Raw genomic sequence first — 109,297 nt, 5'->3', positions numbered from 1 at the left:
TGCTTTGCAGCGGTGTTTCGTGTTGCGAGGGGGCGAATCATAGGGGACCCCCTCGGCCTTGGCAAGCGTTTTCTTGAATTTGTTCAGAACGGTCTGTGACACGGTGATGAAGCAGGCTTCCATGCCCCTGCGCAGGGTCGCGCGGCTGCTACCTCAATCTATTAGAATCGACGGATGCCTGACCTTCCTATCTACCAGCCATCGCACCAGCCGGCGGATATGCCCCGGTATCTGGACGCGCAAGCGCTGGCAGCAGCACTTTCACGCCCGATTGTCTTTGTCGACCTGGAAACGACGGGCGCCGACGGCACCCGCGACCGTATTACCGAGATTGGCGTCGTGGAAGTGGGACCGGACGGTATTGTCGAATGGGACACCCTGATAGACCCGGGCATTGGCATCCCGCCCTTTATCCAGCAACTGACCGGAATCACTGACGACATGGTGCGCGGTCGGCCAAGCTTTGAGTCACTGGCGGAAACGCTCGCGGAGCGGCTGCAAGGCAAGCTCTTCGTGGCGCACAATGCACGTTTCGACTATGGCTTCCTCAAGAATGAGTTCCGCCGTGTCGGCGTCACCTTTCGCGCCGATGTCCTGTGCACGTTACGGCTCTCGCGCTCGCTGTTTCCCTCGGCCGCGCGCCACGGGCTGGATGCGCTGATCGCCCGGTTCGAGTTGCAACCCAAGGGCCGGCACCGGGCTCTCGCCGATGCCGAACTGTTGTGGCAATTCTGGCAGAAGGTCCACGAGCTCTACACGATGGACCTGGTCGAATCCGCAGTGCAGTCGCTGATCAAGCGGGCGAGCCTGCCCGCCGGGCTCGAAGAAACCGCACTGGACGACGTTCCCGACACCCCTGGCGTCTATCTCTTTTATGGCGACCAGGACATGCCTCTCTATATAGGGAAGAGCATCCACCTGCGCCAACGCATTGGCGCGCATTTCTCCGGCGATCATCGTGCCGCCCTGGAAATGCGGCTGGCGCGCGCGGTGCGCCACGTCGAATGGCGCGAGACTGGCGGTGAGGCTGGCGCACTGCTGCTGGAAGCGCACCTGATCAAGACGATGCAGCCGCTGCACAACCAGATGCTGCGCCAGAATGCAGGACTCTACGCGTGGGAACTGCCCCCCGGGCTGAGCGCGCCGATACTGCGCTCGGATCGCCACACCGATTTCAGCCGGCACCCTAATCTATATGGCGCCTTTCCCAGCCGGGCCAGCGCCCAGGCCCGGCTGGCAGAACTGGCCCAAACCCATCAGCTCTGCCAGGTCGCCCTCGCCCTGGAAAAAACCGCGCGGCGCGGCCTGCCCTGCTTCGCGCGTCAACTGCACCGCTGCCTGGGCGCGTGCACCGGCGACGAGTCCCTCGCAGCTCACCGCGAACGGGCGGTCACCGCATTGGCCAACCTGGCGATCCAGCCCTGGGCGTTCGCGGGTGCAGTGGCATGGCGCGAGCAGCACGGCGCCAAGGCGTGGTGGCATGTCCTGGAAGACTGGTGCTACCTGGGCTCGGTACCCACGCTGGAGGAGGCGCCAAGCTTGCTGTCCTCGCCCGCGCGCTTTGACCTGGACACCTATCAGATCCTGGCGCCACGGCTGCCGGCCTTGCTCGCCGCTGCCGTTCCGCTGGAAGCGGTGCGGCGATTCGAGCTGCAACCACCGGACGCGCCCCGGTCGAAAGCACAGCCGCAGACTGCATCGCCCACCCCGGCGCCCCACCGGCGCAAGCCACCAAGCCCAGACCAACAGACCTTGTCTTTCTTCGACCGCTAGGCGAGGCGACTGCTGACCAGCTAGCCCACAGATCACAAACGGTATACCAAATACCTCACAACTCGCGCACCGCCAAGGTGCGCGACGTCTAGCAATCCCTTCCCATGAGCCGCGAGTTTGTGCCGAAACCTGCTGCATTGCACCAGAACACGGCGAATTGCGGGCGCTCGAACATTTGCCTTGCTCTCGGCAATTCAATGAATATAGTATACCGATTCTAACGAAAAGCCCGATTCACCCCCAACCCTGGCGCCATAGCAACGGCCCCCACAATACGGAGCGAATGCGTGACGCGGCAAGACACAGCAAGCACCGACACCCAGCCGCCAGAGACGTGCTTCCTGCCAGTGTGGGAAGCCGCGGCGCTATTGGCCAAAGGCGACGCCAGCGCGCAGAACCTGGTGAACTGGTGCGAGGCAGCCTATGCCGCCTCGCATCGGGAGATCAACGCCCTCATCCTGGCGGATTTCACCGCCGCGCGCGCAGCAGCCGAGGCCAGCGACCAACGCCGGCGCCGCGGGGAGCCGCTTGGCTTGCTGGACGGTATTCCCTTCTCCATCAAGGAATCCTTCGACGTGGCAGGCTGGCCCACCACGTGCGGCAACCCGGCGCAGCGCCACAACATTGCCGCCAGCGACTCGGCCGTGGTCGAGCGCCTGCGCGCGGCCGGCGCGGTCCTGCTTGGCAAGACCAACGTGCCGATCGGGCTGCGCGACTGGCAAAGCTACAACGCCATCTACGGCACCACCCGCAACCCGCGCGACCTCAGCCGCACCCCGGGCGGTTCGTCCGGCGGCAGCGCCGCAGCGGTCTGCGCGGGCATGAGCTTCTTTGACGTGGGCTCCGACATCGGCTCGTCGCTGCGCAACCCGGCGCACTACTGCGGCGTGTTCTCGCACAAGAGCAGCCACGGACTGGTGCCGCTGCGCGGCCATGGCATCGGCCACGGCTACGGCGAGCAGGACATCAACGTGGCGGGGCCGCTGGCGCGCAGCGCGCACGACCTGGAACTGCTGCTGCGAGCGCTGGCTGGCCCGGACGGCATTGAAGCGCAGGCCTATCGCCTGACGCTGCCGCCCTGCGACAAGCGCGCGCTTGCCGACTTCCGCGTCGCCGTGCTGCCGAGCCATCCGCTGTGCGAGGCGGACGGGGAAGTCAGCGACGAAATCGAAAAGCTCGGCCGCTGGCTGGAGGGACAAGGCGCCCAGGTACGCTGGAACGCGCGCCCGGACTTCGATGCCTCGGCTCTCTGGCACACCTACGTGCTGATGCTGCGGGCTACCACGTCGATCCATATGGATGACGCTGGCTTCGATGCCGTGCTGGCCCGCGCCGCAGGCGCCGCGCCCGACGACCACGGCTACGCCACGCTGCAATTCACCGGCGCCGCCATCCGGCACCGGCAATGGCTGCAGTTGCAGCAAGCCCGGGCCACCTTCGCGCAGGCTTGGCAGCGCTTTTTTGGCGAGGTTGACGTGTTGCTGTGCCCGGCAGCCGCGACCACCGCCTTTGTGCTGGATGAAGCCGGCGAGCCGTGGCAGCGCATGCTCCAGGTCAATGGCCGGGCGCAACCGCTCACCAGCCAGTTGTTCTGGGCCGGGCACTCCGGCCTGTGCGGCCTGCCCTCGACGGTAGCGCCGATCGGCCCGGGCCGCAGTGGCCTGCCGGTGGGCGTGCAGATCGTCGCCGGAAGGTTCGAGGACCTGACCGCATTGCGCTTTGCCCAGTTGCTGGAAGCCGCGGGTTTTGCCTTCCGGCCACCGCCGGCCTCGGCTCAGTCCCAATCCCAATCCCGGTCCGACCCGGTGTAACGCGCACCGGCGCCAAAAAAACCAGCGCACCGCCCCCGAAGCAAAGACACGAAGGAGAGATCATGTTCACCTGGTTCAAGGATTTATCGACAATGGAGCGCAAGGGGTTTTACGGCGCGTTCCTCGGTCATGCGGTCGACGTGTTCGACTTCATGATCTATTCCTTCCTGATTTCAACGTTGCTCACCCAGTGGGGCATGAGCAAATCGGCCGCCGGCGCCATTGTCACCTGGACCTTGGTGTCCTCACTGGTGGGCGCCATCGGTGCGGGCGTCCTGGCTGACCGCTATGGCCGGGTGCGCGTGTTGCGCTGGACCATCGTGGTGTTCGCCGTTGCCTGCTTCCTGTGCGGGCTGGCCAACACCCCCGAGCAACTGCTGGCCTTTCGCATGCTCCAGGGCCTGGGCTTCGGCGGCGAATCCTCGCTGTGCATGGTGCTGGTGACGGAAATGATCCGCAACCCGGCGCACCGCGGCAAATACTCCGGCTTCACCGCCAGCAGCTACTCCTTCGGCTGGGGCGCGGCGGCCATTGCCTACGCCATCACCTTCAGCATCTTCCCGGCCGAAACCGCCTGGCGCGTCTGCTTCTTCATGGGCATCCTGCCGGCGCTGGTGGTGATCTACCTGCGCCGCAACCTGGAGGAGCCGGAAGTTTTCACCAAGAGCCAGGCCGAACGCGCCGCCGGTGGCGCCGGCAGCGGGCCCACCGCCTGGCAGCAGCTGGCGCGGCTCGGCCGCAGGCCGCTGCTGGGCAAGACCGTGCTGTGCAGCCTGCTGTCGGGCGGCATGCTGGGCGCCTACTATGCGATTGCCACCTGGCTGCCGACGTTCCTCAAGACCGAGCGCGGGCTGTCGGTGTTCGGCACCAGCTCCTATCTGGCGATGACGATCGTTGGCTCGCTGGTGGGCTATGTGGCCGGCGCCTATGCCACCGACCGTTGGGGCCGCCGCCTGACCTATATCGCCTTTGCCGCCGGCGCCTTTGTCATGGCGCTGGTCTATATGGTGATCCCGGTATCGAACACGTCGATGCTGTTCCTGGGCTTCCCGCTGGGCGTGCTGATGCAGGGCGTCTTCGCCGGCATCGGCGCCACCATCTCGGAGTCTTACCCCAATGACATCCGCGCCACGGGTTATGGCGTCTCGTACAACGTCGGGCGCGTGATCGGCTCGCTCTTTCCGCTGACGGTAGGCTGGCTCAGCACCGGCCGCACCTCGCTGCCACTGGCGATCGCCATCGTGGCCGGCGTCGGCTACATGATGGTGATGGGCGCCGCCTTGCTGCTGCCGGAAACCAAGGGCATGGACCTGGGCCAGGCCGGCGGCGATGACGACGGCGCGCACGAGCTGTCCCGGGATGCCAACAAGGCCGTGCTGGCGCCGACTGTGGGCAAGCCCGCATAAGGCGCCTGCGGCCGCTTGCGGCGAGGCCGGCGGCTAGGCTAGGCTGCACGGAGGGAGCATGCCTGCTCCCCCTGGAGTCGCCATGTCTGTCGTTCGCCGTCTCTCCATCTCCCCTCGCCTTTGGTTGACCCCACTCGCCGCCATCGCCCTGGGCGGCTGCGCAAGCGTCGAGCAATCCGCCATGCAGCGCATCCTGGATTCGTGGCAAGCCGCCCCGATCGAACAAGCCAAGGCACAGTGGGGCCCGCCGCAATCCGTGCAGGCCGTGCCGGGCGGCACCGCCTACTTGTGGACCGAGGAGGTGCCACCAGCGCGTGCGCCGGGCGGCGGCCCGCGCGATGCGCGCGCGCCCACGTCACCGGAGCCCCTGCTGGTGCCCGGCCTGTGCCATCGCCGCCTGATCGCTGGTCCCACTGGCCTGGTGATCGGTGGCGACTGGTCCGGCAACGCGTGCTGTGTCACCACCGCGCTAGGCCGCTGCAGCGGGCTGGTCAGGACCAGCACCAGCCCCTGATCGCACCGGCCACCGCGCCACTCACCGAATTGGTGCACATCGCGCGTCGAAGCAGGGGATCATGCACCAGTGCCACTCAGGGGCTTGCCACGATCCGGCGCATTTGGGGCGCGGCGTTCACCGCTGCCGTTGGCACACCTCTTGCTGAACAAACTATCGAGTAGAAGCGGTTAGCGCCGATGCGCCTCCCCCAGTGGGCAGGCGCATGCCGGCGCGGGACATTGCTCTCGCGACCATCCGGTCGCACGCCTGGCTGACTCGCATCGCGAGGCATCCGGGCGTTTGGATCCGGCCACCAGGCCGGGCACGAGAGAAAAGAGAGCGCCCACGATGTCCCCCATCTTCACGCCCTTATTCCATTTCGCGGACACATCTGCCGGCCATGGCGCCGCTTGCGTCCCGCGTCGTCGCCCGCCTGTCGCCGTGCCCATCCTGGTTTCCCCCGCAAACATCCGCACAGGAGCCCCCATGAAGACGCCTTCCCCATTGCGCCGCCTGTTGATTACCGGCGCCTGCGCCGCGCTGACGCTCGCCGCCATCCCCGCCCCCGCGCTAGCTGCCGATAAGGTGACGTTCCTCACCTCCTGGTATGCCCAGGCGGAGCATGGCGGCTTTTATCAGGCGGTAGCGAAAGGCATCTACAAGAAGTACGACCTCGATGTCACCGTGCGCATGGGCGGCCCGCAGGTCAATGGCATGCAGATCCTCACCAGCGGCCAGGCCGATTTCCTGATGGGCTATGACCTGCAGGTGCTCAAGAGCGTGGAGCAAGGCGTGCCGGTGACCACCGTGGCGACCTCCTTCCAGACCGACCTGCAAGGCATGATGACCCACGAGGACGTCAAGAGCCTGGCCGACCTGAAGAGCCGCACGGTGCTGGTCTCCACCTCGGGACGCACCACCTGGTGGCCGTGGCTCAAGGGCAAGTACAAGCTGGAGGAATCGCAGTCGCGCGTCTACACCTTCAACCTGCAGCCCTTCTTTGCCGATCCGCAATCGGCCCAGCAGGCGTATGCCTCTTCCGAAGTGTTCTCGGCCAGCAAGGCCGGTGCCAAGACGCGCTTCTTCCTGTTCGCCGACGATGGCTATCCGCCCTACGGCACCACCATCGTCGCCATGCAAAAGATGGTCAAGGAGAAGCCGGACGTGGTCGCGCGCTTCGTCAAGGCGAGCATGGAAGGCTGGAAGAGCTACCTGGCGGACCCCGCCCCGGCCAATGCGCTGATCAAGCAGGAAAACCCCAACATGAAGGACGACCAGCTCGCCTGGGGCGTGGACAAACTCAAGGAGTACCACATGGTCGGCGGTGGCGATGCGGCCCGCTACGGCATCGGCGTGATGACCGATGCACGCTGGCAGAAGACGCGCGACTTCATGGTGGGGGCCGGGCTGCTCAAGGCCGATACCGACTGGAAACAAGCCTACACCACGCAGTTCGTGAAAGACCTGAAGGTCATGCCCTGAAGCGCGCAGCTTCACCGTTCAAGCTCAACCCCATACAAGGATATTTGACATGCTGGTCACCCAACAGCCCGTATTGCGCCGTTTCTGGTATGCCCTGATGCCGATCTCGATGCTCGACGACGGCCCCAAGCCCTTTACCCTGCTGGGGGAGAACCTGGTGCTTTGGAAAGGCATCGACGGCAAGCCCGCGGCGCTGCAGGACCGCTGCTGCCACCGCACCGCACGCCTGTCCAAGGGCTGGGTCAACGAGCGCGGCGACATCGTTTGCGGCTACCACGGCTGGGAATACAACTGCTCGGGCAGCTGCGTGCGGATTCCGCAGGCGCCGGACAACGCCATTCCTTCTGGCGCGAAGGTGCAGGCCTATCACGTGCAAGAGAAATACGGCTACGTGTGGGTGGCGCTGGACGATCCGCTGCGGCCCATCCCCGATTTCCCCGAGGATGGCGACCCCACCTACCGCCGCATCTTCCAGTTCTACGAGAAGTGGAACACCAGCTCGCTGCGCGTGATGGAGAACGCCTTCGACAACTCGCACTTCAGCTTCGTGCACCGCGCCAACTTTGGTTTGTCCGAGCAGCCCAAGCCGCAGAAGTACGAGCTGCAGCAGCGCGAGTGGGGCTTCGAGGCGGAGACGCTGGTGCCGATCCGCAATATCGAGGCGGGCCACCGTGTTACCGGCACCACCGAGCCGATCACGCATCGCCATATGTTCAACCGCTGGGACCTGCCGTTCACGCGCCGCTTCGGCTGCACCTATCCGGCCAGCGGGCGCCATCACATCATCTACAACTGCGCCACGCCGATCGACGACAAGAGCGTGATGCTGTCGCAATGGCTGTACCGCAATGACAGCGAGGAAGACTGCTCGACCCAGGAGCTGATCGACTGGGACGCGCCCATCGTCGCCGAGGACCGCGACATCCTGGAAGCCACCGACTACGACGCCTGCGTGGACACGCGCCGCCGCGTTGAATTCCATATGGAATCCGACAAACCCGGCTTGCTGATGCGCAAGATGCTGATGGAACTGTTCACCCGGCATGGCGAGAAGGAGACCTTCCGCATTCCCGTGGTTCGCGCTTAGGCCGGACTTCGGATAGTCCCCGAACCATTCCATACGGAGACAGCCATGAGCGTCCTCTTTCGCAGTGCCACGCAAGCCCGCGCTGCAGCCCCGAGCTCCGGCGGCCTTGCGCCCAACGCCGGCGGCGAGCCCGCTGGCACCAGCCGGCGCGATGCCGACGCGCCACTGCTGTTCGCCAACCAGATCGAGAAGACCTATCCCAACGGCACCGTGGCGCTGGAGCGCGTCAAGCTGGCGATCAAGCCCGGCGAGTTCGTCTCGCTGCTGGGGCCGTCCGGCTGCGGCAAGAGCACCTTGCTCAAGCTGTTTGCCGGATTGGAGGCGCCGTCGGCGGGCCATATGCGCTGGTGGGGCAACCCCGCCCTTCCGAGCGGAACGAACGCCGGAACGAACGGCGCCACCAACAGCGCAGGCCGCACGCTGGCGATGGTGTTCCAGGAGGCCACGCTGATGCCGTGGGCACGCGTGGCCGACAACGTGCGGCTGCCGCTGGACCTCGCCCGCATGCCGCGCGCCGACGCCGACGAACGCGTGCGGCGCGCGCTGGCGCTGGTGGGGCTGGGCCGCTTCGCCGCGGTCTATCCGCGTGAGCTGTCGGGTGGCATGCAGATGCGCGTGTCGATCGCGCGGGCGCTGGCGACCAACCCGGACCTGCTGCTGATGGACGAGCCCTTCGGCGCGCTCGACGAGTTCACCCGCAACAAGCTCGACGCCGACCTGCGCGCGCTCTGGGCCGAGCGCGGCCTGACAGTGGTCTTCGTCACCCACAGCATCTATGAGGCGGTCTACCTGTCGAGCCGCGTGGTGGTAATGGCGGCGCGGCCGGGCCGCGTAATTGCCGACGTGGCCATCGAGGGCCCCGAAGTCCGCGATGAGGCCTTCCGTGTTTCGCCCGCCTTCATGCAGTACTGCGCGCAGTTGTCGGCGCTGCTCGCGCAGGCCAACACCGGCGTCGACCCCAACGAGCACTGAGCCCGGCAGCAGCATCGATCCCACAAACAACAAGGAGCCCCCATGAATCCCCCGCTACTGTCGCGCCCCGCCGTACAGCGCGTGGCCGCCCCGCTTGCCGTCGGCGTGCTGCTGTTGCTCGCCTGGCAGGCGACATGCACTGTGCTCGCCGTGCCCGCGTACCTGGTGCCCACGCCCACCGCCATCGGCCATGCGCTGGTGGAAGACTGGAGCCTGCTATGCGGCTCGCTATGGGTGACGCTGCGCATCACCATGCTGGCCTTTGCGCTGGCCGTGGTAGTTGGCACCGCCGCGGCGTTCATCTTCGTGCAGAGCCGCCTGATCGAAGCCAGCCTGTTTCCCTACGCGATCCTGCTGCAGGTCACGCCGGTGGTAGCGATCGCGCCGCTGATCATCATCTGGGTCAAGCAGCCGACGCTGGCGCTAGTGATCTGCGCCACCATGGTGGCCGTGTTCCCGATCATCTCCAACACGGTGCTGGGCCTGCGCAGCGTCAACCCCGGCTTGCTCAACCTGTTCCGCATCAACCGCGCGAGCCGCTGGGATACCTTGCGCCGCCTGCGCATTCCCAGCGCGCTGCCGTATTTTTTCGGTGGCCTGCGGATATCTTGCGGCCTCGCGCTGATCGGCGCGGTGGTAGCGGAATTCGTGGCGGGCACCGGCGGCACGGGCGCGGGGCTGGCTTACCAGATCCTGCAGGCGGGCTTCGCCCTCAATATCCCGCGCCTGTTCGCCGCGCTGTTCCTGATCACGCTGACCGGCGTCGCATTGTTCGGCGCCATGGTGGTGGTATCACGCATGGCACTGTCCCATTGGCACGAAAGCGAGCTGGCATGACGACCAACACCATCCTGATCCGCAATGCCACCGCCATCCTGACCGGCCTTCCTGGTAACGATAAGGGTGGGGGCGAGGGTGAAGGCGAACGCCATGCCGGCCCGGACCTGCGCGTGGCCGGCGGCACCATCGAGGCCATCGGCAAGCTGGCGCCGCGCCCCGGCGAACAAGTCATCGATGCCACCGACTGCGTGGTCTACCCGGCCTGGGTCAACACCCATCATCACCTGTTCCAGTCACTGCTCAAGGGCGATCCGCCGGGGCTGAACCTGACGCTCACGCCGTGGCTCGGCGCTACGCCTTACCGCTTCCGCGCCGCATTTGACGAAAGCACCTTCCGGCTTGCCGCCCGCATCGGCCTGATCGAACTGGTGCGCAGCGGCTGCGGCACGGTGGCTGACCACAACTATCTCTACTATCCCGGCATGCCCTACGACAGCTCGGCCATCCTGTTCGAGGAAGCCGAGGCGCTGGGGCTGCGCTTTGTGCTGTGCCGTGGCGGCGCCACCCGCACGCGCCAGCTGGAGAGCGAACTGCCGCAGGCGTTGCGCCCCGAAACGCTCGACCAGTTCCTGAGTGATTGCGAACGGCTCACTGCGCGCTACCACCAGCCCGCGCCGGATGCGATGCGCCGCGTGGTGATGGCGCCTACCACGCCGCTCTACTCCATGTCGCCCGAGGAGTTGCGCACCTGCGCGCGCACCGCGCGCCGGCTTGGCATCCGGCTGCACAGCCATTTGTCGGAGACCGTGGAATACCAGAACGCCGCGCGAGACAAATACCAGACGACACCCGTGGCCTTCTGCGGCGAGCACGAGTGGCTGGGCCGCGACGTTTGGTTCGCCCATCTGGTAAAACTGGGCACGGACGAAATCCGCCAGCTCGGCGCAACCGGCACAGGTATCGCGCACTGCCCGCAGAGCAACGGCAGGCTGGGCAGCGGCATTGCGAACATCCCGGCGCTGGAAGCCGCTGGCGTGCCGGTGTCGATCGGGGTGGACGGCGCCGCCTCCAACGAAGCGGCCGACATGATTTCCGAAACGCATGCGGCGTGGCTGCTGCAGCGCGCGCGGCGAGGCCATGGCGCCCGCCCACGCGCCGAGGGTGGCGACCATGAGGGCGGCGCCGACGCCGCGCGTGTGGAAGACGTCGTGCGCTGGGGCACGGCGGGCGGCGCGGCGGTGCTTGGCCTGGATGCGGTGGGCACGTTGCAGCCGGGCAAGGCGGCCGACCTCGCCATCTACCGGCTCGACGACCCGCGCTGCTTTGGCCTGCACGATCCGGCCATCGCCCCCGTGGCCAGCGGTGGGCGGCCGGCTCTGCGCGCGCTGCTGGTGGCTGGCCGCGTGGTGGTGGAGCATGATGCGATTCCGGGGCTGGACCTTGGCGAGCTTGGCGCTGCCGCGCGCGACGCAGTGCTGCGCTTGCAGCAGCGCGCCGCATAACCCGCGGCGCCACGTCGTTGATGCAGGAAGGCGCGAACCGGCAGCGGATTTTTTCTTGAGCCTGGCGCTCGTGGGGCTGATCGGCCTGCGGTTCGCCGAAACTGAGGCTTGATCCAGGCTAGCCGGGGCGCGGGCCGACGTACGCGGCACGCGGGCGGATCAGCTCGGCATCGGCACGCTGCTCCAGCGCGTGCGCGATCCAGCCGATGGAGCGGCCAAGCGCGAACATGCCGAAGGCCGCGCCGGGCGGCAGCCGCAGATGCCGGCGCAGCGCCACCAGTGCAAAATCGATCGATGGCCGCTGCCCCAGCAGCGCGAAAGCGTCGTCGATGATCGCTTGCCATTGCGGGTGATGCGGGAGTATCCGCGCCAGCAGGCCGGCGGCGCGGATGTCGCCGGCGGGGTAGAGATGATGGCCAAACCCCGGCAGGTTCTCGCCGCGGGCAAGCCGCTCGCGCAGCTTCGATGCGGGCGGCGCCTCGCCGAGCTCGTCCCAGAGAGCCTCCACGCGGGCGGTGGTCCCGCCATGCAGCCCACCGGTCAGCGCGGCCAGGCCCGCGACCACGGATGCGCGCAGGCTGGCGCCGGTGGACGCCACGCAGCGGGCCGTGAAGCTCGACGCGTTCAGCTCATGGTCCGCGCAGAGCACCAGCGCCATGCGGATCAGGTCCGCGCCTTCTTCGCCCACCTGCCAGGCGCTGGCGCATTGTCGATGGACCGGCGCGCTGGCGGGCGCCGTGTGCAGCAGGCAGGCCGCCAGCAGACGCACCAGCACGCCGCAGCCTTCGGCAAGGCGTTGCGGTGACCTTTGCCACTGCGCCGTGGGGTCGTCTTCGCTGGCGATGGTAAACAGCGGCAGCAGCGCCGCCTCGCTGCGGCGCCCGGAGAAGGCCGCCTGCATTGCCGCGAGGTGCGCCGGCGCAAGCGGCGCTGCGCCAAACGCCGCGTCCTGGGGGCACTGCCACAGCAATGCGGCCACCGCTTCCACGGTGTCCGACGCGGCCAACGCAACGGCATCCATGCCCCGGTAGTAGAGCCGCCCGTCCTCAATCAAGGTGATCCCCGATTCCAGCACCGGCAGACCCCAGCTCAGCGTGGCCTTGGCCACCTCGCGAGGCTTGCGGCCGCGCGTGCGCTGGCCAGCCAGGCGCGCAACGTCGTCGGCGAGATAGCGGCTTTCGCGGTGGGTTTCGCTATCGTGCGCGTGCAGCAAGCCACGGCTGACATAGGCATAGAGCGTCTGGCGGGACACGCCAAGCTGGGCGGCGGCTTCGGAGGAAGTCAGGTAGCGGGGCACGGGCGACGAAATCGATCAATAGGTTGATTAAGTTAATCAATATTGACTATTAAAACAAGGAGCCTATGCTGCAAAGCACGAATTCCCGACCCACCCCAACGGAGAACGCACCATGCCCGGCCCCGGAGAATCCATGCTTTCAGCCACGAGTCCCACGACAGCCGTCACCCCTTTCCTTGGTGAGATCTGGCGCAGCGTGCACGGGGACGCCGCGTGGCTCGAGCACATTGCCGTGGCCGGCACCGGTCACTTGCCCGCGGTCTTCCCCGTCACCGCCCTGGCCACCGCCGCCGTCGGCGCAGCCGCCCTGGCCATTGCCGAGTTGATCCACCGGGCCTGCGGGCATGCGCCGCATGTCCAGGCAGATCAACGTCTCGCTTCGCTATGGTTCGGCACTTCGCTGCGGCCACAGGGCTGGGAATTGCCGCCGCAATGGGATCCCGTTGCCGGCGACTACCGGGCCAAGGACGGCTGGATCCGTCTTCACACCAACGCCCCACATCACCGCGACGCTGCCCTCGCCGTGCTTGGCGTGGCGGCGCAAGCGGACAAGGCCGCCGTTGCCCGGGCCGTATCCGGATGGGAAGCCAGCGCGCTGGAAGCCGCCATCGTCGAGAACGGCGGCTGCTCGGCGGCCATGCGCACCGAGGCCGAATGGGCAGTCCATCCGCAGGGGATCGCCGTCAACAGCGAACCGCTGATGCACTGGACGACGTGCGCTGCTGGGCTTCGGCCAGCCTGGGCCATCACCCCGGATCGCCCGTTGCGCGGCATCCGCGTGCTGGACCTGACCCGGATCCTGGCGGGTCCGGTGGCCACCCGCTTCCTGGCCGGCTTCGGCGCCGATGTGCTCCGCATCGACCCACCCGGCTGGGAAGAGCCAGGCACAGTGCCGGAAGTGGTGCTCGGCAAGCGCTGCGCCCGGCTCGACCTGAAGAGCGCGGCGGACCGGCAGGTGCTGGAGCAGTTGCTGAGCCAGGCCGACGTGATGGTGCACGGCTACCGTCCCGAAGCCCTGGCGCGGCTTGGACTGGACGCGCGGCGGCGCCGCGAGATCAATCCCGCGCTGGTGGATGTGTCGCTCGATGCCTATGGCTGGAGCGGGCCGTGGAAGGGCCGGCGCGGCTTCGACAGCCTGATCCAGATGAGCACCGGCATTGCCGATGCGGGCATGCGCGCCGCAGGCCTGGACCATCCCAAGCCGCTGCCGGTGCAGGCCATCGACCACGCGACCGGCTACCTGATGGCAACAGCGGCCATCCGCGGGCTGGCGCAGCGCCTGGCGACCGGCGCCGGCTGCGAGGTGCGGGCCTCGCTGGCGCGCACGGCGCATCTTTTGGTGACGGGCGCGCAAGACGAAGCATCCCTGTTCCCGCCTGAAGCCCCGGCGGACCTGGCAGAAACGATTGAAGCGACTGCCTGGGGACCTGCGCGACGGCTCAGGTCCCCAGCAACTGTGCAGGGTGCGCCAATGGTGTGGGACCGTCCAGCGGACAGGCTGGGCGCGTCGCTTGCGCAGTGGTCCCTAAACTAACTGCTGGCCTGTGGCCGACCTTGATAGGGGCGTTGCCTTGCCTTGTCGGCCAGACTATACTTAGCCAACTGAATTAGCTAAGTCAGGATGACCACATGCTCACGATCAACATGCACGAGGCCAAAAGCCAATTGTCACGGCTAGTGGAGTCGCTGGAAAGCGGGGCGCAAGATGTCATTGTCATTGCGCGCAATGGCAAGGCCGCCGCCAAGCTGGTGCCCATCGGCGAGCCGGACGTTTCCAGGAGAATCGGCGGCGGGCTTGCGCTGCTCGGCCAGTTTCCGTCTGTCAGCCTGGAAGAATGGAATGCACTCGATGCAGACGTGGCATCGCTCTTTGAGAACGGGACAGAGAGTGACCACTCGTGAAGGTGCTGCTCGACACGCATATCGCTATCTGGGCGAGCCTGAACGATCCACGTCTGTCGGCCAAAGCCCGGTCGATGATCGCGGAGCCTTCCAATGAGATTTATGTGAGCGCTGCCAGCGTGTGGGAGATATCCATCAAGGCAGGGTTGGGAAAGCTGGACATGGTCAACGGTGGCCAAGCCGCCGCTGTTTTCCGCTTGTGCGGCTACAAACTCCTCGACGTCACTGCCGCCCACGCGGGTGCGGTGGACAATCTGCCGGCCTTTGCCAACCACAAGGACCCATTCGATCGCATGCTGGTTGCACAAGCGCTGCAGGAGGCCATGGTGCTGCTCACCGACGATGCCAGGCTGCCGCAATACCACCCGATCCTGATCGTCGCCGCCTGAGCCCAGCCGCGCATCGGCCTTTTGCCACACCGGCCGATGCGTCAGGGCGCGCTTAGTCGATCTTCGCGCCCGAAGCCTTGATCACCTGTCCCCAGCGCTTCTGCTCGGCGGCAATGGTCTGGCCGAAGGCCTCCGGGCCCTGCCAGGCTGCCTCGGCGCCTTGCTGCTCCAGCTTGGCGCGGGTATCGGCCTCGCCCAGCACGGCCTGCAGCGCGCCAGACAACTTGGCCACCACCTCCTTGGGCGTGCCCGCGGGCGCCAGCATGCCGTAGAAGCCGACCACCTCGAAGTTCTTCAGCCCGGCCTCTTCCATGGTCGGCACGTCAGGCAAGGCGGGCGAGCGATGCTTGGATGTCACCGCCAGCGCGCGCACCTTGCCGGCCTTGATGTATTGCGTGAACAGCGGGATCGAGTCGGCCATCATCTGCGCCTGGCCGCCCATCACATCGGTCAGAGCCGGGGCGCTGCCCTTGTAGGGAATGTGGACGATAAACGTGCCGCTGGCCTGCTTGAACATCTCCGGCATCAGGTGGGAAATGCCGCCGTTGCCGCCCGAGGCAAAATTCAGCTTGCCGGGATTGGCGCGCGCATAGCCAATGAATTCCTTGAGGTTGCGGGCCGGCACGTTGTTATTGACCACCATGACCAGCGGAATCAGCGCGGTGCGGGCCACCGGCGCAAAATCCCGCGGCATCACGTACGGCAGCTTGGGATAAAGCGCGCCATTGATGGCCATCTGGCCGGTATTGGCCAGCAGCAGCGTGTAGCCGTCCGGCGCGGCTTTGGCGACGGAATCCGAGCCGATGTTGCCGGCCGCGCCAGCCTTATAGTCCAGCACCACTGACTGCCCCAGGATCGGCTGCAGCTTCTCGGCGAGGAGGCGGGCGTGAGTGTCGACCGGGCCACCCGGCGGGAAGCCCACCACCAGGCGGATCGGCTTTTCCGGCCACGCGGCGGTGGCTGGGGCTGCGCCCAGTGCCAGCGGCAGCGTGGCGCAGGCCAGCAGCACCGGCAAGCCGGGCAGGAATCGGTTATTTAATGTGTACTTCGCCATCAGGTCTTTTCTCCTCGTTTATATTGCGGCCTTGCGTTGCCGGCGCGCGCCGGGGCGAGTCCTGGCCGGACTCGTGGCCGGACACCCGCGAACACCCTTAATTGTGACGATTTTATTACATGGCGCCATGCTAGAAATCCCTGTGCAGGCTTATGATGCCCCTGCCCGGCCGCGCCATTGCGTCAGCCGCTTGCCGGCCTGGCGCGTTCAGATAACGGCTGGCCGCTGCGCGCCGGCCTCGCATCCGTGCCCGGGCATCAGCCAAGGAAAGCCAACGTGAAACCAACCAACCGAGCCGTCGTCCTGTTTTTGTGGGCGGCACTGTACTTCTGCTCCGGCTACATCTCGCACAAGCTGAACGGCCCGTTCTCCGCCACTGGCTATATCTGGCTGCCGGCCGGCGTGACCGTGGCCGCGTTCATGCTGACGCCGATGCCGCGCTGGCTGCCAGTAGGGCTGGCGTTCTTCGCCGCGCAGATGCTGCTGGGCTGGGTGGAGGGACGCGACACGCTGCGTCTGATGCTGTTCTCGCTCGACGAGATCGGCTTTGCGGCAGTAGGTGTGGCGCTGGTCAGGCGCACGCACTTTTCGCTCGAAGGGCTGGCCTTCGTGCGCGGCTTGCTGATCGCCGGGGTGGTCAGCAGCGCAGCCAGCGCCGCGGTGGGCGCGGGCTGGTTCACGATCATGCAGGACGTGCCGTTTTGGCGCACCGCGCGCGTCTGGGCCGCGGCCGACCTGGTGGGCGTGCTGATCGTCACGCCGGTGCTGGCGGGCTGGTCGCGCTTTCGCGCCATGCGCTCAGGCGGCATGAGCGGCGGCGATTTCCTGTTCGGCCTGGGCGCGTTCGCCGCGCTGGTGCTGACCACCTTCTTTATCTTTGACAACAAGAGCCTGGGCCCGCTGCCTGCCGGCGTGGTGTTTGCGCTGACCTATATCCCCCTGTTCTTCGCCGCTGTGGTGACGCTGCTGTGGGGGGGCCGGGGCGGCTCCGTGGCGGTGGCGATCCTGGCGCTGTTCGTGCTGGTCAATACCGGCCAGGGCGATGGCCCGTTCGCCGAAAGCGCGGCCCACCATGGCCGCTCGCTGATGGAGGCCCAGCTATACCTGGCCGTGGCCGCCTTGCTGACGCTGCTGATCAGCACGCTGCGCACCAGCCGCGAGCAACTGCACCTGCAGTCGGCGCAGCGCCAGAACGATGTCAAGCTGGCGCTCGCGGCCAGCGGCCAGCTGGTCTATTGCCTGGACCCGCGCAGTGGCACGCTGCGCTGGAGCGGCGACGTGGAGCGCTCGCTGGGGGTGCGAGAAGATACCTTCGGCAATCTCGACAATGTACTGGCTCACGTGCATGCCGACGACCGGTCCCGGGTGCGCGACCGCTGGCTGCGCGAAAGCGACGGCGACGGGGGTGGCGACGGGGGTGGCGCAGCCCGTACCGACCTGCTCTTTCGCCTGATGCTGCCCGCGGGCGACTGCACCATGGTGCTGGATATGAGCAGCCCGCTGCTGGACGGCGACGAGACCGTGGCGGTCATTGCCGGCGCATGGCGCCTGCAAGGCGCGGCTGTGATCGAGGAGCGCGACGCAGCATGACGGCTCTCAAGGGCAGCGGCACGGGGGCCCTGCTCATCCATGGCTTGGGCGGCACGCAGTTCGACCTCGGCCCGATGCACAAGGCCCTGCGGCGCGCCGGGGTGGAGACCCACGCGGTGACGCTGCCAGGACACGCAGGCACGCCCGAGGACCTGGTGCCCGTGCGGGCCGAGCAATGGCTCGACACCGTCACGCAGGCATACGATGAGCTGGCCGGGCAGTACGAAACCTTTCACATCATGGGCATGTGCCTGGGCGGGCTTCTGGCCCTGGCGCTGGCCGAGCGCCGCCAGCACACCAAGGGCCGGCTGATCGCGCTGGCGGCCCCGGTCTACATCGACGGCTGGTCCACGCCCTGGTACCGCGCGCTGCGGCACCTGGTCTATCACATCCCCACGCTGCCAGCGCGCATGCGGGTGGAGGAAGACGAGCCATTCGGCATCAAGAACGACCTGGTGCGCGCCATCGTCAAAGCCAAGTTCGAACGCGGCGACAACTTCCACTACCGCTGGGTGCCGCTGGCCTGCATCCGCCAGGTGGACCGGCTGCGCGGCTGGGTGCTCAACGGCGCCCACCGCATCGCCTGCCCCACGCTGGTGGTGAACGCGCGCGAGGACGAGCTGACCAGCCTGCGTTCGGCCGACTTCCTCGAAGCCACGGTCCCCGACGTGCGCAAGGTGGTGGTGGAAAACAGCTATCACATGATCTGCGTGGACAACGACCGCGAGCAGGTGGTCAGCAACGTGCTCGAGTTCCTCGGCTTCGACCCCGCACAGGCGCGCCGCCCGGCGCGGGCCAGGGTGGAGGTGCCGATGACCGAGGAAGCCGTCGCCACCGTGGTGAACGAATACCTGCAAGCCCTCACCAGCGGACAGTTCGAAGCGCTGTTCCCGCTGCTGGAGCCCGGCGTGCGCTGGCGCCACCAGGGCGAGCATCCGCTGGCGGGAAGCTATGACGACCGCGACGCCGTCATCGACATGTTTGCCAAGCTGGAAGCAATCGCCGGCAAGACGGTACGCATCGCCGTCACCGCACCGCCGCGCATCGAGGGCGCCACGGCGCAGATCGACGTCGCGGCCTCCTCCGTCATGCATGGCGAGGCCCGGCACAGCCAGGGCACGCAAACCCTGCGCATGCGCAACGGGCGCATCTCCGCAGTGACCTTCCGGCCGGCCGACAGCGCTGATAACGCGGTGAGCGCCACCGAGCCCCTGCCGGCGCCCGCGGGCTAGAACACGCGGCCTAGCTGCAGGTACAGGTTCCACACCCCGTTCGGCGCTGCGGCAAAGCCGAAGTACAGCGGGCCAATGGCGCTGTTGCCGCCGATGAACAGGCTGGCGCTGGTCTTGAACGGCCCGTTGCCGAAGTTCTTGCGCCGCAGCCAGACGTCGCCAGCCTCCAGGCTGGCGCCCACCACGGTGGTGCGCAGCCCGGGCAGGATGAACTCGCGCAGGTCGTTCAGGTATGTCATGCGCCCGTACAGCAGGTAGTTGCCGGAGAACTGGTCCTGCGCGTAAGCGGAAAGATGCTGGAAGCCGCCCAGCGTGAAGCCAAGCCCGCCGCTGACGCTGTTGTCGCTGCGGTGATCGCCATAGGTGGCCGCGGCCTCCGCCGCCAGGTTCAGCGTGTGGCGGCCGTAGCTGGTGGCCCAGAGCGCCTTGGCGTGGGCATCGTTGAAGCGATTGTCGGTGCCACCGAAGGCCAGCTCGTTGGTCGCCAGCAGATAGTAGCCGGTGCGCGGGAAGAGCGGATCGTCGAGCTGGTCGATGGTGAGCTGGGCACGCATGGTGGGCTGGCGCACACGGGCCTGGGAGAATAGCCGGCCGGTACCGATGGGCAGGTTATAGACGGCCGAGTAGTTGACCTGCTGGTAGTTCACGCCCGCCCGGAACTCGCCCAGCCGGCCCAGCGGCACACCCAGGTCCAGGCCCGCGACGGCCGTGTCGATCCGAAAGGCGGTGATCGGGTCGGTATTGCGGTTGGGCGCGGTGTCGCCATAGAGATCGACGCGCTTGCGCCCGTATTCCACATAGGGCGCGACATAGAAGCCAAGCCGGTCGAATACCGGCTGGCGCAGCTCGGTGTGCCACTTGGCCTGGGTGCTGCCCAGCACGATGTCATTGCGCCACTCCAGCCCGCCGGGCGTGATCCACGGATACCGATGCCCCAGTTGCAGGTTGAACCCGCCCTGGCCATTGAAGGTGTTAGACACGCCGAAGCCGAACAGCAGGAACTGCGGGCCCCAGGATTTCTGCTGCGCCTCGACCTTCAGCACATTGCGCCCGTCCTCCGTGACCATCTCCTGCGTCACGCTCTCGAAATCGCCCGAGGTGGAGAGCTGCGCCATCTCGCGGTTAAGCGTGACCGCGTCGTAGGTGTCGCCTTCATTTACGCCCAGGTACTTGCGCACGAAGCTGGCCGGAATGCGGCCGTGCGACCGGATCTGGATGGCATCGATGCGCACCGGGCCCGCCACCGCCTGGCTGCCCTTGCGCGCCGCCAGGTAGCTTTGCCAGGCGTCCGCCGGCAGCGTCAGCGACGCGAGCTTGGGCTCGGCCGCCAGCACCGCGTTCCAGCCGCCCTGGATGCCGTCGTTAGCGCGCGAGAAGTCGGTGAAGGACAAGTCACCCAGCTGGGGCTCGATCAGCACGTCGCCCGGCCTGAGCAGCGCCTTTTGCGTGGCCACGTTCTGGTTGGTCAGGATGGTGACCATCTGCTGCGTCACCGCCGCCGGCGAGTCCAGGCTCTCGGGGTCATCCAGCGGCGAGGCGATATTGACCGCGATGATCACGTCGGCGCCCATGTCGCGCGCGAGCTGCACCGGCAGGTTGCTGACCAGCCCGCCATCGACCAGCACGCGCCCGTTCACCTTGATCGGCGCGAACAAGCCCGGCACGGCCACGCTGGCGCGGATGGCCCGCGGCAGCGATCCGTGGTCCAGCACGACAGGAGCGCCGGTGCCCAGGTCGGTGGCAATGGTGCGAAACGGCGTCGGCAGCTTGTCGAAGGCGTCGTCGGCCGGCAGATGCGGGGTCAGGTTCTGCAGCAGCGCCAGCAGGCGGTTGCCTTGGACCAGGCCGGTGGGCAGCTTGATCTTGCCGTCACCGTAGCCGGCCGAAATGCCAATCGGATACTGGAGATCGTCCTCGCGCTGCGCCTGCGGCAGTTCGGCGCGCTCGTTGCGGTCGAAGGCGATATCGCTCAGGTTGATGTGCGACAGCTTGGCCTCCAGCTCGCCAGCCGACAAGCCGCTGGCGTACAAGCCGCCCACCACGGCACCCATGCTGGTGGCCGCGATGCAGTCGATCGGCACATGCATTTTCTCCAGCGCCCGGATCACGCCGATATGCGCGTAGCCGCGCGCGCCGCCCCCGGACAGCACCAGGCACACGCGCGCTCGCTTGCCCGGCACGGCTGGGGGGGCGGCTTCCTCGGCAACTTCGGTGGCGGCGTCGGTGGCAGCATCGGCGGCGGATTGCCTGGCCGGCTGCGCAGGGTGATCCGCGGCCCTGGCGGGCTGCGGCGCCAAGGCTAGCGCCGCCAATGCAAGCAGCATCGGCAGCACCTGACAACCGGACACCAGCGTGCGCAAGCGGCGCGCGATGCATGATAGAGAGCGGGACATGGACAAACCTGGACAATCCGCGGCAAGACGGGACAACACGGTGAAATCGCCGCGCAGAGTTGGCGGGGAAGGTCGTCACGATAGGGCAATTGCCCGTGCTTGAACAGCGGCGCATGTACCAGCGGAGTGCCGGTTACCTAACCTGCGGGGCAGTCGCTGACCCCCGGCGCCATGCTGCCGCGCGGGTTAGCCGTGCAAGCCCTCGGCGCAGAGCAGTTTGATCCACAATTTAGCGGGGCGGGTAAACGTATGCTGAATACAACAAAGTACAACAAAGGGAACGTGACGGACTGAAACGCTACGGCCGCCCGCGCCTGCCTGCGGGGACGGGCGCCGTCCGTCCTAGCCCTCGTTCTGCCAACCCAGCCCCAGAGCCTTTTGCAAGGACACGAAGTCCTTGATCAGGCTGGCATCGCCGGCGATCCGATCCTGCTGCGCACGTACCCGGGTGCGTTCGACATCCAGCCAGTCAAGCATGCTGGCCGTACCGGCGCGGTAGCGCTGCTGGGTCAGCACGGCGGCGCGCTCGGCGGACGCCTCCACCCGGCGCAGCAGGACCACGTTCTCGCGCTGGTGCCCGTAGCGGGACAAGGCCACATCGGCATCGCGCAGCGCCTTCAGGACCACGCTCTCGTACCTTGCCTCGGCATTGTCGCGTCCTGCCTGCGCACCGTCCACGCTGGCGGCAACCCGGCCGAAATCCAGCGCGTTCCACTGCAGCCGCGGCAAGGCGAGCCAGGTGGCGTTGTCCTTGCGGACCAGGTGACCGGGGTCCATCGCGCTGTAGCCCAGGGAGCCGAACAGCGACAGCTTGGGGAACCAGTCAGCCTTGCTAGCGCCGATCTGCGCGTTCTGCGAGGCCAGGGTACGCTCCGCCGCGCGGATGTCCGGCCGCGCCTTGAGCAGTGCGGCTGGGTTACCGACGGACACCGTAGCCGGCAACGTGGGCAATGGCCGTTGCGGGCCGAGTTCGCCATCCAGTGCGCCGGGGGCGCGCCCCGTGAGTACGGCGAGTTCATCGAACGACTCCGTGATCTGCGCCTCGATGGGCGCGATCTGCGAGCGGGTGCCCTCCACCTGGGTCAGGAGCCGCTCCACTTCCAGCGCCGATGCCACCCCGCGTTCGCGCCGTTGCTGCGTCAGCTCCAGCATGTCGGCTTCGAGCTTTTCCGAGGCGCGCAGGTGCGTCAGGCGCGCCTGCTGCTCGCGCAGGCCGATGTAGGCTTGGGCGACCTCGGCTGCCAGTTGCACGTGGGCGTCCGCGAGCTGTTCGGCGGAAGCGTCCGCCTGCGCCGCGGCCGCCTCGATGGCACGCCGCGTCCCGCCAAACAGATCGATCTCCCAGCTGGCATCGAAGTTGGCAAGATAGAGCGCCAATGGTCCGCGGCCGCCAGACGTCGCGCCACCGGAAAACGACGACAAATTCGGCGAGCGCGTGCGCAGCGTGGCGGCGGTTGCCCCCACCTTGGGGAGTGCATCGGCTTGCTGCCCGCGCAGGCCGGCACGCGCCTGCCGCACGCTGGCCTGCGCTGCACGAATGTCCGGGCTATGCGCCAATGCGGTTTCTATCAGTGCATCCAGTTGGGGATCGCCCAGCGCGCGCCACCAGGTTGCGACGCGCGGCGCGGCCGGCTCGGTACTGTGCGGGGCATGGGGAAATGCCGTGGCGCGCATGGCGTCGGCCGCGACTTCAGGCGCGCCGTGATAGTCAGGCCCGACCGCGCAGCCACTCATGGCAAACGCCAGCGCGGCACTGAGGGAGACCGTGCGCAGCCGGCCAGGGCCCGGCAGCGTATTTGATTTGATGTCGTGCATGATCGATCAATGACCGGAGGACACCGGCGTGCCGGCACCCGGTTGCTTGAGAAGGAAGGCCAGCGGCACGCATAGTAGCAGCGCGATGCCCAGCACAAAGAAGGTCTCGGAGAAGGTGATGACGGCCGCCTGCCTGGCGATCTCCCCGGCCATCTGTGCCATGGCCTGGAGCTTCGCATGCGCCATATCGCCGTGCTGCGCGAAAAAGCCCGCCGCGCTGGACGAGATGTGTTCCTGCCCGATCGCGCTGTTGGCGCTGACCGATTCACGGATCACGGCGTCGTGATACGTATTGCGGCGGTCGATCAGCGTGCCGAGCAGCGCGAGCCCGACCGAGCCGCCCAGGTTGCGGGCCATGTTGTACAGGCCAGCCGCGTCGCCCGCCTCATGGGTGGCGACAGCCGCCATCGATGCCTGGTTGAGCGGCATCATCGCCAGGATCTGCCCGAAGCCGCGCAGGATCTGCGAGCCGATGAAGTCGTGCCCGACGCTTTGCGTGGTGAGCGAGATATCCAGCATGCAGCTGCCGAAGAAACACAACAGCCCGGTGATGACGAGCCAACGGCTATCGAACTTGCCAAGCATGCGGGGCAGGATCGGCATCATCAGGAATGCCGGAAGACCGGAGAGCAGCATGATCGAGCCCGCCTGCTCCGCGTTGTATCCGGCGATGGTGGCGAGGAACTGCGGCAACAGGTAGGACACGCCATAGAGCCCGGCGCCGACGGTTGAGACAATCAGGATGACGCTGGCGTAGTTTTTGTTGAGCAGCAGCCGCAGCCGCACGATCGGCGTGTTCGCCGTGAACTGGCCAACGACCATCATCAGGATGCCGGCCGCGGAAAGCAGCGATAGCCATGCGATCGTCGGCGATTCAAACCAGCGCTCGCGCTGCCCCTCCTCCAGCACCACCGTGAGCGAGCTCAGGCCGATGGCCAGCCCCGCGATGCCGAGCCAGTCCGCCTTGACGAACGCCTGCAGGTTCGCGCGCTCCGGCTTCAGGCCAAGATAGAGCAGCGTCACCAGCGCCACCGAGATCGGCAGGTTCAGGAAAAAACACCAGCGCCAGTCGGCGTTCTCGGTCAGCCAGCCGCCAACCACCGGGCCGAGCAATGGGCCGAGCAGGACGATCAGGCCGAACGCCGACATGCCGATCGGCATCTGGTGCCGGGGCAAGCGCGTGCGAATGATGGTCTGCGCGGTCGGGATCATGGCGCCGCCGGCGAAGCCTTGGCCGATGCGGCCGATGACCATCGCGGCCAAGCTGTGGGATAGCCCGCACATCATCGAGAACGCGGTGAAGAGGATCGCGTTCCACATCAGGAAGCGCCGCAGCCCGAACACGCGCGTGAGCCACGCGGCGAGCGGGATGATCACGATCTCCGACATCAGGTAGCCCGTGGAGATCCACGTGCCCTCCGTGCCCGCGGCGCCGATCTGCCCCTGGATCTGCGGCAACGCCGAGTTGGTGATCGAGATATCGAGCGTGGCGAGCAGCGCGCCGAGCGCGCCGGCCGCAACCGCGATCCAGTCAGCGGTGGAAGCGTTGGGCACTGCGGGCGCGGATGCCGGGTTGCCCCCGGACACGCCGGCACCGGACCGCAGCGCCTTAGCCACGCGCGCCCCCGGCCGGAGCGTGCGCTTGCGTGGGCGCCGCGTGGCGCGTATCGACCTCCACCGTCACCGACAGCCCCGGCACCAGCGCCCTGCGCGCCTCGCCCGACACGTCCAGGTGAATGCGCACCGGCACGCGCTGCACGATCTTGGTGAAATTGCCGGTGGCGTTCTGCGCGGGCAGCAGGGCGAACTGGGAGCCCGTGCCGGGCGACAGGCTTTCGACGGTGCCGTGCAGATCGGCATCCGGCAGCGCGTCGACATGGATTGTCACGGGCTGGCCCGGCATCATGTGGCCGACCTGCGTTTCCTTGAAGTTGGCGCTCAGGTAGAGATCCTGCAGCGGCACGATCGTCAGCAGGCGCGTGCCCGGCTGCGCGAACTGCCCGACGCGCACGGCGCGATCCGCGACGCGGCCGGCCAGGGTGCTGCGCACCAACGTATCCTGCAGGTCGAGCTGGGCGCGGCGCGCGCTCGCCTCGGCCACCGCCAGTTGCGCGCGTGCCTGTTGCAGCTTTGCCTGCAGCGTGAGCGTCTGGCTCTGGGCCGCGCGCAAGGCGGCCTCGTTCGCTTGCCGCGTCGTGGCAGCACGTGTCTGCGCGTTGCGCAACTCCGCGCTCCGCTCCTCCGTCTCGGCGCCCGACTTGACCAGCGGCGCATAACGATCCACCTGCGATGCCGCGTAGCGCACATTGGCCCGCGCTCCGTCGAGTTCGGCACGGGCCTGCGCGATAGTGGCCTGCTGCTGTGCAAGGTCCGCCTCGCTACGCGCCACGTCGGCCTGGCGCGAGGCAACGGTCGCCGTGGCCTCGTCCAGCGCTGCCTGGTACTGACGGCTGTCGAGCCTTGCCAACGCCTGCCCGACAACGACCGCCTGGTTATCGCGCACCAGGACTTCAGCCACATAGCCGCTCACCTTCGGCGCCACCGTCACGCTGTCGGCCTGCAGATAGGCGTCGTCGGTGGTTTCCATAAAGCGGCCCACCGTCCACCAGTGCCCGCCCCAGGCCGCCGCCCCCGCCAGCGCGCTGCCAGCCAGGAAAAGCAGCACCGTGCGGCGGCGATGGCGCACCGCAGGCTTCGCTGGGGTTGACGTGGCTTCGCCTCGCAACAGAGGGTCGGCTGGCGAATCGGCGGGCGCGGCGGTAGACATGGGGGCTCCAAATTATTCCAAACGGCACAATTATTCCAGTCGGACAAATTGTGTCAAGTGATATATTTCTCCCCTGGCACGATCTCAAGGATGGCGACGAATCCCATGGCACGACACCGACCGGCCGCCGAAGGCGGCTACCAGCGAGGCGAGGAAACGCGCCTGCGCATCGTCGAGGCGGCGCTGCGACTCTTCGGGGAACGGGGATTCGAGGGGGCGTCGACGCGCGACATCGCGAAAGAGGCCGGCGTCAATGCGCCTGCGCTGCAGTACTACTTCGACAACAAGGAAGGGGTCTACATTGCCTGCGTGGAGCACTTCGTCGCACGCGTCTGGGAGTACCTGGCCGCGCCGGTGAGCGCGGCGCAAGCGACATTGGCCAACCCCGACGCCGATGACTCGGACTTGATCGAAGCCTACATGGGACTCCAGGGCTGCTTCGTCTCGTTCCTGAGCGACTCACCCGAGGCGCGCGACTGGCAACTCTTCATGGCGCGCGAACGCGCGGGCCTTGGTCCGCCGTCGGCCTTCGCGGTGATCGACGAACGCCTCAACCGCCGCTTGTTCCCCGTGACCGCGTCGATCATCGGCCGGCTGACCGGACGCAAGCCGACCGATGATGTGACCAAGATCCGGACCATCGCGATAGACAGCCAGGTTGCCGTGTTCCGCATGTTTCGCCGGAACGTGCTCAGCGCCCTCGAATGGGAAACGATTGGCCCTAAAGAGATGGCCCAGCTTGGAGACGTGATTTTCGAGCAGACGAGGGTGCTGCTGCTGGCCTTTGTCGCGGCGCGCGACGCGCAGCAAGGCGCCGTCCGCGGCTAAAGCCAGCAGGCAGCGAGCGGGCCGTTGCGCGAAAGCCGGTAGCGAACGCCGGAAACGAACGCCGCGCGCTACCCTATTCATTCCAGCTTGATCCCCGCCGACTTGATCAATGGCCCCCACTTGGCCACCTCGGCGTCGACGAAGCGCGCGAACGATGCACTGTCGCCCGCCTCCGGCTGCAGCCCGAGGCCGATCAGCTTGCTGCGCGTCTGCGCATCGGCCAGCACCGCGTTGGCATCCCGGTTGAGCTGCTGCACGATGGCCGGCGGCGTGCCCGCCGGCGCCATCAGCCCGAACCAGCCGTAACCCACCACGCCGGGATACCCTTGCTCGCCGAACGTGGGCGCGTCCGGATACACCGGCGTGCGCTGCTCGGCGGACACCGCGATCACGCGCAGCTTGCCGGCCTTGATAAATGGCAGCGCGGTGGTGATGGCGGTCAACGTCGCGTCGACCCGCCCCGCAAGCAACTCGGTGTAGGCCGTGGAGTCGCCGCGGTAATGCACGTTGAGGCCCTTGAATTTTGCCTGGGCGGCGAAGAGCTCGGCGGTCAGGTGCGGCCCCGAGCCGATGCCCGGCGAGGCGAAAGTCACGCCGTCCTTCTTATCACGCGCCATGCGCACGAAATCCGCCACCGTGCGCACCGGCGAATCGGCGTTGACGATCAGGAATATCGGCCCGAGCACGCGTGGCCCTACTGCCACGAAGTCCTTGTGGATGTCGTAATGCTGGGATAGCCCTGCCGCCGCGTTGATGGCAAACGGCGCCGCCGCCCACAACAGGGTGTAGCCGTCCGGCGTGGCGCGCGCGATCTGCTCGTTGGCCACGCGCGTGCCAGCGCCGGGCTTGTTCTCCACCACGAACTGCTGCTTGTACTTGCGGCTGAGCCCCTCGCTGAGCAGGCGCGCCGAGATGTCGTTGGAGCCGCCCGGGCCGTAGGGCGATACCAGGCGCACCGGATGCGACGGAAATTCCTCGGCCTGCACCGGCGCCAGCGCCAGCGCACCGCAGCCCGCGGCCAACAGCACGGCGTTGCCGGCCAGGCGCAGCACTTGCCTGCGCTTGCGTGAATTCGGTGTCATGACAGCTCCTTGACCGAAGCAGCCGCAGCTGCCAGCGGGCGGATCGGCGGATAGACAAAGGTCTTGTCGAGATGCGCGGGCTGGGGCACGTAGAGCCGCAGCGTCACGTAGAACGGGCCTGCGGGCGCGGGCAGCCAGTTGCCCTCGTCCGCCGGGTCGGCGGGCGGCGTGGCCGACAGGCGCAGCCGCAGGCTGCCGTCCGGCCCGTAGCGCAGGCTCGGCGAGCGGTCGCCCAGCGAGTAGCGCCCCAGCACGTTATCGACCAGCATGCAGTCGGCCTTGCCATACATGGTGAGCGACCAGAACGCACCCACCTGCGGCAGCCCATCGGCCGGGAAGACCAGCTCGTAGCCGGCGCGGCCATCGAGCGGCGCGCCTTCGCTGTCGCGGTCGGCCATCACGTACATCGCCTCTTGCACGCCGAGCGCGCCGATATAGTTGCGCGCCACCAGCGCGCGCTCGGCGAAACGCGTGCCGAACGATTCGCGGATTTCCACCGGCAGGGTCCAGCCGCCGCCGAGGTCGGACGGCAGCGGCGTCGCCAGTTCGGCAAGCACTGCCCGGATGGCGTCGCCCAGGCGGGCAAGCGCATCGTCGCCAAGCGCGGCCGCATCGCAATCCGCGCCAATGCCAAAAGGCGCAAAGCCTGCCACCAGCGCTGCCTCAGCCGGCGGCGGCGGGTTCTCGCGCAGCGCCTGGTTGACCACCTCGGCATAGCGGCGCGGATCGCCCAGATGCTCGCCAGGCTGCATACGCACATCGAACGCCCGCGCGGCGCTCGCCCCGGCCAGCGTGCTCAGGCGAAACTGGTCCTGCAGCGCGTGCACGGCCGGCAGGTCGGCTTCGCCATCCACCAGCACGCGGCCGAGCAGCCACACCGCGTCCGTGGGGCAGGCGATGGCGGTAGCACCAGCCGGCACGTCGCCCTGCCAGCGCGGGCCATGCAGCAAGAAGCGGCCGCGCCCGTTGCCCGTGGTGCGGGTGCCGATATAGCCAAAGGGATTGGTATAGAAATCGAGCAGGCCGAGCACGTAGTAGCGGCCCAAGCTGTCGGGCACGTCCAGCAGCAGCGGCCCTTGCGACAGGTCCATCCAGGCGTTGCTGTAGAGCGTGTCGTTATTGGGCGTGACCACCTGGCGATGCTGCGGGCCAAGCAGCTGGCGCGTGTGAATGAAATGATTGATCCAGCGCACCGGGGCATCGGGCTGCTGCGCGGCAAACACACCGGCGCTATTGCGGCGCGGGCAGGTGGCGGCGCGCATGCGCGCCATTTCGTAGAGGGGCAGCGTGTAACGGATGGCGTCGAGGGCGGGCGCGGCGGGCACGGCGGATATGGTCTGGTACATGGTGGCTTCCATAATTTGGTTGACTCAATCGACGCGGCGCACGGCCGGGATGGTGTACTGGCCTTGCAGGAAAGACGGCGCGGGATGGTAGAGCCGCAGGATCAGGTAGAACGAGCCAGCGGGCGCGGGCAGCCAGTTCTCCTGCTGCTGCGCTCGCGCGTGCGAGATGGGAATCACCAGGCTGCCATCGGCCTCCATGCGCAAGCCCGGCGTGCGGTCGCCCACGGCGTAGCGGCCGATCTCGTTGGCGCTGAAGTAACGATCCTCGCCGTACAGCGACACCGACCAGAAGGCTTGCGCGGGCGGCAGCATGCCGGGCGCGAAGCGCAGCTCGTAACGGCGACGGCCATCAAGCGGCGCGCCGTCGGCATCGAAATCGGCCATGGCGTAGATCGCCTCGTCCGCGCGCAGGGCGCCCAGGCCCTTCATCGCGGTGCAGGCGCGCTGCAGCCAGTCGTCGCCGTACATGCCCAGCTTCAGGCTGTAGCCCCAGCTCTTGCGGCCCTGGCTGCGGGTATGGGCCTCGATCACCGCCATGCCTTGCGCGTAAGCGCTTTCCAGCCCGGCCACGATGGCCGGGCGCAGCGCCGCGAAATCGGTCTCGTCTTCCAGCCGGATGCCGGCCTTGCGCAACAGCGTCAGGATCCCCAGTTCCTCGGCCGCCGGCGGGAACTCGCGCAGCGCGTTGAAGAGGTTGTGGAAGAAGTCCAGCGCGGGCCGGCCGCTGTCGTGCCACTGGTCCACGCAGCGCGGACGCGCCGCGCCCGGCGTGCGGGTCAGCGCGAAGCCCTGCTCAAAGGCACGCGCCACCGCCAGGTCATCCGGCCCCTGCACCAGCACGCGGCCGAGCAGCCAGACCAGTGAGCTCGGGCATGACACCGCATGCGCGCCGCTGGCCTTCTGGCCCGGGCCGACCAGCTCGATCTCGCCGCCTTCGGCAGCGACATTGCGTGGTCCCAGGTTCTCGAAGTTGTTGGTGTGCACGTCGAGCAGCTCGATCACGTAGTAGCGGCCCGCGTCGGGCAGCGGCGGAATGCGCAGCGTCACCGGGCCATCGGCCAGGTTGACCCAGCCGCAGAAGTACAGCAGGTCGTTGGCCGGGGTGACGATGTCGCGGTCCTCATGCGTCCACTGACGCTCGCTCGCCGACAACGTGTTCATCGGCGCGCGGCCATAGCCGGTGGCAGCGGCAACCGAGGTCTGCAGGCGGCAGGTGCGCAGCGTCTCGATAAGCGCATAGCCGTAGATCACCAGCGGCAGCGCTGCGCCGGCGACCAGCGCCTGCTGGGGGCTGGCGTGCGTGACGGGGGCGGCGGGAGGGTTCATGTTCATATGTGTTGGCTCCTGGCGGGATTATTCGAGGGCGGCGCCGCTCGACTTGACGAGGGCGGCCCAGGCACGGACGTCGTCCTGCATCTGGGCGGCAAAGACGGCGCGCGGCTGTGGGGTGAAGCGCATGCCCAGCGTGGCGGCCTGCGCCTGCATGGCGGGCTCGGCCATGATGGCGTCGACAGCGCGCTCAAGGCGATCGAGGATGGGGGCCGGCGTGCGGGCCGGCGCGAACAGCGCGTACCAGCTGTCGATGCGCAACGGCACGCCGGACTCGGCGAAGGTGGGCACATCGGGCAACGCCACCGAGCGCTCCGAGCCGGTCACCGCCAGCGCCCGGACCTTGCCGCTGCGGATCAACGGCAAGGTGCCGGCCAGGTCGGACATGGCCACCGGCAGCGTGCCGCCCATCACATCGGTCAGCATCGGGCTCACGCCTTTGTAGGGAATGTGGCGCAGATGGATGCCGCTGCTGACATTGAGGCTCTCGCCGGCCAGGTGGCCGCCCGAGCCGGGGCCCCAGGAACCGTAGGTGAGGTCAGCGCCTGGACGTTTGGCGGCTGCAATCAGCGCCGGCAGGTCCTTGCCCGTGAACGCCGGGCCTGCCACCAGCACGTTGCCGCCGTAGGCCAGCCGGCCCACCGGCACGAAATCGCGCACGGGATCGTAGGGCAGGCGGGGGAAGATCGCCGGCGCGATGGCATGCGTGGCGGAGATGCCGAGCAACAGCGTGTAGCCGTCCGGCGCGGCGCGCGCCACCTGGGCCGAGCCGATGGTGCCGGTGGCACCCGCCACGTTTTCCACCAGCACGGTGCCGCCCAGCGCGGTCGACAGCTTGGCGGCCACCAACCGCCCGATGACGTCAGTGCCGCCGCCTGGCGGAAAGGGCACCACCAGGCGGATCGGCTTGTCAGGATATTTCGTGGCTTGCGGTGGTGCGGCGTGCGCCGGTGTGGCGGCCAGCGCCGTCAGCATGACGACGGCGAGAGCGCCTGCCGCCAGCGCGCGCGCGGTCCTTGCAGCTTGTAAATGCATGATGGTTGTCTCCAGTTGTGGTTCCCCATCCGCGCGTCCGGTCTGTGCCGGTATCGGATTGCGCGGTGGGGTCAAGCTTCGTTACTACGCCATCGCGGTCATGCCCTCGGCCCGCCCGCCGGCAGCAAGGTGATCACGGCGTCCGCAGCCACCGCGCCATCGGCGCCGATGATGAACGGGTTGATCTCCAGTGTGTCGAGCCGGGGACCCAGCGCCGCGGCCACCTTCGACACGCGCACCAGCAGGTCGGCTGCCTGTGCCAGCGGCAGCACCGGGTTGCCGCGATGGCCAGCGAACAGCACCGCCGCGCGGCTGCGCTCGAGCATGGCGCGGGCGCGCTCGGGCGACAACGGCGCCAGGCCGAAGGCCATCTGCCGGAAGATCTCCACCGCGGTGCCACCGATGCCGGCCAGCACCACCAGCCCGAAGACCGGATCGCGCCGCACGCCTACCATCAGCTCGCCCCAGCCGCGCACCATGCGGGCCACCAGCACGCCCTCGAAGGGCAGGCTGGCGTCGGCCCGGGCCAGCGCCGCCTGCATCGCGGCAAAGGCCTTGCGCACCGCGGCGTCGTCCGTCAGGTTGAGCGCCACGCCGCCTACGTCGCTCTTGTGCAACACCTGTGCCGAGCACAGCTTTACCGCCACCGGGTAGCCGATGCGCTGCGCCAGCGCCACGGCTTCATCGGCGTCGCGTGCCAGGCCGTGCGCGGCCACTGGCACGCCGGCGTCCGCCAGCAGGCGCATGGCGTCGAACTCGGACAGCGCGCTGGCATCGTCCGGCACATCGCGCAGGAGCGCGGCGACCGGCGCCGCGGCCTCGGCCTCGGCAACTGGCACGCTCGCGGCGGCTTCCCACGCTGCCGCGCGGGCCAGCGCGGCCACGGCCTCGATGGCGTGGGCAGGTTCGCGGAACACCAGGCAGCCATGCGCCTCCAGCCACGCCCGCTTGTCGTCGTCGACCACGCCGGAAAGCAGCAGCGGCGCGGCGCGCTTGTCCTCATGCAGCGCGCCGATGGTGCGCTGCAGTTCTTCCCACAAGCGCGGCGCGTTGGCGCCACCGGCGAGGAAGGCCACCACGCTGCCGTACTCGCCGCAGGTGGCCACGCCGGCCATCGCGTCGAGCAGCACGGCGGGCTGGGCCACCACCTGCCCCGTCACATCGATCGGGTTGGCGGTGCTGGCAAAGGGGATGCTCGTGCGCAGCGCCTTGGCGGCTGCCGCGGGCATGGGCGGCATGGGCATGCCAAGTTCTTCGGCGCGATCGGCCATCATGATGCCGACGCCGCCGGACACGGTGACGATGGCCACCGGCGCCACCGCGTCGGCCATCAACCCGCTCGGGCTGTCCCAGCGCGCCGGCCGGCGCCCGCGTGACAGCGTGTAGCCGAGGCGGAAGAAGTCCTCGAGCGTATGGGCACGATGCACGCCGTACTCGTCGAACACCGCCTGATACACCGCATCTTCTCCTGCCAGGCTGGCCGTGTGCGACTGCGCCGAACGCGCGCCTGCCTCGGTGGTGCCCACCTTGGTGATCACCACAGGCTTGCCGGCGGCACGCGCGGCGGCCAGCGCCTGGCGCAAGCGCGCGCCATCTCGGCAGCCTTCCATATACGCCAGGATCACGCGGGTATCTTTGTCCTGCGCCATCCACTCGATCACATCGGCCACCTGCAGGCCGGCCTCGTTGCCAGTGGTCACCCAATGGCTCAGGCCCAGCCCGGCCTCGCGCGCCAGCGCAAAGGCGTAGGCGCCAAACGCGCCGCTCTGGCTGACCAGCCCCACGTCGCCCGCGGGCGGCACGCCAGTCAGCGGGATCGGCGAGAAGGTGGCAAACATGCGCTCGCGCAGATTCATCACGCCCAGGCAATTGGGGCCGAGCAGGGCCACGCCGTGGCGGCGCGCGCTCTCGGCCAGCGCCACTTGCATGGCCAGGCCCTCATCGCCCACTTCGGCAAAGCCCGAGGTGAAGAAGATCGCGGCGCGCGTGCCGTTTCGCGCCAGTTGCGCCATCACGGACTCCGTCGCCACCGCCGGCACCGCCACGATGGCCAGGTCGACGCCCTGGCCAATCGCGGCCAGCGTCGCGTAAGCGGGCAAGCCCTGGATCTCGCCGGCGGTGGGATGCACGGGAAATATGCGCCCGGCGTAGCCGAGCTCGCGCAGCAGGCGAATCGGCATGCCGCCGACCTTCTCGGGCTGCGTGGATGCGCCGATGACCGCGACCGAACGCGGTTTCAGCAGGAAATCTAGATTGGGCATGGCGTTGTCTCCGGATGGCCTTGAATGGCTTGTCTTGTTTGCGCCTGTACCGGCGCTGTGTGTGGCTTCGTATGCGTTCGTGTAGCTTCGTGTTTCTTGCTCTGCCGGCGCTGCTATTGCCGCAGGCCCGTCATGGATTCGATGGTGCGGGTCATCTCCATCAGCAGCGGCGCGATCTTCTTTTCCAGCATGCCGCGCCGCATTTGCGAGCCGGCGATCGCGCAGTTGAACAGCAGCGGGCGGTTCAGGTAGACGATGCGCGAGTACACGCCCACGCCATGCACGCCGCTGCCGGCGTCGCCTTCATTGATGGCAAAGCCGCGCTTGGGGTAATGCGCCACGTTGTGGCAAATGGTGTCGTAGCAGGCGGCGTACTCCTCGGCGCGTTCGTGGCGAGCGGCCTGCATCAGTTGCTCGAACTCGCTCTTGGAAAGCGTGCACAGGAAAGCACGGCCCATCGCGGTGCTGAGCACCGAGCGCACCGCGCCCACGCCGGGGCGTGCAGCCGTGCCCTCGTGATGCGTGCAGCTCTGCAGGTAGGTCACGTCCAGCCGATGTGCCACGCCCATCGATACGGCACCCTCGATACGATCCGCCAGCGCCTGCATCAGCGGGCGTGCCACGTGACGCACCGGCAGCCCGGCCAGGTAGGGATAACCCAGGGCCAGCACCTGGGCGCCGACGAAATACTTGTCGAGCTTGGGGTCCCAATCCAGATAGCCCAGCTCGAACAGCGTGCGGCAGATACGCGACACCGTGGCGCGAGGCATCTGCAGGCGCTCGGCGAGCTCGCCGTTGCCAAGCGGACGCGGCTCGTCGATGAAGCAGCGCAGCAAGGCAAAGCCCTTGGCCAGCAAGCCACCGAAGGACGGGTCCTCTTTCCTGCGCTCGGCTATGAACTGTTCGACCGACGTGTTCATCTTGTCTCCTTGCACCGCAGTGTGGGCGGCGTCATTTTCTGTGTCAAAGAACGGAATGTATTTCCACATATTGGAAATGTAGACCGTTTCTTGACGAAACGCCGTGGTAACCATATGGTTCACAAAACCGAATCAGAATTCGCATACGGAATTAACATGCCCCTCTCGTCCTCTGCCGCGTCCCCCGCCAAGCCGTCCAAGGGGACTTCCGCATTCCCTACCGTAGCGACCCCGTCGATCCTGCAGCCACCGCGCCAGCGCCGTGCGCGCGAGACCGAGCAGGCTCTGCTGGACGCCGGCCGCGAACTGCTGGCGCAGCGGGATTTCTCCGCGGTGTCGGTTGCGCAGATCGCCTCCGCCTGCGAAGTGTCGGTCGGGGCCTTCTACGGCCGCTTCCGCGACAAGCAGGCGTTCTTCGAATCCCTGCGCGCGCTGGTGATGCAGGAAACCGGCGATTCCGTGGCGCGCTACCTGCGCGTGGAACGCTGGGAGGACGTGCCCACCGATGTGATGCTGGAAAAAATCATGCGCTACGTGGTGGTCGGCTGCCACGCCAACCGCGGCGTGATCAAGGCATCGCTCAAGCACGCCTCCGTCCGCCCGGAAGAGTGGCTGCCGCATCGCGAAAGCGGGCAAGACGTGGTGGAACGCATGGTGGCGCTGCTGGTGCCGCGCATGCCGGTGCCGCCAGAGCAGGCGGAGATGCGCGTGCGCTTTGCCATGCAAGCCGTGTTCAGCATCGTGGTCAATGCCATCCTCAACGACGCGGGCCCGCTGCCGCTCGACGACGAACGGCTGCCCGGCGAGATGACCAGGCTGGTGGCCGGCTACCTCGCGCTGCCGGCCTGACGCCGTAACATCACAACACACAACGCGCGGTCCCGCGCGTGGTTTCCCGCCGTCATCAAGCCTTGCCCAATATCGGCGCGCGCATTTTGCTCGGAGCGCGCGCCGGATCCTATAAAACCCCGAGGAGACAAGACATGACAATACGCAGCCCGTTCTGCGGGAAGGCCGCCGTCCTGCTGGCCTGCGCTTGCGCGGCACTGCTGCCGCTGGCAGCCCAGGCGCAAGCCAGCTATCCCGCCAAGCCCCTGCACCTGATCGTGCCCTACCCGGCCGGCGGCCTCACCGACACGCTCTCGCGCACGCTGGCCGAAGGCCTGGGCAAGCGGCTGGGACAAACCGTGGTGGTGGAGAACAAAGGCGGCGCCGGCGGCATCATCGGCACCGACTACGTGGCCAAGTCGGCGCCCGATGGCTACACGCTGCTGCTGACCATCCCCGGTCCCATCACCGCCAATCTCGCCCTCTACAAGAAGCTGCCCTACGACCCGCGCACCGACCTGCGCCAGGTGTCCGACATCGCCATGGCGCGCACGGTGCTAGCCGTCAACGGCACGCTGCCGGTGAAGACCGTGGCGGAACTGATCGCTTATGCCAAGAAGGAACCCGGCAAGCTGCGCATGGGCTCCTGGGGCCCGGGCACGCAGCCGCACACCATCCAGGCCTACCTCGACAAAACCTACGGCGTCGATATCCTGCACGTGCCGTATCGCGGCGAAGGCCCGATGGTGAGCGACCTGCTCGCCGGCCAGGTCAACATGACGGTTGGCTCGGTAACCTCGCTCAAGCAGCACTTCGCCAGCGGCAAGCTGCGAGCGCTGGCCGTCACCGGCACCCGGCGCGCCAAGGCCTTGCCCGACGTGCCAACCTTTGCCGAAGCCGGCTATCCCGACGAGCCGTACAAGCTGACCGGACCCATCACGCTGCTGGTCCCGGCACGCACGCCCAGCGACATCGTCGAGCGCCTGGGCCGCGAGGTGAGCGCACTGGTGAAGACGCCGGAGATCAGCCAGCGCATCGAGGACATGGGTGCGGAGCCGATCGGCAACCTGCCGGCAGAAGCCGTGGCTGCCTACAAGGCCTACCTGCCGGGCGTGCTCAAGCTGACCGCGGACACCGGCGTCACGCTGGACTAAGGGCGAACTAAGGCTGGACTGACCCTGCCGCTATGCAACGGAATAATGCAGCGCGGCAATGACCGCTATGAATCCGGCGCGGCTTAGCTTGGCCGCCGCGCCCGGCACTCATACAATGGCTGCACCCCGCGCGGCGCCCCCGCGTTCGCGTGCCGATTCCCGTTCTACCGCTTCCCGGGTGCCCACCGGCGCCGACATCACGCATGGCAACGCTCTTCCTGGTACGGCACGGTCAAGCCTCGTTCGGCGCCGCCAACTACGACTGCCTCTCCGACACCGGCCGGCAACAGGCCCGCTGGCTGGGCGAATATTTCCGCGAGCGCGGCGTCGCGTTCAAGCGGGTGGTTGCTGGCTCGCTGGTGCGCCAGCAGGACACCGCGCTGGAGATCCTGGCCGGCATGGGGGCCGGCGATGTGCCGGTCCAGACGAACATCGAAACCCACCTCGGCCTTAACGAATACGATGGCGAAGCGCTGTACCGCAGCCATACCGGCGGGGCGGATCATCGCGCGCACCAGAACGCTGACTACAACGACTACTGGCGCACATTCCGCGCGGCGTATCAGGCCTGGACGCTGGATCAGCTGACGGGCATGCCGGAGTCGTGGGCGGAGTTTGGGGGACGGATCCGCGATGGTTTGCTGCATGCCACGGAAGGGGCTTCGCGAGAGGATGCGGTGTTGGTTGTCAGTTCTGGCGGGGCGATCGGACGGGCTACCGCGGATTTGCTGGGTGCGCCGGCGCAGACTGCGATCGAGTTGAATTTGCAGTTTCGGAATACGGCGTTTTGCGAGATTATTTCTGGGCGTGGGATGCAGAGGTTGCTTAGTTTTAATAGTTTGCCGCATTTGGATCGGGTTGATCGGCGGGATGCTATTACGTTTGCTTGAGGGGTGCCGGGCTGGGGTTGGCTAGCGTTTTCTGGTCGTTTTTGCAGCGGCGTTGGCTTTTGCACCCAAAAGCTGTACGACATTGCCCTGCGGGGTTGGTTGCTGTTTCTTTAAGCGGCGTTGGCTTTTGCACCCAAGGGCCATACGACATCCCCCTGCGGGGGCTGCCGGTCACTCTTCTTTGCGTCGGCAAAGAAGACTAACGAGAAGAAAGCCGACCCTGCCGGGGGCAGAGCAATCAGGCTTGTTGGCGTCGGTGGTTTCGTCGTACGGCCCGGAGTGTTGGCTGGCGTGTCCAACCGGCTCGAAGGTCATCGCACTTGCATGACCCATGGGTTACGTCGTGCAGCCGCTGACCTCGCTTGCGGTGACCATTCACACATCTGCCGTTCGCGGTGCAAGGGGCTGCGCCGTTTCGGGTGTCGCTGGTTTCGTGGTTTTGTCTCGAAGGCGAGCGCCTTGGGTGTGAGCGCGCCCCTCGCGGACGGGCCACGGTGCCCACCACGAAACCCGGGAAGCCGAGAGCAAGGCGCAGATAGAGCCGGTACGGCAGGGCGTCAAATAGGCCGGGCGCCCGCCGCCAGAGACAAAACCACGAAACCACCAAGGAAGGCAGGATCGCGGCGCTACGCACCGCGAACGGCAGATGTGTGAATGGTCACCGCGCAAAGCGATCAGGGGCACCACCACGTGACCATTGGGTCATGCAGTTATGATGATCTGTGAGCCGGTAAGGCAAAGGCCAGCCAACACTCCGGGCCGTACGACGCAACCACCGAGGCCCAAATAGCCCGATTGCTCTGCTCCCGGCAGGGTCGGCTTTCTTCTCGTTAGTCTTCTTTGCCGACGCAAAGAAGAGTGACCGGCAGCCCCCGCAGGGGGATGTCGTATGGCTTTTGGGTGCAAGCGCCATCGCCGCTTAAAGAAACAGCGAAGGCAGCCGATCAGCCTACAACCTCTCAACAATAGTCACATTCGCCATCCCCCCACCCTCACACATCGTCTGCAACCCATACCGCTTCCCCTGCGCATGCAGCGCATGCACCAGCGTAGTCATCAGCTTAGCCCCCGATCCACCAAGCGGATGCCCCAGCGCAATCGCCCCGCCGTTCACGTTCATGCGCGCCGGATCGGCGCCCGTGGTCTGCAACCAAGCCAGCGGCACTGGCGCAAACGCTTCATTGATCTCGAACAGGTCGATATCGCCGATCTTCATGCCGGCCTTCTGCAGCGCCCGCAGCGTTGCCGGCAACGGTGCTTCCAGCATGATCACCGGGTCATGGCCCAGCACCGACATATGGTGAATGCGTGCCAGCGGCTTGACGCCCAGCTTCTTCAGGCCGGCTTCGTTGACCACCATCAGCCCCGCCGCGCCATCGCAGATCTGGCTGGCGCTGGCGGCGGTGACGGTGCCGCCTTCCTCGATCAGCTTGACGCTGGAGATGGATTCCAGGCTGGCTTCAAAGCGGATGCCTTCGTCCACCGTATGCAGTTCGCCGTTGGCGCTGCCGTCCGCGGCGCGCACGGCGACGGGCACGATTTCGTCCTTGAAGCGGCCTGCCTGCGTGGCGGCGATGGCGCGGCGGTGGCTTTCCAGCGCGTAGCGGTCCAGGTCGTCCCGCGTGAGGCCGTACTTGCGCGACATCATCTCGGCACCGGTGAACTGGCTGAACTTCACACCGGGATAGCGTTCCTGCATGGCCGGGCTCATCGAGCTGCCAAAGCCGTTCTTGAAGGGCAGCGTAGAGGGCAGGCCCATCGGCACGCGGGTCATGCTTTCCACGCCGGCGGCGATCACGATGTCCATGGTGCCGGACATCACCGCCTGCGCGGCGAAGTGCAGGGCTTGTTGCGACGAGCCGCACTGGCGGTCGACCGAGGTGCCGGGCACGCTTTCCGGCAGCTTCGAGGCCAGCACGGCGTTGCGCGCCACGTTGCCGGCCTGCTCGCCGGCCTGACCGACGCAGCCCATGATCACGTCGTCGATCAGCGCCGGATCGGCGCCGCTGCGCTCAACCAGTGCGTTCAGCACCTGCGCGGCGAGATCCGCCGGATGCCAGCCTGCCAGCTTGCCGCCCTTGCGCCCGCCCGCGGTGCGCGCGGCCGCTACGATGTATGCCTCTGCCATGTCGTCTCCTCTTGTCGTTCCGGGGCGAACCCGCCCGTAATGGCCGTGTCCTGGGAAGGGCACGGCCAAGCCTCGTTATCCTGTTGCGGATTCTGGCGCAGCAGCGGGGCGCCCGGCGTCGTCGGAAGCGACGATTGCGCGGCGCGGCCGACGCCCCAAGCGGCGGCGGCGCATCACGCGCGCGGCGTGAGCACCGAGAAGATGGCGGTGGCACGCAGCAGGCAGCGCTCCCCGGCCATCAGGCGGCAACTGCCGAAGCGCAGCCGCGAGCCCAGCTTGTCGAACTCGACGTGCGCCTCCACCCAGTCGCCCACCCGCGCGGCATCGAAGTAGTCCATGCTGAGGTTGACCGTCACCGCCGGCTGCTTGCGGTCGGTCTCCAGCGCCATCATCATGCCGATGGCGGTGTCGGCCAGCGTGGCCAGCATGCCGCCGTGCGGGATGCCAAGCGGGTTAAGGTGATGCGGCCCGATGCGGATGGCCACTACGCGCCGTTCCCGATCCACGTAGATCTGCCCGAAGTTCTCGAGGAAGCCCTTGGCGCCACGCAACGCGACAAAGCCCGGCGGCGGCGCCTCGGCCACTTCGGATTGCCCTGCGCCCGGGCCGGCATCGGAAGGTTGACTGGCTTCAGCCATGGCTGCGCCGCCTCAGGCTGCGAAGTAGCGCGAGGCCACCCCGAGCTGCTCGCGGCATTCGGCCACCATGCGCTCGATCAGCTCGGCGCAGGTCGGGATGTCGTCGATCAGGCCCACGCACTGGCCGGCGCTGATGATGCCGCCGTCGGTCTCGCCGGCGGCGAGCGCGGCCTTGCCGCGTACGCCCGCCACCAGGTGCTTGACGTCCTCGAACTGGGCGCCGCCCGGCTGGCGCTCGATGGTGACGACCTCATCGGAGACGGCGTTCTTGAGCACGCGCGCGGTGTTGTGCAGCGTGCGGAAGATCAGGTTGGTGTCGCGCTCGCTGGCGTCCACCAGGGCCTGCTTGACGTTGTGGTGGATCGGCGCCTCGCGCGTGGCGCAAAAGCGCGTGCCCATGTTGATGCCCTCCGCGCCCAGCACCAGCGCCGCCGCCATGCCGCGCCCGTCGGCAATGCCGCCCGAGGCAATCACCGGAATGCCCAGCCGGCGCGCGGCCAGCGGGATCAGCACCATGCCGGGGACGTCGTCCTCGCCCGGGTGGCCCGCGCACTCGAAACCGTCGATGGACACCGCGTCCACGCCCAGGCGCTCGGCCGACATCGCATGGCGGATCGCCACGCACTTGTGGATCACCTTGATGCCGGCCGCCTTGGCGCGCGCGATGTGCTCCTTGGGATTGTTGCCCGCCGTCTCCAGCACCTTGATGCCGCTTTCGATGATCACGTCGAGGTAGCGGGCGTACGGCGGCGGGTTGATGGAGGGCAGCAGCGTCAGGTTGACGCCAAAGGGCTGGTCGGTCAGCTCGCGGGTGCGGCGGATCTCCGCGGCCAGCGCTTCCGGGGTGGGCTGGGTCAGCGCGGTGAGCACGCCAAGCCCGCCGGCGTTGGAGACCGCGGCGGCCATCTCGGCGTAGCCAACCCACTGCATGCCGCCCTGGATGATGGGGTAGCGGGTGCCCAGCAATTCGGTGATGCGCGTCTTCATGATGTTCCTTCTGGCTTCTGGTCTTTGTGTTCTATGCTCGGTCTTCTGCCTGGCTCAGGCCGCCAGGCGTCCTGGCGCCAGTCTACGGCGGCACTGCCGTCCCTACCTCGTCGGATTCGACGATTGCAGGCGCCCGATTCTGCACTACCTTACCCACACCCATTTCGAGAGAGCCAAGGCCAGCCATGAGCACCCCGAACCCAGCCGTCCCCCCCAGCTTCGAGACCCTGCAATACGCCGTCGACAAGGGCGTCGCCACCATCACCCTGCACCGCCCGGAAAAGCTCAATGCCTTCACCCCGCGCATGATGCAGGACCTGATCGACGCCTTTGACGCCACCGACGCCGACGACGACGTCCGCGCGGTGATCGTCACCGGCTCCGGGCGCGCCTTCTGCGCCGGCGCCGACCTGTCCTCCGGCGGCTCCACCTTCGATTACGAGAAGCGCTACGGCGCCAGCAAGCAAGCCGCCCACCGCGATGGCGGCGGACGCGTGGCGCTGCGCATCTTCCGCAGCCTCAAGCCGGTCATCGCGGCGGTCAACGGCCCGGCGGTGGGCATCGGCGTGACCATGCAGTTGCCGATGGACATCCGCCTGGCCGCAACCGATGCCAAGTTCGGCTTTGTGTTCGCGCGCCGCGGCATCACGCCCGAGGCGGCATCGTCGTGGTTCCTGTCGCGCGTGGTGGGCATTTCCACCGCGCTGGAATGGTGCTACACCGGCCGCGTGTTCTCGGCGCAGGAGGCGCTGGAGCGCGGGCTGGTGCGCTCGCTGCACGCGCCCGAGGACCTGTTGCCAGCCGCGCAGGCGCTGGCCCGTGAGATCGCCGACAATGCCGCGCCGGTATCCGTCGCCATCTCGCGCCAGCTGATCTGGCGCATGGCCGGGGCCAGCCACCCGATGGAGGCGCACCGCCTGGACAGCCGCGCGATCCAGTCGCGCGGCCAGTCGGCCGACGTCAAGGAAGGCGTCAGCGCCTTCCTGGAAAAGCGCCCGGCCAGCTTCCCCGAGCGCGTGTCGCAGGACATGCCGGACTTCTTCGACTGGGGCAACGAGCCGCCCTTTATCTGATCCCCAATGGATCCCCTGCCAAGCCCCAAGGAGAGCCGCGTGAAAGTCAGCATGGCAGTCCAGAGCCGCAAATCGGTACGCGGCTTTCTTCCCACGCCGGTGCCGCCGGAGATCATCCGCGACGTGCTGGAGCAGGCCGCGCGCGCGCCATCGGGCGGCAACCTGCAGCCCTGGCACCTGCACGTGGTGGGCGGCGAGCCGCTGGCGCGGCTCAAGGCCACCATGCGCGAGCGCGTCGCCGGCGCGCCCCGCGGCGAAGGGACCGAATACGACGTCTACCCGCGCGAGCTGGTCTCGCCTTATCGCGAACGGCGCTTCCAGGTGGGCGAGGACCTCTATCGCTGCCTGGGCATCCCGCGCGAGAACAAGCCGGCGCGCCTTGCCCAGTTTGCCAATAACTTCACGTTCTTCGGCGCGCCGCTGGCGCTGTTCTGCACCGTGGACCGCCGCATGGGCCCGCCGCAATGGTCGGACCTGGGCATGTACCTGCAAACGGTGATGCTGCTGCTGCGCGAGCATGGGCTGGACAGCTGCGCGCAAGAATGCTGGGCGATGTATCCGGAAACCATTGCGGGCTTCCTCTCCCTGCCCGCCGAACGCATGCTGTTTACCGGCATGGCGATCGGCTACGAGGATCCGGCAGCGGCGGTCAACCAGCTGCGCGCCACGCGTGCGCCGCTGGCGGAGTATGCGGAGTTCATCGGCATCTGAGCGGGTGAACCGGTGAACGGGTGAATGGCTGAACGGCTAAGCGCCATGACCATGCCGATTCCGTTATCGGCTTGCGCGAAAAGCCACAAGCCAGCGGCACGTCCGAGTGCCCTTTGCAGGGGTTTCCATCCCCCCGGACGCTGCCTGGGCTCGCTTAATCGCCCGCGCTTCCTTACAGCAAACCCAGTTGCCGCGCGATGGCAACCGCCTGCGTGCGGTTGCTGGCCCGCAGCTTGGCGCTGATATTGCGCAGGTGGGTGCGCACGGTGGTCTCCGAGACAAAGAGCCGATCCGCCATCGCCACGTTGGAGAAACCCTCGGCCAGCAGCTGCAGCACTTTCTGCTCCTTGGGCGTAAGCGGTTCCAGCAGCCCATGGCGCGCCTGCATGGCGGCCGGGTCCACCGGCTCCGGCGCGCCGCCGCAGGCTTGCAGCAGGCGCTCCACGTACCCCGCGGGCAACGCGCTGCCCTGGCGCAGGCAGGCTTCGGCCACCAGCCGGCGCACCTCCGCGCTTTCGTCAGCGAAGATGCGGATGAAGCCTTCCGCCGCGCCGAAGCGCAGCGCTTCGCCCATTGCCTGCAACGCCTGGGCGGCTTCGCCGCTGCGCTGGCAGGCCAGCGCCAGCAGGATGCGCAGCTTGAGCGCCCTGCGCATCAGTTGCGCGCGCTCGGTGGCGGCGAGTTCCGTCTCGATGGCCTCGCGCGTGCGCACGCAGGGCTCGGTGAACAGCGCCAGCCGCAGGCGCCCCATGACCACGTCTTCCAGGTCGTTGGCAAAAGAGCTGACCGCGCTCAGGCCGGGACGCGCGCGCCATAGCGCCGGGTCGGCTGCGTGCTGCAGCGCTTGCTCGGCGGCATGCTGATTGCCCTGCAGCAGCGCCAGGCGGGCGCGCTCGAGCATGGCGCCCAGCACCAGCCGTGGCAGGCCGCGATGATGGCCAAGGTGCTCGAGGGCGGCCAGCCATTCGTGCGCGCCGTCCACGTCGCCGCGGTCGCAGGCGATGCGGGCCAGCACGGTATGGCCGGTGATGATCTGGTCGGGCAGGCCGAGGTCGCGCGCAAGCGGCACGTACACTGTAAGCAGGCGCTCCGCGCGCTCGCGCTCATTGATCTCGTAGAGCGCATCGGCCAGCAGGATGCCGGCCATGGCGTTGCCGTTGGTAGGGCCGTAGCGGTTCGGCAGCATGGTGCTGGCGGCAATGCGAAACCGCGCCAGCGCCTGCTGCAGGCGGCCCTGGCGCAGGTCGATCAGCCCCTCCACCGATTCCGAGAAGATCTTGTTGAAGTTGCTGTCGGAGCCGCGCACCACCTGCCGGGCCACGCCCAGCAGGCGCCGCGCCTCGCGGTAGTCGCCGGTGACGGCGGCCATGCGCGCCATCGAGGTGGCAAGGATGGAGTCCGGGAACGGATAGCCCATGGGCAGCGGCAGCGGATCGTCGCGGCTGCAGGCGCGCGCCTCGTCGAAGCGGTCCATCATGTTCAGCAGCATATGGCGCAGCGCGCGCACATGCGCCAGCAGGTCGCCCTCGGCGCCGGCCAGCGGGATGGTCTGCAGCAGCGCAATGGCGTCGGCCGGGCCGCGCGTAAACGACAGCGCCCACACATGGGCGATCTGCAGCTTGGGCCACGCGGCCAGCGCGTCGGCCGGCACCGCGTCCAGCCAGCGCGTCAGCAGGCGCATGCGGCCCTGCGCCAGCAACTCGTCCACCTTGCCCGCCAGCAGCGGCAGCGCGTGGTCCACCGCGCCGGCCGCCAGCGCATGCTCGATGGCCGGCACCGGCCGGCCCTGCTGCTCATACCAGCGCGAGGCGGCCATCTGCAAGGCGGGCACTTCGTGCGGCATGGCCTGCTGCAGCTGCGCGCGCAGGAAGCTGGAGAAAAGGCTGTGATAGCGGTACCAGCGCGCATTGGGCTGATGGGCCTGAGCAGGCGGCTCCGCGCCGCCGTGGCGCTCGCCATCCAGCGGCATCAGGAACAGGTTGGCCCGCTCCAGCCAGGCGAGGATCTCCTCGCTGTCGGCGGTGCCGCTCACGGCATCGCACAGCGGCCCGCTGAGCTGGTCGAGGATTGACGTGCGCAACAGGAATGCACGCACCGCATCGGGCAGGTGCAGGTAGACGTCCTCCACCAGGTAATCGGCAATCGCGGCGTTCGAGCCGGAGAAGCCGGCGATGAAGGCGTCCGGCTGGCCACGCCGCTCCAGCGCCACCGACGCCAGCCACAACGCGGTGGCCCAGCCTTCGGTGCGCCGGTGCAGCGTGGAGATAGCCGCGGGCTGCAGCGCCAGGCCGCGCGCGCGGCGCAGGAAGGAATCGGTCTCCTCGGCGGTGAAGCGCAGCTGGGCCGGCTCGATCTCCAGCAGCTCGCCACGCGCGCGCAGCCGCGCCAGCCCGGACTCCGGCACCCAGCGCGTGCCCACCACCAGGCGGGCGCCGGGTGGCAATTGCTCCACCACCTGCCAGACCAGGCCGGCCACGGTGGGGTTCTGCAAGGCCTCGAAGTCGTCCAGGAACAGCGTGAAGGGGCGGTCGTGGGCCGCCATGCGGTCGATCAGCGCAAGCGCGTGCTCGCCGGCCGACTGCGGCGCGGGCTGGGCCGCGGCGAGCGGCGCGCCGCCCTTGCGCAGCACCAGCTCGAAGGCGGCTTCGAGCGAGCCCAGAAAACGCGTGGCGTCATTGTCCGCGCGGTCCAGCGTGAGCCAGGCGGTGGCCACACCTTCGGCGTCCAGCCGCGCCCGGCATTGCAGCATGGCGGTGGTCTTGCCGAACCCGGCCGGCGCGCGCACCAGCACCAGCTTGACGAAGCCGGCCGCGCACACGGCGTCGCAAATGGCGCGGCGCTCCACCTGGAACGGGGTCAGCATGGGCGGGCGCAGCTTTGCCACCAGCGTGGCGGCGCGGGCGGCGCCCCGATGGCCCGCGCTGGTCTCCTCGATTGTTGCCATTCGCCGTGTCTTCCTGTTGGCGGCGGCACCCACGAGCGGTGGATGCCACGCGATCGGCGCCGGCTTATGGTTGCCGGCTGCTGGCGCCACATGCGCCAGGGATCGAACGGCTGATTATGGCGTAAACGCCCGCCCGGCATGCGACGCGGCCGCGATGCCGGGCGGGCGGCCTCGATGCCGGCCACAATGCCTCCCCCCATGCCGGCCACACAAGCAAGCTATACCAGCTTGTTCTCCCGCCCCGCCCAGTAGCGCTCGCGCAGCAGCCGCTTGAGCAGCTTGCCGGTGGGCAGGCGCGGCAGCTCGGCGGCAAAGTCCACCGAGCGCGGGCACTTGATGGCGGACAGATGGGTGCGGCAGAAGGCCAGCAGCTCGTCGGCCAGGGCCGGGCTGGCGCGCGCCATGTCGAGTGGCTGCACCACCGCCTTGACCTCCTCGCCAAAGTCCTCGTTTGGCACGCCGATCACTGCCACGTCCATGACCTCGGGATGGGTCATCAGCAGGTTCTCGGCCTCCTGCGGATAGATGTTGACCCCGCCCGAGATGATCATGTTCGCCTTGCGGTCGGTCAGGTAGAGAAAGCCCTCCTCGTCCACGTAGCCGACGTCGCCCAGCGTGGTCCAGCCGGCGTGCACCGGGTGGCGCGATTGCGCGGTCTTGTCGGGATCGTTGTGGTAGACGAAGCTGCGCCCCTCGGCGAAGTAGATGGTGCCGGGCTCGCCCGGCGGCAGCAGCGCGCCGCTGTCGTCGCAGATGCGCAGCTGGCCAACGGAGGCGCGGCCCACGGTGCCTTTGTGGGTGAGCCAGTCGGCCGAACCCACGGCGGTGGAGCCGTTGCCCTCCGTGCCGGCGTAGTACTCCCAGATGATCGGCCCCCACCAGTCGATCATCTGCTCCTTGATGGCCACCGGGCAGGGCGCAGCGGCATGCACGGCAAAGCGCAGCGAGGACACGTCGTGGCGCTGGCGCACCGCCTCGGGCAGCTTGAGCATGCGCGAGAACATGGTGGGCACGACCTGGGTATGCGTGATGCGGTGCTCTGCCAGCAAGCGCAGGAATGCTTCCGCGTCGAAATGCTCCATCACCACCGAGGTGCCGCCGAGTTGCTGCACGGCCATGTTGTAGCGCAGCGGCGCCGCGTGATAGAGCGGCGCGGGTGAGAGGTAGCGCGTGTCTGAGCCGAACTGGTAAAGCGACTGGCACATCAGCACCAGCGAGCCAGGCACGTCGATCTGCTGGTTGGCCGGCGGCGTGAAGACACCCTTGGGGCGGCCGGTGGTGCCGGAGGAGTACAGCATGTCGGTGCCTGCACATTCGTCGTCGATGCGCCACCCGGGGTACTGGGCCAGCGCCGTCTCGTAGGCGGCAAAGCCCGGCACCGCGCCGTCCATCATCAGGCGCGCAACCAGGCCTGGCACCTTGGCCGCCACCCCTTGCGCCACGGCGGCCTGCGCATGCGAGGTGACCAGCATCCTGGCGCCGCTGTCGGCCACGATATGCGCCGCGTCGTCCACGTTCAGGCGCGTGCTGATGCACACGTAGATCAACCCCGAGCGTTGCGCGCCCCAGCACAGCTCGAACAGGCGCGGGTGGTTCTCCAGCAGGAAGGCCACGCGGTCGCCCGGCTGCAGCCCGTGGTCGCGGAACAGCCGCGCCGCCTGGTTGGAGCGCTCGTCAAGCTCACGGTAAGTAACGACGGTGCCGCCGGCCATGATGATGGCCGGCTTGTCCGGGGTGCGCTGCACATGAACATGCGGGTGCATGACTGACCCTCCTGGAAGTGGGTGTGGCCGAACTGGGTGACTCGATGACTGGGTGACTGGGTGACTGGGTGCGTTGGAAACTTCGGTATCGCGGAACCGGCAGGGATGGCATTGCGTGCGGCACATTGTCGGGACAGGTACCCCGGGCGGGCATCGTCGGATGCGACGAACGCGCCTTGGTGCAATGCCGCAAACGCCGATGTGGCCGCCCGTGCGGCGCGCCGCGCGCCAAGGCGATTCGTCGCATCCGACGATGCGAACCGGCGGCCTCTTCACATAATGGCAAGTGCCCCAGCAACCGCGCCAAGGAACCACCGTGGATTTCCAATTCAGCGAAGAACAATCGATGTTGCGCGACACGCTCGCGCGCTACCTGGCCGACCACTACAGCTTCGAAGCCCGCCAGGCGGCAATCCGCTCGCCCGCTGGCTGGCGGGCGTCCTGCTGGCAAGCCCTGGCGCAGGAGCTAGGGCTGCTGGGCGCCGCGTTCCCGGAACGCTTTGGCGGGCTCGGCGGCAATGCCGTCGACCACACGATCGTGATGGAGCAGTTCGGCCGCCACCTGGTGGTCGAGCCCTACCTGTCTACCGTTGTGCTCGGCGGCGGGGCCTTGCTGCATGGCAGCGAGACGCTGGCCGCCAACTGGCTGCCTGCCATCATCGGCGGCGAGGCCACCGTGGCCTGGGCGCACGCCGAGCCGCGCAGCCGTTACTGCCTGCACGATGTACAGGCCAGCGCCGCCCGCGTGCAAGGCGGCTGGCGCCTTGACGGCCACAAGGCCGTGGTGGTGGCCGCGCCGTGGGCCACGCACCTGGTGGTGAGCGCGCGCACCGGCGGCAGCCGGCGCGACCGGGACGGCATCAGCCTGTTCTGGATCGCGCGCAACGCGCCCGGCGTGACGCTGCAGGAATACCCCACCGTGGATGGCTCCCGGGCCGCCGATATACGCCTGGACAACGTCTTCGTGCCGGACGGCGGCTTGCTGGGCGCCGAGGGCGAGGCGCTGGCGCTGATCGAGCGCCTGAGCGACGAGGCTGCGGTGGCGCTGTGCGCCGAAGCCGGTGGCGCCATGAGCCGCATGCTCGGCGACACGGTCGACTACGCGCGCCAGCGCAAGCAGTTTGGCGTACCGATTGCCACCTTCCAGGTGCTGCAGCACCGCATGGCCGACATGTACGTGCAACTGGAGCAAACCGTGGCGCTGACGCAAGTCGCCGCCATGCAGGCTGGCGCGCAGCCCACGCAGCGCGCGCTGGCGGCCAGCGCCGCCAAGGCGCAGGCCGGGCAGGCCGGCAGGTTCGTCGGCCAGGCCGCGGTGCAGATCCATGGCGGCATGGGCGTGACGGAGGAGCTGGCGGTTGGCCATTACTTCAAGCGCGTCACCGCGATCGACCTGCAGTTTGGCTCCGCCGAACACCACCTGCGCCGTTACGCCGACCTGCTGTATCCGGCTGCCGCGTGAGCCCGCGCATTCCTGCCCCGCACTGACGAACATCCCGAGGCCCATCGATGAATCTCGATTTCTCCCCGCAAGAGCTGCAGTTCCGCGACGAGGTCCGTGCCTGGATCAAGGAAGCCTTCGACCCCGGCCTCAAGGCCCTGATGGCACGCACCAAGAATGGCTATCTCGACAAGGAGGGCCAGGTGCGCTGGCAGAAGAAGCTGTTCGAGCGCGGCTGGGCCGCGCCCAACTGGCCCGAGGAATATGGCGGCCCGGGCTGGTCCCCGGCGCAGCGCTACCTGTTCCAGGCCGAGACCGCCGCCGCCGGCTGCCCGACCGTGTCGCCGATGGGCCTGAAGATGGTGGCGCCGGTGATCATGAAATACGGCAGCCCCGAGCAAAAGGCGCGCTTCCTGCCGCCCATCCTGCGCTCCGACATCTGGTGGTGCCAGGGCTACTCGGAACCCAACTCCGGCTCCGACCTGGCCTCCCTGCAGATGCGCGCCGAGCGCGGCCGCGACCGGGATGGCGAGCACTACATCCTGAACGGCTCCAAGATCTGGACCACGCACGCGCAATGGGCCGACTGGATGTTCTGCCTGGTGCGCACCAGCCGCGACGCGCGCCGCCAGGACGGCATCTCCTTCGTGCTGGTGGACATGCGCACGCCCGGCATCACGGTGGCGCCGCTGCCCACGCTGGATGGCCCGGTCGAGGGCCAGCAGGAAGTCAACCAGGTCTTCTTTGAAGATGTGCGCGTGCCGGTGGAAAACCGTATCGGCGAGGAGGGCCTGGGCTGGACCTACGCCAAATACCTGCTTGAGTTCGAGCGCGGCGGCAGCTACGGCCCGATGCTGCGCCAGCAACTGGCCAAGGTGGCGCGCATCGCGCAGAAGGAGCCCGGCGAGGATGGCGGGCGCTTGCTCGACGACCCGGGTTTTCGCCGCAAGCTGGCCGAGCTGCACGTGCGCGCGGCCGCGCTGGAGGCGAGCGAGCTGCGGCTGTTTTCCAACGTGACGTCGGGCACCTCGATCGGCGCCGCCTCCAGCATGCTCAAGCTGGTGGGCACCGAGACCATCCAGGCCATCAGCGAGCTGGCGGTGGAAGCAGCCGGCCCGTACGCGCTGCCCTTCGTGCAGGATGGCTGGGGTGAATTGCAGGGTCGCGCCACGGGCCCGCAAGCGGGCCCCGACTACGCCGCGCCGCTGGCGCCGCGCTATTTCAACTACCGCAAGGCATCGATCTACGCCGGCTCCAACGAGATCCAGCGCAACATCATCGCCAAGCTGGTGCTAGGGCTGTAAGCCAGGTCAGTGCAGCAGCCCGCCAGCCGGGCTGCGCTCCTGGCCGGCGTCCACCTCATCGCCGGCTTCCAGCGCCTCGGTCACCGTGGCCCGGATCGATTCCGCCTTGAGCAGCAGGCGCAGGGCGATGTCGGCGCCACGGCTGGCCGCCACGCGCGCAATGAAGGCCCGGCGCGCCGGTTCGCCCAGCGTGGCGACGTGTGCGGCTTCGCACAGCACATGCCATGCGGCTGGCTGGCCGTCGAACTGTTGCCGGCGGCGCAGCAGGGTGGCGTCGATGGCGGCGGCGATGTCCGCGTCCCTCACGGTCTGATTGCGCATGGTGCTCTCCTGAACGGGAAACTGGGGTTAGGGCCAGGCGCGGGCCGTGCCACGATCGTTGCTGCCGTGGCTGCTGCCCGTCTGGAACCTGGCGCCGCGCTGGCGCGCGGCATGGATGGCTTCGCTCTTGTTGCTGACCTGCAGGCGCTGGTACAGCAGCGCGACATGGCTCTTCACGGTCGCCACCGAGATATTGAGCAGGCGGCTCACGGTCTTGAGCGCATAGCCCTGCGACAGCAGGACCAGCACCTCGTACTGGCGCGGCGTGAGCTTCAACATGCGCGCCTCGTCGCGCAGCAGGTCGATGCGGGCGCGTTCCGTCGCCAGAACCTGCAAGGGCGCGGAGGGGTGCGGGGCCGGCTGGCGCCAGCGCGCGTCATCGGCCAGTACCAGCCGGATCGCCGCCTCGATCGCCGCCAGCGATGACGCCTTCGGCAGCCACGCGCAGATGCCCCAGGCCAGGTCCGGCGGCAACACGGGCGGTAATGTGCCATCGACCAGCAGCAGCAGGTACTGCGCCGATAGCACGGTGCGTGCGGTCTCCAGCAACGCGCGCGCGCGATCCTGCACCGGCGGCAAGCTGAGGATCACCAGCCCGATGTCGTTCATCTGCCCCTGCAGCATGGCGAGATCGGCCGGATCCACGCAGATCACGTGGCCCAGGCCCTCGACGCCACCAAGCATGCGCAGCAGGCCGAGCCGCAAGAGCGGGTTGTCTTCAAGCAGGAGTGCATTCATGACAGCGTGCCTCCGTGCGAGCTGCTGCGTTCCGGTTCCATCTGCTCCCCCTTTGGCAACGACGTGCCCATCCGGCTTGGCTGGTATTCGCGGCAGCGTTGTCACAGGCAATACCGCAAGCCGCGTGCCAGCGGCAAGGCGTTGAGCGCGGCGGGTGCGAAGGGGATTGCGGCAGGGGTGGCGCCGGCCGGGAAGGCAGGCGCCATAACGGCTGGCGGGAGGGCATGCCAGGCAGGAGGGACCTGGCGGCGCCCCTTGCCAGCAGCGAATGCGCGAGCGGCGGGCCGGCTGCGTGTTACGCGTTACGTAACGCGTTCCGCGGGGCAGGTGGGGGCATTCAGGGAGAATGTCAGCTTGCTGACAAAGCCGGCTCTGCGTTGTCGTGCTGGAAAACACCACGGGCTTCGCTTTGAGTGGCTCCTAGCTAAGCCACCCCTCTCCCCGGCCCTCTCCCCATGAGGGGAGAGGGAGTAACAGCCGTCGTCATTTCAAGCGGCGTTGGCGCACTCGTCGGCTTCGACCGATGCTGCCGGTTTGCTCCCCTCTCCCACTTGTGGGAGAGGGGACGGGGGAGAGGGCGGGCGCTCGTTATGCCGTCGCGGTGGAATAAACCACTGGCTTCGCTTCCCGTGGCTCCTAGCCAAACCGCCCCTCTCCCCAACCCTCTCCCCATGAGGGGAGAGGGAGTAACAGCCGTCGTCATGGCGCGCGGCTTTGGCCCGTTCGGCGGCTTCGGCTAGTGCTCCTGGCCTGTCGGCGTACCGAGCGTCTTGCATTGCTGTGCGCCAACCTCAGTTGACGCGCCGGTTGTACCCTTCCCAATATGGCTCGCGCAGCTTCCTGCGCAGCAGCTTGCCGGAGGGGTTGCGCGGCAGCGCATCGGCAAACTCGATGCTCTTGGGGATCTTGTAGCCGGCCAGCCGCTCGCGCGCCCACGCCACGATGCTGTCGCGATCCGGCGCCTGCCCGGGACGGGGCACGACGATGGCCTTGACCGCCTCGCCCCATTTTTCGTCGGGCACGCCGATCACGGCCACATCCGCCACTTGCGGGTGGCCGTAGATCGCGCTCTCGACTTCGGCGGGATACACGTTCTCGCCGCCGCTGATGATCATGTCCTTGACCCGGTCGTGGATGTAGACATAGCCCTCGGCATCGAGAAAGCCGGCGTCGCCGGTGCGCAGCCAGCCGTCGGCGTCGATGGTGCGCGCGGTCTCGTCGGGCTGCTTCCAGTAGCCCGCCATGTTCTGCGGCGAGCGGATCATCAGCTCGCCGACTTCGCCCGGCGGCAGGCGCCGGCCTTCCCAGTCCACCACCACCACTTCCACGCCGGGCAGCGGCTTGCCGGCGGCCCGCATGCGCGGCACGTCGTCGGTGGTGTGGTCTTCCGGCGCCAGGGCCACCACCGTGCCGGTGGTCTCGGTCATGCCGTACTGCTGCGCAAACCCGCAGCCGAAGACTTCGATGCCCTCGCGCAGCAAGGCTGCCGGGATCGGCGCCGCGCCATAGAGCAAGGTCTTCAGGCGGGAGTAGTCGATGCGGCGCGCGCGCGGATCGCGCAGCACGAACTGCATCGCCGCGGGCACCAGGAACAGCTTGCTGATGCGCTCGCGCTCAAAGAAGTCCAGCACCGCGCCGGGATCGAAATCGCGCGCCACCACGCCCTTGGCCCCCGCGAGCAAGCTGCGCAAGCCCCAGCCCGAGCCACCAATGTGCGCCACCGGCATGGCCACCAGCGAGACATCGTCGTCTGTCCAGCGCGACCACGAGATATCTTCTCGCTCGCTGGCCTCGGTGCCGGCGGTCAGGTTGCGGTGGGTCAGCATGGCGCCCTTGGGGCGCCCGGTGGTGCCCGACGTATAAAGCTGCAGCACCACGTCGTGCGCGGCGCTCTGGTGCGCCGGTGGCGTAGCCGCCTGCGCGTCGCGCCACGTCACATAGGCGGGCCAGTCCGGCTGGCCGCCTTCCATGGCGATCACCTCGCGCACCAGCGGCAGCGTGGGCAGCAGCTTGCGCACCAGGTCTGCCGATTCCGGCCCAACGAACAGCAGCGCGGCATCGGCGTGGCCAACGATATAGCCCACCTCCGGCGGCGCCAGGCGCCAGCTCGCGGGCGCCATCACGGCGCCCATCTTGGCTGCCCCCAGCAGCAGCTCGAAGTAGTGATCGCAGTTCTTGCCGATATAGCCGATGCGATCGCCGGGCCCGACCCCGGCTGCCACCAGCGCCTGGGCGACACGATCGCTCTGGCGGTCCAGCGCCAGATACGTGGTCAGCCTGCCTTCGAAGGCATAGGCCACCGCGTCGGGCCGCCGCTGCGCGAAGTGGCGCAGCGCATGCGGCAGTGTGGTCAGGTAACTGAAATCCATCAGCGTCTCCTTCTCTCGGTCCTGCTGCATGCGCGCGTCCTTTTTATTGTTGTGAACTGCCGGATCAGCGCGGGGCCATGCGGATGGCGCCATCGAGCCGCACCGCTTCGCCGTTGAAATAGCTGTTGCGGCACATCTCCAGCGCGAGCGAGGCAAACTCTTCCGGCGCGCCGAGCCGCTTGGGGAACGGCACCGAGGCGGCCAGCGCAGCCTTGACGTGTTCCTGCGCGCCTTGCAAGAGCGGCGTGTTGAAGATGCCGGGCATGATGGTATTGACCCGAATGCCTTCGCCGGACAGGTCGCGCGCGATCGGCAGGGTCATGCCGACCACGCCGGCCTTGGAGGCGGAGTACGCCGCCTGGCCCATCTGCCCGTCCTGCGCCGCCACCGAGGCGGTATTGATGATGACGCCGCGATCGCCGTCACGCGCATCCAGCGTGAGCATGCCGGCGGCCGAGCGCGCCAGGCAGCGGAAGGAGCCGATCAGGTTGATCTGGATGATGCGCTCGAACGCGTCCGAGGCGAAGAAGCGGATCTGGTCCGGCGCCTCCTTGGCGCGCGATGCGGTCTTGATGGCGTTGCCGGTGCCGGCGCAATTCACCAGGATGCGTTCCTGCCCGAGCGCTGCGCGCGCCTTGGCGAAACCAGCTTCGACCTCGGCTTCCGACGTCACGTTGACCTGGCAGAACACGCCCCCGAGTTCACGCGCCACGGCCTCGCCCTTTTCCGCGTTCATGTCGAACAGCGCGACGCGCACGCCATGCGCCGCCAGCGCCCGCGCGGTGGCTTCGCCCAGGCCCGACGCGCCGCCCGTGATCACTGCCGTTACCGATGCATTGAGTTCCATCTTGTCTCCGCGTTGTCTTGATGTGTGTTGATGATGTGTGTTGAATCTGTGCTGAACCATTCCCCGCATTCCCCGTTCCCCGTCGGCGCGCAGCGCTACGCCTGGGCGGAATGCCTGAGTCCGGCGAGCCGAATAAACGGGCTTGCCAGCGTGGTATGGAGATTCAGGGATGACGGCGCGCAACGCATCGTCCGAAGCGACGAATGCATGAAAGCACATCAAACACGTGAAGCGCATGAAAGCGTGAGCACGCCAGCGCGCGGCGCGAATGCTGCTGCCTGCGGGCAGCAGCATTGGCCATTTGAAGAATCCGCGGCCTGTCTAGCGCCGCGTTGCCAGGTGATACAGCGCCAGCAGGATCACAGCGCCCAGCACGGCGCCGATAAAGCCGGCGGACTGGCCCTGGCGGTACCAGCCCAGGGCCTGCCCAAGGAAGGTCGCAGCGAGCGAGCCGACGATGCCCAGGCCGGCTGTCAGGAAGAAACCGCTTGGCCCGCGCCCGGGCGTGAGCATGCGCGCCACCAGGCCGGCGAGAAAGCCGATGAGAATGATCCAGATCAGGTGCATGTCATGCCCTCCCGGCGGCGCTTCCCGCGGCTCACTTGCATGCCTTGCCGTGATCCGCGTGGAAACCTTGCGCGGTGGCGTCGGCTTCACTCATGTAGGCGCCGTTCTTGGTCTTGCCGTAGTACTTCGTGCCAGGGCAGTGATAGACCTTGGAAGACTTGTTGGCCCATACCTGCCCAGGGCCGCCACCCGGAGCCGCGGCGGCGGCGGGCGCGGCCGGCTTGGCCATCGGCATGGAAGCTGCGGGCGCGGGCGCGGCAGGCTTGGCCATCGGCGCGGCAGCGGCGGGAGCGGCTGGCGTGGCTTGAGCGCGCGCCAGGTGCGGGACCGAGGCGATGAGCGCCGCGGCCAGCAGCATAGGCAAGCCGACGCGCCGGCCTAACGAGGCGGGCGAGGCAGGCAAAACGGTAACGGCGGTAATAGCGTTCAAGGCTTTCATAGCATTCATGACAGGCTCCTGCGGTAACAATGCCATTGGGACAACGAAACGACAGGGCTGCATACAGCCGCAACCCGACCGACACGCAATACCTCACTCAACGGCCCGCACCGTCACTCCGTTGACCGCAACCAGCCAGCACGGGCTTGCTGCCATGGTACGCCTGCTGCACGCCACCCGCTGCTGCGGCCATGCGACACGCCTTGCCGGGTGCCCGGCGCGAGCGGCAACACCGATTGCGGCGCCGCACGAATCCGCGGCGTGTGCGGTATCCGCAATGCGCTACAGTGTCAGGCATCCCCCGGGATTGCCCGGCACCCTCTATCTACCCGCATGAGATGACGCTCGTGATCAGGTCCCAATTCACATTGCCGGCTGCATGCCGGCCAGGCGCACTGCTGCCGATGCTGACGCTGATGATCTGGCTGGCGCTGGCCACGCTGGCAGCGCAGCCGGCACTGGCGGCGCCGGCCGGACTGGCCTCGCTGGCGGCGGTCGTCAAGGCCGAGTCCGCGCCGGCCTCGCAGCCCGCGGCCAGCGAGCCGCTCGCGCAATCGCTCGACCAGGTCATTACCACGCTGCAGAGCGACAAGGACCGCAAGGCCCTGGTCGACCAGTTGCAAACGCTGCGCAAGGGCATAGGTGGGGCCAGTGCGGCGTCAGCGCCACAGCCCGGCCTGCTCGGGGCGCTGGCTGAGGCGGTCGACCATCTCGATGCGTCGCTGGGCAAGGACAAGGGGCCGTGGCACTACTGGCGCTGGCGCATCGATTTCGCGGGCGAGGAGTGGCTGGCCGCACTGACCATCAACGGGACGCGCGCGCCCTGGCAATCGGCACGGGAGTTCTCCGCCGTGCTCGCGGCCTGGTTCTGCGCCGGATGGCTGTTGCGGGAGGCGGTGAGACGCGTGCGCAACCGGCGCCTGCAGCCAGCGGTACGCTATGAGCTGCCCGCAGTGCCGTCCTGGATGGACGTCGGGCTTTACATGCTGCGCAGGGTGGCGCCGTGGGTGGTGGCCTTCGCCCTGGCGATGCTGCTCTCGAGCAGTATGTTCGGACGCTCGCCCGCCAGCATGGCCGGCATGGTGATTGCCTACTCGGTGGTGGCCGGCGCCGTGATGGGCGCGGTGTGCCAGGTCATCTTCGCGCTGTTTACCTCGGCGCACCGTGCGCACGCGGTGCGCGACCTGCTGCTGCACTCCCGCAGGCTGCTGTTCGCCACCGGCGCGCTGGCGGCGCTGGGCGACGTCACGACCGACGCGCGTGTGATCGCCTCGCTCGGCACCAACCTGTCGGCGCTGACCTCCACCGTGGCCAACATCGCCGCGGCGCTGCTGATCGGCGCCTTCACGCTGCGCTTTCGCCGGCAGATCGGCCAGATCATCAGCAACCGGCCGCTGGTTTTCCGTCAGGAGCATCCCGCAATCATGGACCTGTTGCGCCTGGTAGGCGCGAGCTGGCACCTGCCGGTGCTGGCGGTGGTGGTGGCCTCGGTGGCCGGCACGCTGCTGGCCACCGGCTACGCGGACATCTTCCTGCGGCGCACGGTGGGCTCGGTGGCGCTGTTCGTCGCCGCGCTGCTGCTGACGCTGATCACCGGCCGCTCGCCCAAGGCCACGCACCGCGCGCCGCGCTTTCGCGACCGCCAGCGCTCGGCCTACCTGGCGCGCTTCGGGCGTTTCGCGGTAGCGCTGGTGCGGGTGGTGATCTGGTTCGCCTACTTCGAGCTGGCCAGCCGGATCTGGGGCGTGTCGCTGCTCTCGGTGATTGAATCCACCACGCTCGGCAAGCGCATCGGCGAGGCCGTGTTCAGCGTGACCTCCACCGTGCTGCTGTCGTGGCTGGCATGGCTGCTGATCGATACGGCCATCACCCAGACGCTGACGCCCGCGCACGGCCGCGGGCAGCCGCCCAGCCTGCGCGCCAGGACCATCCTGCCGCTGGTGCGCAATGCGTTATTCGTCGCGCTGCTGGTCATCACGCTGATCGTGGTGCTGGCCAACCTCGGCGTCAACGTGACGCCGCTGCTCGCCGGCGCCGGCGTGGTCGGCCTGGCCATCGGCTTTGGCGCGCAAAGCCTGGTGCAGGACCTGATCACCGGCCTGTTCATCGTGGTGGAGGATTCGATCGCCATCGGCGACTCGGTGGAACTGCCCGACCATATTGGCACGGTGGAGGCCATGACCATCCGCACCGTCAAGCTGCGCGACGGCAAGGGTGCGCTTCATATCCTGCCCTACAGCCAGATCAAGGCCATCAAGAACATGTCGCGCGGCTATGCCGTTGCCGTATTCAACATCGGTGTGGCGTATGGCAGCGACCTCGACCAGGCCATTGAGCTGATCCGCGAGACCGGCGCGGAGGTAGCGCGCGATTTCCGCTACGCGCGCAACCTGCTTTCCGGACTCGACATCCTGGGCCTCGATCGCTTCGACCCCAACGGCTCGGTGGTGCTGGCCCAGTTCAGGACGCGCCCGCTGACCCAGGCGGAAATCACGCGCGCGTTCAACGTGCGGCTCAAGCGCAAGTTCGACCAGCATGGCATCAGCATGGCCACGCAGCGGGTAACGGTGCAGGTCGAGGGCGGCCTGGGGCTCCCCCCGGCGCAGGACGCGCAGGCCACTGAGCTGGCGGCCGGCGCCGGGGGCGCTGCTGCGCTTTCAAAGGGTGCGCCGGGGCCAGGCTGAGCCGGCCGAGTCACTATGCGGCTCGCAAAGCGCACGCAGAAACGGGTACGCTTTGCGCGGCCGTGCCCCGCTTCGCGGGCATTTCAGCGCTGAAATAATTTTTAATAATTGCCCAGGCGACATTCCCTGTTTGCGAAGTTATGCTCGCATCCGCATAATGCCGCCACACGGTAACGCGCAGCGCTGACGTACCCGGCATACCGGGCGCCTGACCCCGTCCGGTGGCGTCTGCCACTTCGGAGCCGGCCACAGCGAGCCAGCCGTACCGCTACCAGCGGGCCAATAAAAAGAGCAAAGCAGGATCAGGCGAGAGCCACCGGGGAAAATACTATGGGCGAGCATCCGTCGGCGGATGAAGACTTCCATCGTCTGATCGATTCGATCTACGAGTCGGCGCTTGACGTCACTGCCATGCCAGCCGCGCTGGATCTCTTCTCCCGCTATACCGATATCGAAAGCCCGCATTACCTGGTCTGGGACAAACTGTCCGGACAAGCGCGCCTCGGCGTCACCCCGCATGGCTGCTTCCCGGCGCAGGGCACCTACGTGCCGGAAGGCCTGCATGCGCTGGCAAGCCTGCCCAGGCGCGCGCTCGCGGGCGATCACCCTGGCGACCTGCAGGACGGCGCACCTTGGCGCGCGCCGGCGCATGGCGCCGACCTGGAGCATGGCGTGCGCCTGCTCGATACCGCTGAGGTCTGCGTGCTGATGGGCGGCACGGACCGGGGCGGCCGCCTGGACACCGGTTTCGACGGGACGGAGGGCTTGAGCCATCGCAGCAAGCGGCTCGCGCGCGTGCTGCCGCACTGGGCCCGCGCCGCGCGCATGCAACAACGCAACTTCGAGTTGAGCGGCCTGGCGGCCCTTGGCCTGGCCGGGCTGGATACGCTCGACTTCGGCGTGATGGTGCTGCAGGCCGATATGCGCGTGCGCTACGCCAATATCTGGGCCGAGGCGCTGGTGCAGGCCGACAGCCAGCTCGCGCTGGAAAACGGCGTGCTCAAGGCCCACGACCAGACCCTGCACGCCACCCTGCACAAGCTGCTCGACCGCGCCATGCAATCCCGTGGCGGCGAGGCGGCGGCCGGCTCGTGGATGCACATCACGTCGGGCGGCCAGCCGGTACCCATCATCGTGCTGCCGCTGGTGGCCCGCCAGCCGGTGGAAGGCCCGTGGCAACTGCCGTTCGCGATGGTGCTGATGGGCAATTCCGAATCGCGCTCGGTGCTCGACAGTTCGGTGCTGACGTCGCTGTTCGGCCTGTCGCGCAAGGAAAGCCTGATTGCCATCCGCCTTGCCGCCGGCGAAACCCTGACCGAGATCGCCGACCACGAATTCGTCTCGCCGCACACGGTGCGCGTGCATATTCGCGACATCCTGCGCAAGACCGGCACCCATCGCCAGAGCGAGCTGGTGCGCCTGCTGCACCTGCTGCCGGGCGTGGCGCTGGAGCGCGCCGGCGCGCCGGCGCGGCGCGTGGCGAGCGCGCGCGCGCCTGATCCGCTGGCCTAGGCGACCACGGTGCTGGCCACCTCCAGCAAGCGCTGCACCTGCCGGTCGTCGCTATCCGTGGACGTGGCCAGCGCGATGCCGATGCGCGCCACCGGCCGCGGGCTGGCCAGCCGCAGGAAACGCACGCGCCGGTTGATATAGCGCGCCGCCACGCTCGGCACCAGCGCCACCCCCAGGCCGCTTTCCACCAGGCTGACGATGGTCTGCACCTGCACCGCCTCTTGCGTCACACGCGGTACGAACCCGGCTTGCTGGCACAGCAGCATGGCGATGGCCTGCAGGTTGGGCACCTCGGCGCTGGGATGCATGATGAAGGGTTCCCCGGCGAGCGCCTTGAGCGCAATCGCGTCGCGCTCGGCAAAGCGGCTATCGGCCGGCACCGCCGCCACGAACTCGTCGTTCTCCAGCGGCATCAGCGTGTAGCCGCCGCTGTGCAAGATGGGAAAGCGCACCAGCCCGGCATCGAGCTGATGGCGCTCCAGCCGGTCCAGGATCGACGCCGAGGTGGATTCATGCAGGATCAGCTCGATCCCCGGGTGCGCGGCCCGAAACGCCGGGATCAGCTTGGGCAGCAAGGCGTAGGTTGCCGAGCCCACAAAACCCACGCGCAGTGCACCGCGCTCGCCATGCGCCGCCGCCAGCGCCGCCGCGCGAGCCTGGCCGGCATGGAACAGCGCGCGCCGCGCGTCATGCAGCGCGGCTTCGCCAGCCTGGGTCAGCCGCACCCCGCGCGAGGTACGCACGAACAGCGGCGTGCCGAGCGCATCTTCGAGCTTGCGGATCGAGATGGAGAGCGGCGGCTGCGCCATGTGCAGGCGCTCGGCCGCGCGGTGGAAGTTGCCGGTTTCGGCCAGGGCGACGAACTGCTGAAGTTGACGAAGGTCCACGCTGATGTCCGTATTGATATCTGGAAGATATCGAATCCTAAAAATCTAATATTAGACGCAAGCGACCCGCCTGATCTACCCTGTGGCATCCGGCGCAAGCCAGGCACAAGAACAGACAGGAGACACCCAGGCATGTTGCCCCTCTCAGGCATCCGCGTCATCGACCTATCCACGGTCGTGATGGGCCCTTACGCCAGCCAGTGGCTGGCCGACCTCGGCGCCGAAGTCATCAAGGTGGAGCCCCCCGAGGGCGACTCCACGCGGCGCACCGGCCCGGCCGCCGAGGATGGCATGTCGGCCATCTTCCTGGGCGTGAACCGCAGCAAGAAAAGCGTGGTGCTCAACCTCAAGCTGCCCGCGGCGCAGGCCGCGCTGGAGCGCCTGCTGGCCAGCGCCGATGTATTCATGCACAGCATGCGCCCGCAGAAGCTGGCCGGCCTCGGGCTGGACCCCGCCGACGTGATGGCGCGCCACCCGCGCCTGGTCTACGTGAGCTTGCTGGGCTTTGCCGAGGATGGCCCCTATGGCGGCCGCCCGGCCTACGACGACATCATCCAGGGCCTGTCCGGCAATGCCGCATTGATGGCCGCGCAGACCGGCACCATGCGCTACTTCCCCACCATCGCGGCCGACAAGACCAGCGCTCTGGTGGCGGCGCTGTCGATCTCGGCCGCCATTGCCGGGCGCGAGCGCCAGGGCGGCAAGGGCGCGCTGGTGGAAGTGCCGATGTTCGAATCGATGGTGGCCTTCAACCTGGTCGAGCATCTCTATGGCCAGCACTTCGAGCCGCCGCGCGGGTCCACCGGTTATCCGCGCGTGCTGGCGCCGCTGCGCCGGCCCTACCAGAGCGCCGACGGCCACGTCTGCATGATGCCGTACACCGATGCCCACTGGCGCGACTTCTTCACCGCCGCGGGCCGGCCCGACCTGGCCGCCGACCCGCGCTTTGCCGGCATCGCCGCGCGCACGCAGCATATCGAAGCCCTCTACGAGCTGACCAGCGAGATCGTGCGCACGCGCACCACCGACGCCTGGCTGGCGCTATGCGAAACGCTGCAGATCCCGGTGGCGCGGGTCAACCAGCTCGCTGAGCTGGTGGATGACCCGCACCTGCGCGCCACCGGCTTCTTCGACACGCTGGACGACCCGGCCATGGGCACGCTGCGCTTTACCGGCGCGCCGGTGCGCTTTGACGGCCAGCGCGCGGCGAGCGCGCTGCCGCCACGCCTGGGTCAGCACACCCGCAGCCTGCTTGGCGAGGCGGGCCTGAGCGGCGAGCAGATCGATGAGCTGGGCCGCACCGGCGCGGCCTATTGTGCGTCGCCGGCCACTAATGCCTAACCCTGCCGCATTCCCGCTCCTAACATAAAGGAAGCCGGCCGCCGATGGCGGCCCTCAACAGGAGACGCCGTGCCCCATACCCAACTCCCCCGCCTCGGCCAGGGCTTTTATTGGCAAGACATCAAGGAAGGCCAGGCGTTCCAGACCTTCCGCCGCACCGTGACCGAGACCGACCTGATCAACTTCATTTCGGTCACCGGCATGCTGGAAGCGATCTTTATCGAGGCGGGCTATGAAGGCGGCGCCATCCATGGCCGGCCCGTGCCCGCCGCGCTGACCTACGCCATGATCGAAGGCTTCATCCTGCAGACCATGATCCAGGGCACGGGGCTGGCCATGCTGGAGCTGACGCAGAAGATCCACGCCCCGGTGATGGTGGGCGACACCATCTGGGCCACGGTCACGGTGACCGGCATCCGCCCCACTTCGCGCAATGGCCGCGCCGTGGTGGACTCGGACATCGAAGTCTTCAACCAGCGCCATGAGCGTGTCATGACTTATTCCGCCCGGCGCTTGCTGGCCGGCCGCTAGCCACACGGAGACCCCTGTCTTGACTTCACTGCCCAGCACGTTCCAGCTGACTGCCTTGCCGCCGGCCGCCGCCGCCTTCCGGCACGAGGTGAAGGCATTCCTGGCCGAACACCTGCCGGCCCTTGCGCCCGAAGTCCGCGCCCGTTCATGGATGGGCTTCAACGCCGATTTCAGCCGCGCGCTGGCGCGCCACGGCTGGGTGGGCATCACCTTGCCCGCGCAACATGGCGGCGCCGGGCTCGATCCGTTCTCGCGTTTCGTGCTGGTGGAGGAGCTGCTGGCCTGCGGCGCGCCGGTCTCGGCCCACTGGATCGCCGACCGCCAGAGCGGGCCGCTGATCCTGCGCTACGGCAGCGACGCGCAGAAGGCCTTCTATCTCCCGCGCATCTGCAAGGGCGAAGCCTTCTTCTGCATCGGCATGAGCGAGCCCAACTCCGGCTCCGACCTGGCCAGCGTCGCGACCCGCGCCACGCCGCAGCCGGACGGCGGCTGGCGCTTGAACGGCCGCAAGATCTGGACGACCAACGCCGATCGCTGCCACTACATGCTGGCGCTGGTGCGCACCTCCGGCACGGGCGAGGACCGTCAGCGCGGCTTGTCGCAGGTCATCATCGACCTGTGCGCGCCGGGCGTGACCGTGCGCCCGATCCGCGACCTGGCCGGCGACGCGCATTTCTCCGAAGTCAGCTTCGAGGACGTGATGCTGCCTGAAGCGGCGCTGGTGGGCCGCGAAGGCAGCGGCTGGGAGCAGGTCAACGCGGAGCTGGCCTTCGAGCGCAGCGGGCCGGAGCGGCTGTACTCCAGCGTGGTGCTGCTCGATACCTGGATTGCGGCGCTGCGGCGCGCGCCGGCTGCACGGCGCGACACCGTCACCATCGGCCGGCTGGCTGGCCGGCTGGCGGTGCTGCGGGCCATGTCGCTGGCGGTGACCGCCCGGCTTGCCGCAGGCGAGAGCCCGGTGGTGGAAGCCGCGCTGGTCAAGGACCTGGGCACGGAGTTCGAGCAGTCCATTCCGGCGCTGGCGCAGGCCGCGCTGGGCGACGACCCGCACCTCGCCGCCGATCCCGACCTGTACCGCACCCTGGCCTATGTCAGCCAGGTCGCCCCGTCCTATTCGCTGCGTGGCGGCACGCGCGAGATCCTGCGCGGCATGATCGCCCGGGGCCTTGGCCTGCGCTGAACCGGAGTTCCCTATGCATAACGCTTACTCGGACGCGCTCGACAGCGTGCTGCGCGACTGCTGCACGCCCGCCGTCATCCGCGCCATCGAACGCGGCGACGACCACCTGCCCCTGTGGCAATCACTGCAAGACAGCGGCTTTGCCGATTGCCTCCTGCCCGAGGCGGCCGGCGGGGCGGGCCTGCCGCTGGACGAACTGGCGCCGGTGCTGTTCGCGCTGGGCCGCCACGCACTGCCTTTGCCGCTGGGCCAGACCTTGTTCGCGCGTGCGCTGCTGCACGCCGCCGGGCTGGCGGTGCCGGCCGAGCCCATCGCGCTGGCGACCTTCGATATGGATGAGGGCGCCACGGATGCAGTCCTCGTCGCAGGCGGCGCGCAAGCGGCCTGGTTCCTGGTGCAGGAAGGCACGCAATGCATGCTGCTGCCACGTGCCCGCGCGCAAGTCCGCCCGACCGGCGCCCACGCGGATCTGGCCGTGGTCCTGCCGCGCCCCGCATCGGACGGATTGCCACTGTTTACGCTGCCCGCGGGCACGCTGCGCCAGATCGGGGCCTGCCTGCACGCTGTGCAGCTGGCCGGCGCCATGTCGCATGTGTTCGACATGACGCTGCAATATGCCAACGACCGCCAGCAGTTCGGCCGCGCCATCGGCAAGTTCCAGGCCATCCAGCACCAGATCAGCGTGATGGCGGAACATGTCACCGCCGCGCGCATGGCCGCGCAGATCGCCTGCGCCGGCGGCGGCTGGCAGCCGGACCCGCTGCGCGCGGCCATCGGCAAGCTCAACGCCAGCGAAGCGGTCACGCCAGTGGCCGCCATCGCGCATGCCGTGCACGGCGCCATCGGCATCACCGAGGAGTACGACCTGCAGATCTACACCCGCCGCCTGCATGCCTGGCAACTGGCGGACGGGTCGCAGGCTTACTGGGCAAGGGTGGTGGGCGAGGCGGTGTGCGGCCAGCCTGGATCGGGCGTGGTCGATCTGGCCCGAAGCTGGAGCACCGACGCGGCCTGAGCCCCGGACGGGACCGGGGCCGGCCAGGATCAGCCGGCATCGGGCTCGCGCTGCAGCAGGCTCCAGCACAGGCGAACCAGCTCGTCCTCCAGGGCCGGGCTGCCGAGCAAGGGCGAGCGCTCCAGCGCGGCCGAGCGCACTACCCCGAACATGGCCCGTGTGAGCGCGAACATCTGGGCCGGGGCGGGCAAGCGCAGCGCGCTCATGCCCAGCGCCTGCAACTGCGCGCCGATCCGTTCGCTGGCCAGGCGCAGCGCCGCCACGGCATCCTCGTCGCGATCATGGCGCCAGGCCAGGCGGGCCAGCGCGCGGCTATGCGCGTCATAGCCACCAAAGCTGAGCACATAGGCCTGCACATAAGCCCGCAGCGCGGCGCGCGCGGCTTGCGGCTCCGCCAGTCCCGCCGCTGCCGGCATGGCGGCCAGGCGTTCAGCCAGCATCGTTTCCAGGGCCACCAACGCCGCCTCGCGCTGTTGCTCGATCAAGGTGCGGCCAATCGCCGCGCGGTCTGCAAAGTACTGGTAAAGCGAGCCAACCGAAACCCCTGCCAGCGCAGCGATCTGCTCGGTGGTGGGCTCAGGCTGGGCACGCATCTCGTGTTCGGCGAACAGCTGCGCCGCGGCTTGCAAGATGGCTTGGACGGTATGTTGCGCGCGCTGCTGCGAGGGCTGGCGGCGCTTCGGCGGTTCGGTGGCGGCAGGCATGATGGAATCTGAGGAGAAAGCGAATTGGCTGCGACGCGGCAAGCCGATAGATTGTCGCACGGTGCCCCAAGCACGGGCTAACCGGACAAGTCCCAGAACATGCACACCACTGCCTTGCCTTCACCCACTTCACCCGTTACACCTGCTCCACCCGTTCCACCCGCATCGGCGCTGCCGGCGCATTCGCCCGGCCCGCACCGCGCCCCCGAAGTAATCGTGGCCGGCGCCGGCATTGCCGGGCTGTGCGCGGCCGATGCGCTCGCCCGCGCCGGCGCGCGGGTGCGCGTGTTCGAGGCCGCCGGGGATGTCGGCGGCCGCATGCGCAGCGAAACCCTCGGGCCGCATGGCATAGAGTGCGGCGCACAATTCCTGTCGAGCGGCTACACGGTGCTGCCGGCGCTGGCGCGGCGGTTTGGCCTGGACGGCGGACTGCAAGCCGCCAGCGACCTCAACGCGGTGGTGCGCCAAGGCCGGCCGCGCCGCGTGCGCGCACAGAGCCTGCTGGACCCGCTGCGCAGCGGCCTGCTCGGATTGCCGGCCTGGCTCGGCTTGGGGCTGGCGCTGGGCCGCGAAGGCCGCGCGCTGCGCACGCTGCCGCTCGACGACCTTGGCCAATGGGCGCGCTACGATGCGGATTCCGCCAGCGAATGGCTTGGCCAGCGTGGTTGCCGCGAGGCGCTCGCCTATGTCACGGAGCCGCTATTGCAGGGATTCTATTTCCTCACGCCTGAATCGTCCTCCGCCGCGCTGATGCTGATGGCTAGCGGCTTCGGCTGGCGCCGCTGTGTCAACACTTCGCTGGTCGGCGGCCTGCAAAGCCTGCCACGCGCGCTGGCGCGCACGTTGCAGGTGGAGACCGGCCGGCGGGTCGCATCGATCCGCCAGCAGGACACGGGCGTGGTGGTGAGCGGCGCGGGCTTCGAAGCCACGGCCGACTACGTTGTGTGCGCCCTGCCGGCACCCTTTGCCCGGCAAGCCTGGACGGGCGGGGATGCGCTGGAGCGCCGCCTGCTCGCCACGCCCTACAGCCGCACCATCAACCTGTCCTTGCTCACACGGCCGGGGTTTCGTGTGCCGGCCGCTTTGGCGAGCGTCTACGGCGTATTGGTGCCGCGTGCCGAGCGCCGGTACGTAGCCGCGCTGGCGCTGGACGCCGGCAAGCGCCCGCTAGCGCGTCCCGCCGGCGGACATGGACAAGTCATCCAGGTCATGCTGGAAGACCGCGCCGCCGCGGATCGGTTGGGCGCGAGCGATGCGCAGATCCTCGCCGACGTGCTGCCCGGGGTCGAACATTACCTGCCGGGCATCTCGCGGCAATTGCAGGACTGCCTGGTCACGCGCTGGGCGCAGGCAATGCCCACGGTGCCGGTCGGCCGCGCCGCCGACGTGCTGGCGTACCGCAGCCGTGCGCCGGCATCGCGGCAACGGGTCTTCCTGGCGGGGGACTACGTGAATGCGCCCTTCACGGACGCTGCCGCGGCTACCGGCTTGTGGGCCGCGCAGGCCATCATGCGGGCGGTGTCATCCACCGCCCGCGCAGGCTGACGCTGCCATGCCCATTCAAGCCGCCTTGCGATGCCGGCGTTCCGGCTTGCATTCGTACTTGGATTCGCGCCGGCCATCTTCATAGGCCACTTCCAGGCGCACCGTAAAGCCCCACAGCCGCGTGACGTGGCGGATCACCTCGTCGAAATTCTGCGCCAGCGGGCGGCGGTCGTTCTGCAGGTGGCGCAGAGTCAGGGAGCGGTCTCCGCCCACATCCACATTGGTGATCTGGATGTTGGGCTCCATGTTCGACAGGTCGTACTGGTTGGCCAGCAACTGGCGGATGTTCCGGTAACCCTCATCGTCATGAATAGCGGTCACGCGTAGCTTGCCTTCGCGGTCGTCGTCGAGCACGGAGAACAGCTTGAGCTCGCGGATCACGCGCGGCGACAGGAACTGCAGCAGGAAGCTCTCGTCCTTGAAGTTGCGCATGGCGAAGTCGAGCGTCTTGCGCCAGTCGCTGCCGGCGAATTCCGGCGCCCAGCGGTAGTCTTCCTCGGTCGGGTTCTCGCACATCCGGCGCAGGTCCTGGAACATCAGGAAGCCCACGGTGTACGGGTTGAGGCCGCTGTAGTAAGGGCTGTTGTACGGCGGCTGGTAAATCACATTGGTATGCGCCTGCAGCAGCTCCATCATGAAGGCGTCGTTGACCAGGCCCTCTTCATACAGCTGGTGCAGGATGGTGTAGTGCCAGAACGTGGCCCAGCCTTCGTTCATGACCTTGGTCTGGCGCTGCGGGTAGAAGTACTGCGCGATCTTGCGCACGATGCGCACGATCTCGCGCTGCCACGGCGCCAGCTTGGGCGCGTTCTTCTCGATGAAGTAGAGCAGGTTTTCCTGCGGCTCCGGCGGGAAGGCGGCGTCGCGCTCGAACCCTTCATCGTCTTCCAGCGCATGCGCGCGGTGCTTGGGCAGGGTGCGCCACAGGTCGTTGACCTGCGTCTGCAGGTAGTTCTCCCGCTCGGTCTGGCGCGCCTGCTCCTCGGCAATGGAGAGCTTCTTGGGCCGCTTGTAGCGGTCCACGCCGTAGTTCTGCAGCGCGTGGCAGGAATCGAGCAGCGCCTCGACTTCCTGCTCCCCATAGCGCTGCTCGCATTCGGCTACGTAGTTTTTGGCGAACAGCAGGTAGTCGATGATGGCATCGGCGTTGGTCCAGGTGCGGAACAGGTAGTTGCCCTTGAAGAAGGAGTTGTGGCCGTAGCAGGCGTGCGCGATGGTCAGCGCCTGCATGGGCATGGTGTTCTCCTCCATCAAGTACGCGATGCAGGGATTCGAGTTGATGACGATCTCGTAGGCCAGGCCCATGTGCCCGCGCTGGTAGCTGCGCTCGGACGCGAGAAAATGCTTGCCGTACGACCAATGGCTGTAGCCCACAGGCAGGCCAGACGACGCATAGGCGTCGAGCATCTGCTCCGCGGTAATGATCTCAACCTGGTTGGGATAGGTGTCCAGACCGAAATCGCCGGCAATGCGTGCGATTTCGCGGTCATAACGCTGGATCAGCTCAAAGGTCCACTCCGAGCCGGTAGAGAGATATGCCATTTACGACCCCCGTTGCGGGTGAAGCTAGGGTTGCGCCCCTCTCCCGCACTGCGGGAGAGGGGAAAACACCTGCAAAAAACCAGGGCGACTTCAGCGGCTGGATGGCCATGCCGCTTTTTTCTGGAACAGGTCATGCAGCACAGGGTAAATCTCGTCCGCCCCGATGATGCGCTGCATGGCGAAGTTCTCATGCCGGTCCTTGACCGCCAGATACTCTTCCCACAGGTTCTGCGGCTCTTCCGAAGCCACTTCCACATAGGCGTAGTACTGCACCAGCGGCAGGATGGACTCGCGCAGCAAGCGCCCGCACAACTCCGAATCGCCCGCCCAGTTGTCGCCATCCGAGGCCTGGGCGCAGTAGATATTCCACTGGCTGGCGGGATAGCGGTCGTGAATTACCTCGACCATCAGCTTGAGCGCGCTCGATACGACCGTACCACCGGATTCGCGCGAATGGAAGAAATCTTCCTCGTTCACTTCCTTCGCCACCGTGTGATGACGAATGAACACCACGTCGATGCGATCGTAGTTGCGCTTGAGGAAGAGGTACAGGAGCATGAAAAAGCGCTTGGCGAGATCCTTGCGGCTCTCATCCATGGACCCGGACACATCCATCAGGCAGAACATCACCGCCTGTGCCTGCGGGCGCTTTTTCAGCACGCGATTGTTGTAGCGCAGGTCGAGCTTTTCGATAAAGGGCACGCGCTCCACGCAGGCGCGCAGGTGACGCATTTCCTTCATCAGCTCCAGCGCCCGTGCCGAGTAAGGCCCGTCCTGCTCCAGCACCTCGCCATACTCCTGCTCCAGCACCGCGAGCTTTTTCTGGTAAGGACTGGACAAGGCAATGCGCCGCCCGAGCGAGCTTCGCATCGTGCGCAGGATGGACAGGTTGGACGGCGTGCCGTCGATCGAGAAGCCAGCCCGGACCTTGCGGACCTCGGCGATCTTGGCAAGGTGGCGCTTGGCCATGTCCGGCAGCGCCATGTCCTCGAAGAAGAAGTTGAGGAAATCCTCGCGCGACAGGCTGAAGACGAAATCATCCTCGCCTTCACCCGAATCGCTCGCCTTGGAGCCGCCTCCACCCCCGCCTTGCTGCTGGCGGTCGAAACTGTCCCCCCGGACAAATTTCTTGTTGCCCGGATGGATCCACTCCCGCCGGCCGCCCTGGCCGTGGTGAAAAGCGGGCTCGGAGATGTCCTTGACCGGAATGGACACCTGCCCGCTTTGTTCGATGTCCATGATCTTCCGGCCGGACACCGCCTTCGCTACCGCCTGGCGTATCTGTTCGCGGTAGCGTTTGATGAAGCGTTGCTGGTTGACGGCACTCTTGTTGCCGCCGTTCTCGCGCCGATCGATGACCGTGGCCATATGCTTGCCCTCGCTTAGAGGCCTCGTTCAGGCGCCGTTACGATGATTTTCTTACGCGCAAATACCACTCCACAAGTAAGCGGACCTGCTTCGCGGTGTATCCCTTCTCAACCATGCGGTTGACGAAGTTCGCGTGCTTGTCCTGATCCTCGCGAGAGGATTTGGCGTTGAACGAGATCACGGGCAACAGATCTTCGGTGGTGGAGAACATGCGCTTCTCAATCACCATGCGCAACTTCTCGTAGCTGGTCCACGCGGGGTTCTTGCCCGCGTTGTTGGCCCGCGCGCGCAGCACGAAGTTGACGATCTCGTTGCGGAAGTCCTTGGGGTTGGATATCCCCGCAGGCTTCTCGACTTTTTCAAGCTCGTCGTTCAACGCGTTGCGATCGAGAATCTCACCGGTATTCGGGTCGCGATATTCCTGGTCCTGGATCCACAGGTCCGCAAAGACCACGTAGCGATCGAAGATGTTCTGGCCGTATTCGGAGTACGACTCCAGGTAAGCGGTCTGGATCTCCTTGCCGATGAACTCCACGAACGGTGCGGTCAGGTACTCCTTGATGTACGACCGCAGCTTGGCCTCCTGCTCCGGCGGGAACTGCTCGCGCTCGATCTGTTGCTCGAGCACATAGAGCAGGTGCACCGGATTGGCGGCCACCTCGGTATTGTCGAAGTTGAAGACCTTGGACAAGACCTTGAAGGCGAAACGCGTGGACAAGCCGTTCATGCCCTCGTCGATGCCAGCGTAGTCGCGATACTCCTGGTACGACTTGGCCTTGGGGTCGACATCTTTCAGGCTCTCGCCGTCATAGACGCGCATCTTGGAGAAGATGTTTGAATTCTCCGGCTCCTTGATGCGGGTGAGCACAGCGAACTGCCCCATCATCTTCAAGGTGTTGGGCGCGCAAGGCGCGGCCGACAGCGAACTGCTGCGCAACAGCTTGTCGTAGATCTTCACCTCCTCCGACACGCGCAGGCAGTACGGCACCTTGACGATGTAGATCCGGTCGAGGAAAGCCTCGTTGTTCTTGTCGGCCTTGAAGGTTGTCCACTCGGCTTCGTTCGAGTGCGCCAGGATGATGCCGTCGAAGGGGATCGCGCCGAAGCCTTCGGTGCCCTTGTAGTTGCCCTCCTGGGTGGCGGTCAGCAGCGGGTGCAGCACCTTGATCGGCGCCTTGAACATCTCCACGAACTCAAGCAGCCCGCGGTTGGCCAGGCACAACCCGCCGGAATATGAGTAAGCGTCCGGATCGTCCTGCGGGAAATCTTCCAGCTTCCTGATATCTACCTTGCCGACCAGCGAGGAGATGTCCTGGTTGTTTTCATCGCCCGGCTCCGTCTTGGAAATCGCGATCTGCGACAACACCGACGGGCGCAGCTTGACCACGCGAAAGCGCGTGATGTCGCCGTTGAACTCATGCAGGCGCTTGACCGCCCAGGGCGAGGCGATGGTGTTGAGATAGCGCACCGGGATGCCGTAGTCCTCTTCCAGGATCTTGCCGTCTTCCTCGGGGGAGAACAGCCCGAGCGGCGATTCATGGATAGGCGAACCCTTCAATGCGTAGATGGGAATCTGCTCCATCAACGCCTTGAGTTTTTCCGCGAGCGAGGACTTGCCCCCCCCCGGAGGCCCAAGCAGGTAAAGGATCTGCTTGCGCTCCTCGAGCCCTTGCGCGGCATGCTTGAAGAAGGCGACGATCTGCTCGATCGTGTCCTCCATGCCGTAGAACTCGCGGAAGGCCGGATAGACCCTGATGACCTTGTTGAAGAACAGGCGGGACAGCCGAGGATCGTGGTGGGTATCCACCAGTTCGGGCTGACCAATGGCGGCGAGCATGCGCTCGGATGCGGTCGCATAGGCGGAAGGATCCTTCTTGCAGATATCCAGGTACTCCTGGATGCTGTATTCCTCTTCCTTGCGACCTTCGAAGCGTGTGGCGTAGTGGCCGAAAATGTCCATACCTCACTCCCGTCAGAGACCCGTCCGAGGCGAAGGTAGATCTACTACAACTCAAGATCTCGCGGCAGCGCTTGCGGTTCCGCCACCCCGGCTTGGCGGTGCTGCCATGTTGCGAAATCTTTACTTAATCATAGTCAAATAACGGCGAGAGCTGAGAGTCGGTTGACGAGCTTTGCAATGGCGCAACGGATCAGCTCGACTCACCGTACTACCACTTCAGGCCCCACTCGCGACGGGCATTTGAACCATGTCTTGTGACACACATTACACCTTTCCGTTATTCCGTGCACACCTGCTTTTGTAACGAGAAACGCGCTTGCCCCCTCGCAACCCCCACTGGGCGGGACTTTGCGGCCGGCCTACTTCCAACGTACTACGACGTTGGCATGAGAGGCTTGCCGCATGGCCCCGCACACACGCATCACAGCGTGCGTGCCACCAGCTCCTTCATGATTTCGTTGGAGCCGCCATAAATCTTGCTGACCCGCGCGTTCGCATACATGCGCGCGATCGGGTATTCGAGCATATAGCCGTACCCGCCATGCAGTTGCAGGCATTCGTCGATGATTTCGCAGTTCTTCTGCGAGCACCACCACTTGGCCATGGCCGCCGTGGGCGCATCGAGCTCGCCCCTCAGCAAGCGCACCATGCAATCATCGACGAAGGTAGCGGCGATGGTTGCCTCGGTCTTGCACTCCGCCAGCTTGAAGCGCGTGTTCTGCATATCGATCAGCGGTTTTCCAAACACCTGCCGCTCGCGCACGTAGTCGGTGGTGAGCTCGATCGCGCGCTGCATGCTCGCCACCGCACCAAGCGCGATGATCATGCGCTCCTGCGGCAGTTGCTGCATCAGCTGATAGAAGCCCTTGCCCTCCTCGTCGCCCAGCAGGTTCTCCACCGGCACGCACACGTCGTCGAAGAACAACTCGGCGGTGTCCTGGCCTTTCTGCCCGATTTTTTCCAGAATTCGGCCGCGCCTGAAGCCAGGCTGGTCCCGGGTCTCGACCATGATGAGCGAGACCCCTTTCGCGCCGGCATCGGGATCGGTCTTGGCTACCACGCAAACGAGGTCGGCGTGGTAGCCATTGGTGATGAAGGTTTTTGCACCGTTGATGCGATAGATGTCTCCGTTCTGGGTCTTCTCACGCACCGCTCGGGTGCGTACCGACTTGAGATCCGAGCCCGCGCCGGGCTCCGACATGGCGATGGCGGCCACCATGGCGCCTGAAGCCATCTGCGCAAGCCATTTGCGCTTCTGCGCCTCGGTACCGTAGTTGAGCAAGTAATGGGCCACGATGCCGCTGTGCACGCCATTGCCCAGGCTGGTGGCGATGGCGCGTGCCATTTCGTTACAGATCACAGCCTCGTGGGCAAAGTTCCCGCCGCCGCCGCCGTACTCCTCAGGAATGCTGGCGCACAGCAGGCCAACCTCGCCGGCGCGGTTCCAGACTTCGCGGTCGATGTAGCCGCGCTCGGCCCAGCGCGCCTCGTTCGGCACCAGCTCGCGCTCCACGAAGCGGCGGACGGTGTCCTGGAACATGACCAGGTCTTCGCTCATCCAGGGCACCTTGCGGGCGGCCATCGCCATGTTCTTGTCGGAATTTCCCATGTTGTTCTCCTTGATGGTTGCCGGTGTTGCCGGTGTTGCGTTGCAGCACCACGCGCTTGTTGTTGTGTGGTTGTGTGGTGGTTCAGTCGGGCCAGCGATAGCGCGGCGGCTGCTTTTCCAGGAAGCGCGCGGCGGCCTCCTTGCGGTACTCGGTGGCGAAAGCGATACCCTGGCCGTCTGCCTCCATCTCCAGCATGCTGTGCAGGTCCTGGTTCAGCGAGGCATTGAGCGCCTTCTTGGTCAGCGCAACCGCTACCGACGAAGCTTCGGTAAAGGCCGAGGCGAGCGCCAGCGCGCGGGCATGCAGATCCTCCGGCGGCACGATTTCCATCACGATGCCCTGCTCCAGCGCCGCTGCGGCGCTCAGTTCACGCATCGAGAACATCAGCGCCTTGGCGCGCTGCAGGCCGATCATGCGCGGCAGCGTGTAGAACACACCGCAATCCGGGATCAGGCCCAGGCGCAGGAAAGGCAGGCCAAAGCGCGCGCGCGGCGTGGCCAGGATGATGTCGGCCACGAGAGCCAGGCTGAAGCCGGCGCCATAGGCCGCGCCGTCTACCGCCGCGATCACGGGACGGTCGAGGTGGATCAGGTCTTCCAGCCAGGGATGGATGGCCGCCAGGCGCTGGCGGCCCTGGTCAGCGCTGATTTCGCCTTGCATCGAGCTGATGTCGCCGCCGGAACAGAAATCCGTGCCCGCGCCGGTGAGGATCAGCGCGCGCACGCTGGTGTCCTGGCGCAACTGGTGCACAACCTCGCCGATTTCGCGGCGCATGGTGCCGTTCAGGGCGTTCTTGCGTTTCGGGAAGTCGAGCGTGAGGGTGGCAACCCCGTCGGCAACGGCGTAGCGAATGGTCTCCATGGCGAACTCCTCTGGGTTGGCTCGGTGAATAAATGCAGTAGCAGTCATAAAATCGGCGCGTCAGTCAAGCTGGATGTTGGCGTCGCGGACGATGCGCGCCCACTTGGGCGTGTCCGTCGCGATCACCGCGGCCAGTTCTTCCGGGGACGAGCCCACCGGCTGCAGCCCCATCGCCACCAGCTTTTGCGAGATGTCCGGGAGCCGCACGATGCGGGCGATCTCGGTGGAGAGCCGGGTAACCACGTCGCGCGGCGTATTGGCGGGCAGGAACATCGAGAACCAGCCGCTCGGCTCAAACCCGGTGAAGCCGGCCTGCGCGAAAGTCGGCACCGAGGGAATCGATTTGTAGCGCTGGGCGCCCGTGATGGCGAGGATCTTGAACTTCCCGCTATTCAGATAGCTGTTGGCCGAGGTCACATCGACAAACGCCGAATCCACCTGCCCACCCAGCACGTCGCTCATCAGCGGCGCGGCGCCTTTGTATGGAATGTGTGCAAGGTCCACGTGCGCCTGCATCTTGAGCAGCTCGCCATGCAAATGCGAGGAGGTGCCGTTGCCGTAGGAGCCGTAGCTGAGCTTGCCGGCCTTGGCCAGGGCCACGAACTCAGCGAGCGTGCTGGCCGGCACCCGGTTGGGCACCACGAACAGGTCGGAGGACCTGGCCAGCAGTGAAACCGGCGCGAAGTCGCGGGCCACGTCGTACGGAATGCGCTTGTACAGGCTGGGCGACTGGATCATGGCGGTGATGCCGAGCAGCATCGTGTAGCCGTCGGGCGGCGCCTTGGCCACGATGTCGTTGCCCAGCATGCCACTGGCGCCGGGCTTGTTGTCAACCACCACCGGCTGGCCCCAGGCCTCGGTCAGGCGCTGGCCGATCATGCGCGCGATGGTATCGGTGCCGCCGCCGGCGGGATACGGCACCACCATGCGGATGGGCCGCGCCGGATAGGTGCCCTGCGCCTGCGCGGGCCACTGCCATCCGCCCAGCAACGCACCGCCGCCCAGCACTGCCGCCTGGCCCAGCCAGTTTCGTCTCGATGTCTTCATGATGTCTCCCATCGTTCTCGTTGTTCTCGGTGTTCTCGTTGTTCTGGTTCAGGCCACGCTGCCGGCGGCGGCCGACTGATCTCCGCCTTGGCCCTGCTCCAGCTCCTGCAGTGCCCGCCACTGGATCTTGCCGGTGGCCGATTTGGGCAAGGCGTCGACAAAGCTGACAATGCGCGGCACCTTGTAGGCCGCCAGCCGCTCGCGGCACCACGCCATGATCTGCTCGGCGCTGGCCTCGGGCGTGCCGCGCGCGGCCGGCTTGAGCGCCACCACGGCCTTGACGGTCTCGCCGCGGCGCGCGTCGCGCGCGGCGATCACGCAGGCTTCGTGGACGGCGGGATGGCCGTAGAGCAGGTTCTCCACCTCCGCCGGCCAGACCTTGAAGCCGGATGCGTTGATCATGCGTTTGAGCCGGTCGCGCATGAAGAAATAGCCTTCCTCATCCATGAAGCCGAGGTCGCCGGTGCGCAGGAAGCGCTTGCCATCGATCTCGATGAACGATTCCGCATCGGCTTGCGGGTTGCGCCAGTAGCCGCGCATCACCTGCGCGCCATGGGTCACGATCTCGCCCAGTTCGCCCTGCGGCAGCTCGGCCAGCGTGTGCGGGTCGATCACGCGCGCGTCCACGCCGAACGTGGCGATGCCAAGGCATTCGCGCTTGGGCCGGTGGCGCGGATTGGACAGCAGGAAGGCGGCGGTCTCGGTCAGGCCGTACGCCTCCACGTAAGGCAGGCCAAAGCGCTCCTGCAGCATGGTGGCCACGGCGTCCGGCATGGCGGCCCCGCCGCCGCCCAGGTAGGCAAGGCTGGAGAGGTTGCGCTCGCCGATGCCCGGCTGCGCGAAGAAATCCACCAGCATGGCGGGCGGCGCGCCCCAGGTGGAAACCTGGTAGCGCTCGATCAGGTCTGCTGCTGCCGCGCGATCCCAGCGCGGCAGCAGCACGATGGTGGCGCCCAGGTAAAGCGGCGCGTGGATGCCGTTCTGCATGCCCAGCAGATGGAACATCGGTGCGACCGACAAGCACACGCTCTGCGGGCTGGCGCTGCGCCACAGTTGCGAGCCCACCGCCGCGCTCATCAGCGTGCCGTGCGTATGCATGCAGCCCTTGGGATGGCCAGTGGTGCCCGAGGTGTAGGCCAGCATGCACAGCGTGTCGTAGCCGGCCTCATGCGCGCGTGGGGCATGGCCCGCGGCGTCGGCCTGTGTCCATGTCGCCAGCGTGGCGCCTGCGGGCGCGCAGGCGGGCAGCGGGGTGCGCTCGTAAAGCCAGGCGGGCACGCTGTCGGTGCCGCCGGCCGCCTCGAGCATGTCCCCGTACTGATGCACGATGACATGCGCCAGCCCGGCGCCATGCAGCGGCGCAATCTGCGGATATAGCTCCGCCGCGACGAAGGCCGCCACCGCGCCGCTGTCCGCGGCCACGTGTTCGAGCTCCCCGGTCAGCCACATCGGGTTGGCTGGCACGACCACCGCCTCGGCACGCAGGATGGCGTAGTAGGCGACGATGAACTGCGGGCAGTTCTGGCTGAACAGCATCACGCGGTCGCCCGGCGCCACGCCGCAAGCCTGCTGCAGGTAGCCGGCCATGCGCTCGATCTGCGCATGCAGGCTGGCGTAGGAGATGGCCGTATGGAAATACTGGATCGCGGTCTTGTCCGGATAGCGCCGGGCGGCCACCTCGACGTTGTAGGCCAGGCTGGTGCGCGGCACGCACACCTCGGCGGGCATGCCTGGAGGCCAGTGGGGAGAACGGTAGGCCGGAGCGTGGGTAGCAGAAGCAGCTTGATTCATGAGAAACACAAAGTGGGAAAATTACCGGCCGCCACCGGCCTGGCGGGCATCGAGGCGCCGTGCATCAAGACGACGTTAGTCAAGACGGATGTTCCGGGTGCGGATGACCTTGCCCCAGCGCGCGTAATCGCTACGCATGGTCTCGGCGAAGGCATCGGGCGTGCTGCCGGCAAGCACCACGCCCATGTCGTTCATGCGCGCGCGCACGGCTGGCATGGCCAGCACGCGGTTGACGTCCGAGGAGAACTTTTCGATCACCGGGCGCGGCGCGGCGGCCGGCAGCAACAGCCCGAACCAGCCCATCGAATCCATGCCCGCGATGCCAGACTCGCGAAAGGTCGGCACGTCTGGCAATTGCGGCGCACGCGCGGGGCCGGTCACCGCCAGCGCGCGCAGGCGGCCGGTTGCCGTGTGCGGGCGCGCGCCCATCACCGAGATGATCGCCGCGGGTATCTGCCCGCCGAGCAGGTCGTTCAGTTCCGGCGCCTCGCCCTTGTACGACACGTGGGTCATGTCCAGCCCCGCCGCCTCGTTGAACACTTCGCAGTAGAGATGGCCGCTTGAGCCGGTGCCGTAGGAGCCATAGTTGAACTGCCTTGGCCTGGACTTCACCAGCGCGATGAATTCGGCCAGCGTCGTGGCGGGCACCGAGTTGTGCACCGCAAACACCAGGCTGGTGGTGCCAAGATTGGACACCGGGGCGAAATCGCGCACCGGGTCGAACGGCGCCTTGGCGTAGAGGCTGGGGGCCTGGACCAGCGTGGTGATGGTAAGCAGCGCGGTATGGCCGTCGGCATCGGCCTTGGCCACGGCGTCGGCGCCGATCATGCCGCTGGCGCCTGGGCGGTTTTCCACCACGATGGGGCGCTGCCACATCTTGCCGAGCGGCTCGGCAATGGCGCGTGCCAGCACATCGGTGGCGCCGCCCGCGGGGTAGGGCACCACCAGCCGCACGGGCTTGGCCGGGAAAGCGTCGGCACGCGCGGGGCTCAGCCCCAGGCCCAGGCCGCCGGCGGCGAGGGCACCGGCTCCGATCTGCTGCAATGCCTTGCGGCGCGTGTGCTGCATCGCTGCTCCTGAATCCGCCCCGAACGGGCACGAGAGGGTTGGGAAATGCTGCAGGCTCAGTCGAGCCGGATATTGAGCTTGCGGATCACGCCGTTCCAGTAAGCCTGGTCGGCGCGCGCCACCTCGGCGAACTCCATCGGCCGGGTGCCTTTGACGATCACGCCAAGGTCGGTCATGCGCTGCCGGATATCGGGCGTGGCCAGGATGGCGTTCACGTCCGCCGAAACCTTGTCCACGATCGGCCGCGGCGTGCCGGCCGGGGCGAACAGGCCGAACCAGCCGGGCCCGTCCAGGCCGCTGTAGCCCAGTTCCTGGAAGGTCGGCACCTCGGGCAGCATGGGCGCCCGGGTGTTGCCCACCACGGCCAGCGCGCGCAGGCGGCCGGTGCGCATATGCGGCTTGATCCCCATCACGGAGATGGTGCCCACCGACACCTGGCCGCCCAGCAGGTCGTTGAGCAACGGCGCCTCGCCTTTGTAGGGGACATGGATCATGTCCAGCCCGGCGGCGCCGGTAAACACTTCCATATAGAGGTGCGCACCGCTGCCGGTGCCGTAGGTGCCGTAGGAATACCCTTTCGGCTTGCCCTTCGCCATTTGCACCACCTCGGCGAGGCTGCCAGGCATGGACGAATTGGCGGCCACTACGAGGTGCGAAGTCGCCAGTTCCGACAGCGCAACCAGGTCGCGCATCGGGTCAAAGGGCGGCTTTGCATACTGGCTGGGCAACTGCACCACGCTGGTCAGCGTGAGCAGCAAGGTGTAACCATCGGCAGGCGCCTTGGCCACCGCATCGGCACCGATCATGCCGCTGGCGCCCGGGCGATTTTCCACCACCACCGTGCGCTGCCACTGCTGGCCAAGCGGAGCGGCAATGGCGCGGGCGAGCACGTCGGTGGCGCCGCCCGCCGGATAAGGCACCACCAGCCGCACCGGCTTGGCGGGGTATCCGGTGGGCACGGCGCCTTGCGCGAGCGCGCTGGCGATCCCGGAGATGCCGCCGCCAGCGGCCAACGAGGCCGCGCCAAGCCGTAACAGGGTCCTGCGACGTCCTATCTGCATCCTGCTTCTCCCCTCTTGAACCGCCACGCCGCGCCCTGCGGATGCACAGGCCAGCAAGGGATGAGATTGCGCGATGGTGCACTGCGTGGACAATGACCATTCGGCCCAAAATGATTGGCCGAATCGTTCAGGGAAAAGCCTGCCTTTGGTAAATCCGGATTGTGCTGGGGCGCAGCATCGGGTTAACTGGCGCACATAGCCGGCACAGAACCGGCAGCGGTCCGGCAAGCCCGCGCGTTGCGCTGCAGTGCAGCGAGATGCAGCCCAGGGGAGATCCGGACCAGGACCGGGGAGTCCGTTGAGAACGAGGAGACAATGCAAATCGCCGCACTCAGGGCATCCGCGCCGTCATCGATGACGGTGCCGCTCAGTTCCCTCCCGCCAGGCACACCGGGCGCTGACGCTGCTCAGCCGCCCACGCGCCACACCATTTCCGTGCTGCAGCTGCACCAGATCGTGCAAGGCGCGCGCCGCCTTGGCTGCGACATCGACGCCCTGCTGCGCCGCGCCGCCATTTCGCCCGCGTTGCTGCAGTCGCCCAACGCGCGCGTGAGCGAGGGCCAGTTTGCCGCGCTGATGCGCTCGATGCGGCGCGTCACGCGCGATGAGTTCTGGGGCTTGCTCAGCCGGCCCGTGGCACCGGGCGTGTTCGCCCAGGCCTGCCAGGCGTTGATCCACTGCGCCACGCTGGAAGACGCCATGCGCGCCGGGCTGAACCAGTATCGCCTGCACCTGGTCGATTTCGTGCCTCGGCTGCAACAGCGCGACGGCCGCGCCACCCTGCTCCTGCTGCCTCGCGCGCCCGCCACGGCGTGCCGCCAGTACGCGCAATCCACCTTCGCCTTCCAGGCTTACGGGGTGGCCAACTGGCTGGTGGCGCAGCGCATTCCCCTCGCCGGCGTCGACCTGGCCGCGCGCGCGCCGGAACCAGCGCGCGGGCCATCCCGGCTCACCGACACCGAACGGGTCTTCAACACCCAGGTCCGCTATGGCCAGCCGCACACCGCCTTGCACTTCGACGCCAGCTGGCTGCGCCTGCCCGTGGTCCAGGACGCCAGCAGCCTGCAAGCCTTCCTGAACGACACGCCGCGCAACCTGCTCACCCGCTACCGCGACGACTCCTGCCTCGCCGAGCGCATCCGGCGCCACCTGCGCTGCCACCTCGACGATGAACTGCCCTCGCTGGAACAAATGGCCGAGACCCTGCGCCTGACGCCGCAAACCCTGCGCCGCCGCCTGCGCGAAGAAGGGCGCGGCTACCAGAGCATCAAAGACAGCCTGCGCCGCGACGCGGCCATCGCCTTCCTGGAACACACGGACCTTGCACTGCAGCAGGTGGCGCTGCGCGTGGGGTTTTCAGAACCCAGCACGTTCCATCGGGCGTTCAAGAAATGGACGGGAGTAGCGCCCGGGGAGTACCGGCAGCGGCAGATGATGGCGTCCGCGGCCTGAGTGCCTGGGCGCGGCAGATGAAGATGAAGATCCCGCCGAGTCGGCGGTGAGCGCTCGGGTCGGCGGGATCCGTGTGACGCAGGGAGATTGCGCCGCTAGTGCGGCGCAACAAATCAAAAATCAAAAATCACGAATCCCCTGGCATGCTCAGCGGAACACCAGCACCGGAATATCGCTATGCGTCAGCACCTTCTGGGTCTCGCTGCCCAGCAGCAGGCCGCTGATGCCGCGCCGCCCGTGCGACGCCATGAAGATCACGTCGCAACCTAGCTCCTTCGCCATGCCGATGATGCCCCGATAGGGAGCGGACGCAATGGACGTGGCACCCGCACATGGCACGCCGGCCAGTGCCGCGGCCGATTCCACCTTGGCCAGTTCCTCGCGCGCCGCCGCCTCGATGCGGTGCTCGAAGACCGACTTCTTCTCATGGCCCGCGTCGCTGGACATCAGGAACGGATACTCCTCGAGGCACATATACGGAGTCAGCTTGGCGCCGGTCGTCCGCGCGAACTCGACGGCCGCCGGGAAGGCCTTTTGCGAGAGTTCCGATCCGTCGATGGGGAGCAGGATATGTTTGAACATGGGATGGCCTTTCAATTGGCAGATTGGCGGATTTGAAATTGGCTTCAGGAAGCCGAGACCTTGCGCAGGATCACGTAGAGCTGGTCCTTCAGCAGCAGCTTTTCCTTCTTGAGGATCTCGATGGCGGTGCCATCTGCGGGAACCGTGCCCGCCTCCATATTCTTGATCTCATGGTCCAGTTCGTTGTGGCGGGTGAACAGCCGCGCAAAGTGGGCGTCCTGGGTCTTGAGGATGGATATCTGATCGCGGAATTCAGGAAACATGGGCCTCACCTTGGGTGGGAGTTGGAAGGCTGGAGCGTTCAGGAGCATTGTGCCGGGAACCGGGCACGCGAGGCTTGATATGGATCATGTCCGGTGGGCTGGGGCACAGCTCTTGCCGGATGGCCATATCCCGGGCGTCGCCATGCCTGATTGCAATTGACCGGCCGACCATAGCAACAAAAGTTTTCTGGACGTCACGGGAATAGCGCCTGATAGTTCGATCTAAAAACAAAGAGTCCAGCCTCGATCCATGGGCAGAACGATGCACGCGACTCCACGGGACTTACAAATTATCGGGAATAACCAATAATAAGGAGGTGCCTTGTCTTATCGACACGAACGCCGCCCGGGCAGAGCGCCATGCGAAGGAACGTACCTGGAAGCAAAGGAGCGCATCATGGCCAAAGATGGCAAGAACGTTTTGAATCCCGATTCGTTCGAGAAGTTTCGCAAACGGGCTCTCGACAAGCCTGAGACACGCCGCGCCTATCTGGCGGAAATGCAGAAGCTCGACGAAGATCCCGATACGCGGTTTGCGATGGCTGGCCGGGTCGGAAGCATCCTGCGCGCCGCGCGCCAGAAGAGCGGCAAAACACAGGCGCAACAATCCGCCGACAGCGGCATGCTGCAATCCGAGATCAGCCGGATCGAGAATGGCGGCGGTTCGCTCGGGCCCTCGATGGAGACGATCGTGAATTACGCTCACGCGCTCGACATGGAGGTCGTATTGATGCTGAAGCCGCGTGAAGCCAAACTGCCTCTTGAACTGGTCGAGCCTGCCGATGAGTCTGCCGATGAAGCGAAGGCCGTGTCGGATATGAGCAGGGTACGGCTGTGGGGTGTCTTTTGATGGCGCACGCAATGGCGAATTTCTTCGGGCATTGGACGGAGATCGTCATCGAAGGCATGACCCGGCGCCTCAAGGGCGCAATGATCGCCAAGGGCATACCGAATGACCTGGGGGTTGTCTCCGACAAGGCGCGATACCAGCGCAAGGCGTTTGTAGCCGCCGCACTGTCGTGGGAGCCACGAGACAGCCAGCAGCTGATTTGCGGGCTGCTGCTCGCCATCGTGGTCTCGGCCGTCAAGATTGGCCTGATGCTGTTCGGGTCCTGACGGCTGGCGGCATCTTATGCGCCGCCGTCCGCAGGCCGATGGTACGCACCCCGGCGGCTGCACCCGGGTAACGCGTACCGCCGGAACCGGCCTCAGATCAAGCCTTGTTCGCGCAGGGCCGCGATCCGCGCTGCCGACATGCCCAGCACGCCCGAAAGCACCGCCTCGGTATGTTCGCCCAGCCGCGGGGGCGCCGCGTCGTACCGCACCGGCGTGGCCGAAAGCCGCAACGGACTCTTCACCGTGGGACAAACCCCGCCATCGCTGCGCACCATATCCACCTGCAGTTCACGGTACCTGACCTGCGGATCCTCCAGCACCTGCGCATAGTCGTTGATCGGCCCGCAAGGAATGCCCTCGCGTTCCAGCGCTTGCACCCAATGCGCGGTCGTGCCCGTGCACATATGGGCTTCGAGCAGCGGCACCAGCACATCGCGATTGACGATGCGGCCAGTGGCGGTGGTGAAGCGTTCGTCCGTGGCAAGGTCCGGACGCGCCACGCCCCGGCAGTACCCTTGCCATTGCCCGTCGTTGCCCGCGGCCACGATCATGTAGCCGTCCGCCGTGGCAAACACGTGGTACGGCACCATGTTTGCATGCGCGTTCCCGAAGCGCTGCGGCGTCTTTCCGGTGATCTTCTGCGCCAGGATTGGCGTCGCCCCGACCGCCACCACCGCGTCGAGCAGCGCCATGTCGATCCGCTGCCCCTCGCCGGTACGCTCGGCATGGCGCAGCGCGGCCAGCACGGCCACGGTGGCATACATGCCGGTGAGCATGTCGACCACGGCCACGCCGACCTTTTGCGGGCCGCCGCCGGGCAGGTCGTCGCGTTCGCCCGTGATGCTCATCAGCCCGCCGATGCCCTGGAAGATGAAGTCGTAGCCGGGCTTGTGCGCGCTCGGGCCTTCCTGGCCGTAGCCGGTGATGGAGCAATAGACCAGCGCCGGGTTGATGGCCTTGAGGCTGTCGTAGTCCAGGCCGTAGCGCTTCAGGTCGCCAACCTTGTAGTTCTCCAGCACGATTTGCGATTTCGCCGCCAGCTCGCGCACGATGCTCTGCCCTTCGGGGCTGGCGATATCGAGCGTGACCGAGCGCTTGCCGCGATTGGCGCCAGCGTAGTAGGTGGCATCGCGCGAGGGCTTGCCGTCGCCGTCGGGCAGCCAGGGAGGGCCCCAGGAGCGGGTGTCGTCGCCCACGCCGGGTCGCTCTACCTTGATCACCTCGGCGCCGAGGTCGGCCAGGTTCTGGGCGCACCAGGGGCCGGCCAGGATGCGCGAAAGATCCAGCACGCGTACGCCGTCAAGCGCGCTCTTCATGGTTGTCGTTGTTGTCATGCGCGGAACTCCGCTACGCCGTTGCTGAGCACGGTGACGTCGCGCGCGGGCACGCGGGCGTCGAACAACACGCGGCCGCCGCCTTCGCGCCACATGCGCACTTCGAGGGTTTCGCCGGGAAATACCGGGCGGGAAAAACGCACATTGAGTTCGAGCAGCTGATCGCCATCGCCGTTGGCGAAGGTGTCGACCAGCGCGCGCGCCGCCACGCCATAGGTGCACAAGCCATGCAGGATGGGTGCGTCGAAGCCCGCCACGCGCGCCACTTCCGGATCGGCATGCAACGGGTTGGGATCGGCATTGAGACGATACAACAACGCGGCCTGCGGCATGATCGCCTGGCTGCGAACCGCATCTGGCGCGCGGGCCGGCGCTGCCGGCAGTGCTTCGGGCGCGGTATCGCCCTGGCCAAAGCCGCCATCGGCGCGGCAGAAGGTGGTGTGGTTTACGGTAGCCAGTTCGGCACCGGTGGCCGCATCCACCAGCGTGCGCTCCACGATCACGAGCGCGCCCTTGTCGGCCCCTTTGTCGATGACATGGGTCACTCGTGCACGCGCACGCACGGTGCCGGACACCGGCAGCGGCCGGTGCAGGCGCAGGCGCTGCTCGCCGTGGACGATGCGCACCCAGTCGATGCCGCTCTTCGGGTCCTGCATCCAGAAGCCGGGATAGGCCAGCACCACGGCCTGCGTTGGAAAGGCCTTGAGCTGCGCTTCATAAACGTATTGCAGCTGGCGCGGATCGGTGGGCTGCTCGCCCAGGCCAAGACCCAGCGCGTAGAGGATGGAGTCCTTCTCGCCGTAGGTTTGCGTGACCTGCGGAAAGTCCCAGTTCTTGATGCGGTTGTAGTCGAGCGGCATGGCGTCAGATCGGGTCCCAGCTGATCACGTCGGGCGAGCGCTCGAGCTTGAAGAAGCTGTTGCGCATGGCGGGGATGGCGATCTCGGCAATGGACTCCGGCGTCCAGCCTTCGCTCATGTGGACCGAGCGCACCGGGCGCGGCTGGCTCATCAGCATGATCTCGTTGGCGCGCACGGCAAAGATCTGCGCGTTGACTTCATGCGCGGCATCGCTGGCGAGGAAGGCGGCCATCGGCGCGACCTTGTTGGCTTCCATCTTTTGCAGCTTGGCGACACGCGCCTTTTCTTCCGGGGTCTCGGAGGGGATCGAGCTGGTCATGCGGCTCCAGGCGAACGGCGCGATACAGTTCGAGCGCACATTGAAGCGGGCCATGTCCAGTGCGATCGACTTCGACAGCGCGGCAATGCCAAGCTTGGCAGCCGAGTAGTTGGCCTGGCCCAGGTTGCCGATCAGGCCGGAGGTGGAAGTCATGTGCACGTAGGCGCCGCTCTCCTGGTCCTTGAAGTGGTTGGCGGCGGCGCGGCTGACAAAGAACGTGCCGTTGAGGTGGACGTCGATCACCGAGCGCCATTCTTCCTCGTTCATCTTGAAGAACATGCGGTCGCGCAGGTTGCCAGCGTTGTTGACCACGGCATCGATGCGGCCGAAGTTGTCGATCGCGCATTGCACGATCGCGTTGGCACCCTGCCAGCTCGATACGCTGTCGGTGTTGGCTACCGCAATGCCGCCGGCGGCGACGATCTCGTCGACTACGCGCTGCGCGGGGCCGGCATCGCCGCCTTCACCGGTGAGCGATACGCCGATGTCGTTGACCACCACCTTGGCGCCGGCCTTGGCCAGTTCCAGCGCTACGCCGCGCCCGATGCCACCACCCGCGCCAGTCACCAGCGCTACCTTGCCTGCCATCACTCCACTCATGCTCATACTCCTGTCTACACGTTTGTTTGCTCGGCGGCCTGGCACGCGCCAGGCCGGATATTCGTTGATCTCTTTTGGTTGATCTCTTATTCCAGGCGTGCGCCCGATTCCTTCACGACCTTGCTCCAGCGCGTGATCTCCGCATCGATATGCGCGCCCAGCGCGGCCGGCGTGGAACCCACCGGCTCATAGCCATTGGATGCCAGGTTCGCGCGCAGGTCGGGCTGGGTCAGCACAGCCGCGATCTCCTTGCTGAGCCGCTCGACAATGGCGCTCGGCGTGCCGGCCGGCGCCAGCACCGCATACCAGCCGTTGATATCGAAGCCCGGCACCCCGGCCTCGGACAGCGTGGGCACGTCCGGCGCCAGCGTGGCGCGCCTGGCGCTGGTCACGGCCAGCGCCTTGAGACGGCCGCTGCGGATATGCGGCATCGACGTGGAAATGCTGTCGAAGGTCAGCTGCACCTCGCCAGCCAGCATGGCGTTGACCACCTGCGCGCTGCCCTTGTACGGCACGTGGGTCATCTTGACGCCGGCCAGGCTGTCGAACAGCTCGCCGGCCAGGTGGCCCGTGTTGCCGTTGCCCGCGGAGGCGAACGTGAGCTGCCCCGGCGCAGCCTTGGCCGCGGCGATCAACTCAGGCACGGTCCTGGCCTTCAGCGAGGGGCTGCCGGCCAGGATCAGCGGCAGGTTGGCCACCAGCGATACCGGCGCGAAATCCTTGCGGGTGTCATACGGCAGCTTGGGATAGAGGCTGGCATTGATGGCGTGCGCGGCCAGCACCACGATCAGCGTGTTGCCGTCCGGCTTGGCGCGCGCAAGTTGCTGCGAGGCAATGGTGCCGCCGGCGCCCGGCCGGTAGTCGAGCACCACGGGCTGGCCCAGCCGCTCCTGCAGCTTGGCCGCCACGGGGCGCGCCAGCAGGTCGGCGCTGCCGCCCGGCGGATAGGGAATCAGTAACTGGATCGGCTTGTTGGGCCAGGTGTCGGCCAGCGCCGAAGCGCTCGCGCCCAGCAGCCCCGCCGCGAGCGGGGCAATCAGCACGGCCTGTAGCCATGACCTGCGGTGGCGCGCTTTCAGTGCTTGCATGCCTTGCCCTCTCGTTGCGTTGCGTTGCGTTGCGTTGTGATGTGGTGTGGTGTTGCGTGCCGTGCCTCGGGCTCGCCCTCATTGCTGTGGAATGCCGGTGTCCTTCACCACCTTGGCCCAGCGCACGCGCTCCGCGTCGATGAACCTGGCGAAATGCTCGGGCGTATCGCCGCCCGGCACACCGCCGAGATCGGCCAGGCGCGTTTTCACTTCGGGCTCGGCCAGGATGCCGGCCACCGTCTTTTGCAGGCGCGAGACCACCGCGGCCGGCGTGCCCGCCGGCGCCACCAGGCCGAACCATGCGGTCACCTGGAAGTCGTCAAGGCCGGCTTCCTTCATGGTGGGCACGTCGGGCAACTCGGCCACGCGCCTGGCGCTGGTCACCGCCAGCGCGCGCAGCTTGCCGGACTGGATATGCGGCAGCGAGCTGGGCAGGTTGTCCACCATCATCGTCACCTGCCCGGCGACCAGGTCGGCCACGGCCGGCGCGGCACCCTTGTATGGCACATGGATGATGTCGATGCCGGTGCGCTTCTTGAACAGCTCGCCGGACAGGTGCACCGATTGCCCGGTCCCCGACGAGGCAAACGAGAGCTTGCCCGGCTGGGACCTGGCCAGCGCGACCAGTTCCGCCACGTTGCGGGCAGGTACCTTGGCGTTGACCACCAGCACATTGGGCACCGAGACCACCATGGTGATCGGCGCGAAGTCCTCGGCACGGTAGGGAAGTTGCTTGTACAGGCCGTAGTTGATGGCATTGGGGCCGATATTGCCCATCATCAGCGTATAGCCGTCTGGCGCGGCCTGGCGCAGTGCCTGCACACCGACAATGCCGGCCGCGCCGGCACGGTTTTCCACCACCACGGGCTGGCCCAGCAGCTCGGAGAGGCGCTTGCCGACCAGCCGCGAGGCGATATCGGTGGTGCCTCCCGCCGCCGCGGGCACGATCAGGCGCACCGGCTTGTCCGGATAGTCGGCTGCGGCAGCGCCGCCCATGGTGGCCAAGGTAGCCACGCCCAGCATGGTGGCCACGCCCGCCAGCCTGCTTGCGCTGTAGCGCCGAACTGTCATGTGTCGTCCTCCTGGGTGGCTGCGCGGCGGCTCGGGTTTCGCGCCGCCTTTGCGCAAGGCAAGCCGGTAACCGCCCGCGCAATACGGACGAGCCGGCCTTTATGGTTCTCTTGCCACGCCGAATACGATAAATTGACGGCGGGGACATTGCTATTCACGATTGACAAAAGAGGCCTTTGGCCCAGCGAAACACATGCATTACGACCTGACCGACCTGCGCCTGTTCCTCAACGTCGGCGAGACCGAAAACCTGACCCGCGCCGCCGAGCGCAGCTTCCTCTCCCTGCCCGCCGCCAGCACCCGCATCAAGCAACTGGAAGAAGCCTTCCAGACCCAGCTGCTGATCCGCCAGGTCAAGGGCGTGCGCCTGACGCCCGCCGGCGACGCCCTCTTGCGCCACGCGCGCGAAGTGTTCCGCGAACTGGAGTGCCTGCACTCGGACCTGCGCCCCTACGCCAAGGGCGTCAAGGGCCGCGTGCGCCTGCTGGCCAACACCACCGCCACCAACTCCTTCCTCGCCACCGCGCTGTCGCGCTTCCTTGCCGAGAACCCGGACGTGGATATCGAACTGGAAGAGCAGCTTTCCCAGGCCATCGTCTCGTCCATCAGCGCCGGTGCGGCGGACCTCGGCATCGTCGCCGGCGAGGTCGCCACCAATGACCTGGAGGTCATGCAGCTCTGCAGCGACGAGCTGATCGTGATCGCGCCGGTCAACCACCCGCTGCCGCAATTCACCAGCCTGCACTTTGCCGACCTGCTGGATACCTGCCGCTTCGTGGGCCTCAACCAGTTCAGCGCCATCCAGTCCTTCCTGGACCGCATCGCCAGCGGCATGGGCAAGCGCATCAGCCTGCGCATCCAGCTGGGCAGCTTCGACGCCGTGTGCCGGATGGTGGAGGCAGGGGCAGGCATCGCCATCGTGCCAAACAGTTGCGCGCGGCGTTATGCCAGCCGCAAGGTGCTGCGGTTTATTCCGCTTGAGGATGAATGGGCCAAGCGCGATCTGCGTCTGGTGCGCCGGCCGGGGCGGGAGTTGCCGCAGTTTGCGGAGACGTTGATTCAGTATTTGACGGATGCGGCGCGGGAACCGGTTTGACAAAGGAGCGGCCAGCCTGGGACTGGTCCCGTCATATCGGGCATCGATACCTCAGTTCATTCTTTGACCTTCTTCTTCCTGTCGCGCTCTAGCTGCTTGATGCTTTCCTTGGGTGTCGGCAGGGTTTCCGGCATGGTGCCACCCAACTCGGCAATGGTCTGGCGTACTTTCTTGCCAACCTCGAAATGCGTCTGGTTGGCCTGTTGCTTGCCACGCACCAGGTCTCGCCGCAACTTGTCTTCAGTCTGTGTGGCGCGGAATAGGTTCGCCGCAAGCTCGGTACTGCCCATGTGGTCAAGAATCTTCTGACTCTTCTTCAAGCCCTTGATGGCGTGAATGTCCTTGGCCGCTCTACCGCCGTACAGCCCCTTGTAGCCATGATCCTGAAAGATCGCGTAATCCAGGGGCGTCTCGACGCCCGCGCCCCTGGCCGCCGCCGCCAAGTGTTTATTGTGAGCTGCAAGCTCGTTGCGGATCGCCAGCCGCTTCTCATCTTCGGTTAGCCGCGCGAAGGCCTCGTCGTCGCGAAGTTCCTGCCGACGGGTCTGCAAGGCAAAATAGGTCTGGCCATTCGCGATGACCGGCTTGCCGGGGTCACCGTTCTGGACGATCAGGTAGCAGGCATAGCGCGAGAGGCGGATATCGGCGATCTGTCGCCTGGCCCCCGAGCCGATCCCGACCATTTCGAGGATGTCCTCGAAATGGTTCGCCACCGGCTGGCCGCTGTTGCGGCAGGCCTCCCTTGCACGATCAATGACCGGAAGGAAGTGTCGGTACTCGGAATACTCCAGCACCCTGGCCAGTTGGCGCGCCACCCAGAATTCGTTGCCCTCGGCATCGGACTGGCGCAGCCCCTCGAAGGTTTTGTGATGTTGCGCGGCAATACGCTTGCCAGTCATGAATCGCTCCTCCCGCTGTCCATCAGCGTCTCTGTAGCAAATACTCGATCATGCCCCGGATCGCCATCAAGAAATGTCCAGAATTTGTGAACAACGCGGTGAGCAGGTCCAAGCGACCAGGCCATAACCGCGAAAGTAACTAATACCCGCGGTGACCAGAAAGTTGACACTGAAGCTCCGAGCGCACCAGTGGCAGCTGCGTTTTGCGGAAAGCGCAAGCTGGGCGGGGGAACGACACTGTTCGCAAAGTGGACGCCGGACCGAATTCGAACTATATTCAGTCACCCCATTCCCTCCACATGGCCCCCGTGAAACTCTCAAACATCAAGCCAATCAGCTTTCTGAAAAGCGATGCGGCCCGTATCGTCACGGAACTCAGCGAGACGCGCGAGCCTTTGATCATTACCCAGAATGGCGAGGCCAAACTCGTCGTGCAAGACATTGCCAGCTATGAAGCGCAGCAGCAAACCATCGCGCTATTGAAGATCCTGGCGCTCGGCGAGAAAGAGATCGCGCAGGGCAAGGTGGCAACGGCGGCAGACGTCTTTGCTGAACTGGATCGGCTGGACGAACAAGACGGCGCATGAAGGTAGTCTTTCTCGAATCCGCCAAGCAAGACTTGCTCGACCTTAGGCGCTATCTGGTCAGATTCAAACCCGAGGGGACCTGGCTGGCCGTCAAGAGGCAGATTCAGGAGAAGGTGGCGTACATTGCCGAGTTTCCCGCATCCGGTACTCGCCCCGACGAGCTGGCAGGCTTCGCGGATGGCTTCAGGCAACATCTGACACATCAGCAGCGAATCATTTACAGGATCGCTCCCGACACCGACACCGTCTACATCCACATCATTTGCGGGCAAGTCCAGGACTTCGAGGAATTCCTGAGCCGGCGGCTTACGAGGCCATGGTGACTCAGCCCTTTTGCGTTCGAGGATGCAGTTTGGGCAAGGCTGAGGAGCCAGTGCGCCAGCTCCTCATTGGCTCAGAGCGTCAACGTTAGTTTTCCGGTCAGCGCACCTGGCAACAGCGCCGAATCGGTCTGCCGCTCGCCATAGGTATTGCTCGACACGCGCAACTGCCGCTCGCTGGTCAGCGCCTCGAGGTGCTCGCCCAGGAAGCTGTAGATGCTGTCGTCAAAGCGCATCGTGCCAAGCGGTGCCTGGATGCGGCCATCTTCCACCCAGAACGTGGCGAAGCGCGTCATGCCGGTCATGCGGGCCGCCGGCGCGTCGGACCAGTTGAGATACCAGAGGTTACCTATATAGAGGCCCGTGCCGAGCGCCGCGAGCACCTCATCCTGCGCGAGCTTGCCAGCCGCCACGGCAAGGGCCTGTGGTGCCTCACCGGCACTGGCGGAATTGGCGGCGAGATCGTACTCGCGCGCGCTGCGTGGGTAGACCAGGCGGCCAGCAGGCAGCCCCGCTTGGACGAGCGTCACGTCGCTGCGTGGAATGCCTTCCGGGCCGAAGGCCGGAGCCAGCGTGCCGCTCGCGCGCTCGTCCAGGTCAAGCAAGTGGCTAAGCCGGGCGCCGCCATCGTACAGCCGCTGCAGCGGGCTTTCCTTCTGCGCCAGCGCGCGGGCCGAGAAGCCGCCCCAGGAACACATGCCGAGCACTTCGTCGAGGGCGGCGGGGGCCAGGTAGGCCCGGTAGTCGCCAGGCGGCAGCACGCGCTGCGGCTTGCCCAGGTGCTCCAGCTGCCGGCGCGCTTGTGCAAAGCGGCTGGCGAACTCGGCAGCGTCCCAGCGCGAGCCCGCGTAGTCGGCCTTCACCGCCTGGCCGTTCTCGTGGAACAGGCTCCAGTCGAAGTGGAAGCCCTGCGCGGCATGCCAGCCGAAAGCGCCGAAGCTGCTGGCGAAGCCACGGTAGAGCGGGCCGGCGGCATAGATGCCGACCAGGTCGAGCCCATGCGCGGCCGCTTCTATCTGCGCGAGCACTTCTGCGGTGTCCGGCGGCGCGGCTGCATCGGCCAGCGTGCGCTGCCAGGGCTCTCGCTCCAGCATCAGGTAGGGGTCCGGCTGCAACTGGCCGATGGCCTCGCGCAACTGCAGCAAGCCGTCGGCGAGGCGCTGCCGATCGGTCGCGGGATCGCCCGAGAGCGCGACGGCGATATTGGCGTGGCGCTCGTCGCGGATCAGCTGGAGCCGCGCCGTGGCCTGCCGCACCTGTCCGGCCTGGCGCACCTTCGCGCGGTTGAAGCGGATGAACTCGGACGCCTCCGCGCTGTACCACAGCGTGAAGGCTTCGCCCTCTCCCAGCGCCTTGCGCACATCCTCGGCCAGTGCCGCAAACAACGACTGCGCATCCGCCATCATGCGGCACCTCCAAAGACTTCCACTTGCTTGAACACACAGGCCGGCGAAGCATGGCCGACGCGCACCACCTGGTTGGGCTCGCCCTTGCCGCAGTACGGCGTGCCGTGCACCTCGAAGGTACTGGCATCGCCAACGGCGGCCAGGCTGCGCCAGAAATTCGCGGAAACGCCGCGATAGTTCGGGTTCTTGACCACGCCCTTGAGCTCGCCGTCCTCGATCAGGCGCCCCCATTCGCAGCCGAACTGGAACTTGTTGCGCGCATCGTCGATGGACCACGAACGGTTGGACGACATCAGGATGCCGCGTTCGATGCCACCGATAAGTTGCGCCATGGTGCGGTCGCCCGGCTCCAGGTTGAGGTTGGCCATGCGATCGATGGGCGGGCGGTTCCAGTTGCAGGCCCGGCTGTTTGCCACGCCCGGCAGCCCGCTGCGCCATTGCGACAGCGCGCCGCCCAGCGGGCGCAGCAACAGGCCATCCCGGATCAGGAAGGCCTTCTGCGCGGGCTGGCCTTCGTCATCGTGGCCATAGCTGGCCAGTTCCTCGGGAATGCCCGGGTCGAAGCTGATATTGAGCAGGTCCGAGCCGTACTGGTAGCGGCCGAAGTCCTCCAGCCCGATAAAGCTGGTGCCAGCGTAATTGCGTTCGTCGCCGAGGATGCGATCCAGTTCCAGCGGATGGCCGATGGATTCGTGGATCTGCAGCATCATCTGGTCCGGCATCAGCAGCAAGTCGGTAGGGCCGCTCGGCGCGTTGGGCGCCAGCAGCAGCTGCAAGGCTTCGTCCGCCACCCGCGATGCGGCGCCAGCGAAGCCGAGCCGCGCGATGACCTCCGCCCCGCCCTGCTGGCCGCTGCCGAAGCCGCCAAAGCTGCGGGTCTGGCTGTCGCTGCCGTCGAAGGCGGTCACGCTGATGCCGGGATAGACGAAGCGCAGCGCCTGCCATTGCTCGGCGCCTGCGCTATTCAGGTAGAGCTGCTCATGGCGCTGGTGATCGAGATAAACCAGCCAGTTCACCAGCCGCGGATCGGCGGGCACGCTGGCGGACACCGCCGCCAGCAGGGCGAAGCGTTCGGCCAGCCCGGGAAACGCGCCATGCCAGCCGGGGGATTCGTAGCGGGCCTGGCCTTGCGGCGGCTCCAGCCCGCGCAGGTCGACCAGGCCACGCCCGGCGATCCGCCGGGCGAGTGCCTCGGCGCTGTCGAGCGCGCGCTGCAAGCCGGCCACGCTGAGATCGCTGGTGGCCGCGTAGGCCTCCACGCCATCCAGGCGCACGCTGAGCATGGCGCCCATGTCCTGCATGAAGGACGGCGGCTCGGCGACGCCGCGCCGCATCACGCAGTGCTCGCCGGTCTGGCGCACGAGGCGCAGCGAGTGAAACCCGGCGCGGGTGGTTAGCGCAGCGAAGTGCTGTCTGGCGCGATCGAACAAGGGGGGCTCCTGGATCCGTAGTGGAAGAGCCAGTGCTGGCGCGATCAGCTTCAGCCGATGGGCCAGCACTGGCGCATGGATCCGGAAATCTTACTATCTTTGCGCTGCGGCGATCCCGCGCCCGGCGCTCAATCCGCCTTCACCCCCGCCGCCTTGATGATCGGCGACCATTTCTCGATCTCCGACTTCAGCCAGGTGCGCAGCCCTTCCGGCGTCTGCTTGTCCTCCGGCACGATCTCGGCGCCCAGGTCCGCCAGCCGCGCCGCTACCGCCGGATCCTTCAACGCGGTGCGCAAGGCGCCGTTGAGCCGGTCGATGACCGCGGGCGGCGTGCCGTGCGGGGCATAGATGCCGTGCCAGACCTTGACCTCGAAGCCCTTGAGCCCACTCTCGGCTAGCGTGGCGGTGTCGGGCAAGGCCTTGATGCGCGTGCTGGTGGTGACGCCGTAGAGCTTGACCTTGTCGGCCTTGATATGCGGCAGGGTCTGGGTGGTCTGGTCGCACAGGATGTCGACCTGGCTGCCCAGCAGGGCGGTCATCGCGGGCGCGGTGCCCTGGTAGGGAATGGCAGTGAGCTCCACGCCGATGGCTTTCTGGAACAGCATGCCGCACAGCTGCGAAACCGCGCCCAGCCCGGCATTGGCCAGGTTGACCTTGCCCTGGTTCTGGCGGATATAGGCTATCAGCTCGGGCAAAGTCCTCGCTGGCAGGTCATGACGGCCGAGCAGGGTCATGGGCACGTCGGCCACCTGGCCGACAAAGCTGAAATCCGTCAGCGGCTTGTAGGGGAGCTTGCTGTACAGCGCCGGCGCGGTGGCCATGCCGTTGTGATGGATCAGGATGGCGTAGCCGTCCGGCGCGGCCTTGGCCACGTAGGCGGCGGAGACGGTGCCGCCGGCGCCGAGCCGGTTTTCCACCACCACGCTCTGGCCCAGGGTCTTGGACATGGCCGCGGCCATGGTGCGCGCCACCACGTCGGTGGGGCCGCCCGCGGCAAAGGGGACCACCATGGTGATCGGCTTGGTGGGGTAGGCATCGGCGGCGCGCGCCGGGGCAGGTGCGGTGAGTGCTGCTGCCGCACCCAGCGCGGCGAGCGCCGTCCAGCGCCATGGTGCCTGGGCCCGCTTCGCCTGCGCTGCGTGTTCGCTGCCGCCCTGCCCGTGCCGCTGCTGTTTGCTGCCTGCCATGTCTTTTGTCTCCATCGTGGTGGATTGGCCGGGTTATGCCGGCTAGCGCCCGCCCGCGTCGGCCTGTGCGGCCGCGCAGCGTTATCGCGTTATTGTTTCCGGCAAGCGTGGCGATAAAGCGACGCATATGCAATACGGATTTCCCTAAGGGTGGGCAAGGCCGGCCAGAAGCCACCGGGCGCCGGCGAGTGCGCGCGGCGCCGCCCCAACCCGTGCTGTGCCCGCCCGGCCTGCTTCCGGGGGCGCTAAGCCGCTCTTTCGCAAATCCGAATTACCGCACGGCAGGCCCTCGGGAATAATGGCCGCAAGCTAAATCCCATAACGTCCATATAACGTCCATACCGGGGCCCCTTTTCATGTTCGCAGAACCATCGCACGACCAGCCGTATCCCGACATCCGCGAAGCCGTGCGTGCCCTGTGCACCGGCTTCGATTCCGCCTACTGGCAACGCGTGGAAGAGCAGAACGCCTTCCCCGAAGAGTTCGTGCAGGCGCTGACCAAGGCCGGCTGGCTGTCCGCCCTGATCCCGGAGGAATACGGCGGCTCGGGCCTGCCGCTGACCGCCGCGTCCGTCATCATGGAGGAGATCAACCGCACCGGCGGCAACTCCGGCGCCTGCCACGGCCAGATGTATGTGATGGGCTGCCTGCTGCGCCACGGCTCGGCCGAGCAAAAGCAGCGCTGGCTGCCGGGCATCGCCTCGGGCGAGCTGCGCATGCAGTCGATGGCGGTGACCGAGCCCACCACCGGCACCGATACCACCAAGCTCAAGACCACCGCCGTGAAGAAGGGCGACCGCTACGTCATCAACGGCCAGAAGGTGTGGATCTCGCGCGTGCAGCACTCGGACCTGATGCTGCTGCTGGCGCGCACCACGCCGCTGGACCAGGTCAAGCGCAAGTCGGAGGGGCTGTCGGTGTTCGTGGTGGACCTGCGCGAGGCCATCGGCAAGGGCCTCACGGTGCGGCCGATCCGCAATATGGTCAACCACGAGACCAACGAACTGTTCTTCGACAACCTGGAAATCCCCGCCGAGAACCTGATCGGCGAGGAAGGCAAGGGCCTCAAGTACATCCTGGACGGCCTGAACGCCGAGCGCATCCTGATCGCCTCCGAATGCGTCGGCGACGGCTACTGGTTTATCGAGCGCGCCAGCAACTATGCGCGCGAGCGCATCGTGTTCGACCGCCCGATCGGCCAGAACCAGGGCATCCAGTTCCCCATCGCGCGAGCCTATGTGAACGTGGAAGCGGCCAGCCTGATGCGCTACAAGGCCGCCGCGCTGTTCGATGCCGGCAAGCCCTGCGGCAAGGAGGCCAACATCTCCAAGCTGCTCGCGGCCGATGCGTCGTGGGAAGCGGCCAACGTCTGCCTGCAGACGCACGGCGGCTTTGGCTTCGCCGCCGAATACGACATCGAGCGCAAGTTCCGCGAGACGCGCCTGTACCAGGTCGCGCCGATCTCCACCAACCTGATCCTGTCGTATGTGGCCGAGCACGTGCTCGAGCTGCCACGTTCGTTCTGAGGGCCGCCCCCATGCTTGCTACGCACCAGGGCATCCGCCCGCTCGATGGCATCCGCGTCGTCTCCCTCGAACACGCCGTGGCCGCGCCGTTCGCCACCCGCCAGCTGGCCGACCTCGGCGCCCGCGTGGTCAAGGTGGAACGCCCCGGCGTGGGCGATTTCGCGCGTGGCTACGATGAGACCGTCCATGGCCAGGCTTCGCACTTCGTCTGGCTCAACCGCGGCAAGGAGAGCCTGACGCTCGATCTCAAGCAGGACGAGGCGCAAGCCGTGCTGCACCGCCTGCTGGCCGACGCGGACGTACTGGTGCAGAACCTCGCGCCCGGCGCGGCTGCACGCATGGGGCTGGATTTCGACACGCTGCACCCGCGCTACGGCAAGCTGATCGTCTGCGATATTTCCGGCTACGGAGACGCCGGCCCCTATCGCGACAAGAAGGCGTATGACCTGCTGATCCAGGCGGCCGCCGGCCTGATCGGCATCACCGGCGGCGCGGATGAGCCATCGCGCGCGGGGATTTCCATCGCCGACATCGCGGCCGGCATGTATGCCTATAGCGGCATCCTCTCCGCGCTGCTGCAGCGCGGGCGCACCGGCCAGGGCCTGCGCGTGGAGGTGACCATGCTGGAGGCGCTGACCGAGTGGATGAACTACGCGCTGTACTTCGGCCACTACGGCGGCAACGCGCCGGCGCGATTTGGCGCATCGCACCCGGCCATCGCGCCGTATGGCGTGCACCGTACCGGCGACGGCGGCAGCGTGATCTTCGGGTTGCAGAACGAGCGTGAATGGCAAGCCTTCTGCAACAAGGTGCTGGCGCAGCCGGCGCTGCTCAAGGACGAGCGCTTCGCCTCCAACTCGGGGCGCGTCAAGAACCGCACCGAGCTGACCGCGTTGATCGAAGCGCGTTTCGCGCCGATGACGGTGACGCAGGTCGAAGCGCTGCTGGACGACGCGCAGATCGCCAACGCGCCCATGAACGATATCGAGGCCGTGTGGAACCACCCGCAACTGGCCGCACGTGGACGCTGGCGCGAAGTGGCCAGCCCCGGCGGCCCCATCGGGGCGTTGCTGCCGCCGGCCAACCTGTCGGGCGTGGAACCGGTGATGGGCGACGTCCCGGCGCTGGGCGCGCATAGCGCGGCCATCCTGGCCGAGCTGGGTTACGGCGCGGGCGAGATTGCCAGGATGACGGACAGCAAGACGATTTGAACAACAGCACGAAGCCATGACGCCAACGCGCAGCCTCGCGCAGGCGTGACTCCCCTCTCCCACTGGTGTGGGAGAGGGGAGGAACAGAAAGACAGACCACCACCCCAGAACACCGCCCGGAGCCGGCATGAGCCAAGCCACTGACCACACCTACCCTACCCGCCAGCTGTGCGAATTCCTGGCCCGCTTCACGCTGGCCGACGTGCCCGCAGACGTGGTTGCGCGCACCAAGGACCTGTTCCTCGACTGGATTGCCTCCGCCATCGCCGGCAAGGATGCACCGGCGGTGCGCAAGCTGCAGGAGTTCGTCGCCGCGATGGGCCCGCAGCAGGGCCCGGCCGAGGTGCTGGTGGATCGCCGCCGCACCTCGCCGTACTTTGCCGCGCTGATCAATGGCGCTTCCTCCCACGTGGTGGAGCAGGACGACGTGCATAACGGCTCGGTGCTGCATCCCGCCGCTGTAGTGTTCCCCGCCGTGATCGCTGCCGCGCAGGCCGAAGGCAAGAGCGGTGCCGAAGTGCTGCTGGCGTCCATCGCCGGCTACGAGGCGGGCATCCGCATCGGCGAATTCATGGGCCGCTCGCACTATCGCGTGTTCCACACCACAGGCACCGTCGGCACGCTGGCGGCCGCCGCCGCTGTCGCCAAGCTGTATGGCATGGACGCTGAGGGCATCAACCAGGCGCTCGGCTCGGCCGGCACGCAGGCCGCCGGCCTGTGGGAATTCCTGCGCGACGCCGCGGACTCCAAGCAACTGCACACCGCCAAGGCAGCTGCCGACGGCCTGATGTCCGCCTGGATCGCACGCGCTGGCTTTACCGGCGCGAAGCGCATCCTGGAAGGCCCGCAGGGCATGGCCGCCGGCATGTCCAGCGACGCCAACCCCGCCGCCCTGACCGACGGCCTGGGCGAGCGCTGGGCCACCGCCGAGACCTCGTTCAAGTTCTTCGCCTCGTGCCGCCACACGCACCCGGCGGCCGATGCGCTCAAGGACCTGATGCTGCGCGAGAAGATCAGCGCGGACCAGATCGCCAGCGTGACCGCCCACGTACACCAGGGCGCCATCGATGTGCTCGGCCCCGTGACCGACCCCAAGACCATCCACCAGGCCAAGTTCTCCATGGGCACGGTGCTGGGCCTGGTAGCGGTGCACGCGCACGCCGGCCTGGGCGAGTTCGAGGACCATGCGCTGCAGGATGCCAAGGTGGCTGTCTTCCGCGACAAGGTGGAAATGGAACTCGACGACGAGATCAATGCCGCGTATCCGCGCCAGTGGATTGGCCGCGTCACGGTCAAGACCACCGACGGCCGCACGCTGCCGGGCCGCGTGGACGTACCCAAGGGCGATCCGGGCAATACGCTGTCGCGCCCTGAACTCGAAGCCAAGGCGCTGCAACTGGGCGCGTTCCGCCACGGCGCGAGCGAGGCCGAGATGCGCGCCATCATCACCCGCGTATGGGCGCTGGAAACACAGGCGAACGTCAATGACTGGCTGCCCACCGCCTGATAACGTGGCCAATCCTACCGAGGCTCGCTCCATGTCCGCCGTCACCACCGCCATGACCTATCTGTTCGTGCCGGGCGACCGGCCCGAACGCTTCGACAAAGCTGCGGCCGCCGCGCCCGATGCGCTGATCCTCGATCTCGAGGACGCCGTGCATCCGGACGCCAAGCCGGCCGCGCGCGCGGCTATTGCCGCGTGGCTGCTGGAACGCGGCGCGCAGGCGCAAGCCTATGTGCGCATCAACGACGCCAGCTCGGCGGCCTTTGCCGCCGACATGGCGTGGCTGCGCGCCCTGCCGCCCGGCGCACCGCTGGCCGGCTTGCTGGTGCCCAAGGCAGAAGACCCGGCCGCGCTTGGCGAGATCGCCCGGGCACTGGCGCAGGTCAACCCGCAGGGCCGCCTGGTAGCGATCATCGAGAGCGCGTGCGGCCTGCACGGCATTGATGCGGTCGCCACCGCGCAAGGCGTGTCGCGGCTGGCCTTTGGCTCACTGGACTTCGCCGTGGACCTGGGTTGCGCCCATACCCGCGAAGCGTTGCTGATGGCGCGCTCGCGCATTGTGCTGGCTTCACGCGTGGCCGGCCTGCCGCCGCCCGTGGATGGCGTCACCACCGCGCTCAAGGACGAAGCCGTGCTGGCCGACGATGTAGCCCACGCGCGCGCCCTCGGCTTTGCCGCCAAGCTGTGCATTCATCCGGCCCAGCTTGCCGCGGTGCGCGCGGGCTTCCTGCCCACGGCCGAGCAACTGGACTGGGCGCAGCGCGTGCTGGACGCCACCGCCAGCGGCAGCCACGCGGTACAGGTCGACGGCAAGATGGTCGATCGTCCTGTCATCGAACAGGCCCGGCGCATTCTCGCGCTGGCAGGCTAACCCCGCACCGAACCCGCGATCACCCAGCCATGACCCAACTCGAATCCCTGCGCACCTGGATCGGCCGCAGTGAAAGCCGCACCGAGACGCTCGCCCCGGAACCCGTGATCGGCCTCGCGGCCACGCTCGACCTCGACGGCGGCGCGCTGGTGCGCGGCCCGCTGCCGCCGCTATGGCACTGGCTCTACTTCCTGCCGCGCGCCCCGCAGCGCGAGCTTGGCCAGGACGGCCATCCGGCGCTGGGCGGCTTCATGCCGCCGGTGCCGCTGCCGCGCCGCATGTGGGCCGGCGGCGAACTGGATTTCCGCAAGCCGCTGCGCGTGGGCGATACGGTGACGCGCACCTCCACCATCCGCAATGTCGAGCACAAGAGCGGGCGCAGCGGAGAGCTGTGGTTTGTCACGGTGGAGCATGTGCTCACGGTCAAGGGCGAGGTCGCGCTGACCGAGCGCCAGGACCTGGTCTATCGCGCCATGCCGGAGCCGGGGCAGCCACTGCCCGCGCGGCCGCGCCTGGCGCACCAGGTGCAATGGCAGCGCCAGTTGCGCGCCGACCCGGTGATGCTGTTCCGTTTCTCCGCGCTCACCTTCAATGGCCACCGCATCCACTACGACCACGACTACGTGCGCGACGTGGAAGGCTACCCCGGCCTGGTCGTGCACGGCCCGCTGCAAGCGATGCTCACGCTGGACCTGCTGGCGCGCGAGATGCCCGGCGCCACGGTACGCCGTTTCGGCTTCCGCGGGCTGGCCCCGATATTCGATCACGACACGGTGACGGTGGGCGGCGCAGCCGATGCCGGCACGCTAGGCAAGGTCACCTTGTGGACCGGTGACGATGCCGGGGGCCAGGCGATGGACGCATGGGCCGTGGTGGAGCACTGACCCGCGCAAGGACAGCAACAACGATAACAACGACAACATCGGGATCGAAGGGAACAACAGCAAGAGGAGACTTCCGATGCATGCAGTCCGCAATCCATGGCGCGTAGCTAGCGCCGCTATCGTTCTAGGCTGCGCCACGCTGGTCCAGGCGCAGTCCGCTCCCACCTATCCCACCCGCCCGGTCACGCTGATCGTGTCCTATGCGCCGGGCGGCACCACCGACGTGGTAGTCCGTCAGTTTGCCGTGGCCTTGCAGAAGTCCCTCGGCCAGACCGTGGTGGTGGACAACAAGCCGGGCGTGGCCGGCACCATGGGCGCGCTTGCCCTGCGGCAAGCGAAACCCGATGGCTACACGCTGTCGATGATGCCGGTCACCGTATTCCGTCAGCCCTTCATCCAGAAGACAGCCTTTGACCCGGCACGCGATTTCACCTACCTGTCGCGCATCACCGGCTATACCTTTGGCGTTGTGGTGCCGGCCAATTCCCCGTGGAAGAACTGGAGCGATTTCCTGCGCGATGCGCGCGCCAGGCCGGGAACCGTGAGCTACGGCTCGCCGGGCCAGTACAGCTCGCCGCACATCACCATGATCGAGCTGGTGACCAAGGAAAACCTCACCGTCAACCACGTGCCCTTCAAGGGCGATGCCGACTGCCTGAACTCGCTGATGGGCAATCATGTGCAGCTCTGCGCCGCCGGCAGCGCCGCCGGCACGCTGGTCGATGCGGGCAAGTTGCGCTGGCTGAATCTATGGACGGCGCAGCGCTCCCCGCGCTGGCCCGACGCGCCCACGCTGCGCGAGCTCGGCTATGACATCGTCTCCAACTCGCCCTACGGCGTGGCCGGGCCAAAGGGCATGGATCCCAAGGTGGTCAACATCCTGCAGGATGCGCTGCGGCGCGCCGCGGAAGATCCCCAGCATCTGGCCGCGCTCAAGCAGCAGGATCAGGACCTGATGTACCTGGACAGCGCCGGCTACACCCGCTTTGCCCTGCAGCAGATCGCGCAGGAGAAGGCGCTGGTGGAGCGGCTGGGCCTCAAGCCGGATTGACCGGATTGACCGGATTGACCGGATTGACCCTGCACCCGCGCTGCGCCAGGCCATGGCGCAGCGTGGTTTCTTCTGCTGGCGCGCTGCTTCGCGCCACCAACCCCGACACCCATCGATGACCATCAAGCCATCCACAGCGAACCCCGACGCGACGAGCTTCGACCCGCGCGCCCACCGCATGTGCGAACAACGTTATTTCGACGATTTTGTGCCCGGTGAACGCTTTGTGCTGCCCTCGCGCACCATGACCGAGGCACTGTTCGCCGCCTTCCAGCTGGCGAGCGGCGACAACCACCCGGTGCATTACGACGCAGAGTATTGCCGCGCCCACGGCATGCCGCACATGCTGGCGCACGGCTACCAGGTGCTGATCCAGACGGCGGCGGGCGCCGGCCTGTTCCCGCATATGGTGGAGGAATCGCTGAAGGGGTTTCTCGACCAGAGTTGCCGTTTCCTGCATCCGGTCTATGTGGGCGATACGCTGTACAGCGCGCTGGAAGTCAGCGAGCTCGCGCCGAACCGCACCACCGGCGTGCTGACCTTGCGCTCGACGGTGCATAACCAGCACGGCGTGCTGGTGCTCGACGGCTTGCAGCGTTACCTGCTGCGCAAGCGCGCACCGGGCGCCTGAACGGCGCCGCGCTCCCCTCTCCCGCAAGCTGGTGAGGGGAGCCATCCGGCCTCAATCCACCTGGATATTCGCCGTCTTCACCACCCCTGCCCACAGCTTCAGTTCACGCTGGATGCGGTCGGCCAGCGGCTTGGGCCCGGTGATATCAAGGTCATAGCCGCCCTGCGTCATGCGCTGCTGGAAGGCAGGATCGTCGCCGATCGACTTCTGCGCCTTGACCAGCTTGTCCACCACATCGGCGGGCAGCTTCTGCGGGCCGATCAGCGCGTACCAGCCGGTCAGGTCATAGTTTTTCATGCCGGACTCGATCATGGTCGGCACGGTCGGCAGTGCCGCGTTGCGCGTCTTCGACGTCACGGCCAGCGCGCGCACCTTGCCCCCCTGGATATGGCCGATGGCAGTGCCGGTGATGTCGAACATGAAGGTCACCTTGCCGCCGATCACATCAGCCATCGCCGGCGAGTTGCCCTTGTACGGCACGTGCAGCATCTTCACCCCGCCCATCTGCGCGAGCAGCTCGGCGGACAGATGGTTGGACGCGCCCACGCCGGCCGAGCCGAAGCTGACGCCTTCCGGATGCTTGCGCGCGTACTCGACCAGCTCGGTGACGTTCTTGGCGGGGAAATCCTTGTTGATCAGCAGCACGTTGGTGTAATCGGTGATCAGGCCGACATAGGTGAAATCCTTGGTGGGATTGAAATTCACCGACTTCTGGATCAGCGGCGTCATGGTCATGGTGGGGCTGGCCACGAAGTACAGCGTGTAGCCGTCCGGCGTTGCCTTTGCCGTCAGGTCCGCGGCAATGGCGCCGCTGGCGCCGGCGCGGTTGTCCACCACCACCGGCTGCTTGAGCGTGCGGCCCAGGAAGTCGGCGTAGATGCGCGCGGCGGTATCGACCGGGCCTCCCGGGGCGTAGCCCACGATCAGCTTCACCGGGCGCGCCGGATAGTTGTCCGCCATTGCGGTGCCTTGCACCAAGGCCAGCAGCATGCCAGCCATCATCCATCGTTTCATCAGTCTCCTCCTTATTGTGCGTCTTGCCGGTGCCCGGGGCGTGCAGGGGCGCTGGCTGCGAGAACGCTTCGGCCCGCGGCGAAGCGCTGGCGGCGGCGAGTGCATGGAAGCAACCGCCGCCGGGGGGTCACGCCGCTACGGCGGTGCCGTCCAGCATGGCGCGCAGCGGCTGCTTCAAGAGCTTGCCGCTGGCGGTGGTGGGAATGGTCTCGATCACGCGGATCTGCGCGGGCCGCTTGTACGGCGCCAGGCTCTCCCGCAGGTAGGCCTCCAGGGCGGCGGTGTCCAGCTTTGCGCCCGGCTGCGTTTCGATAAAGGCCACGACTTCTTCATTGCCATCGGCGGCAGCGCGCCCGACCACGGCGGACTGGCGCACACCGGGGAAGGCGTTGATGACGGACTCCACCTCGATCGGGTAGACGTTGAAACCCGAGCGGATGATCAGGTCCTTGGAGCGGCCAACGATAAACAGTGCGCCGTCTTCACCGAGGAAGCCGAGATCGCCCGTGTTGAGCCAGCCGCCCGGCAGCAGCGCCTCCGCGGTCTGCTCCGCGTTGCGGAAATAGCCGCGCATCACGCCGGGACCGCGCACGCGGATCTGGCCGCGTTCGCCCGCGGGCATCGGCTCGCCCTGTTCGCTGGTGATGTTGATCTCCACGCCTTCGACGATGTAGCCGGCGGAGCAATCGGCGCGTGGCGCGTCCATGCGGGTGATGAACAGCGAACCGGCGTATTCGGTGATGCCGTAGCCGTGATGCAGCGGCTGGCCGAACCATGCCTCGGTGTCGCGCTTCAGGGTCGGGTCCAGCGGCGCGCCGCCGGTATAGAGATAACGCAGGCGGGGAAACGCGGCGGCGCCGCTCTCCAGCGCCGACTCCCGCGCCACCGCCATGATGCGCGTGAACATGGTAGGCACGCCTTGCAGCATGGTGACGCCGGGGGACTCCAGCGCGGCGAACACGTCCGCCGCATCGAAGCGTGGCCGCATCACCAGGCTGGCGCCCGCGTACAGCGTGGCCATCAGCACGGTGGCGATGCCGAAGATATGCGACAGCGGCAGCGCGCCGTAGGCAATGTCGTTGGGACCGAGATGGCGCGAGGTGGCCGAGATCCGCGCGAAGATGGTCAGGCCGGCGTGCGGCACCATCACGCCCTTGGGCGCGCCGGTGGTGCCGGAGGTATAGATCAGCGTGGCCACGTCCCGCGCCTCGGCGGCGCTCACGCGCGGCGGCGCCTCCGAGGCACGCAGGTTGGCGAGGCCGGGATCGAGCGCCACGCAATCGGTGGGCTGTGCGCCGAGCCGCCTGGCATGCGCCTCGGCTACGTCGGAGACATGGTTGGTAAAGAACGTCAACAACGGCTGCGCATGCGCGCGGATGCCGTCGATCTCGCGCGGCGAGAGCCGTGCGTTGACCTGGATCGGCCACGCATGCAGCGCACTGCAGGCAAACAGCATCACCACCATCTCGGCGCAGTTCTCGCCCACCACCATCACGCGGTCGCCCTGCCCTACGCCCTGCGCGGCTAGCCAGTCGCGAGTGGCGGTGATGCGCTGCCACAGCGTGCCGTAGCTAATCACCCCGCTGGCCTCATGCAGGCAAGGCGCCTGGGGCGATTGCTCGGCCCAGTGCCGGGGGATGTCGTGGATGAACTCGGGGCGGAAAGAGGACATGATGCAAGCGATGATTAGGTTGGAACCGGACTGGCTGTTGCAACGGCTGGGAATGGCTGGGAATGGTTGGGAGTGGCGAACTCACTGATCCAGATGGATGTTCGCTGACTTGATCAGGCCGTCCCACTTCTGGTACTGGGTGCGCATATAGGTGCCGAACTGCGCCGGCGTCGAAGGAAAGGGCACCGTGCCCTGGCTGGCCAGCCGCGCCGCCAGCTCGGGCTGCGCGAGCGACGCCACGATCTCGGCGTTGAGGCGATCGACAATGGCGGCCGGGGTATTGGCCGGCGCCACTACGCCGAACCACGCGGTGAGTTCATAGCCGGGCACACCGGCAGCGGCCAGCGTCGGCACGCCGGGCAACTGCTCGGACGGCTTGGCGGTTGTCACCGCCAGCGCGCGCACGCGGCCATCCCGCACGTACGGCAAGGCGGTGGAGATGCTGTCGAACATCATGGTCAGGCGCCCGCCGATCAGGTCCGTCATGGCCGGGGCGCTGCCCTTGTACGGCACGTGGTCGATGCGCACGCCCGCCATGTGGGTGAAGAGCTCGCCGGCCAGGTGCGACGACGAGCCGTTGCCAAAGGAGCCGTAAGTCAGCTTGCCGGGCTCGCGCCGTGCAAGCGCCAGCAGCTCGGCCACGTTACGGGCCGGGACGGAGGGATGGACCACCAGCACGTTGGGCAGGTAGGCCACGGAGGCCACCGGCGCGAAATCCTTGAGCGGGTCGTAGCCCGGCTTGTCGTACAGGCTCTTGTTGACGGCCAGCGAGCCGAAGGTGCCGAACAGCAAGGTATAGCCATCGGCCGGCGCGCGCGCCACCGCCACGGCGGCAATGTTGCCGCCCGCGCCGGGCCGATTCTCGATCACTACCGACTGGCCGAGCCGCACGGAAAGTGCATGGCTGACTTCACGCGCGAGCAGGTCGGTGGCGCCGCCCGGCGGGAAAGGCACCACCAGCCGGACGGGCTTGTCGGGATAAGCGGCGAATGCGCTCGCCGTGGCCGCCAGCCAGCCGCATAGGGCAAGCCATCGGGTGCAACGTATGGTCCAGCGGTGCATCGCCTGTCTCCTCGGCGTGAATTGTCTTTGTGCTGCGACGGCACTGCGCCAGTGTGCGGCAGGCGTCAGCCGCATGCCATTTGGATTTGGCTAAGGCCGTGTTCTGCTTGGCATGTGCGCTAGCAGGCGGCTGGCTTGCGCAGTCCATCGGTTCGCAAGCGCGGAAGGACGGCTTTGCCATTGCGGAAGAACCGAATGCCCTGCCACCCATAAAATCCCCGCAACGACTCAAATCGGCGGCCGGTGGCGGCCCGCCTTCCCAACCGAGGGGACAAACAGATGGACCTGCGTTTCAGCGCGGCGGAGCAAGCGTTCCGCGAAGAAGTTCGGAGTTTCGTGCAGGCCAGCCTGCCCGCGGATATCCGCGACAAGGTGCTGGCTCACCAGCGCGTGGAGAAGGATGACTATGTGCGCTGGCACCGTATCCTGCACGCGCGGGGCTGGGGCGCGCCGACCTGGCCCAAGGAATGGGGCGGCACGGGCTGGAACGCGCTGCAGCGCCTGATCTTCGAGATCGAGGCATTCCGTGCGGGCGCGCCGCGCATGCTGCCCTTCGGCCTGACCATGATCGGCCCGGTGCTGATGAAGTACGCCAGCCAGGAGCACAAGGAACGTTTCCTGCCGCGCATCCCCACGGTGGAGGATTTCTGGTGCCAGGGCTACTCCGAGCCCGGCTCCGGCTCCGACCTGGCCTCGCTCAAGACGCGCGCCGTGCGCCAGGGCGACCGCTATATCGTCAACGGCCAGAAGACCTGGACGACGATGGCGCACTTCGCCGACTGGATCTTCTGCCTGGTGCGCACCGACAGCGAGTCCAAGCCGCAGGAAGGCATCTCGATGCTGCTGATCGACATGAAGACGCCGGGCGTGACCGTGCGCCCCATCGTCACGCTGGACGGCGGCCACGACGTCAACGAGGTGTGGTTCGAGGATGTGGAGGTGCCGGCGGGCAACCTGCTGGGGGAAGAAAACCGCGGCTGGACCTATGCCAAGTACCTGCTCGGCCACGAGCGCACCGGCATTGCCGGCATCGGCCACTGCAACCGCGAGCTGCGCCAGCTCAAGCACTACGCCGCGCAAGCCACCGACGGCGCGGGTCGCCCGCTGATCGACGACGTGCGCATGCGCGACAAGATCGCGCGCATCGAGATGGACATCATGGCGCTGGAAATGCTGCTGCTGCGCGTAGCCACGCAAGACGCCGGCCGCGGCCCCGGCCCGGAAGCCTCCATCGTCAAGATCCGTGGCTCCGAGATCCAGCAGGACCTCGCCATGCTGCAGATGGAAGTGGCCGGCCCCAATGCCTGGCCCTACTCCCCGCGCTGGCTCGAAGCCGGCGAAGCACCGCCCGCCGACGCACCGCTGCACGCCCCGGCCTGGGCCGCGTCCGCCGCGTCCACGTACTTCGACATGCGCAAGACATCGATCTACGGCGGCACTACCGAAGTACAGAAGAACATCATCTCCAAGATGATCCTCGGTTTCTGAGAGCACAGACGGAACAAGCACAGTCATGGACTTCAACTACAGCGAAGAACAGCAGATGCTGGCGGACAGCCTGCGCCGCTTCATCGATACCGAATACACCTTCGATAAACGCCGCAGGAGCGCCCGCGGCGGCGGCAGCCTCAACCGCGCCACCTGGGCGCAGCTAGCCGAAATGGGCGTGCTCGGCCTGACCGTGCCCGGCGAATACGGCGGCTTCGGCGAAAGCGCCGCCAGCCAGCTGGTGGTGCAGCGCGAACTGGGCCGTGGCCTGGTGCTGGAACCGGTCACGCCCACCGCGGTGATGGCCACTGCCGTGCTCAGCGCCTACGGCAGCGCCGCCCAGAAAAACGATTGGCTGCCCGCCATCGCCGCCGGCGAACGCGTGGTCACCCTCGCCTACCTCGAACCCACCACGCGCTACCGCCCCGAGACGGCGCGCGCCAGCGCCGAGCGCAAGGGCGACGGCTACGTCCTTAACGGCAACAAAAGCCTGGCCTGGCACGGCGAAGCCGCCGACGCCTTCCTGCTCACCGCGCGCGTCTGCGGCAGCAACGAGCTAGCCCTGTTCCTGGTACCCGGCAACGCCGCCGGCCTCACCGTTCGCGGCTATCCCACCATGGACAGCCTGCGCGCCGCCGACCTCGCCCTGCAGAACGTCACCGTGGACGCCTGCGCCATGATCGGCAACGCAGCCGACGGCCTGCCCGCCCTGCTCCACGGCATCGACCACGGCATTGCCGCGCTATGCGCCGAAGCCGCCGGCGCCATGGAAAAACTGATCGAGATCACCGCCGAGTACCTGCGCACGCGGCAGCAGTTCGGCAAGCCGCTAGCCGTGTTCCAGGCGCTGCAGCACCGCATGGCCGACATGCTCGTACAAAAGGAACTAGCGTTGTCGATGGCCTACGTGGCAGCGCAAGCCCTGGACGAAACCGACCCCGCCCAACGCCGCCGCATGCTCAGCGCCGCCAAGGTCACGGTCGCCAAGGCCGGCCGCCTCGTCGGCCAGCAAGCCGTGCAGCTGCACGGCGGCATGGGCATGACAGACGAACTGGAGGTTGGGGATTACTTCAAGCGGCTGACGATGATCGACCCGTTGCTGGGCGACAGCGATTTCCATGTGCAGCGGTATGGCGAGGTGATGGCGGCGTAAGCCCGGGCCGGGCATACGAGCGCAGCGCGACACTGCGAGCGCCCGCCCTCTCCCCAGCGGGAGAGTCAGAACATCGATTCGGTGTAGCCGTGTCTCCCGCCAGTCAGGCGGGAGACACCCACACGCGATGCGAAGCGAGCCGTGTAGGTGTTCAGAGGCCGTATGGGGCGCCTCGGGATTCGGCGAAAAGAGCGGAAAAGAGGGACCCATGTCTGAGTATCG

92 protein-coding genes are annotated in these 109,297 nt (G+C 67.2%); 44 read left to right on the top strand and 48 right to left on the bottom strand.

All coding sequences use genetic code 11. The features are described 5' to 3' along the window. The first annotated feature begins 174 nt into the window (after positions 1 to 174). The 9 genes from AC1RQK_RS33580 (at position 175) to AC1RQK_RS33540 (ending at position 11,309) form a co-directional block, all read left to right on the top strand. On the top strand, positions 175 to 1,773 hold the full coding sequence (locus tag AC1RQK_RS33580; protein WP_492813695.1) for a 3'-5' exonuclease family protein: 1,599 nt from the start codon (positions 175 to 177) through the stop codon (positions 1,771 to 1,773). A 287-nt stretch (positions 1,774 to 2,060) separates the two neighbouring features. Next, positions 2,061 to 3,584, top strand: coding sequence for an amidase (locus AC1RQK_RS33575; RefSeq protein ID WP_492813693.1), 1,524 nt, complete (start codon positions 2,061 to 2,063; stop codon positions 3,582 to 3,584). Positions 3,585 to 3,646: 62 nt separating this feature from the next. Further along, entirely contained in the window at positions 3,647 to 4,990 is a 1,344-nt protein-coding gene (locus tag AC1RQK_RS33570; RefSeq protein WP_492375715.1) for an MFS transporter, read from the top strand. Between the two features lie 82 nt (positions 4,991 to 5,072). After that, the gene (locus AC1RQK_RS33565) at positions 5,073 to 5,504 is read left to right on the top strand and encodes a hypothetical protein (protein WP_492375716.1); all 432 of its coding nucleotides are present in this window, start codon (positions 5,073 to 5,075) and stop codon (positions 5,502 to 5,504) included. 468 nt (positions 5,505 to 5,972) lie between these two features. Next, positions 5,973 to 6,968 (top strand): ABC transporter substrate-binding protein, encoded by a 996-nt coding sequence (locus AC1RQK_RS33560; RefSeq protein ID WP_492375717.1) that lies wholly within the window; start codon positions 5,973 to 5,975, stop codon positions 6,966 to 6,968. 49 nt (positions 6,969 to 7,017) lie between these two features. Beyond that, positions 7,018 to 8,055 (top strand): aromatic ring-hydroxylating dioxygenase subunit alpha, encoded by a 1,038-nt coding sequence (locus tag AC1RQK_RS33555; RefSeq protein ID WP_492813690.1) that lies wholly within the window; start codon positions 7,018 to 7,020, stop codon positions 8,053 to 8,055. Between the two features lie 45 nt (positions 8,056 to 8,100). Then, positions 8,101 to 9,027 carry an ABC transporter ATP-binding protein gene (locus AC1RQK_RS33550; RefSeq protein WP_492813688.1) on the top strand — a complete coding sequence of 309 codons (927 nt, stop codon included), beginning with the start codon at positions 8,101 to 8,103 and terminating at the stop codon, positions 9,025 to 9,027. Between the two features lie 42 nt (positions 9,028 to 9,069). After that, entirely contained in the window at positions 9,070 to 9,864 is a 795-nt protein-coding gene (locus AC1RQK_RS33545; protein ID WP_416051465.1) for an ABC transporter permease, read from the top strand. Further along, positions 9,861 to 11,309: an amidohydrolase family protein gene (locus tag AC1RQK_RS33540; RefSeq protein WP_492375720.1), complete on the top strand. Its 1,449-nt coding sequence runs from the start codon at positions 9,861 to 9,863 to the stop codon at positions 11,307 to 11,309. Before AC1RQK_RS33545 ends, AC1RQK_RS33540 begins: the two co-directional genes overlap by 4 nt. A 118-nt stretch (positions 11,310 to 11,427) precedes the next feature. Here the strand turns inward: AC1RQK_RS33540 and AC1RQK_RS33535 are convergent, their stop codons facing one another. Next, positions 11,428 to 12,606, bottom strand: coding sequence for a citrate synthase family protein (locus AC1RQK_RS33535; RefSeq protein WP_492375721.1), 1,179 nt, complete (start codon positions 12,604 to 12,606; stop codon positions 11,428 to 11,430). Positions 12,607 to 12,739: 133 nt separating this feature from the next. Here AC1RQK_RS33535 and AC1RQK_RS33530 point away from each other — a divergent pair, with 133 nt between their 5' ends. The 3 genes from AC1RQK_RS33530 to AC1RQK_RS33520 all read left to right on the top strand — a co-directional run bounded on the left by AC1RQK_RS33530 (position 12,740) and on the right by AC1RQK_RS33520 (position 14,897). Beyond that, the gene (locus AC1RQK_RS33530; RefSeq protein ID WP_492375722.1) at positions 12,740 to 14,140 is read left to right on the top strand and encodes a CoA transferase; all 1,401 of its coding nucleotides are present in this window, start codon (positions 12,740 to 12,742) and stop codon (positions 14,138 to 14,140) included. Positions 14,141 to 14,235: 95 nt separating this feature from the next. Next, positions 14,236 to 14,508, top strand: a complete 273-nt coding sequence (locus AC1RQK_RS33525) for a type II toxin-antitoxin system Phd/YefM family antitoxin (RefSeq protein WP_492375723.1) — start codon at positions 14,236 to 14,238, stop codon at positions 14,506 to 14,508. After that, entirely contained in the window at positions 14,505 to 14,897 is a 393-nt protein-coding gene (locus AC1RQK_RS33520; RefSeq protein WP_492813685.1) for a type II toxin-antitoxin system VapC family toxin, read from the top strand. Before AC1RQK_RS33525 ends, AC1RQK_RS33520 begins: the two co-directional genes overlap by 4 nt. Before the next feature lie 52 nt (positions 14,898 to 14,949). Here the strand turns inward: AC1RQK_RS33520 and AC1RQK_RS33515 are convergent, their stop codons facing one another. Further along, positions 14,950 to 15,951, bottom strand: a complete 1,002-nt coding sequence (locus tag AC1RQK_RS33515) for a Bug family tripartite tricarboxylate transporter substrate binding protein (RefSeq protein WP_492375725.1) — start codon at positions 15,949 to 15,951, stop codon at positions 14,950 to 14,952. A gap of 276 nt (positions 15,952 to 16,227) precedes the next feature. Here AC1RQK_RS33515 and AC1RQK_RS33510 point away from each other — a divergent pair, with 276 nt between their 5' ends. Further along, complete coding sequence (locus AC1RQK_RS33510; RefSeq protein ID WP_492813683.1) at positions 16,228 to 17,541, top strand: MASE1 domain-containing protein; 1,314 nt, start codon at positions 16,228 to 16,230, stop codon at positions 17,539 to 17,541. After that, on the top strand, positions 17,538 to 18,773 hold the full coding sequence (locus AC1RQK_RS33505; protein ID WP_492375727.1) for an alpha/beta fold hydrolase: 1,236 nt from the start codon (positions 17,538 to 17,540) through the stop codon (positions 18,771 to 18,773). The genes AC1RQK_RS33510 and AC1RQK_RS33505 overlap by 4 nt, the downstream gene beginning before the upstream one ends. Here the strand turns inward: AC1RQK_RS33505 and AC1RQK_RS33500 are convergent. The 4 genes from AC1RQK_RS33500 to AC1RQK_RS33485 form a co-directional block, all read right to left on the bottom strand. Beyond that, positions 18,770 to 21,097, bottom strand: a complete 2,328-nt coding sequence (locus AC1RQK_RS33500; RefSeq protein ID WP_492813703.1) for a patatin-like phospholipase family protein — start codon at positions 21,095 to 21,097, stop codon at positions 18,770 to 18,772. The genes AC1RQK_RS33505 and AC1RQK_RS33500 overlap by 4 nt on opposite strands. A gap of 411 nt (positions 21,098 to 21,508) precedes the next feature. Further along, the gene (locus AC1RQK_RS33495; protein WP_492813681.1) at positions 21,509 to 22,981 is read right to left on the bottom strand and encodes an efflux transporter outer membrane subunit; all 1,473 of its coding nucleotides are present in this window, start codon (positions 22,979 to 22,981) and stop codon (positions 21,509 to 21,511) included. Positions 22,982 to 22,987: 6 nt separating this feature from the next. Then, a complete protein-coding gene (locus tag AC1RQK_RS33490) occupies positions 22,988 to 24,586 on the bottom strand; it encodes a DHA2 family efflux MFS transporter permease subunit (RefSeq protein WP_492813701.1) in 1,599 nt (532 codons plus the stop codon). Between the two features lie 4 nt (positions 24,587 to 24,590). Continuing rightward, on the bottom strand, positions 24,591 to 25,748 hold the full coding sequence (locus tag AC1RQK_RS33485) for an HlyD family secretion protein (protein WP_492813679.1): 1,158 nt from the start codon (positions 25,746 to 25,748) through the stop codon (positions 24,591 to 24,593). Between the two features lie 90 nt (positions 25,749 to 25,838). Between AC1RQK_RS33485 and AC1RQK_RS33480 the strand changes: the two genes are divergently transcribed. Then, positions 25,839 to 26,576 carry a CerR family C-terminal domain-containing protein gene (locus AC1RQK_RS33480; protein ID WP_492813677.1) on the top strand — a complete coding sequence of 246 codons (738 nt, stop codon included), beginning with the start codon at positions 25,839 to 25,841 and terminating at the stop codon, positions 26,574 to 26,576. Between the two features lie 77 nt (positions 26,577 to 26,653). Here AC1RQK_RS33480 and AC1RQK_RS33475 read toward each other — a convergent pair whose 3' ends face one another. The 6 genes from AC1RQK_RS33475 to AC1RQK_RS33450 form a co-directional block, all read right to left on the bottom strand. Then, entirely contained in the window at positions 26,654 to 27,658 is a 1,005-nt protein-coding gene (locus AC1RQK_RS33475; RefSeq protein ID WP_492813675.1) for a Bug family tripartite tricarboxylate transporter substrate binding protein, read from the bottom strand. Further along, positions 27,655 to 29,004: a DUF1254 domain-containing protein gene (locus tag AC1RQK_RS33470; RefSeq protein WP_492813673.1), complete on the bottom strand. Its 1,350-nt coding sequence runs from the start codon at positions 29,002 to 29,004 to the stop codon at positions 27,655 to 27,657. The genes AC1RQK_RS33475 and AC1RQK_RS33470 overlap by 4 nt, the downstream gene beginning before the upstream one ends. 24 nt (positions 29,005 to 29,028) lie before the next feature. After that, a complete protein-coding gene (locus AC1RQK_RS33465) occupies positions 29,029 to 30,330 on the bottom strand; it encodes a DUF1254 domain-containing protein (protein WP_492813699.1) in 1,302 nt (433 codons plus the stop codon). 27 nt (positions 30,331 to 30,357) lie between these two features. Then, on the bottom strand, positions 30,358 to 31,368 hold the full coding sequence (locus tag AC1RQK_RS33460) for a Bug family tripartite tricarboxylate transporter substrate binding protein (protein ID WP_492813671.1): 1,011 nt from the start codon (positions 31,366 to 31,368) through the stop codon (positions 30,358 to 30,360). Positions 31,369 to 31,466: 98 nt separating this feature from the next. After that, positions 31,467 to 33,629, bottom strand: coding sequence for an acetate--CoA ligase family protein (locus AC1RQK_RS33455; protein WP_492813669.1), 2,163 nt, complete (start codon positions 33,627 to 33,629; stop codon positions 31,467 to 31,469). A 113-nt stretch (positions 33,630 to 33,742) separates the two neighbouring features. Then, positions 33,743 to 34,549: an IclR family transcriptional regulator gene (locus AC1RQK_RS33450; RefSeq protein WP_150985276.1), complete on the bottom strand. Its 807-nt coding sequence runs from the start codon at positions 34,547 to 34,549 to the stop codon at positions 33,743 to 33,745. Between the two features lie 156 nt (positions 34,550 to 34,705). Here AC1RQK_RS33450 and AC1RQK_RS33445 point away from each other — a divergent pair, with 156 nt between their 5' ends. The 3 genes from AC1RQK_RS33445 (at position 34,706) to AC1RQK_RS33435 (ending at position 37,421) form a co-directional block, all read left to right on the top strand. After that, a complete protein-coding gene (locus AC1RQK_RS33445) occupies positions 34,706 to 35,398 on the top strand; it encodes a TetR/AcrR family transcriptional regulator (RefSeq protein WP_492374215.1) in 693 nt (230 codons plus the stop codon). A 134-nt stretch (positions 35,399 to 35,532) separates the two neighbouring features. Continuing rightward, entirely contained in the window at positions 35,533 to 36,531 is a 999-nt protein-coding gene (locus AC1RQK_RS33440; protein WP_458764519.1) for a Bug family tripartite tricarboxylate transporter substrate binding protein, read from the top strand. A gap of 203 nt (positions 36,532 to 36,734) precedes the next feature. Beyond that, entirely contained in the window at positions 36,735 to 37,421 is a 687-nt protein-coding gene (locus AC1RQK_RS33435; RefSeq protein ID WP_492813666.1) for a histidine phosphatase family protein, read from the top strand. Positions 37,422 to 38,370: 949 nt separating this feature from the next. On the opposite strand, the gene AC1RQK_RS33430 is transcribed toward AC1RQK_RS33435, so the two are convergent. The 3 genes from AC1RQK_RS33430 to AC1RQK_RS33420 form a co-directional block, all read right to left on the bottom strand. Further along, positions 38,371 to 39,549: an acetyl-CoA C-acetyltransferase gene (locus AC1RQK_RS33430; RefSeq protein WP_150985268.1), complete on the bottom strand. Its 1,179-nt coding sequence runs from the start codon at positions 39,547 to 39,549 to the stop codon at positions 38,371 to 38,373. Positions 39,550 to 39,722: 173 nt separating this feature from the next. After that, a complete protein-coding gene (locus AC1RQK_RS33425) occupies positions 39,723 to 40,187 on the bottom strand; it encodes a PaaI family thioesterase (protein WP_492813664.1) in 465 nt (154 codons plus the stop codon). Positions 40,188 to 40,199: 12 nt separating this feature from the next. Next, positions 40,200 to 41,174: an NAD(P)H-dependent flavin oxidoreductase gene (locus tag AC1RQK_RS33420; RefSeq protein WP_492374210.1), complete on the bottom strand. Its 975-nt coding sequence runs from the start codon at positions 41,172 to 41,174 to the stop codon at positions 40,200 to 40,202. A 185-nt stretch (positions 41,175 to 41,359) separates the two neighbouring features. Here AC1RQK_RS33420 and AC1RQK_RS33415 point away from each other — a divergent pair, with 185 nt between their 5' ends. Beyond that, positions 41,360 to 42,247 carry a crotonase/enoyl-CoA hydratase family protein gene (locus AC1RQK_RS33415; protein ID WP_492374209.1) on the top strand — a complete coding sequence of 296 codons (888 nt, stop codon included), beginning with the start codon at positions 41,360 to 41,362 and terminating at the stop codon, positions 42,245 to 42,247. Positions 42,248 to 42,286: 39 nt separating this feature from the next. Then, on the top strand, positions 42,287 to 42,958 hold the full coding sequence (locus AC1RQK_RS33410; protein ID WP_458764515.1) for a nitroreductase: 672 nt from the start codon (positions 42,287 to 42,289) through the stop codon (positions 42,956 to 42,958). Between the two features lie 172 nt (positions 42,959 to 43,130). On the opposite strand, the gene AC1RQK_RS33405 is transcribed toward AC1RQK_RS33410, so the two are convergent. Next, the gene (locus AC1RQK_RS33405; RefSeq protein ID WP_492813661.1) at positions 43,131 to 45,902 is read right to left on the bottom strand and encodes a winged helix-turn-helix domain-containing protein; all 2,772 of its coding nucleotides are present in this window, start codon (positions 45,900 to 45,902) and stop codon (positions 43,131 to 43,133) included. 218 nt (positions 45,903 to 46,120) lie between these two features. After that, positions 46,121 to 47,665, bottom strand: coding sequence for an AMP-binding protein (locus tag AC1RQK_RS33400; protein WP_492813659.1), 1,545 nt, complete (start codon positions 47,663 to 47,665; stop codon positions 46,121 to 46,123). A gap of 316 nt (positions 47,666 to 47,981) precedes the next feature. On the opposite strand from AC1RQK_RS33400, the gene AC1RQK_RS33395 reads away from it, so the two are divergent. After that, the gene (locus tag AC1RQK_RS33395; RefSeq protein ID WP_492374206.1) at positions 47,982 to 49,127 is read left to right on the top strand and encodes an acyl-CoA dehydrogenase family protein; all 1,146 of its coding nucleotides are present in this window, start codon (positions 47,982 to 47,984) and stop codon (positions 49,125 to 49,127) included. A 47-nt stretch (positions 49,128 to 49,174) separates the two neighbouring features. Continuing rightward, the gene (locus AC1RQK_RS33390; RefSeq protein WP_492813657.1) at positions 49,175 to 50,410 is read left to right on the top strand and encodes an acyl-CoA dehydrogenase family protein; all 1,236 of its coding nucleotides are present in this window, start codon (positions 49,175 to 49,177) and stop codon (positions 50,408 to 50,410) included. Between the two features lie 6 nt (positions 50,411 to 50,416). On the opposite strand, the gene AC1RQK_RS33385 is transcribed toward AC1RQK_RS33390, so the two are convergent. The 6 genes from AC1RQK_RS33385 to AC1RQK_RS33360 all read right to left on the bottom strand — a co-directional run bounded on the left by AC1RQK_RS33385 (position 50,417) and on the right by AC1RQK_RS33360 (position 55,700). Continuing rightward, the gene (locus AC1RQK_RS33385) at positions 50,417 to 50,731 is read right to left on the bottom strand and encodes a DUF7696 family protein (protein ID WP_492374204.1); all 315 of its coding nucleotides are present in this window, start codon (positions 50,729 to 50,731) and stop codon (positions 50,417 to 50,419) included. A gap of 27 nt (positions 50,732 to 50,758) precedes the next feature. After that, positions 50,759 to 51,469, bottom strand: a complete 711-nt coding sequence (locus AC1RQK_RS33380) for a helix-turn-helix transcriptional regulator (RefSeq protein ID WP_492813655.1) — start codon at positions 51,467 to 51,469, stop codon at positions 50,759 to 50,761. Positions 51,470 to 52,260: 791 nt separating this feature from the next. Continuing rightward, the gene (locus AC1RQK_RS33375) at positions 52,261 to 53,838 is read right to left on the bottom strand and encodes a fatty acid--CoA ligase (RefSeq protein WP_492813697.1); all 1,578 of its coding nucleotides are present in this window, start codon (positions 53,836 to 53,838) and stop codon (positions 52,261 to 52,263) included. Positions 53,839 to 53,902: 64 nt separating this feature from the next. Beyond that, positions 53,903 to 54,685 (bottom strand): SDR family NAD(P)-dependent oxidoreductase, encoded by a 783-nt coding sequence (locus tag AC1RQK_RS33370; RefSeq protein ID WP_043357193.1) that lies wholly within the window; start codon positions 54,683 to 54,685, stop codon positions 53,903 to 53,905. Positions 54,686 to 55,006: 321 nt separating this feature from the next. Then, positions 55,007 to 55,252 carry a GlsB/YeaQ/YmgE family stress response membrane protein gene (locus tag AC1RQK_RS33365; RefSeq protein ID WP_441639843.1) on the bottom strand — a complete coding sequence of 82 codons (246 nt, stop codon included), beginning with the start codon at positions 55,250 to 55,252 and terminating at the stop codon, positions 55,007 to 55,009. 31 nt (positions 55,253 to 55,283) lie between these two features. Beyond that, positions 55,284 to 55,700: a signal protein gene (locus AC1RQK_RS33360; protein WP_492374202.1), complete on the bottom strand. Its 417-nt coding sequence runs from the start codon at positions 55,698 to 55,700 to the stop codon at positions 55,284 to 55,286. A gap of 395 nt (positions 55,701 to 56,095) precedes the next feature. Here AC1RQK_RS33360 and AC1RQK_RS33355 point away from each other — a divergent pair, with 395 nt between their 5' ends. Further along, positions 56,096 to 58,375: a mechanosensitive ion channel family protein gene (locus AC1RQK_RS33355; protein ID WP_492374218.1), complete on the top strand. Its 2,280-nt coding sequence runs from the start codon at positions 56,096 to 56,098 to the stop codon at positions 58,373 to 58,375. Between the two features lie 330 nt (positions 58,376 to 58,705). After that, on the top strand, positions 58,706 to 59,887 hold the full coding sequence (locus AC1RQK_RS33350) for a helix-turn-helix transcriptional regulator (RefSeq protein WP_492813652.1): 1,182 nt from the start codon (positions 58,706 to 58,708) through the stop codon (positions 59,885 to 59,887). Here AC1RQK_RS33350 and AC1RQK_RS33345 read toward each other — a convergent pair. Then, a complete protein-coding gene (locus AC1RQK_RS33345; protein ID WP_492374200.1) occupies positions 59,884 to 60,774 on the bottom strand; it encodes a LysR family transcriptional regulator in 891 nt (296 codons plus the stop codon). The genes AC1RQK_RS33350 and AC1RQK_RS33345 overlap by 4 nt on opposite strands. A 132-nt stretch (positions 60,775 to 60,906) precedes the next feature. Here AC1RQK_RS33345 and AC1RQK_RS33340 point away from each other — a divergent pair, with 132 nt between their 5' ends. From AC1RQK_RS33340 to AC1RQK_RS33325, 4 genes are all read left to right on the top strand, one after another. Continuing rightward, entirely contained in the window at positions 60,907 to 62,115 is a 1,209-nt protein-coding gene (locus AC1RQK_RS33340; protein ID WP_492813650.1) for a CaiB/BaiF CoA transferase family protein, read from the top strand. 69 nt (positions 62,116 to 62,184) lie between these two features. Then, complete coding sequence (locus tag AC1RQK_RS33335; RefSeq protein WP_150985236.1) at positions 62,185 to 62,646, top strand: MaoC family dehydratase; 462 nt, start codon at positions 62,185 to 62,187, stop codon at positions 62,644 to 62,646. 19 nt (positions 62,647 to 62,665) lie between these two features. Continuing rightward, positions 62,666 to 63,826, top strand: coding sequence for an acyl-CoA dehydrogenase family protein (locus tag AC1RQK_RS33330; protein ID WP_492374198.1), 1,161 nt, complete (start codon positions 62,666 to 62,668; stop codon positions 63,824 to 63,826). 13 nt (positions 63,827 to 63,839) lie between these two features. Further along, positions 63,840 to 64,841: an acyl-CoA dehydrogenase family protein gene (locus tag AC1RQK_RS33325; RefSeq protein WP_492374197.1), complete on the top strand. Its 1,002-nt coding sequence runs from the start codon at positions 63,840 to 63,842 to the stop codon at positions 64,839 to 64,841. 29 nt (positions 64,842 to 64,870) lie between these two features. Here AC1RQK_RS33325 and AC1RQK_RS33320 read toward each other — a convergent pair whose 3' ends face one another. Then, positions 64,871 to 65,545: a TetR/AcrR family transcriptional regulator gene (locus AC1RQK_RS33320; protein ID WP_492813647.1), complete on the bottom strand. Its 675-nt coding sequence runs from the start codon at positions 65,543 to 65,545 to the stop codon at positions 64,871 to 64,873. A 99-nt stretch (positions 65,546 to 65,644) separates the two neighbouring features. Between AC1RQK_RS33320 and AC1RQK_RS33315 the strand changes: the two genes are divergently transcribed. Next, positions 65,645 to 67,090, top strand: coding sequence for a protoporphyrinogen/coproporphyrinogen oxidase (locus AC1RQK_RS33315; RefSeq protein ID WP_492813645.1), 1,446 nt, complete (start codon positions 65,645 to 65,647; stop codon positions 67,088 to 67,090). Positions 67,091 to 67,105: 15 nt separating this feature from the next. Here the strand turns inward: AC1RQK_RS33315 and AC1RQK_RS33310 are convergent, their stop codons facing one another. The 9 genes from AC1RQK_RS33310 to AC1RQK_RS33270 form a co-directional block, all read right to left on the bottom strand. Beyond that, a complete protein-coding gene (locus tag AC1RQK_RS33310) occupies positions 67,106 to 68,632 on the bottom strand; it encodes a SpoVR family protein (protein WP_043357207.1) in 1,527 nt (508 codons plus the stop codon). Between the two features lie 90 nt (positions 68,633 to 68,722). Then, positions 68,723 to 70,000 (bottom strand): YeaH/YhbH family protein, encoded by a 1,278-nt coding sequence (locus tag AC1RQK_RS33305; RefSeq protein WP_043357209.1) that lies wholly within the window; start codon positions 69,998 to 70,000, stop codon positions 68,723 to 68,725. A 37-nt stretch (positions 70,001 to 70,037) separates the two neighbouring features. Continuing rightward, positions 70,038 to 71,960, bottom strand: a complete 1,923-nt coding sequence (locus tag AC1RQK_RS33300; protein WP_318235460.1) for a PrkA family serine protein kinase — start codon at positions 71,958 to 71,960, stop codon at positions 70,038 to 70,040. 421 nt (positions 71,961 to 72,381) lie between these two features. After that, a complete protein-coding gene (locus AC1RQK_RS33295; protein ID WP_492374195.1) occupies positions 72,382 to 73,569 on the bottom strand; it encodes an acyl-CoA dehydrogenase family protein in 1,188 nt (395 codons plus the stop codon). 82 nt (positions 73,570 to 73,651) lie between these two features. Next, complete coding sequence (locus AC1RQK_RS33290) at positions 73,652 to 74,431, bottom strand: enoyl-CoA hydratase/isomerase family protein (RefSeq protein ID WP_492813642.1); 780 nt, start codon at positions 74,429 to 74,431, stop codon at positions 73,652 to 73,654. A 60-nt stretch (positions 74,432 to 74,491) separates the two neighbouring features. Continuing rightward, on the bottom strand, positions 74,492 to 75,478 hold the full coding sequence (locus AC1RQK_RS33285; RefSeq protein WP_492374193.1) for a Bug family tripartite tricarboxylate transporter substrate binding protein: 987 nt from the start codon (positions 75,476 to 75,478) through the stop codon (positions 74,492 to 74,494). Between the two features lie 48 nt (positions 75,479 to 75,526). Further along, positions 75,527 to 77,269, bottom strand: a complete 1,743-nt coding sequence (locus AC1RQK_RS33280) for a long-chain fatty acid--CoA ligase (protein WP_492813640.1) — start codon at positions 77,267 to 77,269, stop codon at positions 75,527 to 75,529. A gap of 75 nt (positions 77,270 to 77,344) precedes the next feature. Then, complete coding sequence (locus AC1RQK_RS33275) at positions 77,345 to 78,337, bottom strand: Bug family tripartite tricarboxylate transporter substrate binding protein (RefSeq protein ID WP_492813638.1); 993 nt, start codon at positions 78,335 to 78,337, stop codon at positions 77,345 to 77,347. A gap of 56 nt (positions 78,338 to 78,393) precedes the next feature. Next, on the bottom strand, positions 78,394 to 79,398 hold the full coding sequence (locus AC1RQK_RS33270) for a tripartite tricarboxylate transporter substrate binding protein (protein WP_492374190.1): 1,005 nt from the start codon (positions 79,396 to 79,398) through the stop codon (positions 78,394 to 78,396). A gap of 315 nt (positions 79,399 to 79,713) precedes the next feature. Here AC1RQK_RS33270 and AC1RQK_RS33265 point away from each other — a divergent pair, with 315 nt between their 5' ends. Next, positions 79,714 to 80,850 (top strand): AraC family transcriptional regulator, encoded by a 1,137-nt coding sequence (locus tag AC1RQK_RS33265; protein ID WP_492374189.1) that lies wholly within the window; start codon positions 79,714 to 79,716, stop codon positions 80,848 to 80,850. A 147-nt stretch (positions 80,851 to 80,997) separates the two neighbouring features. Here AC1RQK_RS33265 and AC1RQK_RS33260 read toward each other — a convergent pair whose 3' ends face one another. Both AC1RQK_RS33260 and AC1RQK_RS33255 read right to left on the bottom strand, forming a co-directional pair. Next, positions 80,998 to 81,432, bottom strand: a complete 435-nt coding sequence (locus AC1RQK_RS33260) for a universal stress protein (protein WP_492375857.1) — start codon at positions 81,430 to 81,432, stop codon at positions 80,998 to 81,000. Positions 81,433 to 81,476: 44 nt separating this feature from the next. Then, positions 81,477 to 81,695 carry an HP1242/YdcH family protein gene (locus AC1RQK_RS33255; RefSeq protein WP_043357222.1) on the bottom strand — a complete coding sequence of 73 codons (219 nt, stop codon included), beginning with the start codon at positions 81,693 to 81,695 and terminating at the stop codon, positions 81,477 to 81,479. A gap of 397 nt (positions 81,696 to 82,092) precedes the next feature. On the opposite strand from AC1RQK_RS33255, the gene AC1RQK_RS33250 reads away from it, so the two are divergent. Together AC1RQK_RS33250 and AC1RQK_RS33245 are read left to right on the top strand one after the other, a co-directional pair. Further along, positions 82,093 to 82,545: a helix-turn-helix domain-containing protein gene (locus tag AC1RQK_RS33250; protein ID WP_492813635.1), complete on the top strand. Its 453-nt coding sequence runs from the start codon at positions 82,093 to 82,095 to the stop codon at positions 82,543 to 82,545. An 11-nt stretch (positions 82,546 to 82,556) separates the two neighbouring features. Continuing rightward, positions 82,557 to 82,811 carry a hypothetical protein gene (locus AC1RQK_RS33245; protein WP_492813633.1) on the top strand — a complete coding sequence of 85 codons (255 nt, stop codon included), beginning with the start codon at positions 82,557 to 82,559 and terminating at the stop codon, positions 82,809 to 82,811. A 92-nt stretch (positions 82,812 to 82,903) separates the two neighbouring features. Here AC1RQK_RS33245 and AC1RQK_RS33240 read toward each other — a convergent pair whose 3' ends face one another. From AC1RQK_RS33240 to AC1RQK_RS33220, 5 genes are all read right to left on the bottom strand, one after another. Further along, a complete protein-coding gene (locus tag AC1RQK_RS33240) occupies positions 82,904 to 84,145 on the bottom strand; it encodes a CaiB/BaiF CoA transferase family protein (RefSeq protein WP_492813631.1) in 1,242 nt (413 codons plus the stop codon). Beyond that, complete coding sequence (locus tag AC1RQK_RS33235) at positions 84,142 to 85,005, bottom strand: MaoC/PaaZ C-terminal domain-containing protein (RefSeq protein ID WP_492813629.1); 864 nt, start codon at positions 85,003 to 85,005, stop codon at positions 84,142 to 84,144. Before AC1RQK_RS33235 ends, AC1RQK_RS33240 begins: the two co-directional genes overlap by 4 nt. A 4-nt stretch (positions 85,006 to 85,009) precedes the next feature. Further along, on the bottom strand, positions 85,010 to 85,924 hold the full coding sequence (locus tag AC1RQK_RS33230) for an SDR family NAD(P)-dependent oxidoreductase (protein ID WP_043357229.1): 915 nt from the start codon (positions 85,922 to 85,924) through the stop codon (positions 85,010 to 85,012). 86 nt (positions 85,925 to 86,010) lie between these two features. Then, positions 86,011 to 87,012: a tripartite tricarboxylate transporter substrate binding protein gene (locus tag AC1RQK_RS33225; RefSeq protein WP_492375852.1), complete on the bottom strand. Its 1,002-nt coding sequence runs from the start codon at positions 87,010 to 87,012 to the stop codon at positions 86,011 to 86,013. Between the two features lie 78 nt (positions 87,013 to 87,090). Next, entirely contained in the window at positions 87,091 to 88,083 is a 993-nt protein-coding gene (locus tag AC1RQK_RS33220; protein ID WP_492813627.1) for a Bug family tripartite tricarboxylate transporter substrate binding protein, read from the bottom strand. Positions 88,084 to 88,276: 193 nt separating this feature from the next. Here AC1RQK_RS33220 and AC1RQK_RS33215 point away from each other — a divergent pair, with 193 nt between their 5' ends. Then, positions 88,277 to 89,179 carry a LysR family transcriptional regulator gene (locus AC1RQK_RS33215; protein ID WP_150985207.1) on the top strand — a complete coding sequence of 301 codons (903 nt, stop codon included), beginning with the start codon at positions 88,277 to 88,279 and terminating at the stop codon, positions 89,177 to 89,179. A gap of 56 nt (positions 89,180 to 89,235) precedes the next feature. Here AC1RQK_RS33215 and dinD read toward each other — a convergent pair whose 3' ends face one another. Beyond that, complete coding sequence (dinD, locus tag AC1RQK_RS33210) at positions 89,236 to 90,078, bottom strand: DNA damage-inducible protein D (protein ID WP_492375850.1); 843 nt, start codon at positions 90,076 to 90,078, stop codon at positions 89,236 to 89,238. 299 nt (positions 90,079 to 90,377) lie between these two features. Between dinD and AC1RQK_RS33205 the strand changes: the two genes are divergently transcribed. Together AC1RQK_RS33205 and AC1RQK_RS33200 are read left to right on the top strand one after the other, a co-directional pair. Beyond that, the gene (locus tag AC1RQK_RS33205) at positions 90,378 to 90,665 is read left to right on the top strand and encodes a type II toxin-antitoxin system Phd/YefM family antitoxin (protein ID WP_492375849.1); all 288 of its coding nucleotides are present in this window, start codon (positions 90,378 to 90,380) and stop codon (positions 90,663 to 90,665) included. Next, positions 90,662 to 90,988 (top strand): type II toxin-antitoxin system RelE/ParE family toxin, encoded by a 327-nt coding sequence (locus AC1RQK_RS33200; RefSeq protein WP_492813624.1) that lies wholly within the window; start codon positions 90,662 to 90,664, stop codon positions 90,986 to 90,988. Before AC1RQK_RS33205 ends, AC1RQK_RS33200 begins: the two co-directional genes overlap by 4 nt. 71 nt (positions 90,989 to 91,059) lie before the next feature. On the opposite strand, the gene AC1RQK_RS33195 is transcribed toward AC1RQK_RS33200, so the two are convergent. The 3 genes from AC1RQK_RS33195 to AC1RQK_RS33185 all read right to left on the bottom strand — a co-directional run bounded on the left by AC1RQK_RS33195 (position 91,060) and on the right by AC1RQK_RS33185 (position 95,008). Then, entirely contained in the window at positions 91,060 to 92,391 is a 1,332-nt protein-coding gene (locus AC1RQK_RS33195; protein ID WP_492813622.1) for a TldD/PmbA family protein, read from the bottom strand. Then, positions 92,388 to 93,821 carry a TldD/PmbA family protein gene (locus AC1RQK_RS33190; RefSeq protein ID WP_492813620.1) on the bottom strand — a complete coding sequence of 478 codons (1,434 nt, stop codon included), beginning with the start codon at positions 93,819 to 93,821 and terminating at the stop codon, positions 92,388 to 92,390. The genes AC1RQK_RS33195 and AC1RQK_RS33190 overlap by 4 nt, the downstream gene beginning before the upstream one ends. Before the next feature lie 128 nt (positions 93,822 to 93,949). Beyond that, the gene (locus tag AC1RQK_RS33185; protein ID WP_492813618.1) at positions 93,950 to 95,008 is read right to left on the bottom strand and encodes a tripartite tricarboxylate transporter substrate-binding protein; all 1,059 of its coding nucleotides are present in this window, start codon (positions 95,006 to 95,008) and stop codon (positions 93,950 to 93,952) included. A 356-nt stretch (positions 95,009 to 95,364) separates the two neighbouring features. Here AC1RQK_RS33185 and AC1RQK_RS33180 point away from each other — a divergent pair, with 356 nt between their 5' ends. The 7 genes from AC1RQK_RS33180 to AC1RQK_RS33150 all read left to right on the top strand — a co-directional run bounded on the left by AC1RQK_RS33180 (position 95,365) and on the right by AC1RQK_RS33150 (position 102,686). After that, positions 95,365 to 96,534 carry an acyl-CoA dehydrogenase family protein gene (locus AC1RQK_RS33180; protein WP_150985202.1) on the top strand — a complete coding sequence of 390 codons (1,170 nt, stop codon included), beginning with the start codon at positions 95,365 to 95,367 and terminating at the stop codon, positions 96,532 to 96,534. Positions 96,535 to 96,545: 11 nt separating this feature from the next. Further along, positions 96,546 to 97,745 (top strand): CaiB/BaiF CoA transferase family protein, encoded by a 1,200-nt coding sequence (locus tag AC1RQK_RS33175; RefSeq protein ID WP_492375844.1) that lies wholly within the window; start codon positions 96,546 to 96,548, stop codon positions 97,743 to 97,745. 127 nt (positions 97,746 to 97,872) lie between these two features. Next, complete coding sequence (locus AC1RQK_RS33170; protein WP_492813615.1) at positions 97,873 to 99,252, top strand: MmgE/PrpD family protein; 1,380 nt, start codon at positions 97,873 to 97,875, stop codon at positions 99,250 to 99,252. A gap of 31 nt (positions 99,253 to 99,283) precedes the next feature. Then, positions 99,284 to 100,120: an HpcH/HpaI aldolase/citrate lyase family protein gene (locus AC1RQK_RS33165; RefSeq protein WP_492375842.1), complete on the top strand. Its 837-nt coding sequence runs from the start codon at positions 99,284 to 99,286 to the stop codon at positions 100,118 to 100,120. A 29-nt stretch (positions 100,121 to 100,149) separates the two neighbouring features. After that, positions 100,150 to 101,004 carry an HTD2 family dehydratase gene (locus tag AC1RQK_RS33160; protein WP_492813613.1) on the top strand — a complete coding sequence of 285 codons (855 nt, stop codon included), beginning with the start codon at positions 100,150 to 100,152 and terminating at the stop codon, positions 101,002 to 101,004. A gap of 76 nt (positions 101,005 to 101,080) precedes the next feature. After that, the gene (locus AC1RQK_RS33155) at positions 101,081 to 102,055 is read left to right on the top strand and encodes a tripartite tricarboxylate transporter substrate binding protein (RefSeq protein WP_492813611.1); all 975 of its coding nucleotides are present in this window, start codon (positions 101,081 to 101,083) and stop codon (positions 102,053 to 102,055) included. Positions 102,056 to 102,170: 115 nt separating this feature from the next. Then, positions 102,171 to 102,686: a MaoC family dehydratase gene (locus AC1RQK_RS33150; protein WP_492813609.1), complete on the top strand. Its 516-nt coding sequence runs from the start codon at positions 102,171 to 102,173 to the stop codon at positions 102,684 to 102,686. Positions 102,687 to 102,737: 51 nt separating this feature from the next. Here AC1RQK_RS33150 and AC1RQK_RS33145 read toward each other — a convergent pair whose 3' ends face one another. From AC1RQK_RS33145 to AC1RQK_RS33135, 3 genes are all read right to left on the bottom strand, one after another. Next, positions 102,738 to 103,700 carry a Bug family tripartite tricarboxylate transporter substrate binding protein gene (locus AC1RQK_RS33145; protein ID WP_492375838.1) on the bottom strand — a complete coding sequence of 321 codons (963 nt, stop codon included), beginning with the start codon at positions 103,698 to 103,700 and terminating at the stop codon, positions 102,738 to 102,740. 127 nt (positions 103,701 to 103,827) lie between these two features. After that, entirely contained in the window at positions 103,828 to 105,372 is a 1,545-nt protein-coding gene (locus tag AC1RQK_RS33140) for a class I adenylate-forming enzyme family protein (RefSeq protein ID WP_492813606.1), read from the bottom strand. 81 nt (positions 105,373 to 105,453) lie between these two features. Continuing rightward, on the bottom strand, positions 105,454 to 106,434 hold the full coding sequence (locus tag AC1RQK_RS33135; RefSeq protein WP_043357257.1) for a tripartite tricarboxylate transporter substrate binding protein: 981 nt from the start codon (positions 106,432 to 106,434) through the stop codon (positions 105,454 to 105,456). Positions 106,435 to 106,713: 279 nt separating this feature from the next. Between AC1RQK_RS33135 and AC1RQK_RS33130 the strand changes: the two genes are divergently transcribed. Together AC1RQK_RS33130 and AC1RQK_RS33125 are read left to right on the top strand one after the other, a co-directional pair. After that, positions 106,714 to 107,922, top strand: a complete 1,209-nt coding sequence (locus AC1RQK_RS33130) for an acyl-CoA dehydrogenase family protein (protein ID WP_492375836.1) — start codon at positions 106,714 to 106,716, stop codon at positions 107,920 to 107,922. Between the two features lie 25 nt (positions 107,923 to 107,947). Further along, positions 107,948 to 109,075 carry an acyl-CoA dehydrogenase family protein gene (locus AC1RQK_RS33125; protein WP_492813604.1) on the top strand — a complete coding sequence of 376 codons (1,128 nt, stop codon included), beginning with the start codon at positions 107,948 to 107,950 and terminating at the stop codon, positions 109,073 to 109,075. The last annotated feature ends 222 nt before the right edge of the window (positions 109,076 to 109,297 follow it).

The sequence above is a fragment of the Cupriavidus sp. GW822-FHT02D05 genome (genome assembly GCF_058802485.1).
This window is presented reverse-complemented; position numbering and strand designations above follow the sequence as displayed.

Coding starts and splice junctions, on each gene's coding strand:
- AC1RQK_RS33580 (WP_492813695.1), top strand. CDS start 175: ATGCCTGACCTTCCTATCTACCAGCCATCGCACCAGCCGGCGGATATG.
- AC1RQK_RS33570 (WP_492375715.1), top strand. CDS start 3,647: ATGTTCACCTGGTTCAAGGATTTATCGACAATGGAGCGCAAGGGGTTT.
- AC1RQK_RS33565 (WP_492375716.1), top strand. CDS start 5,073: ATGTCTGTCGTTCGCCGTCTCTCCATCTCCCCTCGCCTTTGGTTGACC.
- AC1RQK_RS33560 (WP_492375717.1), top strand. CDS start 5,973: ATGAAGACGCCTTCCCCATTGCGCCGCCTGTTGATTACCGGCGCCTGC.
- AC1RQK_RS33555 (WP_492813690.1), top strand. CDS start 7,018: ATGCTGGTCACCCAACAGCCCGTATTGCGCCGTTTCTGGTATGCCCTG.
- AC1RQK_RS33550 (WP_492813688.1), top strand. CDS start 8,101: ATGAGCGTCCTCTTTCGCAGTGCCACGCAAGCCCGCGCTGCAGCCCCG.
- AC1RQK_RS33545 (WP_416051465.1), top strand. CDS start 9,070: ATGAATCCCCCGCTACTGTCGCGCCCCGCCGTACAGCGCGTGGCCGCC.
- AC1RQK_RS33540 (WP_492375720.1), top strand. CDS start 9,861: ATGACGACCAACACCATCCTGATCCGCAATGCCACCGCCATCCTGACC.
- AC1RQK_RS33530 (WP_492375722.1), top strand. CDS start 12,740: ATGCTTTCAGCCACGAGTCCCACGACAGCCGTCACCCCTTTCCTTGGT.
- AC1RQK_RS33525 (WP_492375723.1), top strand. CDS start 14,236: ATGCTCACGATCAACATGCACGAGGCCAAAAGCCAATTGTCACGGCTA.
- AC1RQK_RS33515 (WP_492375725.1), bottom strand. CDS start 15,951: ATGGCGAAGTACACATTAAATAACCGATTCCTGCCCGGCTTGCCGGTG.
- AC1RQK_RS33505 (WP_492375727.1), top strand. CDS start 17,538: ATGACGGCTCTCAAGGGCAGCGGCACGGGGGCCCTGCTCATCCATGGC.
- AC1RQK_RS33500 (WP_492813703.1), bottom strand. CDS start 21,097: ATGCTGCTTGCATTGGCGGCGCTAGCCTTGGCGCCGCAGCCCGCCAGG.
- AC1RQK_RS33495 (WP_492813681.1), bottom strand. CDS start 22,981: ATGCACGACATCAAATCAAATACGCTGCCGGGCCCTGGCCGGCTGCGC.
- AC1RQK_RS33485 (WP_492813679.1), bottom strand. CDS start 25,748: ATGTCTACCGCCGCGCCCGCCGATTCGCCAGCCGACCCTCTGTTGCGA.
- AC1RQK_RS33480 (WP_492813677.1), top strand. CDS start 25,839: ATGGCGACGAATCCCATGGCACGACACCGACCGGCCGCCGAAGGCGGC.
- AC1RQK_RS33475 (WP_492813675.1), bottom strand. CDS start 27,658: ATGACACCGAATTCACGCAAGCGCAGGCAAGTGCTGCGCCTGGCCGGC.
- AC1RQK_RS33470 (WP_492813673.1), bottom strand. CDS start 29,004: ATGTACCAGACCATATCCGCCGTGCCCGCCGCGCCCGCCCTCGACGCC.
- AC1RQK_RS33465 (WP_492813699.1), bottom strand. CDS start 30,330: ATGAACCCTCCCGCCGCCCCCGTCACGCACGCCAGCCCCCAGCAGGCG.
- AC1RQK_RS33460 (WP_492813671.1), bottom strand. CDS start 31,368: ATGCATTTACAAGCTGCAAGGACCGCGCGCGCGCTGGCGGCAGGCGCT.
- AC1RQK_RS33455 (WP_492813669.1), bottom strand. CDS start 33,629: ATGCCCAATCTAGATTTCCTGCTGAAACCGCGTTCGGTCGCGGTCATC.
- AC1RQK_RS33450 (WP_150985276.1), bottom strand. CDS start 34,549: ATGAACACGTCGGTCGAACAGTTCATAGCCGAGCGCAGGAAAGAGGAC.
- AC1RQK_RS33445 (WP_492374215.1), top strand. CDS start 34,706: ATGCCCCTCTCGTCCTCTGCCGCGTCCCCCGCCAAGCCGTCCAAGGGG.
- AC1RQK_RS33440 (WP_458764519.1), top strand. CDS start 35,533: ATGACAATACGCAGCCCGTTCTGCGGGAAGGCCGCCGTCCTGCTGGCC.
- AC1RQK_RS33435 (WP_492813666.1), top strand. CDS start 36,735: ATGGCAACGCTCTTCCTGGTACGGCACGGTCAAGCCTCGTTCGGCGCC.
- AC1RQK_RS33430 (WP_150985268.1), bottom strand. CDS start 39,549: ATGGCAGAGGCATACATCGTAGCGGCCGCGCGCACCGCGGGCGGGCGC.
- AC1RQK_RS33425 (WP_492813664.1), bottom strand. CDS start 40,187: ATGGCTGAAGCCAGTCAACCTTCCGATGCCGGCCCGGGCGCAGGGCAA.
- AC1RQK_RS33420 (WP_492374210.1), bottom strand. CDS start 41,174: ATGAAGACGCGCATCACCGAATTGCTGGGCACCCGCTACCCCATCATC.
- AC1RQK_RS33415 (WP_492374209.1), top strand. CDS start 41,360: ATGAGCACCCCGAACCCAGCCGTCCCCCCCAGCTTCGAGACCCTGCAA.
- AC1RQK_RS33405 (WP_492813661.1), bottom strand. CDS start 45,902: ATGGCAACAATCGAGGAGACCAGCGCGGGCCATCGGGGCGCCGCCCGC.
- AC1RQK_RS33400 (WP_492813659.1), bottom strand. CDS start 47,665: ATGCACCCGCATGTTCATGTGCAGCGCACCCCGGACAAGCCGGCCATC.
- AC1RQK_RS33390 (WP_492813657.1), top strand. CDS start 49,175: ATGAATCTCGATTTCTCCCCGCAAGAGCTGCAGTTCCGCGACGAGGTC.
- AC1RQK_RS33385 (WP_492374204.1), bottom strand. CDS start 50,731: ATGCGCAATCAGACCGTGAGGGACGCGGACATCGCCGCCGCCATCGAC.
- AC1RQK_RS33380 (WP_492813655.1), bottom strand. CDS start 51,469: ATGAATGCACTCCTGCTTGAAGACAACCCGCTCTTGCGGCTCGGCCTG.
- AC1RQK_RS33375 (WP_492813697.1), bottom strand. CDS start 53,838: ATGGATTTCAGTTACCTGACCACACTGCCGCATGCGCTGCGCCACTTC.
- AC1RQK_RS33370 (WP_043357193.1), bottom strand. CDS start 54,685: ATGGAACTCAATGCATCGGTAACGGCAGTGATCACGGGCGGCGCGTCG.
- AC1RQK_RS33365 (WP_441639843.1), bottom strand. CDS start 55,252: ATGCACCTGATCTGGATCATTCTCATCGGCTTTCTCGCCGGCCTGGTG.
- AC1RQK_RS33360 (WP_492374202.1), bottom strand. CDS start 55,700: ATGAATGCTATGAAAGCCTTGAACGCTATTACCGCCGTTACCGTTTTG.
- AC1RQK_RS33355 (WP_492374218.1), top strand. CDS start 56,096: ATGCTGACGCTGATGATCTGGCTGGCGCTGGCCACGCTGGCAGCGCAG.
- AC1RQK_RS33350 (WP_492813652.1), top strand. CDS start 58,706: ATGGGCGAGCATCCGTCGGCGGATGAAGACTTCCATCGTCTGATCGAT.
- AC1RQK_RS33340 (WP_492813650.1), top strand. CDS start 60,907: ATGTTGCCCCTCTCAGGCATCCGCGTCATCGACCTATCCACGGTCGTG.
- AC1RQK_RS33325 (WP_492374197.1), top strand. CDS start 63,840: ATGCATAACGCTTACTCGGACGCGCTCGACAGCGTGCTGCGCGACTGC.
- AC1RQK_RS33320 (WP_492813647.1), bottom strand. CDS start 65,545: ATGCCTGCCGCCACCGAACCGCCGAAGCGCCGCCAGCCCTCGCAGCAG.
- AC1RQK_RS33315 (WP_492813645.1), top strand. CDS start 65,645: ATGCACACCACTGCCTTGCCTTCACCCACTTCACCCGTTACACCTGCT.
- AC1RQK_RS33310 (WP_043357207.1), bottom strand. CDS start 68,632: ATGGCATATCTCTCTACCGGCTCGGAGTGGACCTTTGAGCTGATCCAG.
- AC1RQK_RS33305 (WP_043357209.1), bottom strand. CDS start 70,000: ATGGCCACGGTCATCGATCGGCGCGAGAACGGCGGCAACAAGAGTGCC.
- AC1RQK_RS33300 (WP_318235460.1), bottom strand. CDS start 71,960: ATGGACATTTTCGGCCACTACGCCACACGCTTCGAAGGTCGCAAGGAA.
- AC1RQK_RS33295 (WP_492374195.1), bottom strand. CDS start 73,569: ATGGGAAATTCCGACAAGAACATGGCGATGGCCGCCCGCAAGGTGCCC.
- AC1RQK_RS33290 (WP_492813642.1), bottom strand. CDS start 74,431: ATGGAGACCATTCGCTACGCCGTTGCCGACGGGGTTGCCACCCTCACG.
- AC1RQK_RS33285 (WP_492374193.1), bottom strand. CDS start 75,478: ATGAAGACATCGAGACGAAACTGGCTGGGCCAGGCGGCAGTGCTGGGC.
- AC1RQK_RS33280 (WP_492813640.1), bottom strand. CDS start 77,269: ATGAATCAAGCTGCTTCTGCTACCCACGCTCCGGCCTACCGTTCTCCC.
- AC1RQK_RS33275 (WP_492813638.1), bottom strand. CDS start 78,337: ATGCAGCACACGCGCCGCAAGGCATTGCAGCAGATCGGAGCCGGTGCC.
- AC1RQK_RS33270 (WP_492374190.1), bottom strand. CDS start 79,398: ATGCAGATAGGACGTCGCAGGACCCTGTTACGGCTTGGCGCGGCCTCG.
- AC1RQK_RS33265 (WP_492374189.1), top strand. CDS start 79,714: ATGCAAATCGCCGCACTCAGGGCATCCGCGCCGTCATCGATGACGGTG.
- AC1RQK_RS33260 (WP_492375857.1), bottom strand. CDS start 81,432: ATGTTCAAACATATCCTGCTCCCCATCGACGGATCGGAACTCTCGCAA.
- AC1RQK_RS33255 (WP_043357222.1), bottom strand. CDS start 81,695: ATGTTTCCTGAATTCCGCGATCAGATATCCATCCTCAAGACCCAGGAC.
- AC1RQK_RS33250 (WP_492813635.1), top strand. CDS start 82,093: ATGGCCAAAGATGGCAAGAACGTTTTGAATCCCGATTCGTTCGAGAAG.
- AC1RQK_RS33245 (WP_492813633.1), top strand. CDS start 82,557: ATGGCGAATTTCTTCGGGCATTGGACGGAGATCGTCATCGAAGGCATG.
- AC1RQK_RS33240 (WP_492813631.1), bottom strand. CDS start 84,145: ATGACAACAACGACAACCATGAAGAGCGCGCTTGACGGCGTACGCGTG.
- AC1RQK_RS33235 (WP_492813629.1), bottom strand. CDS start 85,005: ATGCCGCTCGACTACAACCGCATCAAGAACTGGGACTTTCCGCAGGTC.
- AC1RQK_RS33230 (WP_043357229.1), bottom strand. CDS start 85,924: ATGAGTGGAGTGATGGCAGGCAAGGTAGCGCTGGTGACTGGCGCGGGT.
- AC1RQK_RS33225 (WP_492375852.1), bottom strand. CDS start 87,012: ATGCAAGCACTGAAAGCGCGCCACCGCAGGTCATGGCTACAGGCCGTG.
- AC1RQK_RS33220 (WP_492813627.1), bottom strand. CDS start 88,083: ATGACAGTTCGGCGCTACAGCGCAAGCAGGCTGGCGGGCGTGGCCACC.
- AC1RQK_RS33215 (WP_150985207.1), top strand. CDS start 88,277: ATGCATTACGACCTGACCGACCTGCGCCTGTTCCTCAACGTCGGCGAG.
- dinD (WP_492375850.1), bottom strand. CDS start 90,078: ATGACTGGCAAGCGTATTGCCGCGCAACATCACAAAACCTTCGAGGGG.
- AC1RQK_RS33205 (WP_492375849.1), top strand. CDS start 90,378: ATGGCCCCCGTGAAACTCTCAAACATCAAGCCAATCAGCTTTCTGAAA.
- AC1RQK_RS33200 (WP_492813624.1), top strand. CDS start 90,662: ATGAAGGTAGTCTTTCTCGAATCCGCCAAGCAAGACTTGCTCGACCTT.
- AC1RQK_RS33195 (WP_492813622.1), bottom strand. CDS start 92,391: ATGATGGCGGATGCGCAGTCGTTGTTTGCGGCACTGGCCGAGGATGTG.
- AC1RQK_RS33185 (WP_492813618.1), bottom strand. CDS start 95,008: ATGGCAGGCAGCAAACAGCAGCGGCACGGGCAGGGCGGCAGCGAACAC.
- AC1RQK_RS33180 (WP_150985202.1), top strand. CDS start 95,365: ATGTTCGCAGAACCATCGCACGACCAGCCGTATCCCGACATCCGCGAA.
- AC1RQK_RS33175 (WP_492375844.1), top strand. CDS start 96,546: ATGCTTGCTACGCACCAGGGCATCCGCCCGCTCGATGGCATCCGCGTC.
- AC1RQK_RS33170 (WP_492813615.1), top strand. CDS start 97,873: ATGAGCCAAGCCACTGACCACACCTACCCTACCCGCCAGCTGTGCGAA.
- AC1RQK_RS33165 (WP_492375842.1), top strand. CDS start 99,284: ATGTCCGCCGTCACCACCGCCATGACCTATCTGTTCGTGCCGGGCGAC.
- AC1RQK_RS33160 (WP_492813613.1), top strand. CDS start 100,150: ATGACCCAACTCGAATCCCTGCGCACCTGGATCGGCCGCAGTGAAAGC.
- AC1RQK_RS33155 (WP_492813611.1), top strand. CDS start 101,081: ATGCATGCAGTCCGCAATCCATGGCGCGTAGCTAGCGCCGCTATCGTT.
- AC1RQK_RS33150 (WP_492813609.1), top strand. CDS start 102,171: ATGACCATCAAGCCATCCACAGCGAACCCCGACGCGACGAGCTTCGAC.
- AC1RQK_RS33145 (WP_492375838.1), bottom strand. CDS start 103,700: ATGAAACGATGGATGATGGCTGGCATGCTGCTGGCCTTGGTGCAAGGC.
- AC1RQK_RS33140 (WP_492813606.1), bottom strand. CDS start 105,372: ATGTCCTCTTTCCGCCCCGAGTTCATCCACGACATCCCCCGGCACTGG.
- AC1RQK_RS33135 (WP_043357257.1), bottom strand. CDS start 106,434: ATGCACCGCTGGACCATACGTTGCACCCGATGGCTTGCCCTATGCGGC.
- AC1RQK_RS33130 (WP_492375836.1), top strand. CDS start 106,714: ATGGACCTGCGTTTCAGCGCGGCGGAGCAAGCGTTCCGCGAAGAAGTT.
- AC1RQK_RS33125 (WP_492813604.1), top strand. CDS start 107,948: ATGGACTTCAACTACAGCGAAGAACAGCAGATGCTGGCGGACAGCCTG.